The 115,343-nt window shown below is 62.0% G+C and carries 93 protein-coding genes, 1 pseudogene and 1 riboswitch (2 of these 95 running past the window's edge); of the genes and pseudogenes, 61 read left to right on the top strand and 33 right to left on the bottom strand.

The features are described 5' to 3' along the window. A protein-coding gene (gene acs / locus CXQ93_RS13530; protein ID WP_104110948.1) for an acetate--CoA ligase crosses the window boundary here: on the bottom strand, window positions 1-1,598 show its 5' portion. 379 nt of this gene lie to the left of the window's left edge; 1,598 of the gene's 1,977 nt are visible here — the first part of the coding sequence; the start codon lies at window positions 1,596-1,598; its stop codon lies off the left edge, out of view. Between the two features lie 351 nt (window positions 1,599-1,949). Between acs and CXQ93_RS20680 the strand changes: the two genes are divergently transcribed. From CXQ93_RS20680 to CXQ93_RS13495, 3 genes are read left to right on the top strand one after another with little or no spacing between them, the layout of a single operon-like run. Next, window positions 1,950-3,485 carry a hypothetical protein gene (locus CXQ93_RS20680; protein ID WP_181036159.1) on the top strand — a complete coding sequence of 512 codons (1,536 nt, stop codon included), beginning with the start codon at window positions 1,950-1,952 and terminating at the stop codon, window positions 3,483-3,485. A gap of 6 nt (window positions 3,486-3,491) precedes the next feature. Next, a complete protein-coding gene (nth, locus tag CXQ93_RS13500; RefSeq protein WP_104110942.1) occupies window positions 3,492-4,316 on the top strand; it encodes an endonuclease III in 825 nt (274 codons plus the stop codon). Continuing rightward, window positions 4,313-4,999, top strand: coding sequence for an NUDIX hydrolase (locus tag CXQ93_RS13495; RefSeq protein ID WP_374953408.1), 687 nt, complete (start codon window positions 4,313-4,315; stop codon window positions 4,997-4,999). The genes nth and CXQ93_RS13495 overlap by 4 nt, the downstream gene beginning before the upstream one ends. Before the next feature lie 84 nt (window positions 5,000-5,083). Here the strand turns inward: CXQ93_RS13495 and CXQ93_RS13490 are convergent, their stop codons facing one another. Beyond that, on the bottom strand, window positions 5,084-6,832 hold the full coding sequence (locus CXQ93_RS13490) for a bifunctional 3'-5' exonuclease/DNA polymerase (RefSeq protein WP_104110941.1): 1,749 nt from the start codon (window positions 6,830-6,832) through the stop codon (window positions 5,084-5,086). 120 nt (window positions 6,833-6,952) lie between these two features. Between CXQ93_RS13490 and ssd the strand changes: the two genes are divergently transcribed. The 7 genes from ssd to CXQ93_RS13455 all read left to right on the top strand — a co-directional run bounded on the left by ssd (window position 6,953) and on the right by CXQ93_RS13455 (window position 12,624). Further along, window positions 6,953-8,224, top strand: a complete 1,272-nt coding sequence (gene ssd, locus CXQ93_RS13485; RefSeq protein ID WP_104110940.1) for a septum site-determining protein Ssd — start codon at window positions 6,953-6,955, stop codon at window positions 8,222-8,224. A gap of 53 nt (window positions 8,225-8,277) precedes the next feature. Then, window positions 8,278-9,582 carry a TadA family conjugal transfer-associated ATPase gene (locus CXQ93_RS13480; RefSeq protein ID WP_104110939.1) on the top strand — a complete coding sequence of 435 codons (1,305 nt, stop codon included), beginning with the start codon at window positions 8,278-8,280 and terminating at the stop codon, window positions 9,580-9,582. Beyond that, window positions 9,567-10,439, top strand: coding sequence for a type II secretion system F family protein (locus CXQ93_RS20400; protein WP_146073224.1), 873 nt, complete (start codon window positions 9,567-9,569; stop codon window positions 10,437-10,439). The genes CXQ93_RS13480 and CXQ93_RS20400 overlap by 16 nt, the downstream gene beginning before the upstream one ends. A gap of 191 nt (window positions 10,440-10,630) precedes the next feature. Further along, a complete protein-coding gene (locus tag CXQ93_RS13470; protein ID WP_181036157.1) occupies window positions 10,631-11,056 on the top strand; it encodes a type II secretion system F family protein in 426 nt (141 codons plus the stop codon). Between the two features lie 244 nt (window positions 11,057-11,300). After that, complete coding sequence (locus CXQ93_RS13465; RefSeq protein ID WP_373418367.1) at window positions 11,301-11,609, top strand: DUF4244 domain-containing protein; 309 nt, start codon at window positions 11,301-11,303, stop codon at window positions 11,607-11,609. Window positions 11,610-11,669: 60 nt separating this feature from the next. Further along, window positions 11,670-12,257: a TadE family type IV pilus minor pilin gene (locus CXQ93_RS20675; RefSeq protein ID WP_181036156.1), complete on the top strand. Its 588-nt coding sequence runs from the start codon at window positions 11,670-11,672 to the stop codon at window positions 12,255-12,257. Next, complete coding sequence (locus tag CXQ93_RS13455; protein ID WP_258068998.1) at window positions 12,238-12,624, top strand: Rv3654c family TadE-like protein; 387 nt, start codon at window positions 12,238-12,240, stop codon at window positions 12,622-12,624. The genes CXQ93_RS20675 and CXQ93_RS13455 overlap by 20 nt, the downstream gene beginning before the upstream one ends. A 55-nt stretch (window positions 12,625-12,679) precedes the next feature. Here the strand turns inward: CXQ93_RS13455 and CXQ93_RS13450 are convergent, their stop codons facing one another. Next, a complete protein-coding gene (locus CXQ93_RS13450) occupies window positions 12,680-15,010 on the bottom strand; it encodes a DEAD/DEAH box helicase (protein WP_104110935.1) in 2,331 nt (776 codons plus the stop codon). Window positions 15,011-15,122: 112 nt separating this feature from the next. Next, window positions 15,123-15,839, bottom strand: a complete 717-nt coding sequence (locus CXQ93_RS13445) for a GNAT family N-acetyltransferase (RefSeq protein ID WP_104110934.1) — start codon at window positions 15,837-15,839, stop codon at window positions 15,123-15,125. A gap of 77 nt (window positions 15,840-15,916) precedes the next feature. Between CXQ93_RS13445 and CXQ93_RS13440 the strand changes: the two genes are divergently transcribed. From CXQ93_RS13440 to proC, 6 genes are all read left to right on the top strand, one after another. Beyond that, window positions 15,917-16,810 (top strand): rhodanese-related sulfurtransferase, encoded by an 894-nt coding sequence (locus CXQ93_RS13440; RefSeq protein ID WP_104110933.1) that lies wholly within the window; start codon window positions 15,917-15,919, stop codon window positions 16,808-16,810. 48 nt (window positions 16,811-16,858) lie between these two features. Next, entirely contained in the window at window positions 16,859-18,487 is a 1,629-nt protein-coding gene (locus tag CXQ93_RS13435) for a methyltransferase (protein WP_104110932.1), read from the top strand. A gap of 201 nt (window positions 18,488-18,688) precedes the next feature. Beyond that, complete coding sequence (gene topA, locus CXQ93_RS13430) at window positions 18,689-21,472, top strand: type I DNA topoisomerase (RefSeq protein WP_104110931.1); 2,784 nt, start codon at window positions 18,689-18,691, stop codon at window positions 21,470-21,472. Between the two features lie 514 nt (window positions 21,473-21,986). Further along, window positions 21,987-22,973, top strand: a complete 987-nt coding sequence (locus CXQ93_RS13425; RefSeq protein WP_104110930.1) for a Ppx/GppA phosphatase family protein — start codon at window positions 21,987-21,989, stop codon at window positions 22,971-22,973. A gap of 6 nt (window positions 22,974-22,979) precedes the next feature. Beyond that, complete coding sequence (locus CXQ93_RS13420) at window positions 22,980-23,864, top strand: sugar phosphate isomerase/epimerase (protein ID WP_104110929.1); 885 nt, start codon at window positions 22,980-22,982, stop codon at window positions 23,862-23,864. Between the two features lie 278 nt (window positions 23,865-24,142). Beyond that, the gene (gene proC / locus CXQ93_RS13415; protein WP_104110928.1) at window positions 24,143-24,979 is read left to right on the top strand and encodes a pyrroline-5-carboxylate reductase; all 837 of its coding nucleotides are present in this window, start codon (window positions 24,143-24,145) and stop codon (window positions 24,977-24,979) included. A 514-nt stretch (window positions 24,980-25,493) separates the two neighbouring features. On the opposite strand, the gene CXQ93_RS13410 is transcribed toward proC, so the two are convergent. The 5 genes from CXQ93_RS13410 to CXQ93_RS13390 are packed head-to-tail and all read right to left on the bottom strand — an operon-like array spanning window position 25,494 to window position 29,342. Next, window positions 25,494-26,108 carry a methylated-DNA--[protein]-cysteine S-methyltransferase gene (locus CXQ93_RS13410; RefSeq protein WP_104110927.1) on the bottom strand — a complete coding sequence of 205 codons (615 nt, stop codon included), beginning with the start codon at window positions 26,106-26,108 and terminating at the stop codon, window positions 25,494-25,496. Further along, the gene (locus tag CXQ93_RS13405; RefSeq protein ID WP_104110926.1) at window positions 26,105-26,728 is read right to left on the bottom strand and encodes an RNA polymerase sigma factor; all 624 of its coding nucleotides are present in this window, start codon (window positions 26,726-26,728) and stop codon (window positions 26,105-26,107) included. The genes CXQ93_RS13410 and CXQ93_RS13405 overlap by 4 nt, the downstream gene beginning before the upstream one ends. Continuing rightward, complete coding sequence (locus CXQ93_RS13400) at window positions 26,728-27,237, bottom strand: methylated-DNA--[protein]-cysteine S-methyltransferase (RefSeq protein ID WP_104110925.1); 510 nt, start codon at window positions 27,235-27,237, stop codon at window positions 26,728-26,730. Before CXQ93_RS13400 ends, CXQ93_RS13405 begins: the two co-directional genes overlap by 1 nt. 49 nt (window positions 27,238-27,286) lie before the next feature. Beyond that, complete coding sequence (locus tag CXQ93_RS13395) at window positions 27,287-27,925, bottom strand: TrkA family potassium uptake protein (RefSeq protein ID WP_104110924.1); 639 nt, start codon at window positions 27,923-27,925, stop codon at window positions 27,287-27,289. A 40-nt stretch (window positions 27,926-27,965) separates the two neighbouring features. Next, complete coding sequence (locus tag CXQ93_RS13390) at window positions 27,966-29,342, bottom strand: TrkH family potassium uptake protein (protein WP_258069006.1); 1,377 nt, start codon at window positions 29,340-29,342, stop codon at window positions 27,966-27,968. Window positions 29,343-29,531: 189 nt separating this feature from the next. Here CXQ93_RS13390 and CXQ93_RS13385 point away from each other — a divergent pair, with 189 nt between their 5' ends. The 10 genes from CXQ93_RS13385 (at window position 29,532) to CXQ93_RS13340 (ending at window position 41,010) form a co-directional block, all read left to right on the top strand. Further along, window positions 29,532-30,680, top strand: a complete 1,149-nt coding sequence (locus CXQ93_RS13385; protein ID WP_104110922.1) for an acetoin utilization protein AcuC — start codon at window positions 29,532-29,534, stop codon at window positions 30,678-30,680. 193 nt (window positions 30,681-30,873) lie between these two features. Then, entirely contained in the window at window positions 30,874-31,620 is a 747-nt protein-coding gene (locus CXQ93_RS13380) for a helix-turn-helix transcriptional regulator (protein ID WP_104110921.1), read from the top strand. Between the two features lie 179 nt (window positions 31,621-31,799). Further along, entirely contained in the window at window positions 31,800-33,140 is a 1,341-nt protein-coding gene (gene gdhA, locus CXQ93_RS13375; RefSeq protein ID WP_104110920.1) for an NADP-specific glutamate dehydrogenase, read from the top strand. Between the two features lie 308 nt (window positions 33,141-33,448). Beyond that, window positions 33,449-34,984, top strand: coding sequence for an alpha-N-arabinofuranosidase (locus CXQ93_RS13370; protein WP_104110919.1), 1,536 nt, complete (start codon window positions 33,449-33,451; stop codon window positions 34,982-34,984). Next, window positions 34,984-35,901, top strand: a complete 918-nt coding sequence (locus CXQ93_RS13365) for a family 43 glycosylhydrolase (RefSeq protein WP_104110918.1) — start codon at window positions 34,984-34,986, stop codon at window positions 35,899-35,901. Before CXQ93_RS13370 ends, CXQ93_RS13365 begins: the two co-directional genes overlap by 1 nt. Further along, the gene (locus tag CXQ93_RS13360; RefSeq protein ID WP_104110917.1) at window positions 35,898-36,836 is read left to right on the top strand and encodes a glycoside hydrolase family 43 protein; all 939 of its coding nucleotides are present in this window, start codon (window positions 35,898-35,900) and stop codon (window positions 36,834-36,836) included. The genes CXQ93_RS13365 and CXQ93_RS13360 overlap by 4 nt, the downstream gene beginning before the upstream one ends. 318 nt (window positions 36,837-37,154) lie before the next feature. After that, window positions 37,155-38,441, top strand: a complete 1,287-nt coding sequence (locus CXQ93_RS13355; RefSeq protein ID WP_104110916.1) for an ABC transporter substrate-binding protein — start codon at window positions 37,155-37,157, stop codon at window positions 38,439-38,441. 66 nt (window positions 38,442-38,507) lie between these two features. Then, window positions 38,508-39,413 (top strand): carbohydrate ABC transporter permease, encoded by a 906-nt coding sequence (locus CXQ93_RS13350; protein WP_373418346.1) that lies wholly within the window; start codon window positions 38,508-38,510, stop codon window positions 39,411-39,413. After that, window positions 39,410-40,324, top strand: a complete 915-nt coding sequence (locus CXQ93_RS13345) for a carbohydrate ABC transporter permease (protein ID WP_104110914.1) — start codon at window positions 39,410-39,412, stop codon at window positions 40,322-40,324. The genes CXQ93_RS13350 and CXQ93_RS13345 overlap by 4 nt, the downstream gene beginning before the upstream one ends. A gap of 2 nt (window positions 40,325-40,326) precedes the next feature. After that, complete coding sequence (locus CXQ93_RS13340) at window positions 40,327-41,010, top strand: Poxvirus protein I5 (protein WP_258068997.1); 684 nt, start codon at window positions 40,327-40,329, stop codon at window positions 41,008-41,010. Window positions 41,011-41,114: 104 nt separating this feature from the next. Here the strand turns inward: CXQ93_RS13340 and CXQ93_RS13335 are convergent, their stop codons facing one another. Beyond that, window positions 41,115-43,166, bottom strand: coding sequence for a beta-galactosidase (locus tag CXQ93_RS13335; RefSeq protein WP_104110913.1), 2,052 nt, complete (start codon window positions 43,164-43,166; stop codon window positions 41,115-41,117). 281 nt (window positions 43,167-43,447) lie between these two features. Here CXQ93_RS13335 and CXQ93_RS13330 point away from each other — a divergent pair, with 281 nt between their 5' ends. Further along, the gene (locus tag CXQ93_RS13330) at window positions 43,448-44,101 is read left to right on the top strand and encodes a rhamnogalacturonan acetylesterase (protein ID WP_104110912.1); all 654 of its coding nucleotides are present in this window, start codon (window positions 43,448-43,450) and stop codon (window positions 44,099-44,101) included. Window positions 44,102-44,201: 100 nt separating this feature from the next. Here the strand turns inward: CXQ93_RS13330 and CXQ93_RS13325 are convergent, their stop codons facing one another. Beyond that, window positions 44,202-46,724 (bottom strand): rhamnogalacturonan lyase, encoded by a 2,523-nt coding sequence (locus CXQ93_RS13325; protein WP_104110911.1) that lies wholly within the window; start codon window positions 46,722-46,724, stop codon window positions 44,202-44,204. A 200-nt stretch (window positions 46,725-46,924) separates the two neighbouring features. After that, the gene (locus CXQ93_RS13320; RefSeq protein ID WP_104110910.1) at window positions 46,925-47,140 is read right to left on the bottom strand and encodes a hypothetical protein; all 216 of its coding nucleotides are present in this window, start codon (window positions 47,138-47,140) and stop codon (window positions 46,925-46,927) included. Window positions 47,141-47,331: 191 nt separating this feature from the next. On the opposite strand from CXQ93_RS13320, the gene CXQ93_RS13315 reads away from it, so the two are divergent. Together CXQ93_RS13315 and CXQ93_RS13310 are read left to right on the top strand one after the other, a co-directional pair. Continuing rightward, complete coding sequence (locus CXQ93_RS13315) at window positions 47,332-48,627, top strand: ABC transporter substrate-binding protein (protein WP_104110909.1); 1,296 nt, start codon at window positions 47,332-47,334, stop codon at window positions 48,625-48,627. 50 nt (window positions 48,628-48,677) lie between these two features. Then, complete coding sequence (locus CXQ93_RS13310) at window positions 48,678-50,777, top strand: hypothetical protein (protein ID WP_181036155.1); 2,100 nt, start codon at window positions 48,678-48,680, stop codon at window positions 50,775-50,777. A 103-nt stretch (window positions 50,778-50,880) separates the two neighbouring features. On the opposite strand, the gene CXQ93_RS13305 is transcribed toward CXQ93_RS13310, so the two are convergent. Then, complete coding sequence (locus CXQ93_RS13305) at window positions 50,881-51,888, bottom strand: LacI family DNA-binding transcriptional regulator (protein ID WP_104110908.1); 1,008 nt, start codon at window positions 51,886-51,888, stop codon at window positions 50,881-50,883. 126 nt (window positions 51,889-52,014) lie between these two features. Here CXQ93_RS13305 and CXQ93_RS13300 point away from each other — a divergent pair, with 126 nt between their 5' ends. The 5 genes and pseudogenes from CXQ93_RS13300 (at window position 52,015) to CXQ93_RS13280 (ending at window position 58,800) form a co-directional block, all read left to right on the top strand. Next, window positions 52,015-52,377, top strand: coding sequence for an L-rhamnose mutarotase (locus tag CXQ93_RS13300; RefSeq protein WP_104110907.1), 363 nt, complete (start codon window positions 52,015-52,017; stop codon window positions 52,375-52,377). After that, entirely contained in the window at window positions 52,370-53,536 is a 1,167-nt protein-coding gene (gene rhaI / locus CXQ93_RS13295; RefSeq protein WP_104110906.1) for an L-rhamnose isomerase, read from the top strand. Before CXQ93_RS13300 ends, rhaI begins: the two co-directional genes overlap by 8 nt. Window positions 53,537-53,556: 20 nt before the next feature. Beyond that, on the top strand, window positions 53,557-55,638 hold the full coding sequence (locus CXQ93_RS13290; RefSeq protein ID WP_374953407.1) for a bifunctional aldolase/short-chain dehydrogenase: 2,082 nt from the start codon (window positions 53,557-53,559) through the stop codon (window positions 55,636-55,638). After that, window positions 55,635-57,140, top strand: coding sequence for a rhamnulokinase family protein (locus tag CXQ93_RS13285; RefSeq protein ID WP_104110904.1), 1,506 nt, complete (start codon window positions 55,635-55,637; stop codon window positions 57,138-57,140). The genes CXQ93_RS13290 and CXQ93_RS13285 overlap by 4 nt, the downstream gene beginning before the upstream one ends. 247 nt (window positions 57,141-57,387) lie before the next feature. Beyond that, a pseudogene (locus tag CXQ93_RS13280) lies at window positions 57,388-58,800 on the top strand (amino acid permease). A 102-nt stretch (window positions 58,801-58,902) separates the two neighbouring features. On the opposite strand, the gene CXQ93_RS13275 reads toward CXQ93_RS13280, so the two are convergent. Then, window positions 58,903-61,284, bottom strand: coding sequence for a beta-galactosidase (locus CXQ93_RS13275; RefSeq protein WP_104110903.1), 2,382 nt, complete (start codon window positions 61,282-61,284; stop codon window positions 58,903-58,905). Between the two features lie 295 nt (window positions 61,285-61,579). On the opposite strand from CXQ93_RS13275, the gene CXQ93_RS21265 reads away from it, so the two are divergent. Then, window positions 61,580-67,069 (top strand): GDSL-type esterase/lipase family protein, encoded by a 5,490-nt coding sequence (locus tag CXQ93_RS21265; protein ID WP_104110902.1) that lies wholly within the window; start codon window positions 61,580-61,582, stop codon window positions 67,067-67,069. A 222-nt stretch (window positions 67,070-67,291) separates the two neighbouring features. Next, window positions 67,292-68,551, top strand: coding sequence for an FAD-binding oxidoreductase (locus CXQ93_RS13265; protein WP_104110901.1), 1,260 nt, complete (start codon window positions 67,292-67,294; stop codon window positions 68,549-68,551). A 47-nt stretch (window positions 68,552-68,598) separates the two neighbouring features. On the opposite strand, the gene CXQ93_RS13260 is transcribed toward CXQ93_RS13265, so the two are convergent. Then, complete coding sequence (locus CXQ93_RS13260; RefSeq protein ID WP_104110900.1) at window positions 68,599-69,633, bottom strand: LacI family DNA-binding transcriptional regulator; 1,035 nt, start codon at window positions 69,631-69,633, stop codon at window positions 68,599-68,601. Window positions 69,634-69,847: 214 nt separating this feature from the next. Here CXQ93_RS13260 and CXQ93_RS13255 point away from each other — a divergent pair, with 214 nt between their 5' ends. Genes CXQ93_RS13255 through CXQ93_RS13235 form a run of 5 tightly spaced genes read left to right on the top strand, consistent with a single transcriptional unit; the run spans window position 69,848 to window position 75,754 of the window. Next, entirely contained in the window at window positions 69,848-71,290 is a 1,443-nt protein-coding gene (locus tag CXQ93_RS13255) for a Gfo/Idh/MocA family protein (RefSeq protein ID WP_104110899.1), read from the top strand. Between the two features lie 3 nt (window positions 71,291-71,293). Continuing rightward, window positions 71,294-72,229 carry an NAD(P)-dependent oxidoreductase gene (locus tag CXQ93_RS13250; protein ID WP_104110898.1) on the top strand — a complete coding sequence of 312 codons (936 nt, stop codon included), beginning with the start codon at window positions 71,294-71,296 and terminating at the stop codon, window positions 72,227-72,229. A gap of 8 nt (window positions 72,230-72,237) precedes the next feature. Next, window positions 72,238-73,161, top strand: a complete 924-nt coding sequence (locus CXQ93_RS13245) for a 5-dehydro-4-deoxyglucarate dehydratase (protein ID WP_104110897.1) — start codon at window positions 72,238-72,240, stop codon at window positions 73,159-73,161. 13 nt (window positions 73,162-73,174) lie between these two features. Then, window positions 73,175-74,257, top strand: a complete 1,083-nt coding sequence (locus CXQ93_RS13240; protein ID WP_104110896.1) for a mandelate racemase/muconate lactonizing enzyme family protein — start codon at window positions 73,175-73,177, stop codon at window positions 74,255-74,257. Window positions 74,258-74,302: 45 nt separating this feature from the next. Beyond that, entirely contained in the window at window positions 74,303-75,754 is a 1,452-nt protein-coding gene (locus tag CXQ93_RS13235) for an aldehyde dehydrogenase (NADP(+)) (protein WP_104110895.1), read from the top strand. A gap of 91 nt (window positions 75,755-75,845) precedes the next feature. Here the strand turns inward: CXQ93_RS13235 and CXQ93_RS13230 are convergent, their stop codons facing one another. The 8 genes from CXQ93_RS13230 to CXQ93_RS13195 all read right to left on the bottom strand — a co-directional run bounded on the left by CXQ93_RS13230 (window position 75,846) and on the right by CXQ93_RS13195 (window position 86,663). Further along, entirely contained in the window at window positions 75,846-76,955 is a 1,110-nt protein-coding gene (locus CXQ93_RS13230; protein WP_104110984.1) for a M24 family metallopeptidase, read from the bottom strand. 5 nt (window positions 76,956-76,960) lie between these two features. Beyond that, window positions 76,961-78,964, bottom strand: a complete 2,004-nt coding sequence (locus CXQ93_RS13225) for a DUF6807 family protein (protein ID WP_104110894.1) — start codon at window positions 78,962-78,964, stop codon at window positions 76,961-76,963. 149 nt (window positions 78,965-79,113) lie between these two features. After that, window positions 79,114-80,460 (bottom strand): ABC transporter substrate-binding protein, encoded by a 1,347-nt coding sequence (locus CXQ93_RS13220; RefSeq protein ID WP_104110893.1) that lies wholly within the window; start codon window positions 80,458-80,460, stop codon window positions 79,114-79,116. A gap of 101 nt (window positions 80,461-80,561) precedes the next feature. Then, a complete protein-coding gene (locus CXQ93_RS13215) occupies window positions 80,562-81,740 on the bottom strand; it encodes a mandelate racemase/muconate lactonizing enzyme family protein (protein WP_104110892.1) in 1,179 nt (392 codons plus the stop codon). An 82-nt stretch (window positions 81,741-81,822) separates the two neighbouring features. Continuing rightward, complete coding sequence (locus CXQ93_RS13210) at window positions 81,823-83,130, bottom strand: ABC transporter substrate-binding protein (RefSeq protein ID WP_104110891.1); 1,308 nt, start codon at window positions 83,128-83,130, stop codon at window positions 81,823-81,825. A 66-nt stretch (window positions 83,131-83,196) separates the two neighbouring features. Further along, window positions 83,197-84,102: an alpha/beta hydrolase gene (locus tag CXQ93_RS13205; protein WP_258068995.1), complete on the bottom strand. Its 906-nt coding sequence runs from the start codon at window positions 84,100-84,102 to the stop codon at window positions 83,197-83,199. Further along, window positions 84,099-85,259, bottom strand: coding sequence for an acetylxylan esterase (locus CXQ93_RS13200; protein WP_104110890.1), 1,161 nt, complete (start codon window positions 85,257-85,259; stop codon window positions 84,099-84,101). The genes CXQ93_RS13205 and CXQ93_RS13200 overlap by 4 nt, the downstream gene beginning before the upstream one ends. A 72-nt stretch (window positions 85,260-85,331) precedes the next feature. Further along, window positions 85,332-86,663, bottom strand: a complete 1,332-nt coding sequence (locus CXQ93_RS13195) for a sugar ABC transporter substrate-binding protein (RefSeq protein ID WP_308470625.1) — start codon at window positions 86,661-86,663, stop codon at window positions 85,332-85,334. 187 nt (window positions 86,664-86,850) lie between these two features. Between CXQ93_RS13195 and CXQ93_RS13190 the strand changes: the two genes are divergently transcribed. The 7 genes from CXQ93_RS13190 to CXQ93_RS13160 all read left to right on the top strand — a co-directional run bounded on the left by CXQ93_RS13190 (window position 86,851) and on the right by CXQ93_RS13160 (window position 93,231). Next, a complete protein-coding gene (locus tag CXQ93_RS13190; protein ID WP_181036154.1) occupies window positions 86,851-87,843 on the top strand; it encodes an ABC transporter substrate-binding protein in 993 nt (330 codons plus the stop codon). 12 nt (window positions 87,844-87,855) lie between these two features. After that, the gene (locus CXQ93_RS13185) at window positions 87,856-88,215 is read left to right on the top strand and encodes a hypothetical protein (RefSeq protein ID WP_104110887.1); all 360 of its coding nucleotides are present in this window, start codon (window positions 87,856-87,858) and stop codon (window positions 88,213-88,215) included. A gap of 2 nt (window positions 88,216-88,217) precedes the next feature. Continuing rightward, complete coding sequence (locus CXQ93_RS13180; protein ID WP_104110886.1) at window positions 88,218-89,345, top strand: Gfo/Idh/MocA family protein; 1,128 nt, start codon at window positions 88,218-88,220, stop codon at window positions 89,343-89,345. Then, window positions 89,342-90,298, top strand: coding sequence for a PmoA family protein (locus CXQ93_RS13175; RefSeq protein ID WP_104110885.1), 957 nt, complete (start codon window positions 89,342-89,344; stop codon window positions 90,296-90,298). The genes CXQ93_RS13180 and CXQ93_RS13175 overlap by 4 nt, the downstream gene beginning before the upstream one ends. Continuing rightward, window positions 90,295-91,062 carry a cupin domain-containing protein gene (locus CXQ93_RS13170; protein ID WP_104110884.1) on the top strand — a complete coding sequence of 256 codons (768 nt, stop codon included), beginning with the start codon at window positions 90,295-90,297 and terminating at the stop codon, window positions 91,060-91,062. The genes CXQ93_RS13175 and CXQ93_RS13170 overlap by 4 nt, the downstream gene beginning before the upstream one ends. 293 nt (window positions 91,063-91,355) lie before the next feature. After that, window positions 91,356-92,300 carry a carbohydrate ABC transporter permease gene (locus tag CXQ93_RS13165; protein WP_104110883.1) on the top strand — a complete coding sequence of 315 codons (945 nt, stop codon included), beginning with the start codon at window positions 91,356-91,358 and terminating at the stop codon, window positions 92,298-92,300. Window positions 92,301-92,379: 79 nt separating this feature from the next. After that, window positions 92,380-93,231 (top strand): carbohydrate ABC transporter permease, encoded by an 852-nt coding sequence (locus tag CXQ93_RS13160; RefSeq protein WP_374953410.1) that lies wholly within the window; start codon window positions 92,380-92,382, stop codon window positions 93,229-93,231. Window positions 93,232-93,329: 98 nt separating this feature from the next. On the opposite strand, the gene CXQ93_RS13155 is transcribed toward CXQ93_RS13160, so the two are convergent. Next, window positions 93,330-94,427, bottom strand: a complete 1,098-nt coding sequence (locus CXQ93_RS13155) for a LacI family DNA-binding transcriptional regulator (RefSeq protein WP_181036153.1) — start codon at window positions 94,425-94,427, stop codon at window positions 93,330-93,332. Window positions 94,428-94,656: 229 nt separating this feature from the next. Between CXQ93_RS13155 and CXQ93_RS13150 the strand changes: the two genes are divergently transcribed. The 4 genes from CXQ93_RS13150 to CXQ93_RS13135 all read left to right on the top strand — a co-directional run bounded on the left by CXQ93_RS13150 (window position 94,657) and on the right by CXQ93_RS13135 (window position 97,590). Next, on the top strand, window positions 94,657-95,667 hold the full coding sequence (locus CXQ93_RS13150) for an acetylxylan esterase (RefSeq protein ID WP_104110880.1): 1,011 nt from the start codon (window positions 94,657-94,659) through the stop codon (window positions 95,665-95,667). A 200-nt stretch (window positions 95,668-95,867) separates the two neighbouring features. Continuing rightward, complete coding sequence (locus tag CXQ93_RS13145; protein WP_104110879.1) at window positions 95,868-97,007, top strand: 3-deoxy-7-phosphoheptulonate synthase; 1,140 nt, start codon at window positions 95,868-95,870, stop codon at window positions 97,005-97,007. Window positions 97,008-97,140: 133 nt separating this feature from the next. Beyond that, entirely contained in the window at window positions 97,141-97,377 is a 237-nt protein-coding gene (locus CXQ93_RS13140) for a helix-turn-helix domain-containing protein (protein WP_104110878.1), read from the top strand. Between the two features lie 114 nt (window positions 97,378-97,491). Then, window positions 97,492-97,590 carry a 30S ribosomal protein bS22 gene (locus CXQ93_RS13135; RefSeq protein ID WP_074712200.1) on the top strand — a complete coding sequence of 33 codons (99 nt, stop codon included), beginning with the start codon at window positions 97,492-97,494 and terminating at the stop codon, window positions 97,588-97,590. Between the two features lie 97 nt (window positions 97,591-97,687). Here the strand turns inward: CXQ93_RS13135 and CXQ93_RS13130 are convergent, their stop codons facing one another. Further along, on the bottom strand, window positions 97,688-98,500 hold the full coding sequence (locus CXQ93_RS13130; protein WP_104110877.1) for an HAD family phosphatase: 813 nt from the start codon (window positions 98,498-98,500) through the stop codon (window positions 97,688-97,690). A 224-nt stretch (window positions 98,501-98,724) separates the two neighbouring features. Here CXQ93_RS13130 and CXQ93_RS13125 point away from each other — a divergent pair, with 224 nt between their 5' ends. Together CXQ93_RS13125 and CXQ93_RS13120 are read left to right on the top strand one after the other, a co-directional pair. Continuing rightward, window positions 98,725-99,024 carry a glutaredoxin family protein gene (locus CXQ93_RS13125; protein ID WP_104110876.1) on the top strand — a complete coding sequence of 100 codons (300 nt, stop codon included), beginning with the start codon at window positions 98,725-98,727 and terminating at the stop codon, window positions 99,022-99,024. 246 nt (window positions 99,025-99,270) lie between these two features. Continuing rightward, on the top strand, window positions 99,271-99,969 hold the full coding sequence (locus tag CXQ93_RS13120; protein WP_258068994.1) for a redox-sensing transcriptional repressor Rex: 699 nt from the start codon (window positions 99,271-99,273) through the stop codon (window positions 99,967-99,969). A gap of 21 nt (window positions 99,970-99,990) precedes the next feature. Here CXQ93_RS13120 and CXQ93_RS13115 read toward each other — a convergent pair whose 3' ends face one another. From CXQ93_RS13115 to CXQ93_RS13105, 3 genes are all read right to left on the bottom strand, one after another. Beyond that, window positions 99,991-100,713, bottom strand: a complete 723-nt coding sequence (locus CXQ93_RS13115) for a hypothetical protein (RefSeq protein WP_104110874.1) — start codon at window positions 100,711-100,713, stop codon at window positions 99,991-99,993. 256 nt (window positions 100,714-100,969) lie between these two features. Then, a complete protein-coding gene (locus CXQ93_RS13110) occupies window positions 100,970-101,767 on the bottom strand; it encodes a hypothetical protein (protein WP_104110873.1) in 798 nt (265 codons plus the stop codon). Window positions 101,768-101,897: 130 nt separating this feature from the next. After that, complete coding sequence (locus CXQ93_RS13105; RefSeq protein WP_104110872.1) at window positions 101,898-102,455, bottom strand: YceI family protein; 558 nt, start codon at window positions 102,453-102,455, stop codon at window positions 101,898-101,900. Between the two features lie 164 nt (window positions 102,456-102,619). Between CXQ93_RS13105 and CXQ93_RS13100 the strand changes: the two genes are divergently transcribed. From CXQ93_RS13100 to ccsB, 5 genes are all read left to right on the top strand, one after another. After that, window positions 102,620-103,282 carry a histidine phosphatase family protein gene (locus CXQ93_RS13100; protein ID WP_104110871.1) on the top strand — a complete coding sequence of 221 codons (663 nt, stop codon included), beginning with the start codon at window positions 102,620-102,622 and terminating at the stop codon, window positions 103,280-103,282. Between the two features lie 109 nt (window positions 103,283-103,391). Further along, window positions 103,392-103,979, top strand: coding sequence for a TlpA disulfide reductase family protein (locus CXQ93_RS13095; RefSeq protein ID WP_104110870.1), 588 nt, complete (start codon window positions 103,392-103,394; stop codon window positions 103,977-103,979). Window positions 103,980-103,993: 14 nt separating this feature from the next. After that, the gene (locus CXQ93_RS13090; RefSeq protein ID WP_104110869.1) at window positions 103,994-104,749 is read left to right on the top strand and encodes a cytochrome c biogenesis CcdA family protein; all 756 of its coding nucleotides are present in this window, start codon (window positions 103,994-103,996) and stop codon (window positions 104,747-104,749) included. Continuing rightward, window positions 104,749-106,458, top strand: a complete 1,710-nt coding sequence (locus tag CXQ93_RS13085; protein ID WP_104110868.1) for a cytochrome c biogenesis protein ResB — start codon at window positions 104,749-104,751, stop codon at window positions 106,456-106,458. Before CXQ93_RS13090 ends, CXQ93_RS13085 begins: the two co-directional genes overlap by 1 nt. Next, window positions 106,458-107,534: a c-type cytochrome biogenesis protein CcsB gene (ccsB, locus tag CXQ93_RS13080; RefSeq protein WP_104110867.1), complete on the top strand. Its 1,077-nt coding sequence runs from the start codon at window positions 106,458-106,460 to the stop codon at window positions 107,532-107,534. Before CXQ93_RS13085 ends, ccsB begins: the two co-directional genes overlap by 1 nt. A 96-nt stretch (window positions 107,535-107,630) precedes the next feature. Here the strand turns inward: ccsB and CXQ93_RS13075 are convergent, their stop codons facing one another. After that, a complete protein-coding gene (locus CXQ93_RS13075) occupies window positions 107,631-109,049 on the bottom strand; it encodes an NAD(P)-binding domain-containing protein (RefSeq protein WP_104110866.1) in 1,419 nt (472 codons plus the stop codon). 532 nt (window positions 109,050-109,581) lie between these two features. Next, window positions 109,582-111,219: an ABC-F family ATP-binding cassette domain-containing protein gene (locus tag CXQ93_RS13070; RefSeq protein ID WP_104110865.1), complete on the bottom strand. Its 1,638-nt coding sequence runs from the start codon at window positions 111,217-111,219 to the stop codon at window positions 109,582-109,584. Between the two features lie 199 nt (window positions 111,220-111,418). Next, window positions 111,419-111,538, top strand: a riboswitch (SAM riboswitch). A gap of 37 nt (window positions 111,539-111,575) precedes the next feature. Between CXQ93_RS13070 and CXQ93_RS13065 the strand changes: the two genes are divergently transcribed. Beyond that, a complete protein-coding gene (locus tag CXQ93_RS13065) occupies window positions 111,576-112,139 on the top strand; it encodes an OsmC family protein (RefSeq protein WP_104110864.1) in 564 nt (187 codons plus the stop codon). 144 nt (window positions 112,140-112,283) lie between these two features. Here the strand turns inward: CXQ93_RS13065 and CXQ93_RS13060 are convergent, their stop codons facing one another. Together CXQ93_RS13060 and CXQ93_RS13055 are read right to left on the bottom strand one after the other, a co-directional pair. Further along, a complete protein-coding gene (locus tag CXQ93_RS13060; protein WP_104110863.1) occupies window positions 112,284-112,961 on the bottom strand; it encodes an NADPH-dependent F420 reductase in 678 nt (225 codons plus the stop codon). Continuing rightward, a complete protein-coding gene (locus CXQ93_RS13055) occupies window positions 112,958-114,016 on the bottom strand; it encodes an LLM class flavin-dependent oxidoreductase (RefSeq protein ID WP_104110862.1) in 1,059 nt (352 codons plus the stop codon). The genes CXQ93_RS13060 and CXQ93_RS13055 overlap by 4 nt, the downstream gene beginning before the upstream one ends. 143 nt (window positions 114,017-114,159) lie before the next feature. On the opposite strand from CXQ93_RS13055, the gene CXQ93_RS13050 reads away from it, so the two are divergent. Beyond that, window positions 114,160-114,687, top strand: coding sequence for a MarR family winged helix-turn-helix transcriptional regulator (locus tag CXQ93_RS13050; protein ID WP_104110982.1), 528 nt, complete (start codon window positions 114,160-114,162; stop codon window positions 114,685-114,687). Here CXQ93_RS13050 and CXQ93_RS13045 read toward each other — a convergent pair. Further along, a protein-coding gene (locus CXQ93_RS13045; protein ID WP_258069003.1) for a LacI family DNA-binding transcriptional regulator crosses the window boundary here: on the bottom strand, window positions 114,684-115,343 show its 3' portion. It continues 363 nt past the right edge of the window; 660 of the gene's 1,023 nt are visible here — the last part of the coding sequence; its start codon lies off the right edge, out of view; its stop codon occupies window positions 114,684-114,686. The genes CXQ93_RS13050 and CXQ93_RS13045 overlap by 4 nt on opposite strands.

The raw sequence follows: 115,343 nt of genomic DNA, 5'->3' as shown, positions 1-115,343 counted from the left end.
ATGACGTCATCGACGCGTCCCAGTAGCCAGATGTCGCCGTCATCATCCCACTTGGCGCCGTCGCCTGCGAAGTACATCTCATCAAAGCGAGACCAGTACGTGTCCTTGTAGCGCTCGTTATCACCCCAAATACCGCGCAGCATGGACGGCCATGGCTCACGAATGGTGAGGTAGCCGCCGTGGCCGTGAGGCACCGAGGCACCAAGTTCATCTACCACGTCAACGGCAATGCCGGGCATGGGGACCTGTGCCGAGCCCGGCTTGGTGTTGGTGACGCCAGGCAGCGGTGCCACCATAATGGCACCGGTTTCGGTCTGCCACCAGGTGTCCACGATAGGGGCGTTGTTGCCGCCAATGACGCGGCGGTACCACATCCACGCCTCAGGGTTGATGGGTTCGCCTACCGATCCGAGTAGGCGGATGGAGGAGAGATCGTACTTGTTGGGGATTTCCTCCCCCCACTTCATGAACGTACGGATCGCCGTGGGGGCTGTGTACAAGATGGTGACCTTGTACTTCTCAACAATCTCCCAGAAGCGGCCCTGATGCGGAGAATCCGGGGTGCCCTCGTACATGACCTGCGTGGCGCCATTGATGAGCGGCGCGTAGGTGACATAGGAGTGCCCGGTGATCCAGCCGACGTCGGCCGTGCACCAAAAAACATCAGTTTCCGGGTGCAGGTCAAACACGGCACGGTGCGTGTACGCGGTCTGCGTCAGGTAACCACCAGTGGTGTGCAGGATGCCCTTGGGCTTGCCCGTGGTACCGGAGGTGTAGAGGATAAATAGCGGGTGCTCGGCTGCATGGCCCACGGCGGTGTGCTCGGTGGATGCTGTGCCAACGGTGTCGTCCCACCAAACATCGCGGCCTTCCACCCATTTGACGTCCTGGCCATTGCGCTTGACCACAACTACGTGCTGCACGGAGTGGCCCGGCGCAACGAGTGCCTCGTCAACGGCGGGCTTCAGGGAGCTCGGTTTGCCGCGGCGGAAGGTGCCATCAGAGGTGATGACCAGTTTGGCTTCGGCGTCGTCAATACGGCTGCGTAGTGCGTCTGCGGAGAAACCCCCAAAGACCACGGAGTGGATGGCACCGATGCGGGCGCAGGCGAGAAGCGTGATGACGGCTTCGGGGATCATGGGCAGGTAGACGGCCACGCGGTCGCCTTTGACGAGTCCCAGAGATTCGAAGGCATTGGCGGCCTTTTTGACCTCTTCGGTCAGCTGCGCGTAGGTGTATGTGCGGGTGTCGCCGGGCTCACCCTCAAAGTGAATGGCCACGCGGTCACCGTTGCCGGCCTCGACGTGACGATCCAAAGCGTTGTAGGCGGCATTGATTTCGCCGTCCTCAAACCATGTAGCGAAGGGCGGGTTGGTCCAGTCCAGCGTCTTGGTGAAGGGCTTGGACCAGGTCAGGAGCTCACGGGCCTGCTCACCCCAGAAGGCGGGACGATCTGCATTGGCTTTTGCGTACTCATCGGCGTGGACAATCGCGTTTGCGGCAAATTCGGCACTCGGTGCGAAGTGACGATTCTCCGTGAGCAGATTTTCCAGTGCGTCGCCGGACTGGTTGTCAGCTGCGGTGGTGACCTCAGACATCTAAATTCCCTTCATTCCTTCGTAGCCGTTGACCCGCGAAAAACTATTCAGGCGGCGGTATATAGCTTCCCTAAAGAGGAAGTTAGTTTCCGCTGGATGGTTGTTATGGGACAACGATTCGTTCCTAGATTAACTGTAGCGCTTCTCACAGCTGCAAGTGTTAGCCGTCACAGTCCCGTGGGATCAACGGCGTGGTTTCTGCGCTCAATAGCATGCACGCGGTGATCACGTAGACATGGGGACTTCTCCCCATCAGGGGCATTTACACGGTATTTGAGCTGTGGCTCGCTAGTGTTGGATTCACCTGTTAACTAGGCTGGGGACAAACGTGAGATTTTGAGGAGCAAGACCATGACTGAACAAAGCAGGCCTTCGTCGGCATCCCAGGCGAGCGGGCCGAAGGAAACTACGGCGCAGAACGCAACTCTCCAGAGCGCAACTGCCGCCAAGGCCGTTGCCGGGCCGTTGACCGTCCGGGACTTAATAGTCCTAGGTTCGGTGCTGATCATCTTCGTGGCATCCTTGGTGCCGATCGTCAACACCTTGGCCGGCAGCTTGAACCTCTGGAACACCAGCGGCCTGTTCTACATCGGCATTGGTGTGGTCCTGCCTCTCGTTGTGGGTGGGCTTTTCCTGGCCCGCCGCATGAGCCCGGCCGCCAAGGTTCGCATCGGTTCGCTCTCCATAGACCAGTTCGGCTCGGTCGTGGCGGCCTTCGCCACGTACTTCTTCTTTGTGGGCACCGTGAGCAACTTTGGAATCGCCTTCCTGATCGGTCTGATTGGTTCGCTGCTACTGCTGGTGTCCACTGTTTGCGCACAGTGGATCCCCGTCCTCGCCGCCGATTTCACCGGCCGGGTTGAAGTTCCGGCCCCTCTTGCCGCGCGCGACGCCGTTCCCGCCGTCAAGCGTCCTGGCTCACCTAAGCCTGTGGCCGCCCAAATGGGTGCTGCGCAGCAGAATGCTGGTCAGCAGCCTTACGGCCAGGGGGCCCCGGTTTCGGGAGCTTCGGCCCAGTATGTACCCGGCCAGCAGGGTGTAGCTCAGCAGGGCGGCGCCCAGCAAAGCCCAGGCGCTCAGCAGGGCGGCTGGAACGGTGCCCCGGCCGCGAGCAAGCACAACCAAGCCGGTCAGATCTTTACGCCCGCCAAGGAAAACTCTGCAGGTGCAGGTGCAGGTGCAGGTGCAGGTGCTGTTGCTGGTTTCGGCGCGGGCGCGGGCGTTGGTGCCTCGGCAGCCGCAGGCTCCGCCGCCGCCACAACCCAGGCGGCCACAAGTTCGGCAGCTGCGGCAACTCCGTCCACCGGTGCAGCAGCCACCGCAGGAACCGGTGCTTCCGCAGGCACGGCCGGTGCAGCAGCACCTGCCACCGCGGCCAGCGCCGAGAGTGGCTCAGCGAGGAGCACCCCGTCAGGAGACCAGTCAGCGGCAACTCACACCGCTGCGCAGCCCTCGGTGCAGACACCGGCCGCGGCGCAGGGCAACTTCGGTGCCACCAGTGCCACAGCAGCCAAGGAAACGGAAGCCAAGGAAGTTGTGGCAACCACGCTGAACCCGCAGGTCCCCGAAGCGCTCAAGTCTGAAGCTGTGAAGCCGGCAGCCGCATCGGAAAACCCCTTTGCGCCGTCCGCCAATCGCGAAAGCATCACCGCCACGGTGAACCCGTCAGTGGCTCCGGTTGTTGCTGAACCGTTCTGGTTCGCCGTTGATCGACCCCAGAACGCCATCGATGAAAAGACGCGCCAGTTCGCTTTCAAGCTGGTCCCCGGTGCGTGGATTCTGGCATTGGAGGACCGCGGCAACAGCTTCCTCGTGCAGGATAGCCGTGGCAAGACCGGACTATTGTTGGATCTGGTGGGTATCGAGCGGGCCTCAGACAGCCAGTAGAAGGCGATGGTGGTGGCTGAAGAATCGGCTCTTGGGCTCAAGCGTCGTGCCCGGAAAATCAACCGTGAGCTGGCGGAGCTGTACCCGTATGCGCATGCGGAGCTCGATTTTCGGAACCCGTTTGAGTTGCTCGTGGCCACCGTTCTTTCGGCGCAGACCACTGACATTCGCGTCAATGCCGTCACTCCTGAGCTATTCGCCAGGTTCCCCACACCCCTGGCGATGGCTCAGGCCCAGAGCATGGAGCTTGAGGTACTGATCAAGTCGACTGGCTTCTTCCGGGCGAAGGCTGCTAACTTGCTGGCCCTCTCCACCCGCCTTGTTGACGAGTACGACGGCGTGGTCCCGGGTTCACTTGAGGCTCTCGTTACGCTGCCGGGAGTCGGGCGAAAAACCGCGAATGTGGTGCTGGGCAATGCCTTCGGCGTTCCCGGGATCACCGTCGACACGCACTTCATGCGCCTGGCCCGGAGATTTGCTTGGACGGAGTCCACTGACCCCGTCCGGATCGAGGCCGACGTAGCTGCCCTCTTCGAGCGGCGCGATTGGACCATGCTCTCGCACCGTGTGGTGTTCCACGGGCGGCGTATTTGCCATGCCCGCAAACCGGCTTGTGGAGCCTGCCCCATTGCACACCTGTGTCCCGCCTATGGTGATGGCGAGGTGGACCCCGTGAAGGCCGCCAAGCTGTTGAAATATGAAATGGCCCCCGGGCAAGAGGAACTACTGGCCCGAATGCTGGCCGATGTCCACAAGGCAGCCCAGTACAGGCAGGAGTCGCAGCATGCCGACCGTGTTGCGGATGCCGCGGCCAAAGGCATTCGGGCGTGAGCGCCTATGCTGATTTGCTCGCTCTTGCAGAGAAGGCAGCCACACTCAGCGAAATAAACGTCGTGGGCCGACCGGCTCTCTGGCAGGTTCCTGCGGATGTTGGCGCGTATCGCAAGGCAGCCGTGTTGATGTTGTTTGGTGCGTTGGATGACATCGGCGCCAGCTCTTCCAAGCCATTTATCTCTGCGGATCTTGACGTTCTTCTGGTGGAGCGGGCCGCGACCTTGAACGACCACCCGGGCCAAGTAGCCTTTCCCGGCGGGGGCGTGGACGCGGCAGATGAATCAGTCATTGCAGCGGCACTGCGAGAAGCCCAGGAAGAGACCGGACTGGATCCTCTGGGCGTCGAAGTGCTGGGAACCCTACCCGAGGTTCCCTTATCCGTCAGTAACTTCATGGTTACCCCAGTGGTGGGCTGGTGGGCGCGCCAAACACCCGTCGATGTGGTGGACTACGGTGAGTCGGCACAGGTTTTCCGGGTTCCAGTGCGGGACCTGCTTGATCCCGAGAACCGCTTCACCGCTGTGTTGACCCGTGACCAACACACCTACCGAGGCCCGGCGTTCGCGGTCAACGGCGTTGTGGTCTGGGGCTTCACAGCTGGCATCTTGAACTTCGTTTTCCACGAATTGGGCTGGGCCGTGCCGTGGGACGAACAACGAGAACTCCCGGCCCCCATCTGAGCTGGCCCAGTGGTAGCCGCCCTGTAGCAGCCGCCTTGTCGTAGCCGAGCTGTCGGAATCGGCAGCAAGTTTAAGTTGGGTTGCCTATTTTGCGTTCGCGTAACACTCAACGACAGTGGCCTTCACGGGGAACTCTAAAGGCATGTGTCCGAAGATCAGCTTCGTGGCGGCCATCGATGATTCATGCATCATGGCAGTCACCTCCTCCACTAACTCCAACGGGCAGTGAACCACCACCTCATCGTGGAGAAATGCGACCAACTGCGGCGTCCTCGGGCCGGGCTTTCCCCCCGCGATCGGTGGGAGGGAAGGGAGAGCCCGGAGCCGCCGTCGTAAGTCAGCCAACCAGCAACAGGCCCATTCCGCAGCCGTCCCCTGAACCACAAAGTTGCGGGTGAATCGCCCGCGTGAGCGAGCCGCCGATTCCGCCTGGCGCTGTTCCTGGGACGAGTTGCTGCGCTGTCCATCCCGCCATTCCTGGGACACTGCTGGGGTGCTGCGGCCCAAATAAGTGGTGACGACCTCACCGCGCTCACCAGCCCGGGCTGCCTGCTCCACAAATTCCAGTGCTCGCGGGTACATGCGGGCCAACTGAGGGACCAAGCGCCCAGAATCGCCCGTGGTGGCTCCGTAAATGGCGCCCAAAAGTGCAACCTTGGCCATGCTGCGATCACCTCCAAAACCCTCGGCTGCGATGCCTTCATAGAGGTCCTTACTTTGCCCAGCGTTGTCCCCAGGGTTGCTCCCAGCAGAGGCGCTACCGGCAGCCGCCATAGCCGTGTCCTGAGACAGGGCGGCCAAAACGCGAGGCTCCAATTGCGCCGCGTCGGCCACTATGAAGGTGTATCCGGGATCAGCCACGGCAGCACCTCTAATCTGTGCCGGGATCTGCATGGCTCCGCCGCCACGCGAGGCCCAGCGTCCGGAGACCACACCGCCCACCACATATTCGGAGTGGAACCGGCCGTCATGGACCCACTGTTGGAGCCAATTCCAGCCATTGGTGGTGAAAAGTCGGCTGAGCTTCCGGTAGGCGAGCAGGGGTTCAATGGCGGGATGCTTAAACTCCTGTAGCTCCCAGCTTCTGGTCGATTTGGCTTCGATCCCGGCCCGATGCAGGGCACGCATTAGATCTTGCGGGGAGTCCGGATTCAGGGATGGCGCATTTAGGGTGGTCCGCAAGACTCCGGCCAAAGTCTCCAGCTTGTCCGGACGGGCGTAACCAACGGGTTCCGGGCCGAGCAAATCATGTAGCAACCTCCTGTGTAGGTCTTCCCGCCAAGGGATACCTTCATGATGCATCTCCGCGGCCACCAGCGCACCTGCTGATTCTGCACTGAGTAAAAGCGTGAGCCTGGCCGGGTGTGTGGAGGAACTAACTGCCGTTTTTTGGGCAACAAGTTCAGCCATGACAGTGTCCAAATCCCAGCCATATGAGTCCGCAGACCCGCCAGGAGTATCAAAGAGGCTGTCCTGACCCGGCTGCGGGCCTCGCAAAGCAGAGCCGGCACGGTCTAGCTCCGGCAGAATGTCAATTGAATGCTCGGAGTAGGAGGTGGCTGACGCGTAGTTGGAATGCCGGAGGATCCCTTGGCACAGGGCCAGATCGTGGCACTTCTCTACGCGCACGTCCTGAGTCAGAAGCTCCGGATACCAGTTGGTGGCGCGGTCCCAGACCCACCGTGGATGGTGAGCTTGCTCCAGAGTGCGTACTGTCGCGGCCAGGGCAGCGCGTGTGACCGTCTGGACGGGCGCGGACGGGGTACCGTCGTCGTGTCGGAGCGAGATGACGGTGGCAGAATCATGGGGACTCACGGCCAGCAATGCGTACATAAGTTCTATTCTCCACTGGCTGGAGCACTAATTCCTCCACAGGCGCCCTTGGCAGGGGTGGTATCCACTTTTGCCGTGCTGGGGCTTTATCAGCAGCGTCGGTGAGGGCACAGTTGACGCATGAGACGACGTCAGGGCCCGGCAACCGGTCAAGCATCCGACCCGGCGCACAAGCCTTGGCTGCCGCGCCGGGACACCACAGTGCTGCTGCTCTCGCGGTCCCCGCAGCTGCAAGGTGAGGTGGGGCGCGTTGCTGCTGCGGCCGCCGTCGAACTGGTCATTGGCGAGGCACTTGAACAAAACTTCGGGGCGCACGGGGACATCGCTGCGGTGCTCGTTGATGCTGCTCCGGATGCTGCGACGCCTGGGTGGCGCGGCCCCGTGATCGTGGTGGGTTTTACCGCCGATGCCGATCGTATCTGGCAGCAGGCCGCTAAGCTCGAGGCTGATCGGGTTGCCTTCTTGCCGGATTCGGCCCATTGGCTCGCGGACTACCTGGCGTGCCTGCAGAATCCAGCATCACGCGCTGGCGTGTTGGGTGTTGTGGGTGGATGTGGTGGTTCCGGCGCCTCCACTTTGTCCTTGCTGGTGGCTGCTGAGGCCGCTTCCAGAGGTACAAGAACGTTGCTGGTCGACGGCGACCGCTGGGGCGGAGGTTTGGGAGTGATGCTATCCGCGCAAGAAGCGCCGGGGCTCCGCTGGCCGGAATTATTGCAGGTTTCCGGATCCATCAATCCGGGGCAGCTGGCGGCGGCACTGCCACAGGTGGGGCCTTTGGCCCTGCTGTCGTGGGAACAGGGGAGGGCCAGTGAGGGGCAAGCTGGAACAACGGGCACCAGCCCCGACAGCGATTATATGCATGCGCCCACTGGTTTGCCTGCTGTGCGTGGGCGGCGAACGGCTGTGCCTCTGCATGCCCCAAGTCAAACGCACGACGCCGTCGATGAGGTCATGCGTGCCGCTCAAGGAGCCTATGAACTGGTCGTGGTGGACCTCGGCAGGACTCCGGAAGCACTGAGTACCTTTGGTATTCAATGCAACGGCATGGTGGTGGTTGTGCCGGGGAGGGCGCGTGCCGTGGCGGCCGCCCTGAAGATGGGATCTGAGCTGCCTGCTGTGCCATCTGCCGCCGTCGTTCGCGGGCCCATGGCCGAAGGAATTGATGCAGAGATGGTGGCAACGGCTGCGGGACTGCCTTTAGCGGGGGAATTGCCGTGGCTGCGCGGAGTAGACCAAGCATTGCTGGCCCAACGCCTGCCTGAACTGCTGCACAGGCGACGAGTGCGTGGTCTCGTCGCTGGGGTTCTTGACTGGATGGCAGGGGATTCCGCCACGGCTCAAAGTGCCCGGGCCGCAGTCAGCTCAGGAGCCCATCCCGGAGTCCGGCCATGACACCTAGGGGAGCTAGAGGCAGGCACGCTACGCCGGAGGTGGAGACGGCGCGGATGCCGGCAGGATTACTGGACGCAGAGCTTTTGGACACCGTTCGGAGGGCAGTTTTGTCACAATCTGGCCCCATCACCGATCTTCAGGTGGCGAGTGCGGTCCGTGGCAGTGGCAGGCTGCTGGGTGCTGCCGGATCATTGGTGGCCATGGACCGGATTGCGGCCGAACTCAATGGGTTGGGGCCGCTTCAAGGCCTCGCGGCAGATCCCGCGGTGACAGATATCTTTGTCAACGCCCCGGACTCCGTGTGGGTTGACCGAGGCGACGGCCCAGAACGGGTATCCGTTGCCTTCGCCACCGAGGGGCAGTTGCGGGCCCTGGCCGTGCGGCTCATTGCCACTGGCGGGCGCCGGCTCGATGAAGGAAGCCCGTGCGTTGACGTCAAGATTTCCGGCGGATACCGTGTGCACGCCGTGTTGCCGCCTATTTCAGCGGCGGGCACTCTGTTGTCCATCCGCACTAAGAAGAAGAGCGCCTTGACGCTGGCCCAAATGGTGGCAGCAGGAGGCATACCCCTAACCCTCGCCCAGGTCTTGGTGAAGGTGATGGAGCTGCGTCTGAACTTCCTCATCAGCGGTGCCACGGGAGCGGGAAAAACCACGCTGCTGTCAGCGTTGCTGGGGCTGTGTGAACCAACAGAGCGGCTGGTCCTTATCGAAGATGCTGCGGAACTCGAGCCTCCGCACCCGCATGTAGTCACCCTGGAGGCCAGACACGAAAACGCTGAAGGTGCCGGCACCGTGGATTTGGCGGAACTGGTCCGCCAAGCCATGCGCATGAACCCCGGAAGGCTCATTGTCGGCGAGTGCAGGGGCAGAGAAGTGCGCGAACTCCTCATGGCCCTGAACACCGGTCATAGCGGGGGAGGAGGGACCATCCACGCCAATGGGGCACACGATGTCCCTGCCCGGCTGGCAGCTTTGGGTGCGCTCGCAGGAATGAGTCAGGAAGCGGTGTTTTTACAGGGTGCTAGTGCCCTCGATGCGGTGATTCATGTGGAGCGTCGCCAAAGCCGCCGGGTGGTGTCTGAGATTGCCATGGTGGAATTGCGTAACGGCAGGCTGGAGACGGTCCCGGCGCTTTCTCTTGCTGCAGCCATCCCTCAGAGCCCCCGCGATTCCGTGACAGCCAGGGTGCTGCACGGTCCAGCCTGGCCACTGCTCGCTGAGCGCCTGGGCTTGGAGGAGGACCTGGCTGACATGACAGTCGGTGGTGGTAATGGGACGGGAGTATGGCCTAGTGCGCCAGCGGGTAGGCGGCTCGGAGTTGCTACGGAAGGGCAAGAACCATGGGTGGTGCCGTAGTTCTTTTGCTGGTCCTGACGCTTGGCGCCTGGCTGCTCTTCGCGCCACCTGCGGCACTTCACCAGGGTCCGGTGCGCGGGCGGGCCCGGACCTTGCGCACAAAGTCGAAAGGGCGAGTCGAGACGGAATCAGAGTCTCTGCCGCGGCTGGTGCGTCAGATGTCCTCACTTCTGGCCGCTGGCCGGACAGGGCCGGAGCTATGGGGGATCTTGGCGCACGTCCTGGCGTCTGAACCGAGAACGGCGAGTGGGAGATTACGTGCACGCGTGGGAGCGACTGGGGCCGCGGAGGAGATCGGGCAAAGCTCGACGGTGGCCCTGCTGCTTGCTGTGCAGCGGGCCAGTGTTCTGGGCCTGTCCAGTGCGCAGGCAATTCGCACTGCCTGCAGCTCTGACACGCCCTCCTCTCAAGGACGACGTCGTGTCCCCATCTTGAGTGCCGGGCAACAGGACATGTGGCTGGAAATTGCGGCCTGCCTGGAAGTCTGTGAATCCAGTGGGGCTCCCGTGGCTGCCGTGTTGAACAGATTGGCGCTCACCATCGAGTCCGACTTTGATGCGGCCGCACTGCGTGAGACGGCTCTGGCTGGCCCACGAGCTACGGTGCGACTGCTGGGCTGGCTGCCCTTCATCGGCTTGGGCTTGGGTATTGCCATGGGCGTGGACCCGTTGTCAGTGCTGTTCGGTTCACCGGTGGGCTGGGCCGTATTGTGCGCCGGTCTTTTGTTCACCGTGACGGGCAGAATGTGGTCCGCAGCTCTGATTTCCCATGCCGCCCATCCCTCCGGCAGCCGTGCGTCCAGGCGTCCTGAAGCGCACCGACGGCGCACCCTAACAACAGCGAAAAGAAGGCGGTAGCCATGGGTACAGCTATGTTCTTGTTTCTTACTGCGGCTGCGGTATTTAGCCTTTCAACCGTTTCAGGCATGAGTCTGCAGAGAAGGCCGCGAAATAGCGCAGGAGGATTGCCCGGCTCAGCCAGCAGCGTCAGCGGCAGAGCTGCGTCGCTGCAGGGTCTTTCGCCGCGGCAAGGGGGCACTGCCACGGGAGTGCTGAAAGTTCCACTGTTACTAGACCTATTGGGTACGGCCCTGGAATCTGGGCTGACCATCTCCAATGCTCTGCAGGTGGTGGCACAGGTGTCAGGCGGTGGCATCCGGGAATCTCTGTTCAGGGTGTCGGCCGCGTTGGAAATCGGGGCCTCCTGGCAGGACGCTTGGCAGGGCAACACTGGGAGTAGTGAGCTGGCTGCGCTTCATGCCGCCTTGAGTTTTGGCGCCCTGAGCGGTGCTGGTGCAGCACCGTTGCTCTATGCCGAAGCAGCCCACATCCGTAAAGCCGGAGGGCGCCAGGCCGAGAAACGGGCGGCAGCGCTCGGTGTGAAGTTGGTTCTGCCGTTGGGTCTGTGCTCTCTCCCTGCGTTTGTTGCCCTAGGAATTGTTCCTGTTGTCATCGCCATGGTTCCGGCACTTTAGCTTCACCAATCATCACGCTTCACCAAAAAATGCCCCGGATTTACCCGTTCATTTATCCACAGGCAGTGCAGCAGTCCTTTCAACTCACCAAACGCACTTTCGGCCTTTCGCCGGATCCGGTGTGGGTGAAAAGTTGGCTCAACAGCTTGTTTAGGAGCCACCAGAAGTTGAAGGAGTGGCGCAGCCAAGCTGGGGCAAGGGCCAACAGGGTCGTTGCCATACCAAGCCCCATTGATGAGGAGTCATGATGAACAGCAATGATGCTGCGCAGGGCATGTCAAGCGGTGCAGAGGGCAAGCTCGCATTAGACAACATCGCAGAGATCTTTCCCGGAGCCAGCAGAAATGCGCCTGTGCGCAACAAGCCGGCCACCTCCCGTCGGGTCTGGCGGTGGCGTCCGCAAACTGGATTGGAAGCAGGTATGGCAACAGCCGAATACGCCATTGCAACGCTGGCAGCTGTGGGATTTGCAGGGCTGCTGGTGGTGATCCTCAAAAGTGACGAAGTACGTGGCTTCCTGATGAACATCATCCGCACCGCCTTGAGCATGTAGTAGATGGTACGCCCGAGGACAGCAACACAAAGCCTCGAATGGGCAGGGGAGGGTGAGGAAATGGGTGATCATGGCACGGACCGGGTGCAGGCGTTTACTGGCAGTCCGCGTCGAGCAAGAATACGCGGATCGGTCACTGCCGAACTCGCCGTGGTTCTGCCAGCTGTCACGGTCCTGTTGGCGCTGCTGCTGCTTGCCGTCACCACTGGCATGTTGCAATTGCGTTTGGAAGAGGGAGCCAGAGCAGGTGCCCGTGCCTTAGCCAGAGGAGATTCCCCGAGCCAGGTTACAGAAGTCGTAGCCCGGGTCTCAGGGGACGGAGTATCAGTAGCTCTGGGCAATGATGGCGCGTATGCCACCATCACGGTTCAGGGCAAGGTAAGTGGGGCACTATCTGCCCTCGTGCCGTGGACCCAGACTGCCCAAGCCATGGCAAAGATGGAATCCACTGCCCCTGATCATTCGATCCATCACCTGACCTCAGTGCGTTTCGCGGGAGACCCTGTGCCCGCTGTGGGTGTTGTCCCGGTCCGCAAATCTTCTCTGTGGCGGTGGGTCAGAACTACCCAATGCCCGCTTCGACATGGGCATTGCGACGAGGCAACCATTGCTTGGAAAGGTGCCCACCATGGCAACGTGCAGTGGTGAGCGTGGGGCCGGAACCATGCTGGCCGCCGGGATCGCACTAGCTATGTTGATGCTGATGGTGTTGGTTCTGGGGCTCGCAACGGCTGCGGTGTCGGCGGGAAAAGCTGCCACAGCCGCCGATCTGGCTGCGCTCGCAGCTGCGGATGCACTCAGGGGGCTCAGCACAGGCGATCCGTGTCAGATCGCAATGGACGTGGCGGCCGCGAACTCGGCCACTCTGGTGGAATGTGCTTTGTTTTCGGGGAGCAATTCGGTGCAGGTGAGAGTGCGCATCGAAACGGCGTTACCGTGGCCGGCCTACGGTCAGGCCCGAGCCGGACCTCCTCCGGATAGCGTGCTCCCTGCTAGGGGGCACGCCCAACCGTAAAGTTGCTGGATACCGAGCGCCTGCGCTCATGCTCGTTGAAAAGAGAACAGAGAAATTAGCCCGGTGCGTGCGCCAACAAGATCTTCAGCAGCAGCACGGCACCGCGCTTGTCCAAGGGATTGTTCTTGTTGCCGCACTTGGGCGACTGGATGCAGGACGGGCAACCAGACGGGCATTCGCACGCCTCAATCGCCTCCTTTGTGGCGCGCAACCAAGTCCGCGCCATGTCGAAGCCCCGCTCCGCGAAACCGGCGCCACCAGGATGGCCGTCGTAAACGAAGATGGTGGGCTGCCCGGTGTCGGCATGGATGGCAGTGGAAACACCGCCAACATCCCATCGATCACTCGAAGCAACCAGGGGAAGCAAGCCAATGGCGGCATGTTCGGCAGCATGGAGGGCGCCGGGAAATTGTGGCTCCACCAACCCGCCGGCCAGCAGTGTCTCATTGTCCAGCGTGAACCAGACGGCTTTGGTGAAGAGGTCCCGGGCTTCCAGCTCTAGGGGTTCCTCGCCAAGGACCTCATTGGAAATGATGGCCTTGCGTTGAAAGGAAACAACCTGGGTGCGGACTTGGACAGGACCAAAGTGCATTTCCACCGGCCCCCAGAGCTCGTGCTTGCTGGATTCAATCACCTCAATTTGGGTGACATCGCGGGCCGTTGTGTAAAAGTCTGGGGTGCCGCGCCTGACCAGAGCGCAGTGCTCTGACTCATTGAGTTCCAAGACAACGTAGCTGGTGCCCTGGTGGACGTACACCGCTCCAGTATGAGCTTGGTAGTGGGACTGCGGGGACCCCATGGTTCCCAAGAGGGCGCCCGTGTCTGCTTCGATAATATTGATGGGCCCACCGCCGTCATCACGGAGGTTGACCATGGCCGCGGCACTTTGCGGATGCGTCCAAAACCAGCCGGCTGGGCGCCGTCGCAAATAGCCTTGGGCTACCAACTGATCCAGCAACGCCGGGGTGCTGGCGTCAAAAATGGCCAGATCCCCAAGGGTGATGGGCAGCTCGGCCGCAGCTGCGCACAAGTGCGGACCCAAAACATACGGGTTGGCAGGGTCGAACACGGTAGCTTCCAGCGCGCTGTCAAAGATGGCTTCTGGATGATGAACCAAGAACGTGTCCAACGGATCATCACTTGCCACAAAAGCTGCAAGAGCGTCCTGTCCGGCACGCCCTGCCCGGCCGATCTGCTGAAAGAAGGAAGCTTTGGTCCCGGGCCAGCCAGCGACCAGCACCGCGTCCAGCCCCGAAATATCGATCCCCAGTTCCAACGCTGAGGTGCTGGAGACGCCCAACAAGTCTCCGGCACGGAGGGCTTTTTCTAGTTCGCGCCGTTCCTCGGGCAGATAGCCGGAACGGTAGGCGGCTATACGCGGAGGGAGGCTGGCATCCACGTCCTGCAACAGCCGTTTAGTCACTGTGGCGATGGTCTCTGCACCGCGGCGGGACTTAATGAAGGCAATCGTGCGCACACGGGCAGAGACCAAATTGGCTAGCAAATCAGACGTTTCGGCAATGGCTGTGCGGCGGGTCTTGGCACCGTTCTCGCCGGCAAATTCCGTCAGCTCCGGCTCCCACAATGCGACGGTGGTGGCGCCGTGAGGAGAACTGTCTTCCGTGACAGTGGTGACAGGAGCCCCGATCAACCGTGCAAAGGAGACGCCGGGATCGGAGGACGTGGCTGATGCGCCAATAAAAACCGGGTTGGCCCCATAATGGGCGCAGATCCGCCTTAGGCGTCGCAGTAAAACCGCCACATGAGAGCCGAAGACTCCCCGGTAACTGTGTGCCTCATCAATGACCACGTACTTCAATCGTCTGAAGAAACGGGCCCACCACGTGTGGTTGGGCAGGACCCCAAAGTGCAACATGTCCGGGTTGCAGAGGATGAAGTTGCTGTGATCACGAATCCAGCGCCGATCCGCAGGGGCGGTGTCGCCGTCGTAAGTTGCGGCCCGCAAGGTGGGAAGCTTCAACGAATTGAGAGCGGCCAGCTGGTCAGCGGCCAGTGCCTTTGTGGGGGAGAGATACAGCGTCACGGCACCATCCACCTCCAGCAGGCCGGGATTCTCCGCCACGCGCAAGGCGGCGCGATGGACCGCGTCGAGGGCAGGCAATTGGTAGGCCAGCGATTTTCCTGATGCGGTACCGGTGGCAATGATGGTGTGCTGGCCATTGTGAGCTGCCGTGGCGCCCTCCACCTGGTGTCGCCAGGGTTGGTCAACGCCTAGAAATGAATAAGCTGTGACAATGTCGGGATGAACCCAATCCGGCCAAGGACTGTTCACGGCCTGACGCGCCGGAATTCGACGGACATGCTGCAGCTGGGCAGGGGCGTTTCCCCCGCCAAGCAACTGGATCAGGGAATTGTTGGTGGACACCCCATCATTGTGCCACTGCCCCTTCGCACAGAAATCCCTTGGGTCCCCTGTGTGGCAACGTTGGCCCTCTCAATGGCGCCCAACGCCGCTCAGTGGGCTTCGGAGGCCGTGGTCAGTGACCTCGGGCCAGCTCCTCAAGGCGGGATTTGGGTACCAAAACCGTGACGGTGCTGATACTGCGCCAACCGAGCTTGAAGTACAGCCGTTGGCCGTCAGTGCTGGCCAGTAGCAGACCGGTGGTTACCGGGTACGCCATAGCCCTGGCTGTCAGAGCTTTCATGAGCAGCAGCCCATAGCCGCGCCGGCGATGCTTGGCATGGGTCTCAATTTGATCAAAGACGGCATAGTCGCCGTAGACGCCCACTTTTCCCGTGGCAAGAACGGTACGCCCTCGCATGATGGAAACGGAGATTCGCGCTTGGCAGGCTGATGCACTGTGCTTGCCACCCATTGCTTTTACCACCAGCGACAGCTCGGGGTCACCCAGGAATGGGTCTTGATTATCTTGGGTTTCCAAATGGCAGATCATGAGCTGTTCAGAGGCGGACAGCATTCCCATCCCTGCTTGGTGGGCCATCTTCACGTACCGGTGCACATCTGGTCCCAGAACACACAAGGCACGCTGGGGTGAAGCGATCACTTCGGCAGCCACATCGGCAAAGGCCGACGGTGAGGGGACGGTGGTGAAATACTCCCAGCCGCCACTACGATCGAGGCGCAGGGCTGCCAGATACCCTGGTCCGGAGCGGCTTGGGTAGCTTCGTAGCGCAGTCCAACCGGCAAACCATGCAGCGGTCTGGCCAGCTAGCTCTGTGGAAGCAAGCGTCATGTGTTCAGCCTATGCCAGCGGGGCGCCCGCTGAAGCCGTCATGCCGTTATTTGGTGGCACAAAGTAGGCTTTTAACCGTGTCGATGAACAAAATTGTGCTCTTTTATGGCTTCACCCCTCTTAGCGATCCAGAAGCGATCAAGCTCTGGCAGCGTGCGCTGTGCGAAAAGCTCAGCCTGAAGGGGCGCATCATCATCTCCAAAGACGGCATTAATGCCACGGTTGGCGGTGACATCAAGGATCTCAAGCAATACCTGAAGACCACGCGTGAATACCCCGGATTCAATGACATGGACATCAAATGGTCCGATGGTACCGGAGACGATTTCCCCCGCCTGAGCGTCAAGGCCCGGGACGAGATTGTCAGCTTCGGCGCCCCCGGTGAGCTTCAAGTCGATGAGAACGGTGTGGTGGGTGGCGGCACGCACCTCAAACCCGAAGAACTCCACGAACTCGTCGCCAAGAAAGAATCCAACGGCGAAGAAGTAGTGTTCTTTGACGGTCGTAATGCCTTCGAGGCGCAGATCGGCAAGTTCAAGAACGCCATCGTCCCAGACGTCGACACGACCCACGATTTCATCAAGGAACTGGACTCCGGCAAGTACGACGATCTCAAGGACAAGCCGGTCGTCACCTACTGCACCGGCGGCATTCGTTGTGAGGTTCTGAGCTCCCTCATGGTCAGCCGCGGCTTCAAAGAGGTCTACCAGATGGACGGCGGAATTGTCCGCTACGGTGAGACCTTCAAAGATAAGGGCCTGTGGGAAGGCTCACTGTACGTGTTCGACAAGCGCATGCACATGGAATTCAGCGACGAAGCCAAGGAGATTGGCCACTGCATCCGCTGCAACAACCCAAGCAACAAATTTGAAAACTGCTCCAACCCCAGCTGCCGCAACCTGAACCTGTACTGCACCGAGTGCGCCAGCGCTCCAGAAACGCTGCAATGCCCGCAGGGCTGCACTGACTGAATCCGCTTGTCGGGACCAGCGCCCAAACGAGGCCGTTAGGCTTGAGGTATGACTGATTTCGCCACCGTTCCGCACGCCCCACGCAGTGACAACCCAGGACTTCTTGCAGCTCTGGCCGCTGATCTGATTGCCATCAACTACACGGTCGACGGCGTGGCGGAGCTCCTGGGTGACGACGCCAGCCGAGCGTTGGACCGGGACCAGATGGTTCCCGCCACACTGCTGCTGCGCGGCAAGGCAGATCCGCTAGCCATCGTTGTGAAGCTGTGGTTGCTCTCGCAGTCGGTCGCCCAGGAATCGCTAGCCGCGGCTCTGCCCTCAGCCGGCATTGAGAAACTCGTGGAACTGGGCGTCATTGAAGAGGTGGAACAGCCTGGCATGGTGCGTGCGGCCGTCGACCTCCGTCCCTACGGCTGGGCCGGCGCTGAAGAGGGCGGTCAAGAGACCAATTTGTGGGTGGCCAGCGATCTTGGCGCCCACCAGCGCCCCGGCGTTCTTCGCAAGGATCACGTTCTGGGCATTGGCCAAGCTTCGCTGACTCTGGCTCAGAGCACCATCCGCCGGCCGGTCCACAAGGCGTTGGACCTTGGCACCGGATGTGGCATCCAGCTTTTCCATCTGCTGCATCATGCCGAGCGTGTAGTGGCTACTGACATTTCAGAACGCGCTTTGGCATTCACCCGCTTCAATTTGCTCCTCAACGCTCCGGCGCTAAACCTTGAGGCAGCTGATTTTGACCCGGCCAATCAGGACGCCCGGGTTTCGCTGCGCCTGGGCAGCTTGCTCGATCCAGTGGCGGGGGAGCGCTTCGACCTAGTGGTCTCCAACCCGCCGTTCGTCATCACTCCGCGGCACCGCGGGGAGCAGAGTAGCGAGCAGTTCACGTACCGTGACGGCGGCATGGCAGGCGACGCCATTGTGGAATCACTGGTTCGCGGCTTGCCGGAGGTGCTGAACCCAGGTGGAACTGCGCAAATGCTCGGGAACTGGGAGGTCAGCCGCGCACAAGCGGAGGGGACAGACACGGTGGAGCAATGGCATGCTCGCCCCGCGCAGTGGCTGAATGCGGAGGTCGAAGCCTGGTTCATCCAGCGCGAGCAGGTGTCTCCTGGTGGTTATGCCGAGACGTGGCTGCAGGACGCGTCGCAGGGCAGGGATTCCGTCGCCTATGCCAACGCCTACGAGGACTATTTGCTGGACTTTGCCTCACGGAACGTGGCTGGGATTGGTTTCGGGTACATCTTCTTGCGTCGCCCGGCAGACGGTGAAAGCGCCGATGTTCCCCGCTTTGAGGAGATCCTCTACCCCATTGAACAGCCTGTGGGCCCGCATCTGGCCAGCACGGTTGACAGAGGGCTCTGGCTCAAAAAACACCACGATCTCACTTTCGAGTACTTGCTAGTGGCCTCCGATGTCACCGAGGAACGCCACCAGAGTCCCGGGGCTGAACACCCCGGAGTGATCTTGTTGCGCCAAGGTGCTGGGCTACGGCGCACCAACCTGTTGAGTACCGAGTTGGCTGGTTTTGTTTCCGCGTGCGACGGCGAACTGACCGCCGGGCAGATCATCGGCGCCTTGGCAGTATTGCTAGAAAGGGACGATTCAGAGTTTGCTGAAGCCCTTGCCCTCGAAGTGCGTAATCTGGTACGCGACGGTTTCTTGGTTCCCGCCGAATGACAGGCCCAAGCGGTAGTGCCAGCTAAGCGCCGTCGAACTTCACATGCCTGCGAAAATGAATGAGCTTGGCCACGAAGAGGCTTAAAAACTGACGGTTTTCCTCACTCCGTTTCCCACGCAATACGCTTTCGCGGTAAAAATATGGTGAACTAGGCTCTTGGGGACGCCGTTCGTCCACCTTTCATTCCCTGTAGGAGTACCGTGCCCACCAAGGCAGCTAGCAAGCCCAAGACCGGCAAAAAGCTCGTGATTGTCGAGTCCCCTGCCAAAAGCAAGACCATCGCGAAGTACCTCGGCGAGGGTTTCGTTGTCGAAGCCTCCATTGGGCACATCCGTGACCTGCCGCAGCCTTCCGAGCTGCCTGCGGAGCTGAAAAAGTCCTCGATCGGTAAGTTCGCTGTCGATCTTGAGAACAATTTCAAGCCGTACTACGTGGTCTCTTCCGATAAGAAGAAAAAGGTTGCGGAGCTCAAGGCACAGCTCAAAGACGCCGACGAACTTTACCTCGCAACTGATGGGGATCGCGAAGGCGAAGCCATCGCGTGGCACCTGCTCGAGGTGCTCAAGCCCAAGGTACCCGTGTACCGCATGACATTTGCTGAAATCACCAAGGAGTCTCTGCAGCGAGCCTTGGGCAACTTGCGTGAACTGGATACCGATCTGGTGGATGCGCAGGAAACCCGCCGCGTGGTGGACCGCCTGTTCGGTTACGAGCTCTCTCCTGTGCTGTGGCGCAAGGTTGCGCCCAAGCTGTCCGCTGGCCGCGTGCAGTCCGTGGTGACGCGCATGGTGGTGGAGCGTGAGCGTGAGCGGATGGCGTTCCGTTCGGCCAACTACTGGGACCTGGCGGGCACCTTCACGCCGGAAACCGGTGAGTCATTCAGCGCCAAACTTGCCGCCGTTGACGGCAAGCGCGTGGCATCTGGTCGCGACTTCAACGATCAGGGCCAGCTGACCGGCAAGAACGTGGCCCATCTGGATGAAGTGGCAGCCAAGGCTCTCGCCTCGGCCCTGCAGGACGTCAGCTTTGCCGTCCGCTCAGTCGAGCACAAGCCCTACACTCGCCGCCCGGCCGCGCCGTTTACGACGTCGACCCTGCAGCAGGAGGCCGGCCGCAAGCTGCGCTTCTCCTCCAAATCCACCATGCAGACCGCCCAGCGCCTGTATGAAAACGGTTACATCACCTACATGCGTACCGATTCATCCTCCTTGAGCGATGAAGCCGTCAACGCCGCCCGCCGCCAGGCATCAGAACTGTACGGCCCCGAATTTGTGCCTACAGCCAAGCGCGTTTACGCAAGCAAGAGCGCCAACGCGCAGGAAGCCCACGAGGCCATCCGCCCCGCCGGTGACTCCTTCCGCACCCCGGCCCAGGTCGCCAGCGCCTTGGGTAGGGACGAATTCAAACTCTACGAACTGATCTGGAAGCGCACCGTCGCCTCCCAGATGGCAGACGCCAAGGGCTCGACTGCGACCATCAAGTTGGGTGCCACAGCCATCGGCGGCGTCGCTGACGGACAAGACGCTGAATTCTCGGCCTCCGGTACTGTCATCACCTTCCGCGGCTTCCTGGCCGCCTACGAGGAAGGCCGCGACGAGTCACGCAACGATTCCGATGATTCGGATCGCCGCCTGCCCAACGTCAAGGAAAATGACAAACTTCAGGCAGCTGAAGTTCAGGCCAATGGCCACGAGACGTCACCTCCGCCGCGCTTCACGGAAGCATCGTTGACGAAGGAAATGGAAGAGCGCGGTATTGGCCGCCCGTCCACCTACGCCTCCACGTTGTCCACCATCATGGACCGCGGCTACGTCAGCAAGCAGGGCTCAGCTCTGGTGCCGAGCTGGATTGCGTTCTCCGTGGTGCGCCTGCTGGAACTGCATTTCACCGATTACGTGGATTACGAATTCACCGCCGGCATGGAAAAGGGCCTGGATAGGATCGCCAACGGCCAGGAGCAAGGTTCCGACTGGCTCAAGCACTTCTACTTCGGCGACGTTGACAACAAGGGCTTGCAAGCCATTGTGAACAACCTTGGCGAGATTGACGCTCGAGACATCAACTCGATGCCCATCACCGACACGTTGGTGCTGCGCGTGGGCAAGTTTGGTCCGTATCTGGAAAGCACTGTCCCCACATTGGACGCCAAGACCGGGGAGATCATTGAAGCAGCCCGCGCCAATGTTCCCGAGGATCTGGCTCCGGATGAGCTGACGCCTGCCAAGGCTCAGGAGCTCATGGAGACAGCGGCGCCTGAGGAACGGGTACTCGGCGTTGATCCCGAGTCGGGGCACACCGTGGTGGCCAAAAACGGTCGCTACGGCCCGTATGTCACCGAAGTTATTCCGGAGATGACGGCCGAAGAAATCGCCAACCAGCCCGTTGAGTACTACAAGAACGGCAAGCCGAAACCGCCGAAGAAGCCTGTCAAGGCCAAGCCTCGCACAGGATCCATCTTCAAGACCATGACAGTGGATACGGTAACCCTGGACGAGGCGCTGGCCATCATGAGCCTGCCGCGAGTCTTGGGCACGGATGCCGAAGGCAATGAGATCACGGTGCAGAACGGCCGCTTTGGTCCGTACCTGAAGAAGGGCTCCGATTCACGGTCCATCGGCAGCGAAGAGGAAATCTTCACGATCACGTTGGATGCGGCGCTGGAGATCTACTCCCAGCCCAAGCAGCGCGGTGCACGTGCCGCCGTGGCGCCCCTGGCGGAGTTTGGAGATGACCCCGTTTCGGAGAAGAAGATCGTGGTCAAGGAAGGCCGTTTCGGTCCGTACATCACCGACGGAATCACCAATATTACGGTGCCACGAGGGACCGATATTGAGGATCTGACCCGAGAGAGCGCCATCGAACTCTTGGCGGACAAGCGCGCACGTGGCCCGGTCAAGCGGACCACGAAGACTGCAGCGAAGAAGCCGGCAGCCAAGAAGCCGGCGGCCAAGGCCCCCGCGAAGAAGGCCGCAGCCAAAAAGTAGCATACGGTGCCCCTGGACTTGCTTCAGGGGCACAACAATGGCCCGTTGGCCACCGCCTCGGTGGAGAAAACAAGGAGACAAAAGCCCCGCTGACGGCGGGGCTTTTGTATCCCTTTTTGTGCGCCTTTTTGTGCGCCAAAAGTGTTCTTATTGCCTACTCCGAGGCTCTCCCCGTCAGCTAAGTCAACGGCCCCCAGTTTGTGTTGTCCATCACCATTTCACATGACGGATGCAACTTCGGGGACTCGAGTCCCTATGACAATTCCAGCCTTCACGGGGAGATATGAAAATTCGCCATCGTACTGGTCACAGAGCGGTCGTTGCCGCACTAAACTGCGTAACTCCAGTCTGGGTGCAGCAGTGGTCCTCAGTAACCGCAGACGGACGGGCTTGCACAAGTAAACCGCCCCCGCAGGAAATGATCAGCCCGTCCGGTAGCGAATCAACGCAATTGTTGCTTCGCCACCGGACGGCCTTTGGCGTTTTTTGTGGGTAGAAGGGCAATAATGGGGCTATGAGATTAGGCGTGCTCGACATCGGGTCAAATACAGTTCACTTGCTACTCGTTGATGCGCGCCCAGGTGCCAATCCTGTTCCGTTCGCATCTCACAAGCGGGCGCTGAGCCTGGTGAAATACCTTGATCCAGAGGGCAACATTACCGACGAAGGCCAGCATGAGCTGATTGAGTTCATCCTTGAGGCTTGGGAATTCGCTGCCAAGCACAAGGTCAAAGATCTCCTCGCCTTTTGTACCTCCGCCATCAGAGAGTCCACCAACGGCGCCCAAGTTCTGGACCGGGTGCAGCACGAAACCACTATCCGGCTCACTGAATTGACGGGTGAAGAAGAGTCAGCCATGACATTCTTTGCTGTGCGCCGCTGGCATGGTTGGGGTGCCGGCACCATTTTGAACTTGGACATCGGTGGCGGATCCTTCGAGATCTCACAAGGCTCCAACGAACTGCCCGATCTAGCGCATTCCGTGCCGTTAGGTGTTGGCCGACTCACTCGCGAATGGCTTGCTGAGGACCCGCCCACGGCCAAGAGCATCAAGGAACTGCGCAAATACATCAAGGCGACCTTGAAGGAACCCATCGCGGCAACCAAGGAGCTTGGTGCTCCCAACCTCGTCACAGGGTCCTCCAAAACCTTCCGGGCGCTGGCACGCATTACGGGGGCAGCGCCGTCGTCCATGGGACCCTATGTGCGCCGCGAACTGCACCTGAGCGATCTGGGGCTGTGGTCCCAGCGACTTTCTGCCATGTCCTCGGCAGATAGGCTGCACCTACCGGGAGTTTCGGCGGCGCGTGCCCAGCAGGTGCTGGCAGGGGCGCTCGTGGCCCAGACTGCGCTGGAGATGTTCAAGGCCACCAAATTGCAGATCAGCCCTTGGGCGCTACGCGAGGGACTGATCTTGCGCCGCCTCGATCAGCTGGTTTTTGACGGTCCGCTGGACCCTCCTGCCCATGTTGCTAGGCTGAAGAATTCGGATACGAAGTAGGCGGAAATGACGGATCACAGCACGCACAATCCCGGCCATCACCACAGTGGCAGTCTTGCCCATGGCCAGACCCAAGAAGCACAGGCTACGCCCGGTCCTGTACGCCATATTCCGGTTGCCTTGTCCACGGCTTCAGTCTTTCCGCTCTCGGTCCATGACGGTTTTGCGGTGGCCGCGGACCTGGGATACGACGGCGTCGAGGTTCTGGTCACGCACAATGGTGACAGCCAGGATTCGGCGGCTCTGACCCGGCTCGCCGAGCGTTATGACCAGCCCATCCTAGCCATCCATGCCCCCACGCTTTTGCTCACTCAACAAGTGTGGGGCAGTGCCTGGAACAAGATTCAGCGCTCAGCCCAGATGGCTGTCGATGTGGGTGCTGATGTAGTGGTTGTGCATCCGCCCTTCCGCTGGCAAAACGATTACGCCGAGACTTTTTCGCACGGTGTGCGTGATATTGCCGATTCCTTCGGGATCCGCATCGCCGTTGAAAACATGTACCCGTGGCGGGTTCGTGGGCGTGAGGCCTTGGCCTATTTGCCGCACTGGGATCCGGTTGATCAGGACTACAAGGACGTCACCTGGGACTTTTCCCATGCCGCATCCGCCGGGGCTTCAAGCTTGGATGCCGCCAAGGCGCTGGGTTCCCGCCTGCGCCACATTCACCTGACCGACGGCATTTCGCCCTCCACCAAGGACCAGCACCTCATTCCTGGGCATGGCACTCAGGAATGTGTTGAGGTGCTCCAGTACATTGCCAACAACGGCTTCGACGGCGCAGTGGTCGCCGAAATTTCCACTCGCAAGGCCAAGGGTGCTGGCCAGCGCGAAGAGTGGCTGGCTGAAACTCTCGAATTCGCCAGGGTTCACCTAGGGCAGACGACGCCGTAGGCCGCTGGCCGGTTTGCCGGCATCTGCACTTGTTGGTTAAATGCGAAATCGCCGGAGGTTCGTCACCAGTGGATGGGGGGAATCACTGGCGAGATCTCCGGCGATTTGATTGGTCTTCAGGACAAGACCAATCCGATCATCACTCGCACCCTTATGAGGTAATTAAAAGATTACGGGCGGCGGTTGAGAATAGCCCGGGCGCCAGCTGTGCATTTGCCATTAAGGGCTGCGGACCATCTGTAGTTGCATGCTGTGCCTCGGCAAAGAAAGATGGGGGCATGACGAATAAGATTGTATTTCTCGGTTGCGGTTCCATGGGTGAAGCGATTCTTGCCGGAATGTTGGCCTCCGGTGTGCCACCTCTTTCCGTGGTGGTGACGGTCCGCCGCCCCGAACGGGCCAATGAATTGGCCACCCGTCACGGTGTCACGGCACTGGCCTCCAATGAAGAAGCAGACGCTAATTCTCAAGCAGTGGTCGGTGCCGGTGTGGTCATCTTGGGCGTCAAGCCTGTTGGCATCCAGGCGCTCTGCCGGGAAATTGCCGATGCGCTGCAAGCTGAAACAGTAGTCATCAGCGTGGCCGCAGCCGTATCTCTCGCTCAGCTGGAAGATGCGTTGAAGCCCGGACAACCAGTCATCCGTTCCATGCCCAACACCCCTCTGCAGGTAGGCCGGGGCGTGGTGGCCCTTTCTGGTGGAAGCAGCGTTGACGAGCACCACCTCTCCACCGCTCACGAAGTCTTCGCCGGTTCCGGAGTGGTCATCGACATTCCCGAAGATCAGCAGAACGCGGTGTCTGCCATTAGCGGCTCCGGTCCGGCTTATGCTTTCTACTTGGCTGAAGCGATGGCAGCAGCGGCCGAGAGCTTTGGAATGGAACCGGCGATCGCTCAGGTTCTTGCCCGTGAAACCGTGGCAGGGGCTGGCCTCATGCTGGCAGAACCCGGTGCAGATGCTGCGCAAATGCGCCGGGCGGTCACCAGCCCCAACGGCACAACGGAGCAGGCCATTGCCACGTTCGATCGTCTGGGTCTGCCCGGCATCATCGAGGCCGGAGCAAAGGCAGCCGCAGCCCGTGCCGCCCAAATTACGGAAGAACTCGGCGGCAAGTAACGCCCTTGCTGCTAGAGGGCCTGTTGAGCGGCTCACATCTCAACAAGCGTTCGCGCTGGCCACCGACTGAGCCAATATTTTGCTCAGGACACCATCGCCGCGTTAGGCGCACCCATACCGAGGTAGACGACGCGCTTCTGACTTTTCGCAGAGTGCCGTCTATTTTGGTGAACCATTAGCCCAGAGCCGACACAGTGGATCCTGCCGTTGCTCAGATTTAGTGACGCAGCTTGGGGCGTTCTTCGACCTTATGACCGTGGGAGGAGCGGGGAAACCGATGTGGGAACTCATCGGCGCCGCGCAGTTTGATCCCAACCTCGCTCAGGCCTGGGCGCAAAGCTATTCCCTCCCTCGCTCGCACCCGTCTGCTCGCGCCGCGCGAAGCCGGCCGCCATACCGGGCATTTTCGCCGAGTCAGACGGAGAGCCGTTGAGGTAGACGTAGCGCTACGTCTGCCTCAACGGCTCTCCGTCTGACTCGACGTGGGGCAGTGTGAGGTGAAGCGGCATAGGGCCTACTTCGCACCGGCTTCGAGCGCGAGCAGCAGCGATTTTGCTTCCGCGCCGCCCAAGTATGCGCCTTGGCTGCCATCGGAGCGGATCACCCGGTGGCAGGGCACCACAAGCGGGAGCGGATTGCGCGCGCAGGCCGTCCCCACTGCGCGCACAGCCCGGGGACTGGACGTCATAGCCGCCACTGCCGCATAACTGGCCGTCTGCCCGTAGCCAATCTCCGGCAGATGGCCCAGCACCTCACGCCTGAACCCTTGTGCCAGCCGGAAGTCCAACGGCAGATCGAAACTTTGCCTGCGCCCCTGAAAATACTCGTCAAGTTCCCGGGCCGCAGCATCCAGCCGTGCCGGGGCACGCATAATCCGCGGGCTGACAGCGGCGCAGAGGGCTTCCAGCACGGAATCGTGCCCCTCAACGGCGAACGCCACCCGCACCAGCCCCGCCTCGGTTCCGGCCAGCAACAGCTGTCCTACGGGTGAATCAATCATCCGATACGCAACATCCACGAGCCCCTGCGCCGATGCGGCGGCTGTGAACTGTGCGGCCAGATTCGCCACCGCGGCATCCTCGCCGTCAACGATAGGGGCGAGCAGCCCAGCTACCTTCACAGTGTTCATTGCTTCTGCGTCCTTTCATGGTCCAGCAGCGCCCGGAGCGCCCTCATGCCGTCCGCCGCGGCCCTGCGCGCAGCCGCTTCGGAATTACCCAAAATCCCTGCCACCTCGGCATATCGCAGCCCGGCTAAGTGGTGATAAACAACAGCTTCACGCTGCATTGGTGTCAGGGTGGCCAGCGCCGCCCACACAGCAGCAGCCGTTTCCCCCGCCTCCACGGAACGGACGACGACGTCGCCTCCGCCGTGCCCCGTCTCGCCAGCGCCGTGCTCGTCTACGCCGTGCTCGCCGACTGTGAGGGCGCCTAGTCCCTGCTCGCCACTTCCGGGGCCGCCGTCGGGCAACGGAAGCCGCGCCGCTTTCCTATGATGGTCCATTGCCTTGTTGCGGGCGATCGTGACCAGCCAGGCCTCCCTATTGCGGACACTCCCGGTGCTCGGGTAGACGCGTAGGGCTGCCAAAAATGTTTCCTGCCAGACATCGTCGGCATCCGTGGGGCCAACCAGCGCACGGCACACGCGCAACACTGCGGCGCCATGATGGGTGATGAGGACCTCGAAAGGCGGTAACGCTGTGCTGATTTGTTCAGGAATTACCGCAGCAGCGTCGCTGGGAGCGGGCATTAGAAAAGTGCCTCAGTATGGGTTCGGGACGGGTTCTCCAGCTCGAGCAAAAACTGCTTGCGCTCGAGCCCGCCTGCGTAGCCTGTCAGTGATCCGTCGGAGCCCACCACGCGGTGGCAGGGCACGATGATACTGATGGGGTTGCGGCCGTTTGCCGAGCCCACAGCCTGCGCCATGGTAGGGTCGCCCAGCATCGTGGCCAGGGCGCCGTAGCTGCGCAGCTCACCGTACGGGATTTCCCGCAGCGCAGCCCAGACTCGATGCTGGAAATCGCTTCCCGCCGGGGCCAGCGGCAGTGAAAACTCCCGCCGTCCATGAGAAAAATATTCGTCCAGCTGTTCCGCCGTCGCAGCCAGCACAGGCGAGGCAGACGCCGGAAGTTGCTCACCCAGCGTCTCCCATGCCGGGCGGCGCTTATGCTCCGCCATATACACAGCCGCCAGCCCGGCGTCGTTCTCCACGGCGGTCAGGGGACCCAACGGAGAGTCAAAAACCGAATGCCTAATCATTGAAAAAACCTCCTGCCCAGTAGACGCAGACCGACCCAAAAACGTGAGGTTACGGGCGCGCGGCGAAGCGTTCCAGCAGGTCAACGTAGCCGGAAACAATCAGCATGTCGCGGCTGGAGACACGCGTGTTCGGCTGAGCGTAGGTGAAGTCTTCGCCGGGAGATTTCACGCCCACCACAGTCACCCCGTACTTGGAACGCACCTTGGATTCCTCCAGCGTGAAGCCCTGGGTTTCCTTGGGCGGGTACATTTTCACGATGGCAAAATCGTCGTCAAACTCGATGAAGTCAAGCATGCGCCCGCCCACCAGGTGCGCGGCGCGGACACCGGCGTCGGCTTCGGGGTAGATGACGTGGTTGGCGCCAATGCGGGTCAGGATCTTGCCGTGCGACTGCGTGATCGCCTTGACCCACAAATGCGCGATGCCCAGATCCACCAGATTCACCGTGATCAGCACGCTGGATTCGATTGAGGTACCCACACCCACGACGGCGGAGCTGAAGTCCTGTGCCCCGAGCTGGCGCAGGGCGTCAATGTTGGTGGCGTCGGCCTCGACCACGTGGGTGAGCACGCCGGCCCACTTCTGGACCAGGGCGGGATCGCGCTCAATGGCGAGTACCTCCCTGCCCTGTTTGACCAGCTGGTGCGCCGTGGCGGCACCGAAGCGGCCCAGCCCGACGACCAGCACGGGCGCATTATGTGGCGGGCGGTTGCTGGAGTCTATTTTGTCAGCCAATGATGGGCCTCTCTTCCGGATAGTGGAACAGCTGGCGGCGCTGGCGCAAGGCCAGGGCCGCCGCAAGGGTGATGGATCCTACGCGGCCAAAGAACATCATGGCACTGAGGACATAGGCGCCCGACGGCGGGAGCTCGGCACTGAGCCCCGTGCTCAGACCCACTGTGGCAAAGGCCGAGATGGTCTCAAAAAGCACCCTGTCCAGGGATTCCCCCGAGATGGCGAGCAACAATCCGCAGGCGACCATGACGAGCGTGGCACCCATCATGATCACGGAAATGGCCACCCGCATGGTGCCTTGGGGGATGGTGCGGCCGTAGATTTTCACGTCGTTATCGCCGCGAGCCTCGGCCACAATGGCCAGAAACATCACGGCAAGAGTGGTGACCTTGATGCCGCCTGCCGTGGAGGCTGAGCCGCCTCCCACGAACATCAAAGCATCCGTGAGCAGCATGGTGGGGGTGTGCATGGCGTTCATGTCCACCAGGTTGAAGCCCAGGGATCGGGTCATGACGGAGGCAAAGAGCGAGTGCGTGATCTTGTCTCCCACGCTCATGCCACCAATGGTGTCCGGGTTGGTCCATTCCATGGCTCCCCACAAAATGGTGCCGGCCACGAGCAGCATGAGCGAGACCTGGATGGTGAGCTTGGCGTGCAAGGTCCACTTCTTGAAGCGGAAACCGGTGGCCAGTAGCACCATCAGTACCGGGAAGCCGAGGCTGCCAATGAACCCGCCAATCATGAGCGGTGTCAGAATCCACAGATCGGCTTCGTACGGGACAACGCCGTCGGAGTGAGGTGTGAAGCCTGCGTTGTTAAAGGAGGAGATGGAGTAAAACGTCGCATGCCAGATGGCTTGCGGAAGGGATTCGCCCAAGATCAGGAAGCGGGGAGCCAAGGCCAGGGCAAGGAGTATTTCAATGGCCACGGAGGTGCTGATGACGATCCGTAGCAGCGTACCCACCTCGCCCAACCGCCCGGCGTTCATGGCCTCCTGGGCAATCAGCTTGCCACGCACACCCAGGCGTTTGCTCACCATCAGGGACATCAAAGAAGCCAGCGTCAGGATGCCCAAACCGCCCACAAAGATGCCGATCAAGATGACCAGCTGGCCGAAAAAGGACCAGTGCAAGGCCGTGGACACGGTGGTTAATCCAGTCACACAGACAGCTGAAACCGCAGTGAACAAGGCATCGTGAAACGCTGTGGATTGCCCGTCGCGGGCCGCTACGGGCAGGCTCAAGGTCAAGGTGAAGGCGAGAATGACCAGAGCAAAGACAATCAGGGCAAGTCTGGCGGGGGAGCTGTTGGCGACTCGGTCAACGAAGTCGCGGACACTTACTACAACTCTGATCGGCCAGCGTGGCAGCCATTGGGGAAGTACGGTTTTAACGGCCAACGCGGTGCTTCCCCTCCTGCCATAAAGTCCTGCCAACAATCACTCAACTAGCTACGGATACGCGTTATACGCCCGAACTTCGATAGCCTGTGATAGATGTCATCATTTGCCAGCTCCGGGCCAGCGGCCGTCCCGACAAGCATAGTCTGCGATGCGGCCATGTCTGCGTACAATTTTGGCCCCAATCACCCCATGTCGCCTAAGCGCCTGGACCTCACATCGTCACTGGCACGTGAGCTGGGAATCTTCGAGCTGCCGCAAGTGGACCTTGTGGAGTCCTATGTTGCCTCCGACGACGAGCTGGCCACGGTGCACACCCGCGACTACGTCGCTGCCGTCCGCCGTGTGGGTGAGGATCCAACTCTCAGCGATCCGGACCGCGGGCTCGGCACGGAGGACGACCCCGTCTTTGCCGGCATCCACGAGGCCAGTGCCCGGCTCGCCGGGGGATCGCTGGTGGCGGCAAACGCCCTCATCAGCGGCGCGGTGTCAAGAGCTGTGAACTTTGGCGGCGGCATGCACCACGCCTTTGCTGGCAAGGCCAGCGGCTTCTGCATCTACAACGACACCGCCCTGTCCATCCAAAAACTACTTGACTCCGGTGTGTCCAAGGTGGCTTATATAGACATTGACGCGCACCACGGCGATGGCACCGAACGCATCTTTTGGGACGACCCCCGGGTACTGACAATCTCCCTGCACGAAACAGGGCTGACGCTTTTCCCCGGGACCGGGTTCGCCAACGACATTGGTGGGCCCAACGCAACAGGCTCCGCAGTCAACGTCTCTTTGCCGGCTGGCACCTCGGATGCCGGTTGGCTCAGGGCCTTCCACGCCGTCGTGCCTCAATTGGTGGAAGCCTTCGCACCGGAGGTTATTGTCAGCCAGCACGGTTGTGACTCGCACCGCGACGACGAGCTGACCCACCTGAACACCTCCGTGGACGGTCAGCGGGAGGCGGCGCTGAGCATTGCGGCACTCGCTGACAAGGTGTGTGGGGGGCGCTGGATTGCGACAGGCGGCGGCGGCTACAACATTTTCTCCGTGGTGCCGCGCGTGTGGAGTCACCTCATGGCGATTGTGGCGGGGCGTCCAGTGCCGCTGCGGACCGCGGTTCCGGAGACCTGGCGGACCTATGTGGCGGAGAAATACGGCAGGGTGGCGCCGCTGCTGATGGGCGAGGACGCGGATACCTGGTGGCGCTCATGGGAAGTGGGTTACAACCCCTCCGATGCGCTGGATCGGACAGTCATGGCGACGCGGAAATCCGTGTTCCCGCTGTACGGGCTGGATCCCTGGTTCGACTGACGGGTGTTTGAGGGGCGGTGGTGATTAATCCAACGGCGCCTTCGGACGTGCCGAGTTCACCCTTGCATTCCTCCGCAAGTAACGGTTGCAATTGCGTTTATGTGAGTCGGTTGTGCTCAGTTTTGGGCCGGTGGACTGGCCGTGAGAGGCGACTCAAGATGCCGGATTGGGCATATGTCGTTAGGGTAGTGGAATGGTTGTTGAAAAAGTCTTTGCGGTGATCGCCGAAAGCACCCGCCGAGATCTTTTGGAAGCCCTTGCTCAAGAGAGCAAATCGGTGGGGCAGCTTGTGGATGAACTCGGAGTGTCCCAGCCAACTGTCTCAAAGCATTTGCGAGTGCTTCGTGAAGCCGGTGTGGTGTCCATGCGCGCCCAGGGTCAGAAGCGTTACTACGGTATTAACACTGAGCCGCTTGCCCTGGTGTCTACGTGGCTGCAGTCCCTCGGGGCCGGTGCCACTACTGGTGCCGCTACACCTGCGGTAGCCCGGAACGGTGCCGCTGTTGCGGTGCCAGCCACAAATTCTGCCGCTGTCGCCCCGCATCCGGCCAAGCATCGCGAGGTTGCTGCGGCTCCGCTAGTTGTTGCGCCGGTCTCCATGGCGCCGAGCGCGCCCGCTACGGATCCAGTTCGCGGTGAGGCAGCTGTGCCGGCTGATGCCGCGGCAGTGAAAGTTTCCGCCGAGCCAGCATCGAACGGTTCGGCTCCGGCAGTTCCGGTGATTCCCGCAGTTCCGGCGGCGCAGACGCCCTCAGCCCCAAGTAAGCCTGCTGAGGTTGTGCCGTTTGGCAGCGTGCAGTCCGGGGTTGTTCAAGCGAATGAGAACGACGGCGGCGCGCCAGGACAATTCAGCCGTAGCGTAGGCAGGGCTGCGAACAAGGCGGCTGACTTGCTGTCCAGCTTGCCTGCATTGCCCACGTTCAAACGTCGCAAAAACTAGCCGAGCAGTAAAGCGCCGTAACACCCCAGAAGGGCATCTTGCTCCGCCATAATCCGCAAGATCACGCATAAATGACTGAACTGTGAGAAGAATTGGCGTATGCGCTGGCATGACTGGAAAATGGCGAGAGAGCATATTTATGCGCCGCGTGACGGTGCCTCACCCTTTTCAGGAGACTCATGGATACCAGGCTCGAAGCCATCCGGGAGCAAGTTTTAGCTCGTAACCCCGGCGAAAAAGAATTCCACCAGGCTGTTTTGGAAGTTTTCGAAAGCCTTGGCCCGGTTTTGGATAAACATCCAGAATTCGTCGACGCAGCCGTGCTGCAGCGTTTGTGCGAGCCTGAGCGTCAGATCATCTTCCGCGTGCCGTGGATGGATGATGCTGGCCGCGTGCAGATCAACCGTGGTTTCCGCGTTGAGTTCAACTCGGCACTTGGCCCGTACAAGGGTGGCCTGCGGTTCCACCCCTCCGTGTACCTAGGCATTGTGAAGTTCCTCGGCTTCGAGCAGATCTTCAAGAACGCACTGACCGGCATGCCTATCGGTGGCGGCAAGGGCGGTTCCGACTTTGACCCGCGCGGCAAGTCCGACGGCGAAGTCATGCGCTTCTGCCAGAGCTTCATGACAGAGCTGTACCGCCACATTGGCGAGTACACCGACGTTCCCGCGGGCGATATTGGTGTTGGGGGTCGCGAAATCGGCTACCTGTTCGGCCAGTACAAGCGCATCACCAACCGCTACGAGTCCGGCGTTCTGACCGGTAAGGGCATCGGCTGGGGTGGCTCCTTGGTGCGTCCGGAAGCCACCGGCTTCGGCACCGTCATGTTCACCCAGGAAATGTTGAAGACGCGCGGCACCTCCCTCGATGGGCAGCGCGTAGTCGTTTCAGGTTCCGGCAACGTTGCAACTTTCGCCATCGCGAAGGCTCAGCAGCTCGGCGCCAAGGTAGTAGCTTGCTCGGATTCCTCCGGTTACATTGTGGATGAGAACGGCATTGACGTTCCCCTGCTCCGCCAGATCAAGGAAAAAGAGCGTGGCCGCCTCAAGGAATACGCAGTGCGCCGCGGCTCCTCTGTTAGCTACGTTGAGGGCGGTTCCGTCTGGGACGTCAACGCGTCTGTCGCGCTTCCCTGTGCCACGCAGAACGAACTCAACACCGAGGCTGCAACCCGCATGGTGAAGAATGGCCTTGTCGCCGTTGCTGAAGGCGCCAACATGCCTTCCACCAGCGGTGCAGTTGCCGTCTTCCAGGAAGCGGGCATCTTGTTCGCACCCGGTAAGGCAGCCAACGCCGGTGGCGTGGCCACCTCGGCGCTGGAAATGCAGCAGAATGCCAGCCGCGACGCTTGGTCCTTCGAGCACACGGAGGCACGCCTGCAGAACATCATGGTTGGCATTCACGACCGTTGCGCCGAGACCGCAGACACCTACGGCTCGCCGGGTAACTACGTGGTTGGCGCCAACATTGCCGGCTTCGTCAAGGTTGCCGATGCCATGTTGGCCCAGGGCCTGATCTAGTCCTCACCAAGGGCTCAGCCATCTTTTCAACGCACGACGGCGCGTTCCCTGCCTAGGAGGGGAACGCGCCGTTCTGCGTTGAAAACCCGTTCCGCTGGTCCGTCAAGGGAAATCCTGGGATGGCTCATTGATCATAGCGTTTCCGGGCTGCCGGACCTTCTTCGGGATGCCCAGAATTTGTGAAAGGTTTCAAAATTTCCTTGACAGTACATGTGTTAGCGCTCACAATTGTTGTTGCGCACATGCCGGGTGTCAGCCTAGGAGGCGTGTTTCTGCGCCAGGCATGAATGACCAAGGAGCGAACTGATATGTCCCGTGCACGAATCAGCATTGACCGAGATTTCACCGTTGCGGAGGTTCCCCGCCGACTGTTTGGTTCGTTTGTGGAACACATGGGTCGTTGTGTTTACACCGGCATTTACGAGCCCGGGCATCCGGAGGCAGACGATCAAGGTTTCCGTGGGGATGTACTCGAGCTGACGAAGGAGCTGGGTGCGACGGTGATCCGGTATCCCGGCGGCAACTTTGTCTCCGGCTATAACTGGGAGGATGGCATCGGCCCGGTGGCTGACCGGCCGCGGCGCCTCGACGGTGCCTGGCACACGGTGGAATCCAACGCTTTTGGCCTGCATGAGTTTGTGGATTGGTCCAAGAAAGCCGGTACCGAGATCATGGAGGCCATCAACCTGGGCACCCGCGGTGTTGATGCGGCTCGGGAAATTGTCGAGTATGCCAATCATCCCGGTGGCACCTACTTCTCGGATTTGCGGGCGAAGAACGGTCACAAGGATCCCTTTGGCATTAAACTGTGGTGCCTTGGAAACGAGATGGACGGTCCGTGGCAGATTGGGCACAAGACCGCTCAGGAATACGGCCGCTTGGCACAGGAGGCCGCCAAGGCTATGCGCCTAGTGGACTCGAGCATCGAGCTCGTGGCCTGCGGCTCCTCCAACTCCGGCATGCCGACCTTCGGGGCGTGGGAGCAGACGGTACTGACTCATACCTACGAAGAGGTCGACTACCTTTCCCTTCACGCTTACTACCAGGAACAGGACGGAGACGCCGAGAGTTTCCTGGCCAGTGCCGTGGACATGGACTACTTCATTGAGTCTGTGGTGGCCACCGCCGATGCCGTGCGCGCTAAAGGCAAGCACAAGAAACACATCAATCTCTCCTTTGACGAGTGGAACGTTTGGTATAGCCGACCCGCAGATTCCGACAGCCCCGAGCAGATTTCCCAGCAGAGCTGGCAGGAGCATCCGCGTGTCATTGAGGACAAGTACAACGTCACTGACGCCGTGGTGGTTGGCACCCTGCTGAACTCGTTGCTGCGTCACGGTGACAGGGTGAAAATTGCCAATCAGGCGCAGCTGGTCAATGTCATTGCCCCGATCCTTGCGGAGCCAAACGGTCCGGCATGGCGCCAGACCATCTTCCACCCGTTCGCGCGGATGGCTGAGGTGGCCAAGGGCCAGATCATGCGCACCGTGGTGGATTCGGACAAAGTGGAAACCTCACGGTTTGGTGATGCAGACCTGGTTGATGTCAGCGTTACATGGGACGAGGGGACCGGTCGGATGGCATTGTTCCTTGCCAACCGCGGGCTCGATGGGGCTGCGGATGTGGAGGTGCGCCTGCGTGGGTTCGACGCCGGATCGGTCATCAGGGCTGAGGTGCTTGACGTTCCCATGGGGCTGGACAGATTTGCCAAGAATACGCTGACCCTTCCGAATCAGGTGGGCCTGCGCGCACTCGACGGCGTTGCGGCTGCCGGGAACAAGCTGACGCTAACGCTGCCCGCACTGTCCTGGGCCGTCGTCGAACTTAACGTGGAAAAGGCGTAGTGGGCAGCCAAAACGGCTGGCGTGGTGAGACACCATCGCCCATCGCCGGGTATTTCGCCGACCCAAATATCGACGTCGTGGACGGGCGCTACCTGGTCCTGGCCACTACAGACGGATCGCCGGAGTGGGGCTCCACCGCCTTCCGCGCATTCACATCCTCGGACCTGCGCACATGGCAGGACCACGGGGAAGTCTTCGACGTCCGGTTCGCGGCGTGGGCCTCCGGACATGCGTGGGCACCAGCCTACGCACAGGCCAACGGAAAGCATTACCTGTACTTCACGGCAGACCGGGGATCCATTGGGGTCGCCGTGGCCGATGAGCCGACCGGCCCGTATATTGACTCGGGCCGGCCCTTGGTGGCCCCCGGAGATTTTGACGGCGTCGCGATCGACCCGGCAGTCTTCATGGATACCGACGGAACGGCCTACCTTTACTGGGGCAACGGCACCGCACACGGCGTACGCCTAGCTCAGGACATGCTCTCGTTCGCGCCGGCCGACGTGGTTTCATGGGTGCCGGAGAACTTCCGTGAAGCAGCGTGGGTGCACCGCCGTGGAACGGACTACTTTCTATCCTGGTCGGTCGATGACACCCGCAGCGAGGATTACCAGGTGCACTACTCCACCGGGGCTGGGCCACTGGGCCCATGGCATTACCAGGGGGTGTTGTTGCGCAAGAACGTGGAACGGGGAATCCTGGCCACGGGCCATCACTCCATTACGGCGGTTCCCGGCACGGATCACTGGGTCATTGCCTACCATCGCTTCGCCTTGCCCGAGGGCAACGGCTATCACCGTGAGCTGCGCTTCGACCGCTTGCATCACGGGCCGGACGGCCTGCTGGAACAGGTGGTGCCGTCCGGGCCGCCGCTGTGCCTGCCACTGCCGGATGCCGCGTCGGCAGGACGGGTATGACGGCGGACGGGGGCTTTTTGCTCTCATACTTCCTCAGTGAAGAAGAGCCCGACGGTGAACAGGTCAGGTTCGCGCTCAGTGACGGGCCGACACCGACTGCCTGGACGGCGCTCAACGGCGGGCGTCCGGTGCTGCATTCCGGCGTGGGGGAGAGGGGCACTCGCGATCCCTTCCTGATCCGCGATGAAAAAACCGGCACCTTTGTGTTGCTTGCCACCGACCTGAAAATAGGTCCGGGACAGGACTGGAACCGTGCCACCCGCCACGGCAGCGACTCCATCATTGTTTGGGAATCCGCTGATCTGGTGCAGTGGGACGGGCCGTTCAGGCGCCGCGTGTCCATGCCCGAGGCCGGCAACACCTGGGCACCCAAGGCCTTCTGGTCCGCTGAGCGCCAGGTGTGGTTGGTCTTCTGGGCTTCGGCACTGTTTCCTCCAAGCACTGACCGTGGATCTGGTAGCCACCAGCGCATGATGGTGGCCGAAACCACAGACTTCTGCACCTTTGGGAAGCCGGAGATCTACTTGGATCTGGGACATGACGTCATCGACGCGACGTTCTTGGTGGACGGCGGCCGGTGGTATCGGTTTTCGGCCAATGACCAGGGAGGGGCGACTGATCGCGGCCGGCACATCTTTGGTGAGGTGGGATTTTCCTTGGAAGACCCAGCCTTTGTACCCTTGGCCGAAGATATTGGCAAGGGATTCATGGTCCAGGCAGAGGGGCCGGCAGTTGCCGCCGATCCTGCGGGCGGGCGCTGGTACCTTTTAGCTGACGAGTTTGGTCTCCGGGGATACCAGCTGTTCACCACCACTGATTTAGCCGCAGCCGTCTGGGAGCATGTGCCGGATGCTGTGCTGCCGCCTGGTGCCCGCCATGGCTCGCTGCTGGCCATCACTGCGGAGGAGCGGGCCCGTCTTCTTGAACGGGTCTGACCGAGAGGCCAGCTCGCTTGCTGCTTGAATTCTTCGTTCAGTGGCGCCACGTTCCAGCGGGGTGCTCAACCGGCTAAATTCGGTGGACGGCCCAAGCGCCGCTGGCAAGCGAAATCGAGCTGTTACCGCTCACAATGCAATGTGAAGCTGTGACACCCAGTTCTGGGAATGCGCTTGCCAAGACGGAAAAAACAGATTATTGTATCGTTTCATAAGGTGTAATCGGCGTCACAGATACTTGTGTGGCAAAACACCCCCATAACTGTATCTGCGGCCGCCACAACGGCGCCGTTCGAATCAATGAGCGAGGGAGCTCCAATGATCAGCAGAAGGAATTTCATCACCACCATAGCCACGGGTGTGGCTGCCACGGCTTTGCTGTCTGCATGTGGGAAGTCCGGCAGCGAGGCCGGTGGCGGCACCGCGGAGAACCCCACCGTGGTGAACTACACCTGGTGGGGCAACGATGACCGTGCCGAGCGCACCAACAAGGCGATCGCCCTGTTCAACGAGAAGAACCCCACCATCAAGGTTGTTGGCACCTTCTCTGACTGGGCCGGCTACTGGCAGAAGCGTGCCACCGAGGCCGCCGGTGGCGGACTGCCGGATGTCATGCAATGGGACCTGTCCTACTTGCGTGACTATGCACAGCGCAACCAGCTGCTGGACCTGAGTGAGGCCGGAATCGACTTGTCGGGCTTTGAAAAGACTCTGCTGCCTTCCGGCAAGGTCAATGACAAGCAGTTCGGCATCCCCACCAGCACCAACGCCTTTGCTGTTTACTATGACCCGGCCAAGCTGAAGGAAATCGGTGTTGCCGAGCCGACCGGCAAGTGGACTTATGCCGAGTACCAGCAGTTCCTGACGGACGCCGGCACCAAGAGCAATGGAAAGTACTACGGTTCCACAGACTTCACCGGCATCTGGTGGCAGTTCAACATCTGGCTGCGCCAGAACAAGATCACCGACTTCACCCCTGAAGGCAAGCTTGGCTTTGCCAAGGCTGATCTGGCGAAGTGGTGGAACCTCAATGCGGACCTGCGCGGGACTCCTGCCATCATCCCGTCAGATAAGATCACGCAGCTGCTGCCGAAGTCGCCCTTCGGCTCGAACAAGACTGTCTCGGAGCCCACCTGGGACAATTTCATGGCCGGCTACATTGGTGATTCAGGCGTCGCGGAATTGAAGATGGTTGCGGTTCCGTCAGACGACCCCGAGAACTTGGGCCTATTCCTGAAGCCTTCGATGTTGATGGTGGCCAGCGCGAAGACCAAGAACAAGGACGCGTCCACGAAGTTCATTGACTTCATGGTCAACTCGCCCGAGGTCGGGGAGATCTTCAAGACCTCACGCGGCGTTCCTGCCTCCAAGCAGCAGCGAGAAGGTACCACCTTTGAAGGTGTCGATGCTCAGGTTGTAGCCTACGAAGAGTCCATCGCCGACTACCTCAGCGACGCACCCGAGCCGCCCATCGTCGGCTTTGGCACGCTGGAGTCTGAGTTCCTGCGTATTCAGGAAGAGTTGAACTACGGGAAGGTCACAGTGGATCAGGCTGTCGACCAGTGGTTCACCTCGGCTGAAGACGTCATCAAGCAAAACGCGTAGTCGACGAAAGCCAGAGCATTGACGCAAACATCAGCCCCTGCCCGGCGGGCGAAGTCCGGCCCTCCGCTGCGAAATGAGAAGTCCAAGCAGCGGAGGGCGGAAGCCCGCACCGGTTACGCCTTTCTGTTGCCCTGGTTGCTGGGATTCATTGTCCTGACAGCCGGGCCCATGATCTCCTCGCTGTACCTCTCATTCACCAACTACAACCTGTTTGAAGCGCCCAAGTGGATCGGTTTCGACAACTACGCGAACCTGTTCCAGGATGATCGCTTCATCCAGTCCGTCAAGGTGACTCTGACGTATGTAGTCTTTGGTACCCCGACCAAGTTGCTGGCTGCACTGGCCATTGCGATGCTGCTCAACAGCAAGCGGCGCGGGCAGGGCTTTTACCGTTCTGCATTCTATGTTCCCTCGCTCATCGGTGCCAGCGTCTCCATCGCCATTGTCTGGAAGGCAATGTTTGGCGACGCCGGCCCGGTGGATCAGATCCTGAGCTTCTTCGGGATCGGGATCGGCGGCTGGGTAGGCAACCCGAACATGACCATGCCCATGATGATCCTGTTGACTGTCTGGCAGTTCGGCGCCCCCATGATCATCTTCTTGGCGGGCCTGAAGCAGGTCCCGGCCGAACTCTATGAGGCGGCCGAGATGGACGGGGCCGGGTGGGCGAAGAAATTTACCAGCATCACCCTGCCCATGCTGTCCCCGGTGATTTTCTTCAACCTGTTGATGGAGACCATCCACGCGTTCCAGATCTTCGCCTCCGCGTTCATCATTTCCAACGGTTCCGGCGGGCCCGCAGGATCCACCATGTTCTACACCCTCTACCTGTACCTGCGCGGCTTTGGAGACTTCCGGATGGGTTATGCCTCGGCCATGGCCTGGCTGTTGCTGATCGCTATCGGCATCATCACGCTGATCTTCTTCAAGACCTCCAATAACTGGGTCCACTACAGCGGAGACGAAAAATGACAACCACAGCACTCAAGACGAAGACCACGGCCCCGGAGACTTCCATCGACCGCGACCCGAAGAGCCGGACCATTCTGGGCCGGAGCCTGAAGTCGCTGCTGTTCCATGGCGTGTCTCTGGCCCTGATCGTTGTGGTCATGTATCCGGCTGTGTGGATGGTCGCCTCCTCGTTCAAGCCCAGTAGTGAAATTGTCGGCAACGCAGCCATCTGGTCCAGCAACTTCAGCTTCGACAACTTCGTCAAGGCCATGGACGGCATCGGCGGAGTCAGCACGTTGCAGTTCTTTGGCAACTCGCTGTTTCTGGCCGTTGGCTCCGTCATCGGGGTGGTGCTGTCCTCCACTGTGACGGCGTATGCGTTCACACGCATCAACTTCCCAGGGCGGCAGCTGTTTTTCACCCTGATGATCGTCACACTGCTGCTGCCGTTCCATGTGGTTATCATTCCGCAGTACATCATCTTCCAGCAGCTGGGCTTGGTGGACACCTACGTTCCGCTGCTGCTGGGTAAGTTCTTGGGTGCCGAGGCGTTCTTCGTCTTCCTCATGGTTCAGTTCATGCGCAATCTCCCCCGGGAGCTCGACGAAGCTGCACGGATCGACGGGGCAGGGCATGTGCGGATCTTCGTTAGCATCATGCTGCCGCTGATGAAGCCCTCGATCATCACCGCATCCATCTTCTCGTTCATCTGGAGTTGGAACGACTTCCTGGGCCCGCTGCTGTACTTGAACAGCCCGGACAAATACCCGCTACCGCTGGCACTGCGCCTGTTCGTGGACCAAACCCAAAGTTCCGACTACGGCGCCATGATCGCCATGTCCGTCCTCGCATTGCTCCCCGTGCTGCTGTTCTTCCTGATCTTCCAGCGCCACATCGTCGAAGGTGTCTCCACGCAGGGATTGAAGGGCTAGTTATGGCTTCCGACAGTCGAACCACCAGGGAAACCCGCCAGGCTCGCAATGCCAGGCTTGCCGCCACGGCAGCACCCAAAGTCAACAAGTTTGCCTTGTTGAGCGAGACGCTGCTCGTGGGTGTGTGTCTGTTTGTTCTGGCGCTTCCCATCGTGACTGCACCGGCAGCCTACGCTGCCGGTGCAGCGCACATGGAGCGGCACATCGCAGGGCTTCCGGACACCATTGCCTCCCTGTGGGCGGACTTCAAGGTTGCCCTCTCAGGCAGCTGGAAATTTGGGGTCGCCCTTCTGGGGGCCGGTGCGGTTGCCTCCGTCAACGTGCTGCTGGCCGGCTCGGACCAACTGCCCGGCGGCCGTATGGTCATGGCAGCAACCCTTTTGCTGGCTGGTGGGCTCGCCGTGTTGTTGCTGCGTGCTGCCGGGTTGTGGCAGGCGGAGCGGGAAAGCGTCGCTGTGCTGGCAGGCTCGACGGCGAACACCCAGCCTTCGGCTTGGGTGGGCGCCTGGGCGCAGGCCAAACGTGACGCCGCCAATGACTGGATCGGCACCGCCCTACTGGTGGCCGCCCTAGGCATGTGCCTGACGTTCGTGTGGATGCTGCCGCCGCTGGTCTTTATAGGCCCCGGGGCCATGACACTGGCGGTTGTGTCGGTGCGCTACCGCCAGAGGAGTTTGCAGCCATAAAAACGTAACTTCAAAAAGGCACCACAAAGAAGCGGCCGCTCGGTCTGCAGGAAATCCTGCAGACCGAGCGGCCGCTTCTTTGTGGTCCTGGAGTCGGCCTGCGGTTAGGACTCGGCGATGACGGCTACGGCACCGGCCGCCACAACCCCGGCAAACGGTGTGTCGCTGATGAGCTCTATGCCCGAAGCGGCGACTGCGGCGTCACTCGCACCATGGTTGACGGCGAACAGGTAGCCGGTTCCGTCCGCTGCACGCCGGCGTGTCAGCTCAACGCCTGGAGCTGCAATGGCCGGGGCCACCACGCCAGATTCCTCCAGTAGGGTTCCCACGATCCCATCCAGCGACTCCGCGTCCGGGAACGTGGCCAGGTACCAGGCGGATCCGGTGCCGGCGGTGTTCCGAGTCAGGGCAGGTACGCCCGCCAGCGGGTATTCGGTGAAGCGCGCCAGCGCCTCGGCTCCCGCAAGTTGCACGTGTTCGCTCCAGATTGTTCCGGACCAGCCGGCGTCGACAGTCACCGAACCGCTTTCGGGCAGCGGGTGGAATTCCTCCACGCTGATCCCCAGTAGATCGCGGAAGGCCCCGGGGTATCCGCCCAGTCGGACGGCGTCGTTCTCGTCAACAATGCCACTGAAGTAGCTGACCAAGACCGTTGCCCCGCGGGTGGCGGCAGCAGCAATGTTGGCGGCATCGGCGTCGTTCACGGAATACAGCGTGCAGGCCAGGATCAGGTCGTAGCCGTCCAGGTTGGCCGAGGGGTGGACGAAGTCCGTCGTGATGCCGCGCAGGAACAAGGAGCGGTGGAAGGCGCGCAGCAGCTCTAGATACTTCACGTCGGTGCTGGGGTGGGAGTCCAGTTCGCTTGCCCACCACGATTCGTAATCAAAGACAATGGCTGTCCGGGACTCCACGAGGGAGCCCTGCACCGGGGCCATGGCCTGCAGGGCAGCGCCCAGCTCCACTACCTCGCGCCAGACCCGTGTGTTGGTTCCGCCGTGGGGGACCATCGCTGAGTGGAATTTCTCCGAGCCGGCCCTGCTCTGGCGCCACTGGAAAAACATAACGGCGTCGGCGCCACGGGCCACATGGGCCAGTGAATTGCGCTGCATCTCACCCGGGAGCTTGGGCATGTTGCGCGGTTGCCAGTTGACGGCCGAGGTGGAGTGCTCCATCAGCATCCACGGCTTTCCGCCGGCTACTCCGCGGGTCAGGTCGGCGCTGAACGCCAGCTCAATGTGGCGCTCGGTGTCGGAGGCCACCAGGTAATGGTCGTTGGCAACAACGTCCACGTGCTCGGCCCAGTCGAAGTAGTCCAGGGCCTTCGTGGCACTCGATGCCATGAAGTTGGTGGTGGTGGGAATGTGGGGGGTGACCTCGCGGATGACCGCCACTAGCATGTCGTAGAAATCGATGAGCGCCCAGGAATTAAAACGAGCAAAATCCAGCTGTTGCGTGGGATTCAGTGTGGTGGGGGCGATGGAGGGCGTGAATATTTCCTCAAAATTGCCGTAGCGCTGTGACCAGAAGGCGGTGCCCCATGCTTCATTGAGCGCCTCGATGCTCCCGTAGCGCCGGGCCAGCCAGCTGCGGAATGCCGCGGCATCTTCGGGTCCGTGGAACTGGTCCACGTGGCAGCCGAGTTCGTTGTCGACGTGCCACAGCACCAGCGCCTGGTGGCCCTTGTAGCGCTCGGCGAGGGTGCGCGTGATCTTTGCTGCGTATTGGCGGTAGATGGACGACGACGGCGAGTAGTGCCGCCGCGACCCCTGCCCCAGCATGGTTCCGTCGGCGGTGACCGGCAGGATCTCCGGATGCTTGTGAACGAGCCAGGCCGGCGGTGCCGCAGTGGCAGTAGCCAGGGCAACCTTGATGCCGGCTGCCGCAAGGTTGTCCATGATCTCATCGAGCCAGTCGAAGTCGTACTGTCCCTCGGACGGTTCGAGCCAGGACCAGGAGAAGATGCCGACGCTCAGCGCATTGACACCGGCCTGCTGCATGAGCTGGATGTCCTCCAAGCGAATATCCCTGGACCACTGTTCGGGGTTGTAGTCCCCGCCGTAGGAAAGCCCCGGCAGGGACTCCCACAGCCGGGTGGTGCGTAGTTCACTGGCGGCAATGTCGGGGCGGCTGGATTTCTCGGGGATCGGGGACGGCATGGAACTCCTATGGTCGAATGCTTCTAGCCAAAATTGAAAGGTTTCACAAATTCCCAGTCTAGTGGTGGCTGCTGTCACAATTCCAGTGCCAGCCCGAGTTCTCCGGGTAAGTTTCCGGAATCGAGGTTCCCGGGACCATAGGCTTGCGCTAAGGCGAGGTGCGCCCCTAGGGTTTGGTTTTGAAAGCGCTTTCCGGGCTGTTTGTCCGGGAGGCAGTGAACCAGCCCTTAGGTCACTATCGCAACTACTGCGAAACGTGGCCACCCATCGAGAGAGCAACCATGAAAATCCTTCTGGCCGGCGACTCCACCGTTGCCAACTGCCCCACCGAAGAGTTCCCCATGAGTGGCTGGGGCGCCCATCTGGCGCCGCATGTCCATGCATGGGCGGCCGTCCATAATTTCGCCAAAGGCGGTGCCACGACGGAGTCATTCCGGGAGGAAGGGTTGTGGCAAGCCCTGCTAGAGACAGCCGAGGCCGGCGACATGGTGCTGGTCCAATTTGGTCACAATGACCAGAAGCAGCAGCATTTAGCGGCCGGGGCCGGCTACTCTGTGAATCTGCATCGCATGATCAGGGAGATCCGCAGTCTAGGGGCAAGTCCTATTCTGTGCACCTCCGTGGAGCGACGCAACTTCCACAAGGGTGTGCCGGTGGCCACCCTGGCAGACTACGCGGATGCGGTTGGAAGCGTTGCGGAAGACATGGGTGTCCCGGTGATCGATCTCCACGACTGGACCAGCAAGCTGTATGCCGCCGCAGGTGAGGACGGGTCTGCGGCGTACTTCACCCAATTCGAGCCCGGGACCCACGCTCATTGGCCGGAAGGCATTGAGGACAATACTCATTTCAACCAGCAGGGGGCTTTGCTCATTGCGGGGTTCGTTGCAGAGCGGGTGCTGGAATTGCGGGACGGGGTCAGCGAAGCCAAGTAATGGCAACTGCCGACGCTCACGGCAGACCGCCCCGGACGTGCGCAAAAATGCGTCGGCCGGGGCGGTTGCCAGTGCAGTATCCTTCAAGCAATGTGGCTGGCTATTTCTTGAAGGTATGCCGCCACTCTGAGGTGGCACCGTCCGCGATGGACACATACGGCTTCGGCACCGCCATGACGGTGACGGATGCTTGGAGGACCTTTGTGGAGCCGTGTTTCACCTTCACCCCGTCAATGTAATAGTCCATTGTGGCGCTGTTGGGAGTGATCACTATGCCGTGTGGAGACTTTCCGGCGTTGACAAATTTTGGCGCCGCGGGCGTGGCGGGCTGCGTCAGCAGGGGAACCCTAGTGAAGTCCATGTCGCTGGCCAAGTAGTAGCTGGTGTACGCGGGCTGGTTGTACGTGGTGTTCTGCCTTGCCACCTCCACCCGGTACTGCGGATCGTGCATCAGGGTGGTCAGCTTGTGTGTGGTCACCTCTGTACTTGTGAAAATACGCAGTGCGCTGGAATCTGTGGTTCGCACCAGCAGTTCCTCGCGCCAGTCACCCAATACGTCCGCTACCAACGACGCCGTTCCCTTAGTCCCGTTGTTCGTGCTGGTGCCCGTGGCGGTCAGAACTTTGCCCGTTTCCCAGTTGTCGATGGTGGGTGTGCCATCTGCGCTGCCGTTGACGAGTGCGGTTGTGAGGTTAGCGGACCAGTGGATGGACTGATTCGTGCCCGGCGTCGCCGCGGAAAGTACTGTTCCAGTGGAGCTGAGTAGACCGCTGGCATCGGTGCCACCAGGCATGCTCGACCAAACTTCCATCCCGGGCACATCGCTGCGCACGTCGCCGATCATGCCGCGGCCGGTGTCCTTGCCGGAGTAGGCGCCGAACAGGATTTCTCCTGTGGCGGCATCGCGCAGTGCCGAACCGTAGGGAGCCCAGGTTCCACCTTCGTGAACAGTGAAAATTTCCAAGCCTGGGCGGTCTGGATCAATATCCGCAACATGCATGGCATCGCCATGGCCCAGCCGGGCATTCGCGCCGGGTTCAGCGCTTCCCGGCGGCATCTCATCGAAGGAGCTGTACAGCACAGAACCGTCGTCGTCGATGGTTGTGGATCCGTACACGATTTCCTGCCGCCCGTCACCGTCAACATCGGCGGCGCTCAGTGAGTGGAAACCCTGGGTGGTGATCTTCCCGTAGGTGGGATCCGTGCCGTCACGGCCGTGCGGGGAGTCGTTGAACGGGTTACTCATGGGTGCATGGCCGCTGTCGATCATCCAGCGCTGCGTCAGCGCCTTGCCATTCCAGTCATAAGTGGCCATGGTGGTGCGCGTGTAGTAGCCACGGGCAAACACCGCCGACGGGTGTTCGCCGTCAAGATAGGCCACGCCGGCCAGAAAACGGTCCACCCGGTTGCCTGGTTCGATCCGGGCCATGGCGTAGTCGCCCCACATCAGGCCGTCGTCGCCGCGGCCAGGCTCGTAGGCCACCGTCTGCAGTTCCTTACCGGTGGCACTGTCGAAAACAGTCAGGTACTCTGGGCCGTCGACGATGAAGCCCTCAAAGCTGCGCAGCTGATTCCGGGAGCTGCGTGACGGGGCGTAGACGTCCATGAAATAGTCCACCAGTTCCACGGCACTTGAGTGTGACAGCGGGTAGCTATGGGTTACCGGAATGCCGAACGCCTCTTCCAAAGTGGCCGGCCAGTTGCCTGCCGCCACTTCGGGATGCTCGCTCCAGCCCTGGAACACGTCCACCAGGTGCTCATGGTAATCCGAGGCATTCATGCGGTAGTCGTCGCTGTTGGACCAGCCTGCCTTACGGTCGACTTTCGGCAGCGTCACGAAGGACTCGTTGCTGACTGTGCCGTTGGCGGCGAAGCCGGTGGACTTGGTGCCGGGTGCGGTCTTGAGAATCGTTTCTGAGCGTCCATCTCCATCGAAGTCATAAACCATGAACTGGGTGTAGTGCGCGCCGGCTCTAATGTTCACGCCGAGGTCAATGCGGTTCAGTAGGGTTCCATCGAGCTTGTAGGTATCGATGAAGACCGGGCCGGTGTAGCCCACCTGCGAGACATCTTTTGAGTTGGAGGGATCCCACTTCACGATGAATTCGTAGGCACCGTCGCCGTCCACGTCGCCCACCGACACATCATTGGCCGAGTAGGTGTAACTCTCGCCTGCTGGCGTGACGCCGTTTGAGGGCCGTTTCAGTGGAATGTCGTGGAAGCCCCTTTCCCAGGCCGTTGCAGTACTGCTTGCATCCAGTTCGACGCCGTTGACCACCGGTGCCACGGAGTACTGATCCTTTGCCGTTCCGTTGGTGTCTGCGTAGTTGGTGCTGTCTGTGACGACAGCGATCTTTGTGCCGTTGCGGTAGACCGTGAAGCTGGGTCCGGCAAGGCCCGTTGCGGTGGCCCCGGTTGCCTCGGAGCCAAGCAGTCGCCAGCTGAGGAACACGCCCTCCGAGGTAGAGACAGCCACGAGCCCCCTGTCGAGGGCCTCAAGGTGGATGCCGTCCGGGGCTGCATCACCGGGGCTGGCCCCGGCAGGTGGTGCCACGCCAAAGACCAAAGCCGCGGAGGCCGCCAGGGCCAGTGCGGTGCGGAACGGATGGTTGCTGAGATTCATCGTCGAATCCATCTCTGGGCGGTTCGCCCGTCTTGGGGATAACGCTTTCCGTGCTTGGCTGAGCGTACCCACCTGCGAAGCGGAGGGTCAAGGGATTTTCAAAAGATTGACACGATTCATTTTTGTGTGCGAAACTGCCACTCCGGATGGGCGGCCGGGAGCCGGAAAATTTAGGATCCGGCGTTTTCATGAGTTCTGCCTCAGGCGGCTGCGCGTGCCAGCGCTGCCAGTTCTGGCCTGGAGACCATCGACTGTGGCCCGGCATTCGGCGGCTCCATTTGCTCGGAAAGCGGCTTGAGCGCACTGCCCCGAATCAGCGTGGAGGGCTGACGGACCGGCATCTGGGGCACCACTGCCGGGGCGGTGAATTCCGTGTCGTCGCAGCCCGCAGGGTCACGGTTTCGCAGTGGATGCATTGCCCGTTTTCGGGGTTCGGAGCGTCTATTGCCTCCGCGCGCCCTCTGCGGCGGTGGGCGGTGGTCATATTTGTAGACAATGACAACAAAAGCTCTTGACGGGTGAAAATATCGTTGATACGTTTCAGACAGAAAACGCTTTCTGCCATTTTTGTCATCGTTTGAGAAGTTCTAGTGGAAGTCAGGGATCAATGTCGATCAGCATTAACCGCCGTCAATTCAGCCAGGCCGTACTTGGGGCTGCTGCCCTTGGCCTGTTCGCCACCGCCTGCGGCTCGGAGGACACCTCCTCGGACCCGAACGCGGAAGTAACGTTGCGCTTCGCTTGGTGGGGCAACGCGGAACGGGCCTCCGCTACGGAAAAGGTCATCGCGGCGTTTGAGGCGGCAAACCCCAAAATCAAGGTCAAGGGGGAGCATGGTGACTTCAGTGGCTACTTCGACAAGCTCGCCACCAGCGTTGCCGCCAAGGATGCCCCCGATGTCTTTACCCTCGGTGGCGCCTACCCGGCAGAATATGCCAACCGCGGCGCGCTGCTGGATCTGGGAACAGTGGGCGGCGCCCTGGATCTGTCCGGCTTGGACCCGTCGGCTGTATCGAACGGGCAGGTCAAAGGAGTCCAATATGGTGTCTCAACCGGAGCCAATGCGTTGGCCATGGTGATCAACCCGAGCGTGTTCGAGGCTGCAGGTGTGGATATTCCCGACGATTCCAGCTGGACCTGGGATCAGTTCCGCTCGATCACAGCATCGATCAGCGCCAACAGCCCGGACGGCACCTTCGGCTCCGCTTCAGTGCTGACCCACGATTCACTCGATGCATTCGCCAGACAGCGCGGCGAGGCGCTGTACACCCAGGACGGGAAGCTTGGGATCACAGCACAGACCGTCGAGGACTACTTTGCCTTCTCGCTCTCGCTCGTTGACTCTAAGTCATCGCCCAGCGCCACCGTGCTCGTGGAGCAGGCCAATATCAGCATCGAACAAAGCTTCATGGGCACCGGCAAGGCCGGTGCGATGCTGACATGGAGCAACTCCCTCAAAGCGATGAGCGCAGCGGCGGGAGAAGAGCTGAAACTCATGCGGCTCCCAGGCGAGTCCCCAACCCCGGGCATCTGGCTGCAATCCTCCCAGTACTATGCCATCTCGGCCCAGAGCAAGAAGTCAGAGGCGGCAGCAAAGCTGATCGACTTCCTTGTCAACAGCGAGGAGGCCGCCAAGCTGATTCTCAACGACCGCGGAGTGTCAAGCAGTGCCGCCATAAGAGCAGCCATTGCGCCCGATTTGACCCCCAGTGGCCAGGCGGAAGTTGCCTACTTGGACATCGTGGGCAAAACCAAGTTTGCGCCTACGTTCATCGGGCCCACCGGTTCAACTGCGGTGGGTGAAATTACCGCACGCATCAATACGGATGTCCTTTTTGCCAAGGCCAGTCCCGCCGAAGCTGCCAAGCAATGGATGCAGGAAAGCGCCAACGCGATCATGTAATTGCGCCTGCCCTGCCTGCCCGGCGCCCGCACTCCCTGAAAGGAACACCTGTGATTGACAGGAAAGCCCTGGTCCAGCGACACAATGTCAGTTTCAATGCCGTGGATCCGAGATCGCCGCTGACGGTCGGCAACGGCAATTTTGCCTTCACAGCAGACGTTACCGGGCTGCAAACCATCCCGGATGCCTATCCCGCACCCGGTAGGTACGTTGAACAAGGAGGTTCGCTGTTGGGAACCCAGTCGACGTGGGCGTGGCACTCCACCCCGGTTGACGAGGAGCCATCATTGTCGGTGTCCTTGCAGGAGTATTCAAGCCCCCGCGGACGGGTTCCATATGTGGATTTGGCAGGAAAAACCAGTGCAACCGAATTGGATGATGGATCGCCCGAGGAGACGTGGCTGCGCAACAATCCCCACCGGCTGATGCTTGCCAATATTGGGCTGGCTTCGGAATCCGCCGGTCTGGACTCCATCCAGGCCCACGACATCGGCGGCATTGATCAAAAGTTGGACTTGTGGGAGGGGTTGCTGACAAGCGCCTTTGCCGTGGCAGGTGCAGAATTTTGCGTGCTGACAGTGGTGGACCCGGACTCGGACACGCTCGCCGTTTCCATCCGGTCCACCGGGGAACGCCCGCCTGCCGTCCGATTTTCCTTTCCCTACGGCAGTGAGGCCTGGGGCAATGCCGCCGATTGGGACCAGCCGGACAAACACAGTTCCGATTTCAGTGCTGAGCCAGAAGGATGGGAAATCCAAAGGGTTCTCGACGGCACCCGATTTAGCGCCCATATAGCCGCTGACAATGCCCAGCTGACAAGCGTGGGAGCCCACGATTTCCTGTTGGCAGGGACCTCTTCCGAATTGACCTTTAGTGTTGCATTTACCCCTGCCCAGGGCGGGCCGCAAGACACGCGAAAGACGTTTGCTGAAATCAGGAAGGCGGCAGCCGAGCACTGGAGCGCCCATTGGCTCAACGGAGGCATGATCGAATTTGCCGGGAGCGCCGATCCCCGGGCCGCCGAACTCGAGCGGAGGGTTGTCCTGTCCCAGTACCTGATGGCTGTCAACTGCAGCGGTTCGGCCCCGCCCCAGGAGACGGGATTGGCTGTCAACTCATGGCGCGGCAGGTTCCACCTGGAGATGCACTGGTGGCACGGGGCCCACTTCCCGTTGTGGAACCGGGAGGACCTGCTGACTGACAGCCTTGACTGGTACTTCACCATCTTGGACCGTGCGCAGGAAACAGCAGCCAGGCAGGGATTCGCGGGGGTGCGCTGGCCCAAACAAGTTGCCCTTGACGGGAGGGAAAGCCCCAGCGACATCGGACCATTTCTCATCTGGCAGCAGCCGCACCCCATCTACCTGGCCGAACTGGTTTGGCGCGCCACACAGACCCCGGGAATGGACCCGGTAAAAGGGGAAGAAGTGCTGGCGAAGTACGCCACGCTCGTCTTTGAAACGGCGGCCTTCATGGCCAGTTTTGGCCTCCGCACTGAAAACGGTGTGGAGTTGCCGCCGCCGCTGGTGCCCGCCCAGGAATCCTACGGCTTCATGCGGGACCGGGTGGAGAACCCCACCTTCGAACTGGCCTATTGGAATTGGGCACTGGAGACCGCGCAGCAATGGCGGCGCCGGCTGGGGTTGGCCGACGCGCCCGGGTGGAGTGAAACCGCCCGCGACATGGCCAAGCCGCACACCGCGGACGGGGTCTACAGTGCCATCTCTGTGCCGCCATTTACCATCCGAACGGACCACCCCTCAATGCTGGCCGCCCTTGGGGTGGTTCCCGAAACCTCGGCCATTGACCCGGCAACCATGGACAGGACCTTGGATGGGGTGCTCTCTGACTGGGACTGGGGCAGCACGTGGGGCTGGGACTATCCGATGATTGCCATGACTGCTGCCCGCCTGAACCGCCCCAACGACGCCGTGGACGCGCTTCTCATGGAACGGGGCAAGAACACGTATCTCGCGAACGGCCACAATTTTCAGACCGACGCACTGCCGTTCTACCTGCCGGGCAATGGCGGCCTACTCACCGCCGTCGCCCTCATGGCCGTTGGCTGGGACGGGGGAAAAACGGCGCCGGGTTTCCCCAGTGACGGAAGCTGGACCGTCACGGCGGAGGACATCCTTCCGCTGCCTTGAGGCAATGCCGCAGTCATGGACACGGGCGCCATTGACTCCAGGTTTGTGGCAGCAGCCGGGCGGTCCGAAAGTATACGGACCGCCCGGCTGCTGCCACAGCTGCTTAAGAGCCGGTGCTTGCCCGCACGACCAGTTCTGGCTTGAAGACCACTGATCGCGGGCCGGCATCCGGCGATTCCAGCTGTTCTGTGAGCAGTTCGATCGCAGTGCGCCCAATGAGTGTGGTGGGCTGGCGGACAGAGGTCAGCGGCACCACCGCAGAGGCGGCAAAGTCAATGTCGTCGTAGCCCACCAGTGCCACATCCTGGGGGATCCGCAAGGTGTGCAACATCGTCAACGACTGCATGACACCCAGTGCGAGGAGGTCATTGGCACAAAACAGCCCGTCGGGCAAAAGGCTGCGCTCGCGTTCCACGAGGGAGTCACCCACGCCGCGACCGGCCAGCACCGTCAGGTCTGCCGCCTGCAGAACCTCCAGGGTGGCGCCGGGAACTTCTGCCACCGCGCGCATGGCACCCGAGAGCCGGTCAGTTACCTGGTGAAACTGCTGTGGCCCCGCCACGAACGCAATCCTGCGCCTGCCGATGTCCAGCAAATGTTTGGTGGCCATATAGCCACCGGAGACGTCGTCGACCGAGACGGAACTGAACTCGTCTTCACTGGAGGGGCTGTCCACCAGGACCACCTTGGTGCCGCGTGCCGTGAGCGCTGCCAGACGCTTGGAATTCTCGGCGACGGGGGAGATGAGCACGCCCTGGACACGCTGTTCCTCGAAGAGGTCTATGTAGTGCAGTTCCCGCTGGGCGTCGTGCCCGCTGTTGCCAAGCACGACGGCGTTGCCTCCCTCCGCGGCAGTGTCCTCTGCCGCCCGGGCCAGGGAAGAGAAGAAGGGGTTGCCGATGTCCAGAACAATCAGGCCGATGGTGCGGCTGTGACCTGCCCGCAGCTGGCGGGCCACATCGTTGCGGACAAAGCCGAGTTCGGCAATGGATGCCTGGACGCGGTCCAGGGTCTTTGAGGCAACCCGCTCCGGATAGTTCAGGACATTTGACACGGTGCCCACGGCTACGCCTGCATGGTTGGCAACGTCCTTGATACTTGCGGGCCGCATGAAACTCCTCCACTTTTTCGCCAACCGATCGCCGACGTCTTAATGGCGAGTTTCGGTTGACATTGATTTGATATCAAGTGTACGTTGAATCGTAATAATGAATCGTTTCAAGAATGAGGTTTGGCAATGCGGGTTTGTTTTCGTTCTGCGGTGGATCCCCACCGACTCCAGGCCTACCGGGAAGCCCATGCAAAAGTGTGGCCAGAGATGCTCCGGGAACTCAAGGCTGGCGGGTGGAATGACTACACCCTCCACTTGGGCGACGACGGGCTCCTGATCGGCATTGTCGAGTGCGACGACCTGGACGCGGCACGTGCCCGCATGGCGCTGACGGAAGTCAACGGCAGGTGGCAGGCCGAAATGGCCAAGCTATTCCCGCCGTCGGATGCCAATCCGGATGAAGGATTCATTGTCCTCGACGAAGTTTTCAATCTTGAAGAACAGTTGGCTGCTGCCAGCAACAACAACGAAGGAAGCGCAAATGAATGACATGTCAGCGGCCCTGAGCCGCTTGGACGATCTGGCCATCGAGGTCCCGTCATGGGCCTACGGCAACTCAGGCACGCGCTTCAAGGTTTTCGGCACGCCAGGCACGCCCCGCACGGTGCACGAGAAGATCGCCGATGCTGCGCAGGTGCACAAGCTGACAGGCCTGGCCCCGCTGGTCTCGCTGCACATCCCGTGGGACAAGGTCGAGGACTATGACGCGCTGAACGCCTACGCAGGCGACCATGGCGTGGGCCTGGGCACCATCAACTCCAACACCTTCCAGGACGACATCTACAAGTTCGGTTCCCTGACGCACGTGGACGCAGCTGTCCGCCGGCAGGCGATCGACCACCACTTTGAATGCATCGACGTCATGGACGCCACCGGCTCCCGGGACCTGAAAATCTGGCTCGCCGACGGCACCAACTACCCCGGCCAGGGCGACATGCGCGGCCGCCAGGACCGCCTCGCCGATTCCCTGCAGGAGATCTACGCCCGCCTCGGCGAGAACCAGCGCATGGTCCTCGAATACAAGTTCTTCGAGCCGGCTTTCTACCACATGGACGTCCCGGACTGGGGCACCTCCTACGCCCAGACCCTCGCCCTCGGCGAGAAGGCGCTCGTCTGTCTCGACACCGGCCACCATGCCCCCGGCACCAACATTGAGTTCATCGTGGCGCAGCTGCTGCGCCTGGGCAAGCTCGGTTCCTTCGACTTCAACTCGCGTTTCTACGCGGACGATGACCTGATCGTGGGTGCGGCCGATCCCTACCAGCTGTTCCGCATCATGTACGAGGTCATCCGCGGCGACGGCCTCGGCGCCGACTCCGGTGTGGCACTTATGCTCGACCAGTGCCACAACCTGGAAGAGAAGATCCCCGGCCAGATCCGCTCGGTGCTGAACGTGCAGGAAATGACGGCCCGCGCACTCCTCGTGGACCGCGTAGCCCTGACCGAAGCCCAGAACGCCGGCGACGTCCTCGGTGCAAATGACATCTTCTCCAACGCCTTCTACACCGACGTGCGCCCGGTCCTCGCCGAATGGCGCGAATCCCGCGGCCTGCCCGCGGACCCGATGGCCGCCTTTGCCGCCAGCGGGTACCAGAAGCAAATCAACGACGAGCGCGTGGGCGGAACCCAGGCCGGATGGGGTGCCTAACAATGAGCGAGCAGAGCAACGTGACTGATACACCAAGCACGACGGCGGCCCCCGCCACCGCGCTTCCCGGCACCGACACGGTGGCTGAGCTGATCACCCGCTCGAACCGGTTGGGTGCCGACAAGCGCAACACCAACTACGCCGGCGGCAACACCTCCGCAAAGGGCACCGCCAAGGACCCCGTCACCGGGGAAGACGTGGAACTGCTGTGGGTCAAGGGCTCCGGCGGAGACCTCGGCACCCTTAAAGAATCCGGCCTGGCAGTGCTCCGCCTGGACCGCATGCGCGCCCTGGTCAACACCTACCCCGGCGTTGAGCGCGAAGACGAGATGGTCGCCGCCTTCGACTACTGCCTGCACGGCAAGGGAGGTGCCGCACCGTCGATCGACACTGCCATGCACGGCCTCGTCGACGCCGCCCATGTTGACCACCTGCACCCGGATTCGGGCATCGCAATCGCCACAGCGGCGGACGGCGAGGAGCTGACAGCGGCGATCTTCGGCAACAAGGTTGCTTGGGTGCCGTGGCGCCGACCCGGCTTCCAGCTGGGCCTGGATATTGCTGCGATCAAGGACCACAACCCTGACGCGATCGGCACCATTCTCGGCGGCCACGGCATTACCGCCTGGGGTGCCACCAGCGAAGAAGCGGAAGCAAACTCGCTGTGGATCATCGAAACCGCAGAGGCCTACATCAACGCCAACGGCCGCAAGAATCCGTTCGGTGCGGCGCTGCCCGGCTACGGCGCATTGTCGGAAGCCGAACGCCGCGCCAAGGCAGCAGCCCTGGCTCCCACCATCCGCGGACTCGCCTCCACTGACAAGGCCGCCGTTGGCCATTTCAGCGACGACGCCGCCGTGTTGGATTTCCTGGGTTCGGCTGAACGCCCGCGCCTGGGTGCACTGGGCACCAGCTGCCCCGACCACTTCCTGCGCACCAAGGTCACCCCGCTCATCCTGGACCTGCCGGCGGACGCCTCGGTGGAGGATTCCATCGCACGCCTGAAGGAACTCCACACCGAGTACCGCACGGCCTACGCCGACTACTACGAGCGCAACGCCGTGGCCGATTCGCCCGCCATGCGCGGCGCGGACCCGGCCATCGTGCTGGTGCCTGGAGTTGGCATGTTCTCCTACGGCGCCAACAAGCAGACAGCACGCGTTGCCGGTGAGTTCTACCTCAACGCCATCAACGTCATGCGCGGCGCGGAGTCACTGTCCACCTACGCGCCGATCGACGAGGCGGAGAAGTTCCGCATCGAATACTGGGCGCTAGAGGAAGCCAAGTTGGCCCGCCTGCCCAAGCCCAAGTCGCACGCCACCCGCATCGCCTTGGTGACGGGTGCGGCGTCGGGCATTGGAAAGGCCATCGCCACCCGACTGGCCGCCGAAGGCGCCTGCATTGTCATCGCGGACCTGAACCTTGACGCTGCCCAGGCAGTGGCGCTGGAACTGGGCGGGCCGGATGTTGCCATCGGCATCAAGGCCGATGTCACCGACGAAGCCGCCGTTCAAGGCGCCGTGAATGCCGCTGTGCTGGCGTTCGGCGGCCTGGATTTGGTGGTCAACAACGCCGGACTCTCCATCTCCAAGCCGCTGCTGGAAACCACCGAAAAGGACTGGGACCTGCAGCACGACGTCATGGCCAAGGGCTCGTTCTTCGTGTCCAAGGCTGCCGCGAAGGTGCTGATCGAACAGGACATGGGTGGGGACATCATCTACATCTCGTCCAAGAACTCCGTGTTTGCCGGTCCCAACAACATCGCCTACTCCGCCACGAAGGCCGACCAGGCCCACCAGGTGCGCCTGCTAGCCGCGGAACTGGGCGAATACGGTGTTCGTGTCAACGGCATCAACCCCGACGGCGTGGTCCGCGGCTCGGGCATCTTCGCCGGCGGCTGGGGCGCCAAACGCGCGGCCGTGTACGGGGTGGACGAGGAGAAGCTGGGCGAGTACTACGCACAGCGCACCCTGCTCAAGCGTGAGGTGCTGCCGGAAAACGTGGCCAACGCCGCCGTCGTGCTCACCAGCGCTGAGCTCTCGCACACCACGGGCCTGCACATCCCCGTCGACGCCGGCGTGGCCGCAGCCTTCCTGCGATGACAGCTGCTCCCGCCGTACCTGGTGCGGCATTGTTTGCCGCCGTCGACATTGGCGCGTCCTCCGGGCGCGTCATCGTCGGCGGCGTTGGGGGTGGAAAAGCCGAACTGCATGTGGTGCACCGCTTCCCCAACGGCGTGATGGAACATGACGGCGCCTTACATTGGGACTTCGATGCGTTGTTCGCCGAAGTGCTCATCGGGCTGGCAGCAGCCGCGGACCATGCGGCGGCCGTTGGCGACGTGATCGCCAGCATCGGCATCGACACCTGGGCCGTGGACTACGGTCTCGTCGACGGCACGGGCACGCTCGCCAACCAGCCGTTCAGCTACCGCGATGGGCGCGGCGCCACGCAAGTGGGCAGGGTTCACGGGGTTCTCGGTCCGGATCGGCTGTATGAAACCACCGGCCTGCAGCATCTGCCGTTCAACACGATCTTCCAGCTGGCTGCCGAGCAGGCAGCCGGCCGTAATCTCGCCGGGCTGCAGGCGCTGCTGATCCCGGACCTCATTGCGTTCAAGCTCACCGGCAACCGCCGGACTGAGTCCACGAACGCCTCCACCACGGGCCTGTATGACGCCGTGGCGGGGGACTGGGCCACCGAATTCCTGGCTGCCCTGGACCTGTCGGCCGAGCTGTTCCCGCCGCTGATTGAGCCCGGCGAAACCATCGGCACGCTGCTGCCGGAACTGGCCGGGCGCACCGGGCTGACTGCCGCAACGTTGGTGGTGGCCGTAGGGTCGCACGACACCGCCTCCGCCGTGGCCGCAGTTCCCGCCACAGCCCCAAACTTTGCCTACATCTCCTCCGGCACGTGGTCGCTGGTGGGGGTTGAGCTAGATGCTCCGGTCCTGTCGCAGGCCAGCCGGTCGGCGAACTTCACCAACGAGCGCGGCGTGGACGGCACCACCCGCTACCTGCGCAACGTGGGCGGCCTGTGGCTGCTTAGCGAGTCGATGCGGAGATGGGAGAAGGAAGCGCACGACGCCGGGTCCCCGGCTTCCGCGTCTGCCCCGCTTGCGCTGTCCCTCGCCGGGCTGCTGGCGGCCGCGGCTGCCGAGCCGGCCGGGGGGCCGCTCATCGATGTGGATTCCGAGGACTTCATTGCCCCCGGAAACATGCCCGAACGCATCCGCGCCGCCGTCAACGCAGCGGGCGGGACGCTGGAAACCCGGCAAGTCGCCGTCGTACGCTGCATTCTGGACAGCCTCGCCGCTTCCTATGCGACCACTGTCCACCAGGCCGCCCAGCTCTCAGGCAAATCGGTGGACGTCATCCACATTGTGGGCGGCGGATCCCAAAACGAGCTGCTGTGCCAACTGACCGCCAACGCCACGGGCCTGCCGGTTGTGGCCGGGCCAGTGGAGGCCACGGCGCTCGGCAACGTGCTGGTCCAGGCGCGCGCGGCGGGTGCAGCGCCGCAATCTCTGGGGGAGCTGCGTGCGATGGTTACCGCCAGCGGCTGCAGTGTCTACTACCAGCCTCGGGACAGGGTTGTGATCTAGCGCAACGTTCGAGGCGTGCCATAGGTGAAGGCGCTCCATTGCGACCTTGAAGTTGCCTCATAGTCAACAACTCGTCTCTTAAAGGCAAATTCAGTGCACCTGCACAGATTTCCAGAGAAGATTTTGGGGCTATGGACAAAGGGTGGAGCCGCAGGCCGTTTTAGGCTGAATCGTCCCCGTGATCCAACTCACGGACTTGCTGCGGCAGTGTCGCCGCATCCGGGCACCCGAAGAGGAAGTTTTTCACATGCAGTCAGAGCAACAATTATCGAAGACCCTCAAACCCCGCCACCTGTCCATGATTGCCATTGCCGGAGTCATCGGCGCCGGACTATTTGTGGGTTCGGGTGCCGCCATTCAGCAGGCCGGTCCCGGCATTTTGGTTGCGTACGCGGCAGCTGGAGTCGTGGTCATCCTCGTGATGCGGATGCTGGGCGAAATGGCAGCGGCGAATCCTGAAACCGGGTCCTTTTCCACCTACGCAGACAAGGCGCTGGGGCGATGGGCCGGATTTAGCATTGGCTGGCTGTATGCCTGGTTCTGGATCATCGTGCTGGGTGTTGAGGCCACGGCCGGAGCGGCCATCATGCACCGTTGGCTGCCGGAAGTTGAGCAGTGGCAATGGGCGCTGATTCTGATGGTGTTGCTGACGTTGACCAACGTGACCTCTGTGAAGTCCTACGGTGAATTTGAATTTTGGTTTGCCTCCGTCAAAGTGGCCGCCATCATTGTTTTCCTCTTGCTGGGTGTCGTTGCGATCCTCGGGTTCTTGCCCGGGGTCGACGCGCCAGGACTTTCAAACCTCACTGGTAACGGTGGCTTCTTCCCGAGCGGTCCGGGTGCCGTCTTGGCGGGTGTCTTGGTGGTTGTGTTTTCCTTCTTCGGTGCTGAGATTGCCACGATTGCCGCCGGCGAGTCCGAGAACCCTGTGGATGCGGTGAAGAAGGCAGTGAAGTCCACGGTGTGGAGGATCTTGATTTTCTACATTGGCTCTGTTGCAATCGTCGTGACGTTGCTGCCGTGGAACGATGCTTCGGTGGCCAAGAGCCCCTACGTGGCGGTTATTGAGCTGTTTGGTATTCCCGGTGCCGGCACCATCATGGACGTAGTTGTCTTGACCTCCGTGCTTTCCTGCCTGAACTCTGGGCTGTACACGGCGAGCCGCATGCTGTTCTCCCTGTCCACCCGCGGCGATGCGCCCAAGTCCTGGCGGAAGATTTCCAAACGCGGTGTCCCCGTCAGTGCAGTTCTCGCATCTACCGTGGTGGGCTTCGTGACAGTGGGCCTGAACTATTTGGCCCCGGACACCGTGTTCCTATTCATGGTCAACACCTCCGGTGCCATCGCCTTGTTCGTGTGGCTCGTGATTGCCGTTTCCCAGTTGATTTTGCGACATCGGATGGGCGCCGCGGCGAAAGAGCTCGACTTGAAAATGTGGTTCTTCCCGTAACTGACCTGGCTTTCCATTGCGGCAATCTCGGCCTTGATCATCGGCATGGTGATTGTTCCCCAGACCCGGGAAGCGTTGCTGCTGTCGGTGGGGTTGGCGGCCATAGTGGTTGCCATTGGCGTCTACCGATACCGCAAGGGTGGCGGCGGTCGTCCTGCCGATGTAGTGCTTGGGGATGAGCTCGGGAATGAAGTTGAGTCCCTCACCTAAACCTAGGCCCAGCCCCACCCATAACTGATACGCAATGGATGGCGAGAATTCCTGAATTTTCGCCATCCATTGCGTATCGGTTTGTGGGGTCAAGGAGCCTGCCTAGGCGAGAATTAGTCGGATTGAGCCTTGGTGCAGGATGCTTACATCTGTGATTTCAAGTGTTGTGTGCCCAGGCCTGATGGACTCGTCTACGTAGATCGGGGCGTCAGGGTTGAAGGGGAACGCCTGGATGGCGAGTCCGTGGCGCAGCAGCTCGTCCCGGTGTTCCGTGAGGTCGATGTCCCAGGACAGGCCGTTCCAGTAGTTGTCGGAGAGCACTTGCCCGTCCAGCAGGGCTCTTGCGGCGTCTCCTGTCCACGTGATCCGCAGGAGGTTTTGCACTCCCTCCGGCATTTGATCGGCGGCGAAGTCAAGATGAAAGTGGGCTGCGTGGTCGTAGTCCGCATCCACCGGTGCGGCGGCACGATTCTGGGTTCCTCCGATGCGTACGGGCGCCGGTCCGGCGGCAGCTTTCCGGAGCTGCGCCGGGAGCGTTGTTGCCAGGGAATCGGCTGAAACGTCCACCGAAAACATGCCGAACGGCCCACTGTCCTCCAACTTTTTGACGGTGGATCCCACCTGATCGGGCGACGCCGTCACGTGATCCACGGGAGGGTAGATGCCAATGTCCTGGCGGGGCGCCGTGACGTCCAACCGCAGTACCGCGTCCGTGGCCAGCAGTGAATCGGCCAAGAAAATCCGGCTTGCCCCTGCGAACTCCCCTGTCCAAAGGCGCAGGGCGTCCTGATCGTCAACGAGCAGGATGCACACGCGGTCCGAGACGGGCAGTTCAACTGGGCTGGACCCCGGCGGAACCGTCAGCTGCAGCGTTTGGAGGTGGCCGCCGTCGTCCGTGGGAAGAGCGATCTCAAACTCGGCGTCCACGCCCTCGGTCCGGGAAAACACAAAGCAGGTCCGCGGCCCAACCGGCAGGCTCGTGATCAGCTGGGTGGTGGTGCGCAGCAGTGTGGCGCCATCGCCCAGCGGCAGGTTGAACGGCCACACGAAATGAGCACCGGCGGCAATCGTGGTGGGGTGCCGCGGAACGGTGAGCTCCCCGCCGTCGGCCAACTCGATGGTGAACTGGATGCCCTCCTTGGCGGCCAGAGCATCGGTGGAGGGCTGGTGGTTGTTGACGAAGATGAACCCGGCTCGGCCGTCGCTGCGCACGGACCAGCGGAGCGTCTCGGCGTCGTCAAGGCCGGCAGGGATTGTCTCCGGCAGCGTCATCGGCATCCGGGCGAGGTCCGGGCCCGCCTCCGCAAGGAACAAATGCTGCGCCCGCAGCCGGTGGTAGGACTCCCTGAGCTGGCCGTGCTCGCCCAGCGGCGCCTGGAAGTCGTAGCTAATGACGGGCAGGTCATTGGGGTAGCCAGTGGCCTGGGACTCCTGCAATGCTGACAGTTCGCCCATACCCTGGGACGCGCCGTGGAACATGTAGTAGCCCTGCCACGTGGAGCCGCTGCCGATCTTGGTGAGGGCCAGGGCGGAAACATCCGAGGCAGGAATGATGGGCCTGCGGTGATAGGCCGAGGGCATGCCGCCGCCCAGTTCGCAGGTGGCAAAGGGGGCCGTTGCCTTCTCAGTCTCCGGACCGGTGGCGGCCGTGGGGCGCAGGTCCGCCCCGATGGAGTGGTCGTCGCGGATGTGGCTGAAGAAGTAGTGCTTCCGGCTGCCGCGGGCCCACCCGGGATGGGCGTCCTCCCAGAAAGCTTCGGGGTAGCCGCCGTAGAGCGGCATCACCTCATCGGCCGGCAGTTGTGCGCCGCCCCAGGCCGTCGCGGTCCACAAGGGTGCGTGCATGCCAAACTCCTGGGCCATTTCCTTCAGGGTGAGGATGTGTTCGGGCTGGTCGTACAGCTCATTCTCCAGCTGCAGGGCAACGATGGGTCCGGTGGAGCCGGTTGTGTTGCCGGCGCCGTCGGTACTGGTGCCGCCCGTGCCCCCGATGCTGTGGAATAGGCCGCTGAGCTGGTGTGAAATCTGGGCAAAGAAGGGCCGCACATGCTCCAGATAACCGGGATCGTTGCTGCGATGGTGGACGGGCAGCGCCTGGAGCCAGTCGGGAAAGCCGCCATTGCGGGCCTCACCATGAGCCCACGGCCCAATGCGGACGACGGCGTCCAGGCCAACTTCCGCGCAAAGCTCCACGAAGGCGCGGAGATTGCGGTTCCCGGACCAGCGGAAGATGCCTTGGCGTTCCTCGTGATGGTGCCAAAAAACGTACGTGGAAACCACTGTGATGCCGCCCTGTTTCATGCGTTCCAGCCCGGTCCGCCACTTCCCGGGATCCTGGCGGCTGAAGTGGTATTCACCCATGACGGGGAGCCAGCCGGCACCGTCCCTGATGAGGTGCTGGCTGTTGGCTCCGATTCCGGCGGAGCCCATGCGGAGCTGCCCGGTTGTCGGGGGTTCTGGCAGGCGGACAGTGGCGTGAAGCATGAGTTCCTTTGGCGCTGGTCGGGTAAACGGTTTCCGTCATGTGGCAACTTGCTTGCGGAAAACTCTTGTGAACGCTCATAAAGCATGGTTGTATCGATTCAGATGTGGGCTACCCCACATTATGCCCCAAGGAGATGCCGCGTGCAGCGGCCGCCGGTTCCAAGGCGCCCGAGGGCAGACAAATGCTGCTCGGTGTCCGGGTTTTCTTACGGACTAATTCTGAATCGATACAAAATCTGGATCGATCCGCCACCTGAGCCCGCCCAGCGAAACCTTCGAATCAAGGAGTGATGCCATGCAAGCCCCACCCAAACATCGATATCCCGTGAGATCGGCCATTGCCGTGACCGCGGCTTGTGGCATGGCCCTTCTGGGCCTGCCAGCCGTATCCGCGGCGGAAGCCGAGAGCTGGTCCTTTGACTTCGGCACGCACTCCAGCCCCGTCGGATCTGGATGGACCGGCGTAAACGAGGGGACCCTGTACACCCAGGACGCCGGTTTTGGAATTGTTCCCGTTGACGGTGTGGAGCCCGTTTCCCGCCACCGCGGCATGACCCCCGCCGACGATGTCAATGACGACTTTGTACTCGGCGCCGCCTGGGGGTTCGCCGTGGACCTGCCCAATGGCAGCTATGACGTGGAGATCCGCTCGGGCGACCAGCTGGCCGGAACCTCCACGACCAAAACCAAAATCTCCCTGGAAGGGGCGGCGGCCGGCACCATTCAGGCCCGCCAGGCCGTTGCCACGGAGAAGTGGCAGACAACCGTTGCGGACGGCCAGCTGACCATTGACGTCACCGGCGAAGGTGCCGGCGGCTATGTCAATGCCATCGTCATCACGACCGCCGACGGCGGAACCTCACCCACCACGGAGCCCGAACCCACGGATCCGCCGGCGTCCGCGCTGGCGGCACCAACGGCGGTGCGCTTGGCCCACGTGACTGACACTGCCGTCATGTTGCGCTGGAACGAGGTCAAGGACGCCGCTGGCTATGTGGTTTCGCGGTCGGACGCCGTTGACGGCAGCTACACCCAAGTGGCCGAAACCACCGGCGACGTTTTTGCCTCGGACACTGTAGACACCACCAAAACCCACTATTACAAGGTCCAGACCAAGGATGCCGCCGGCCTGTCACAGCCCTCGGCAGCTGCCGTCTCCTCCCTGGCCGGTGCCCCCGCGGAATTTCCGACGGCGGGAACCCTCACCTTTGACTTTGGCAACGGAGCAGTTGCCGCCAACGCAGTGGGCATTGACGCCAAAACTGCCTACACGGCGGAAAACCGCGCCGGCTTTGTCAACCCTTCCGCCACCACCGCAAATGACAGGGGTGGCAGCGACGCCCTCCGCAGTGACTTCGTCACCGTTGGAGATACGGAATTTGTGGTTGACCTGCCCAACGGCGACTACACGGTTGACCTGATTGCAGGAGATGCAACTGGCGCCACCGATATTTCCATAACGGCCGAGCAGATGGCCAAGGTCCAACAGACAGCAAAGACCGCGGGAAACTTCCTGGAGATGTCGTTCGACATTGCAGTGGTGGACGGCCAGCTGAACCTGGACTTTGGCGGCACGGCCGCCAACCTCAACGCCCTGGTCCTGACCCAGAAGTCGCCCCGCCAGGCCGGCGCCTCACCCACGGTGTGGGTCACCGGTGATTCCACCGTGCAGAGCTACACCTCCGACTATGCCCCGCAGGCAGGCTGGGGGCAGATGCTGGAGCGCTACCTTTCCGACGGTGTCACTGTTGAAAACAAGGCCATCGGCGGGCGCAGTTCCAAGAACTTCATCAGCCAGGGCCGCCTCGACGAGGTCCTGCGCGGCATCCGCCCCGGGGACTATCTCTTCGTCCAGTTCGGACACAACGACAACAGCAAGGGCGTTGACGACAGGTACGCGGCGCCGGCAGACTTCGCCGAATACCTGCGCACCTACGTGGACGGCGCCGTCCAGCGCGGGGCAACCCCCATCCTGGTGACCCCGGTGTCACGGCGTTCATTCGATGCTGAGACGGGCAAGTTCAACGTGTCCTTCCCCGAGTACGTTTCCGCCGCCAGCCAGCTGGCCGCGGAAACCGGTACCGGACTTGTGGACCTGTCCGCCTCGTCGCGGGCCTACCTGGACAGTGTTGGGCCCGAAGCTGCCCTGTCCGTGTTCCTGCACGTTCCGGCTGGGGTCTACCCGTCCCGCCCGTCGGGAACAGCGGATGACACCCACTTCCAGGAATACGGAGCCATCCAAATGGCCCGCCTGGTCGCCGCCGACGTGGCGAAGCTCGACATCCCCCTGGCTGCGCAGGTGGTGGAGGCGGAAGCACCCGCCGCCGTGCCAGCGGCACCGGCCACGCTCGTGGCAGGATCCGTTTCCAACGCGGGGGCACAACTGACCTGGGGTGCTGTCGAGGGGGCCGACATTTACAAGGTCTTCCGCAAGGATGCCGACGCCGCCGAAGACGCCTGGGCCATGGTGGCAACATCCACGCTGCCCCAGTCAACCGTGGGCAACCTGGCCGAAGGCGCCTCCTATGATTTCCGGGTGGTGGCCATGAACGCCAAGGGCGACTCTGCGCCGTCGAACGTGGTGCGGGTCCTGACCAAGGCCCCGCTGTACAAGTTCGATGTCCAACTGGCCGGCAACCCGCTCATGCCCGGCTACCTGGAAGCCAGCGAAAAATCCCTGTACAGCAAGGAGCAGGGCTGGGGCTTCCTCAACATCGACGGGCTGGGCGGTCGTGACCGCGGCATTGGATACGACCCTGCCCCGAACGACCTGGAGCGCGATTTCCTGCTGCCCTCATCGGCACACGAGTTTGCCGTGGACGTCCCCAACGGCAGTTACGCCGTCAAGACATACAACGGCGACTGGATCGGCACCTCAAAATCCGATGTCCGCATTGAAGGCAAGGATTTTGGTGCCTCCAACGCCGGCAAGGGCTCGGTCTCTGCCAAGCTCAGCCAGCCCGTCCAGGTCCTGGACGGACAACTGAACATTGTCATGGGCGGCAGTTCCTCGCGCCTTAACGGCATCGAAATCACGCCGCTGCTGCTGGCGCCGGGTGCGCTCGCCGCCACGGACGTCTCCATTGGTGCCGAATTCGCCACCGTCGCACTTGCCTGGACCGGCACCGACGCGGGCAGCTACCGCGTTTACCGCAAGTCCAGCACCGCGGAGGCGGCCGAACCGCTTGGGGAGGCAACGACGTCGGAATTCACCGACAGCCTGGCCGAGATCGGCTTGGACTACAGCTATTACGTGGTGGCCCTGGACCTCTCCGGAGCCGAATCCGTGCCGTCCAACACCATCGAGGTGGCAACCGTTGACGCCTCCGTGGCCAAGGCAGCCGTTCCCGGCCAGCCCGTCCTGGGAGCCGTCAACAAGAACGACGTGTCCCTGTCCTGGCCCAAGGCGAAGGGCGCCCTGTTCTACCAGATGTTCCGCGCTGACGCGAAGGCTGATGGCAGCTTCGGCGACTTCAAGCTGCTGGGCCGTGCCGGGGAAGCCGGCTACACAGACTCCACTGTGCTGACAACCATCGCGTACAAATACGCCGTGGCTTCCGTCAACGGAGGCGGCGTCTCGGAGAAATCCGAGCCGGTCACCACCGAAGCGGTGACCACCCTGGTCCGCCAGGCAGAACGCCTCGACCGGGCGCCTGTCGCAGCGGCCACCGAAAAGGGTGTCTACGTGGGCTGGCGCATGCTGGGCCTGGACCCCGAAGCCATTGCATTCAACGTCTACCGCGACGGCGTGAAGGTCGCCGACGGGCCGGTAATCGGCAGCACCAACGTGCTGGACGTCGGCGGCACCTCCGCATCGAGCTACCGGATTTCCACCGTGCTCAACGGCGCCGAACTGTGGGCCACCGAGGCCTTCACCGTGTGGGATTCCCAGACGCTTGACGTGCCGCTGGACAAACCCGCCGACGACTACACCAAGGACGGCCAGCCTTACACCTACAGGGCCTCGGATGCTTCCATCGGCGACGTTGACGGCGACGGCAGCTACGAGATCATCCTGAAATGGGATCCGTCCATTTCCAAGGACAACTCCCAGGGCGGCTACACCGGAATCGTGTACGTGGACGCCTACAAGATGGACGGCACCAGGCTGTGGCGCATTGACCTGGGCAAAAACATCCGGGCCGGGGCGCACTACACCCAGTTCCAGGTCTATGATCTGGACGGCGACGGCAAGGCCGAAGTCACCCTGAAGACGGCCGACGGTACCGTTGACGGCGCCGGAACCGTGATTGGCGATGCTCGGGCCGACTACCGAAACTCCGGTGGTTACGTGCTGACCGGACCCGAATACCTCACGGTGTTCAACGGCGAGACCGGTGCTGCAATCGACACCATCAACTACACCCCGGAGCGCGGGGATGTTGGGGCCTGGGGCGACACCTACGGAAACCGCGTGGACCGCTTCCTGGCCGGTGTGGCACACCTTGACGGTGAGCACCCCAGCGTGGTTTTCAGCCGGGGCTACTACACCCGCACAGTGGTTGCCGCCTATGATTTCGACGGCACCTCGCTGAGCGAGCGCTGGGTGTTTGACTCCAACCTGGCAGGCGATGAGTACCGAGGACAGGGCAACCACCAGTTCTCGGTGGCCGACGTTGACGGGGATCAGAAGGACGAGATCGTCTTCGGCTCCATGACTCTCGACGACGACGGATCGGCTCTCTACAACACGAATCTGGGCCACGGCGACGCACTCCACGTCTCCGACTTTGACCCGTCGCGTCCCGGTCTGGAGGTGTTCGCAACCCATGAGGAGGCGCCCTCCAAACACGGCATCGGGGCAACGTTCCGTGACGCTGCCACCGGCGAAGTGCTCTGGTCGATTCCGGCCATCAAGGACACCGGCCGCGGCGCCATGGCCGACATCGATCCGACGCATCCCGGTGCGGAAGGGTGGGCCATCGGCGGCGACGCCGCATGGAACTCACCCGTGGGGCAGCTGATGGCCGCCAACGGTGAACTCATCAGCACCAGCATCCCGGCCGCCAACTTCCTCACCTGGTGGGACGGGGACCTCCTGCGGGAAGTCACCGACCATGCCTGGACGGAAGGAAGTCGCACCGGAGTTCCCACCATCTCCAAATGGGATTGGACCACCAACACCGCCAAGGAGATCTACCGCGCTGAAGGAACCCTGTCCAACAACGACACGAAGGGCAACCCGACGCTCCAGGCCGATCTGTTCGGTGACTGGCGCGAGGAAATCGTGACACGTTTGGATGATTCCTCGGCACTGCGCATCGCCACAACCTTGGATCTGACCGACCATCGGCTGCGAACCCTGCAGTCGGACCCGGTCTACAGGATGGGCGTGGCCTGGCAGAACACCGCCTACAACCAGCCGCCCCACACGTCCTACTTCCTGGGTGAAGGGATGACGGTGCCCGCAGCGCCGAGCATCTCCTACACTGGAAGCGAACCGGAGCCTGGGGAAGCCGTCAACCCGGAGCCATCCATCACCCCGGAACCGGCCGACAAGCAGACGCTCAAGAAGGACACCGAGATCGATCTCGGGTTGGGGTCCGCGAAGTTCCCGCGCGGATCTTCCGAGGTGACGCTGAAGAATCTTGCCGCCGGCGAGTGGTTCTTCGTTTACCTGAACGAGAGCGGGCTGGGCTGGCACAAGGCACTGGACGATGGCACAGTCTTGGTGACCACGCCTGACGACACCCGCCCCGGAGACAACAAGATCGTCCTGTTCGATGAGGCGGGCAGCCTCCATGGCTGGGCTGGCTTGAAAGTCACGGGGCCGCCTGTGAAGTAGTGCCCGCAGAATCAACGTCCCGACCTCAATAATCTGACCCGCAGAACACGACGAAAACACGAAAAAATCTTGAATTTTCGCCGACTTCTGCGGGTCGGTTGTTTAAGAATGCAGGTCGGTTGTTTAAGAAGGGGTAGCGGTGGTTTGGGGGAATCCGTAAACGAGATTATGTTGGGAATAGCGCCGGCAGCGAGCCGGCTCTTCGCGCGAGGAGTGTGAATCGTGGTCAGTGCAAAGGCGCCTGAACATGTAGTTGTAGTTGGTGCGGGAATCATCGGTTTGTCCACCGCCTGGTACTTGCAGGAACAGGGCATCAAGGTCACGGTGGTTGACCGCGGGGAAGTGGCGTCGGGTTCGTCCTGGGGCAATGCGGGCTGGCTGACACCGGCACTGACGTTGCCGCTGAGCGAACCATCCGTGCTGACGTACGGGCTCAAGGCGATGCTAGATCCTGCGTCGCCGCTGTACATTCCGTTCTCCACCGATCCCGCCCTGCTGAAATTCCTGCTGGGCTTTGCCCGCAACTGCACGCCGGGCAAATGGCGGGCTGCCATGGCGGTCTTTGCCGAGATCGGACGCACCGGGATCGACGCCTTCGAGGAAATGGCTGCCGGCACACCCTCCGTCGCCGAACCAACCCACCCCGCCGAGCCCTTCCTGACGGGCTTCGCCTCGCTCAAGGACCGCGACGCGCTGGTCAAGGAATTCCATGTCATCCGGGAGACCGGCGGCCAAGTGGACTTCAATCTCATGAGCGGGGCAGAAATCCGTGACCTTGAACCAACGCTCGGCACGGGCGTGGTGGCCGGCATCGCCATCAGCAACCAGCGCTTCATCAACCCGCCGGCGTTCATGGCCTCGCTGGCGAAAACCGTGGTTGCCCGCGGCGCCACCCTGACCACCGCCTTCACCGTGTTCGACGTGCGTGACACCGGAACCGGCGTGGACGTTATTGGCTCCGAAGGCCGCCTGATCAAGGCCGACGCCGTTGTTCTCGCCACGGGTGCGTGGCTGGGGACGCTAGCGCGCAAGTTCGGTGTCAAGCGCGTGGTGCAGGCAGGCCGCGGCTACAGTTTCACAGTGGTCCCCGACGCCATGCCCAGCCACCCCATCTACTTTCCCGCGCAACGCGTTGCCTGCACGCCGTTGGGCGACAGGTTCCGGGTGGCCGGCATGATGGAATTCCGCGACGCGGACGCGCCCCTTGATCCGCGGCGCATCAAGGCGATCGTGGAGGCCGCCTTACCCATGTTCACAGGCATCAACTGGGAGGACAGGGCCGAGGAATGGGTGGGCTCGCGGCCCTGCACCACCGACGGATTCCCGCTGGTGGGCGCCACCAGTTCACCCCGCGTGCATGTGGCAGGCGGGCATGGCATGTGGGGTATCGCCTTGGGCCCGCTCACCGGAAAGATGGTTGCCGCAGGACTGACGGGGAACACCCCGCCCGCCAGCATCCGGCACTTCAACCCGCTGCGCTGATCCCCGGTGGCTCCCCAATCTTGCGAGCTCGAGGCGCGGCGCCCCGACTACTCCGGGGTGCTGGCCGTGATCTTTGCCGGCACCCCGGTGCTGCCCCGCACCACAATGTGGGGTTCAAAGACCCGCAGTGAATCGGCGCTGTCAGTGCCGTTGAGAAGGTCGCGCATCTGCTGCCACGCGTGCTCGCCGACGTCCATGATGGGCACGGCCGCCGTGGTCAGGGGAGGGGTGGTGAAGCGGGCAAATGGAATGTCATCGAAGCCGGTCACTGAAATGTCCTCCGGGACCTTGACCCCGCGTTCATTCAGGCCGCTGAGCAGGCCCATGGCCGTCAAGTCGTTGAAGGCAAGGATGCCTGTGGCGCCGGATGCAACGACGTCGCCGGTGGACTCGTGGCCGTCTTCAAACGTTGATCCATTGTGGAGGATTACCAGGTCAACGTGCGGGTGGGTCTGCTGGAAAAGCTCCAGCCCGGCCAGGCGCAAGGCGTTGGACGCACTGCTTTCCGGGCCTGCCACGTAGGCGATCTTGGTGTGCCCAAGACCTGCCAAATGTGTGGCCAGGTCTTGAATGCCGCGGCCGTAGTCCACCATGACGCTGGGATTGCCAGGCGCCTCAGTGGAACGGTTTACCAGCACCATCGGGTGCAGGCTCGGTGCCAGCTCCTCAAGCTCCGCAGCACTCATGCGGGGGGCACACAGCACCACCCCGTCGCACCGGCGGCGTGCCTCGCCGGCCAGAACGGCCTCCTCACTGGACACTTCGGAGGAGTCTGCGATGAGGACACGGTAGCCGTCCTGGGCCGCAGCACGGCTGACGCCCCGCAGTACGCCCTGGAATGTTGGGTTGCCGAGATCGGGCACGACGACGCCAATGGTGTCGGTCTTGCCGCGCGCCAGGTTTCGGCCCATCGGGTTTGGCTGGTACTTCAGCTCGGTCGCGGCGGCCCGGACCCGCTCCGCGATTTCCGGATCAACGCTGAAGTTTCCGTTCATGACGCGAGAGACGGTTGCCAGGGATACGCCGGCCTGCTTGGCAACGTCGGCTATGCCTACGCGGATGGGGCGGACTCGCTTGGCCATGATGGTTCCTTACGGCTCGAATGTGACGTGTTAAATATCGCGGTGTAAATGCCTGGCCTTGACGGGATGCCCGGACTGTTGATAGAAATCATATAACGGTTTGAGAAAACGCTTTCTCAGAATTTACTTTAGTCCACCAGCCACTCAATGGGAAAGTGCCAAAGAGTGGGGCTGGCAGTAATCCCAACAGTGTTGCGAAAGGTCGCCCAAGCTCATGAGAACCGAAGTCGCGTCCGCCGAAAGGCCCGTAGAAGTGCCATCGAAGAAGAAGGCGCGCCTGGCACTTGTCGGCGCAGGATCCCGTGCCGGAATGTACGTTGAGGCGGTCATGGGTCCGCATGCAGACATGGCAGTGCTTGTTGGCATCGGCGATGTGAACCAGGGACGCACCGGCTATTACATGGAACTGGCCGGCCGTCTGCTGGCAGTCCAGGCCGGGAACGACGAAGCCGGCAGCGCCCCGGCACCTGCCCCGACAGCATTTGATCCGGTGGAGCTGACAGCGTTCATCACGGCCAACGCCATTGACCGCGTCATCATCACCACGCCCGACCACACCCACGCTGACTACATCGTCGAGGCACTCAACGCAGGTGCCGACGTCGTGGTTGAAAAACCGCTCACCATCGACGTTGACGGTTGCCGCCGCATCACCGAGGCGATCGAGCAAACCGGGCGCAACGTGGTTGTCACGTTCAACTACCGCTATTCCCCGCGGAACAGCGCCCTGAAAGAGATCATCCAGAGCGGCGTCATCGGCAAGGTCACCAGCATCGATTTCAGCTGGATGCTGGACACCGTCCATGGCGCCGACTACTTCCGCCGCTGGCACAGGGAGAAGAAGAACTCCGGCGGACTGCTCATTCACAAGGCCTCGCACCACTTTGACCTGGTCAACTGGTGGATCGATGATTCACCGGCCCGCGTCTACGCCTCCGGCGGGCTGCGCTTCTACGGCGCAGACAATGCGGCGGCCCGCGGTCTTGGCGAGCGTCCTGCCCGCGGCACGCTCGACGGCGTCGATGATCCCTTTGCGCTGGACATGCGTGAGGACGAGAAACTGGCCGCCCTCTACCTGGCCAACGAAAAATTCGATGGCTACATCCGTGACCAGGATGTGTTCTCCGAAGGCATCACCATCGAGGACAACATGGCGCTGACTGTGGACTACGACGGCGGCCCCACCCTGAGCTATTCCCTCAACGCCCACAGCCCGTGGGAAGGCTACCGGGTCAGTGTCAATGGCACCGAGGGCCGCGCCGAACTTGAAGTGGTGGAGCGCGCCGCCGTCCACGGCAGCAGGGACAAGAAAAACGTTGTGGACCCCAGCGCCACCCCCATCGAGGAGGAAGACGCTGTGCGCAGCAATGGTGAGCGGCTGGTGGTGCAGCGCCATTGGGAGGTGGCCCGCGAGGTGGAAATCATCAACGGGGATGGCGGGCACGGCGGGGGCGACGTCTTGCTGCTCTCCGACCTGTTCAACGGCCCGGGCGAGGACCCGCTGGGACGCCCCTCCGGCTACATGGACGGCCTCCGCGCCGTGTCCGTGGGCATCGCAGGCAACGAATCCCTGATTACCGGACTGCCCGTTCTCATCCCCAGACTGGGCTTGGGTGCGGATCTTTCCAAGCCTGCCGGCCAAACCAAGAAAGCCTGATCCGTGAGCACAGTACTCATCACCGGCGGCTCCGGCCGCCTGGGCCGCAGCGTCGTCGCGGGTTTCGCCGCAGCAGGCCACACAGTGGTGTCCGTGGACCGCGGCGCCCTGCCCGGGGACCCGGCGCTGGCGGGCGTCGTGCAGGAATCCTTGGACCTGCTGGACGCAGCTGCCGTGAATGAAGTCATGGCACGCCACAAGCCCGACGCCGTCATCCACCTTGCCGCCATTGCCGTCCCCTTCAGCGCGCCGGAGGACGTGATCCTCAAGACCAACACCATGCTGGCGTACAACGTGTTTAGTGCCGCCACCGGGAACGGGGTGGGCCGGATCGTCACCGCCTCCAGCCCCACAGTCCTGGGCTACGGCAACCCGGCCGGCTGGCTGCCGGAGAGCTTCCCGCTGGATGAAAATACCACGCCCAAACCTTGGAACGCCTACGCGCTGTCCAAGCTGGTGGCCGAGCAGGTCATGGCAATGTTCGCCACGGCCCACGGGCACAAGGCACGGTACGCAGCGTTCCGCCCGTGCTATGTCATCTCCCCTGAGGAATGGGACGGGGCGCCCACGCAGCAGGGCCACACCCTGGCCGAGCGGCTGGCCGATCCGGCCCTGTCCGCACCGGCACTGTTCAACTATGTTGACGCCCGCGATGTGGCCGACTTCCTGGCCGTGCTGCTGGAAAAGATGGACAGCATCGACAACGCACAGACGTTCTTTGTGGGCGCCGCCGATGCGCTCGCAGTGGAATCCCTGGACAAGCTCATGCCTGCATTCCTTCCCGGCAGCGACGAGTTGGCCGCGAACCTGACAGGCACAAGCCCGGCGTTTTCCATTGCCAAGGCACAAAAAGTATTGGGCTGGACGCCGCAGCGAAGCTGGCGCACCGAGCTCACTGACACCAACCGCGCGGACCTGACGTCCGCCGCCTCACACTAGGAGAAACCATGAAGTTCGAAGGCGTTCTTTTCTTCCCCGTCACACCCTTTAACGAAGCAGGCGGCGTCGATGTTGCCCTGCTCAAGGAACACATCGCCTCCCGCCTGGAGTTCAGCCCGGGCGGCATCTTCCCCGCCTGCGGCACCGGTGAATTCCACGCCCTCAGCATTGCCGAGGTGCGCACGGTGGTGCAGGCGACCGTCGAGGTTGTGGCCGGAACCGTTCCCGTGATCGCCGGCGCCGGCGGGCCGCTGGGCCACGCACTGGACGCAGCCCGGGCCGCCGCCGAGGTTGGCGCAGACGCACTGCTGGTGCTGCCGCCATACCTGGTGGGAGCGCCCATGGACGGTCTGGTGGCCTACGTTGAGGCGATCGCCGCCGCCAGCGAGCTTCCAGTGATTGTCTACCACCGCGCTAACGCCAAGTTCTCCGCCGCATCCATGGTCAAGCTGGCCGCCAACCCCAAGGTCATCGGCTTCAAGGACGGCGTGGGCGACGTTGGCCTGGCCCAGGAAATCGTCTCCGCAGTCCGCGCCACGGGCCGCAAGGACTTCCAGTTCTTCAACGGCCTGCTGACAGCCGAACTGACCCAGGGCGCCTACCGCGGCCTCGGCATGCCGCTGTACTCCTCGGCCGCCTTCGCCATGGCCCCGGAAATCGCCACCGCCTACTACCGCGCCTACATTGAGGGCAACGAGGAACGCCGCGCCGAGCTGATCGAGGGCTTCTACGCGCCCCTGGTCCGCCTCCGCGACGAGGTCCCCGGCTTTGGCGTCTCCCTTATCAAGGCCGGCATCCGCCAGGCCGGGCTGCCCGTGGGCCCTGTCCGCCCGCCGCTGATCAACCCGACGGCAGAGCAGGAAGCCCGCCTGGCCGCCATCCTGGCTAAGGGCCACGAGCTTGCCGCCAGCCACGCGCTGGCCAACGTCTAATCCGGACCGGCCGATGACCGCCAAGATCACAGCCCTGCACACCCGCCTGCTGACAGTGCCACTGCGCCGCAGCTGGGGTGTGGAGGCGCCGGAAAACCACATCATCGCCACTACCGTGGAAACGGACGAGGGCGGCACGGGCCACGGTTTCTCCTGGACACCGACCATTGGCCCCCAGGCCGTCAAGGCCCTGCTGGACCATGACATTGCCGGCTTCGCCGTGGGTCTTCCCGCCGATCCGGAACCGCTGTGGGACGCACTGTGGTTGCGCCTGCACGAGGCCGGCGGCGGAGGGCTGACCACCATCGCCATGGCAGGGCTGGACTTGGCGCTCTGGGACTTGGCCGCCCGCAACGCCGGCACCTCCGTGCCGGGGCTGCTGGGCCAGCGGCGCGAATCAGTGGAGGTGTACGGTTCAGGTGTGAACCTGCACTACACCCTCGAGGAACTGGTGGCACAGGCCGAACGCTGGATGGCAGCCGGCCACTCAGCCGTGAAGATCAAGGTGGGCAAAGCCGACATCGCCGAGGACGTGGAACGCGTGGCGGCCGTCCGCAACGTCATCGGCCCGGACCGTGCCCTCATGATCGACGCCAACCAGCGCTGGGACCTGCCCACCACCATCCGGGCGCTGTCCCGGCTGGAGCAGTTCAACCTGCACTGGCTGGAAGAGCCCATCCGCGCAGACGACCTCTGGGCGTACAAGCGGCTGCGCAAACATTCGCCCGTGCCGATCGCCCTGGGCGAGAACGTACACACCATCCAGCGCTTCCGTGACTTCATTGACGCGGAGGCCGTGGACATCATCCAGCCCAACATTGTGCGCGTCGGGGGCATCACCCCGTTCCGCCGGATCGTGGAGCTGGCCCGGGTCAACAGCATCGCCGTGGCCCCGCATCTGCTGCCGGAACTCTCCGGACAGCTGGCGCTAACCCTGGCCAATCCTGTGGCGGTGGAGGACGTTGAGGATGCGTCCTTCGAACAGCTCGGCATCCTGGCCGGTCCGTCCCCGGTAACTATCCGGGACAGCAAGCTCTCCGGCACCGGAGTCCCCGGGCTGGGTCTGCAGTTTGCCGCCGGCATTCCGTCCCGCTAACTACTCATTCCACCCAAGCAGAACCCAAGCAGAGGAAACTTTTTCGTGCAGACGCCAACGCAAGAACTTCAAGACCTGACCGCGGCCGCCCACGCAGCAGTCGGGCCCGCCGCGGCCGCCAGCGACGCCGTGCGCGCCTCCTGGCTGCTGGCCATCGCCGACGCCCTGGATGCCAACGTGGCAGAGCTCGTGGCCATCGCCGATTCGGAAACCCGCCTCGGCACCGCCCGGCTCACCGGCGAGGTGGCCCGCACCACGGGCCAGCTGCGTCTGTTCGCCCGCGTCATCACAGAGGGCTCCTACCTGGAAGCTGTCATTGACCACGCCAGCCCGGCCTCCACCCCGCCGTCGCCGGACCTGCGCCGCATCCTGCGTCCTGTTGGTCCGGTGGCCGTGTTCTCGGCGTCGAACTTCCCGTTCGCCTTCTCCGTGGCTGGCGGCGACACCGCCTCCGCACTGGCCGTGGGCTGCCCCGTGATTGTCAAGGCGCACTCGGGCCATCTGGAGCTGTCCAAGCGCACCGCTGCGATTGTTTCTGCGGCATTGGACGACGCCGGTGCTCCCGCCGGCTTGTTCGCGCTGGTCGCCGGGCGCGAAGCTGGCACCGCTCTGGTGCAGGACCCGTTGATCAAGGCCGTGGGCTTCACCGGATCCATCCCCGGCGGACGTGCCCTGTTCGACTTGGCCGTGTCCCGCCCCGAGCCGATCCCGTTCTACGGCGAACTGGGCAGCCTGAACCCGGTGGTCATCACGCCGGAGGCACTCGCCGCGCGCGGCAGCCAGCTTGCGGCAGCACTAGCCGGATCCTTCACCATGGGCGCCGGACAGTTCTGCACCAAGCCGGGCCTGGTGTTTATTCCGGCCGGTACGAGATTTGGTGCCGAGGTGGCGGTTGAATGCATCGGCAAGGGCGCTGCTCCCATGCTGACCGACCGCATCGCTGCAGCCTACCCGGCCGGGCTGGCCAGCCTTGCCGCCCAGCCCGGCGTGACGGTACTCAGTGGCACCACAGAACAGGATGCCGAAGCTGAGGGAGCCGCCCCGGTGGTCTTCTCCACCACGGCGGCCAGCGTCATTGCGCGCCCGGCCGAGCTGCTCGAGGAGTGCTTCGGGCCCACCACACTGCTGATCGAATACAGCGACGACGCCGAGCTCTCCGCGGCTCTGGCCCTAGTGCCAGGCAGCCTGACGGCCACCGTGCATGCCGAGGATGGCGAGGATATTTCCGGGCTCGTGGACCAGCTGACAGGCTTGGCCGGGAGGGTGCTCTTTGGCGGCTGGCCCACCGGTGTTTCCGTGAACTGGGCTCAGCAGCACGGCGGCCCGTACCCGGCCACCACGTCACTGTTCACCTCGGTCGGTGCCACGGCCGTGCGCCGCTTCCAGCGCCCCGTCGCCTACCAGGACGCCCCCGAAGCATTGCTGCCCGAGGCGCTGCGTGAGGACAACCCGTTGGGTGTTCCGCGCCGCGTGGATGGCGTGCTCCGCCTCAGTTGAGCCTGGCGCCAAATAACAAACTAGCCCGCAGTTGTGGCTGTAAAACCGGCGAAATCTTGCCGAATAACAACCACAATTGGGGGCTAGTTGTCTATAGCTGGAGCGTCGTGGGGCGCAGGATCCCGTTGACCAGCGTTGAGGACCAGCGAGGGTCGGCTGTGAGCGGGCGGATGCCGTCGGCCGAAAGCAGCACCGTGTCCTCGATCTTCACGCCCGGACCGGACGGGTTCCACGTGAAGGGCTGGTTCAGCACCACTGTGTCAGTAACGGCGTCCGTGGCGCGCGGGTCCCGTCCGGCGTACCCCGCCGGGCCGCCCTGGTGGTGCAGCCGCCACTGGTTGGGGCCGAAACCATGCCGATCGTAGGCGGTCCGGATCTCCTCCAGCACCTCAGCGACGGTGGCTCCGGGGACGGTGGCATCGAAGATGTCGGCCTCAACTGCGGCAATGCGGGCCTCGGCGTCGAGCTCGGCTGGCGTACCGGCGTCGAACCTCACCCAGCGGGTCACGTTGGCGATCATGCCGTCACGACGGGCACAAATAACAGCCATGGCACGGCGCCCAAGGGTGGCGTCAGTGGGCAGCGGGTGGCGGAAGTCCACCCGGGAGGCGCCGTTGGCCAGCAGCACCAGCGGATCGGCACCCGCGGCGACGATGCGTCCGGCCATGTCGGCGGCGATGGCACGTTCGGTGGTCTGCGGCGTCGCGACGGACAGGACATCTGTCAAGATTCCGGCCGCGTCCTGGCAAAGACGCTCGTAGCGGCCCAATTCGCCCGGCAGCAGCGACCGGCGTGCCAGCCTCAGTTCAACGGCCAGCTCAGCCTCGGAGGCAGGGGAAACGCCTGGCCCGAACCAGCCGGCGACGTTCGTCAACGAACCATGCCACGGCACCTGGTGAATCGTCAGCCCGGCCGGAATCTCCTCGGCGGCCAGTCGCTGAGCCTCGTTGTTGAACGTGACAACATGGTCGCCGTCGGCGGTGACCAGCACCGCAGCAATGGGATCGCCGGCCAGGCTGATGCCCACCCGGGAGCCATCCAGATACCAGCTGACGGCGCTCTGGCTGGTGAGCAGCACGGAATCGCGGCCGGCTGCCGCCAGGATGTCCAGGACACGGGACCGCTTGACGGCCCGCTCAGTTGCGGCAGCTGTCGTGGCGCCTGCGTGACTTTTGCCCACAAGCTTTCCCGGGGTGGTCATGGTGGTCATTCGGTTCCCGTCCATTTCTTGATTTGATCGTCGGTGGCCAAACCGTCCGCAATGGTGACGGTGATGGTCCGGGTTATGGTTTCGCCCGGTTCAAGCACGACGGCGGCATCCCAGGCAAGCGACGATCCCACCCCCGGATAGCCGGCGGAGCGCACGAACCAGGGATCTGTGGCTTCCGGCGGTGTTGTGAACACGAGGGTGGCGGGCTTGCCGGAGAAGTCACCGGACCAGGCCAGCCACGGGGCGCGGCTCCCGTGCACGGCGTCCTCGCCGGAGGCCGAGGGGGTTCGGATGTGCGCGTTGTCAACAGCCGGCAGGCGCCAGAAGAAGCCGCCGTAGCCGCCGGCCTCGCGGCCGTTGGAGCCGGGGCTGCCCAGGCTGACGGAATCGGTTCCGGCCGGGGCCAGCGTGAAGGAAAGCGTCAGTGTCCAGGCGCCGTCCTCTGCGGGCTGCCAGCTCCAGCGCCGGGTTTCGTGCAGGATTTCGGTTCCGTCTGGGCCGAGCCAGAGCAGCTCTTCTGTCCGGGACGTGCCGTTGGGGACGGATGAGGTCCGCTTGATCCGGCCATGGTCCGGGCGCCACACATATTCGCCATGCTCGCGCCGGTACGTCCGACCGCCCCAAAAGTTCACGCCGTTGACGTCCTGCAAAGCCACCCCGGCGCCGAGGTGCCAGACGTGGTCCAAGGGCATGGCGTCGGTGACGATGGTGCCGGCCAGTGTGGTGACGGGGTGCAGGTAGGGCCGCGGCGACAACGTGCGGGCCAGTCGGGCGCCACTGATTTCACGCGCCACCTCCGTGCCGGAAACCTCCATGGCGTCCGTTGCGGTGGCGGGGCGGGCCCAGGGGGCGCCGAGCTCGGAGAAGGTGGCTTGCGCCGCCGTCGCCCGTTCAATCCAGCTGGCAATGTCGGCAACTACGGGGTGTGCGGCCGCGCCCTCGCCCACCCATTCGATGTGCTCGGGGGCGATCCGGTGCGGGTCCTCGGCCGTGCGGACGGCCTCGAGGACGCTCATGAACGCGCCGCTGTTTTCCAGCGAGCTCAACAGCGCCGTGCCGTCGGCCCGGTGCGCGAGCAGGTTTTCCAGCAGGTCGGTGCGGGCAAAGGTTTCGCTGGTGGTCCCGTCGGCAGTCGTGATCTCCAGGATGTCTTCGGTGTAGTGGAAAACCGCGGTGCCGGCGGTGCCGTGGACGGTGACAAACGGGTCCGTCTGCTCCGGCGCGCACACTGTCAGGGCGCTGACGACGGCGGGCCCCTCCTTGGGGGTGATGCGCACCGTGGAAGTGTCGTCGCCTTCGATATCGTGGGCGCGGTACAGGTCTGTTTCGACCGCGTCGATGGCGTCGGCCGAGAGGATCCCGGCGATGCGCAGGGCCGTGGTGATGGAGTGGGCCAAGGGGTTTGTGGTGACGCCGTCGACCACGTCAACACCGTTGATGGTGCGCTTGCCTGCCCAGCGGGAGCGCTGGTAGTAGGCCTTGTCGCGCAGCCACGTGCCGGTGGCGGAGTAGCCGCGGATGGTGCCCAGTCCGCCGTCGGAAATCACGGCCGCCAAGGCTGGAAGGGCCAGTGAGCCCAGCGACTGGAAGCCGACCTGGACGGCCCCTCCCGCGGCCGCGGCGGCGTCGCGGAGTTCATGGAATTGGGCCATGGAGGCGGCTGTGGGTTTTTCCAGGTAGACGTCGGCGCCGGCGGCCAGTGCGGCAAGGCCCAGCGGTGCGTGCGTCTGGATGGGCGTGGCAATGATGACGACGTCGGGGGTGGTGCCGGCAGCGAGCAGGTCATCGAGGGTGTTGAACACTGCGACGTCGTCGCCTAGCCGCCCCGCCTCGGGCGGGTTGGGGTCCGCGACGGCCACGAGTTTCAGTGCCCCGGCTGCCTCAAGCCGGTCAAGGTTTCTCAGGTGGTGCGTGCCAAAGCCGTGCACGCCCACAAGTGCAATGCGCGGAAGAGTGGTGCCAGCGGGTTTCGGTCCGTGCGTCTGTGCTGTGCGTACCATGGGTGGGTCCAATCTGTCCGGGCATCATTGCTTGTGGTGTTTCCAGACTACTCGGGAAGCGCTTTCCAAATGGCATTGTTTCATGCGTGGCCATGCTGGGACATCCGGCGGCTGGCAGTGGAGCCAGCCGCCGGACGACCTGCCGGATATTAGCCGAGGGCTGCGGTCATTTCATCAACGGCCTTCTTGGCGGCATCGGAAGGGGTCTGGCGCGTGAACATGACCTCGGATGCGTAGCGCTTGATGATGTCCTCCATGGCGCCGGCGCCTTTGGGGACGGCGGGCGGGACCGGGCCGAGCTTGTCCTTGATCCCGTCGATGAACTCGATGACCTTGACGTCGGCTGGTGTCATCTTGTCCGCCACGGCGGCACGGACCACAGTGCTCGTGGGGACACCGCGGTCGGCCAGCAGGGCTTCGCCGGCGGCGGTGCTGTTGGCCAGGAAGTCGATCAGCGCTGCGGCGGCTTCGGGGTTCTTGGTGCGTGCTGATGCCGACCAGAATTGTGAAGGCTTGTACCAAAGCTTGGCGTCGGCGGAGGTTCCGGTTTTCGACGGGTAGTTCAGGATCGTCAACTCTGTGCCTGCGGCATTCTCCAATGCGGGGAGCTGGTTGGACCACCAGAAGGACATGGCTGCCTTTCCGGTGGCCGTGGCGCTCTGGTCAAGCGGGGCGGCCTGCTCTTCGATGACAGTGGACGCTGGTGGGATTGCCTTGGCTTCGGCCAGTTCAATGAGGAATGCCAGCCAGCTTTCCAGATCCGCCGACTCAAATCCGAGCTTGCCGTCCGTGGAGTAAAACTCCTTGCCGTTCTGGCGCAGCCAGACGTTCAGGGATGCCTGGTCGGCGCTGTAGGCCGTGGACCCGGTGATGCCGGCCTCGGACTTTTCAGTGATTTCCGCGGAAATGCGCTTGTAGTCCTCCCATGTCCACGTCTGGTCATCAGGCATGGGCACGCCCGCGGCTTCAAACACCTTGGGGTTGGCGATGATCGTGGCCGCATTGATGCCTGCCGGGATGCCTGTCAGGCCGGCATCGCTCTGTCCGGCCTTGAGGACGTCGGCAACCAGGTTGGTGGTGTCCACCTTGTATTTGGAGAGGTCAAGGAGCGCGCCGCGAGAAGCGTATTCGGCAATGTATTTTTCGTCCATCTGGATGACGTCGGGGGCGTCGTTGCCTGCCGTCTGGGTGGCCAACTTGTCCCAGTAGCCGCTCCAGTCGCCGTACTCAGGCTTGACCTTGATCTTTGGATTTTCGGTTTCGAAGGCGGCAATGGCTGCGGTTGTCACCTTGACGCGGCCATCCGAGCCCCACCAGCCGAAGCGGATCTCCGCCTGGCCGTCGGCGTTGGTTGCGGGCGCGTCTGAGCCGCAGGCGGTCAGTGCCAGGGACACAGTGGTTGCTGCCGCGGCGGCGCCGAACAGGCGGTGGAAGCCGCGGCGGGAAAGTCCGGCGCCGGAAGTGGATTCTGACGTGTGGTTGGCGAGGAATGACATAGTTGGGTCCAATCGACGGTGACTGCTGTGGGAAGGTGTTCGTGGTGTGCGGCTGTTGGAGGCAGCTTTTGGTGGCGGCGTTGCTACCGCCGCAATAACTCTTAGGCCCTGCCCGGAGTGCCAAATTCTGCTGTGGCCGTGGTCCAGGCACGGGCCTGGTCGGTGAGTGTGATGCCCAGGCCTGGGCGATTGGGGACGAGCATGCGCCCGGCTTTGGTTTCCAGCCGTTCGTTGAACAGCGGCTCCAGCCAGTCAAAGTGTTCCACCCAGGGTTCGCGCGGGTAGGCGGCGGCCAGGTGCAAGTGGATCTCCATGGCAAAGTGCGGGGCCAGATCGAGCCCGTTGTGGTCGGCCAGTGCCGCCAATTTCAGGAACTGGGTGATCCCGCCGATCCGCGGGGCATCAGGCTGAATGATGTCCGCGGCCTTGTGCCTGATCAATGCCGCGTGTTCGGCCACGCTGGCCAACATCTCACCCGTGGCGATGGGGGTGTCGAGGGAGGCGGCTAGGGCCGCGTGCCCCTCGGCATCGTAGGCGTCAAGCGGTTCCTCGATCCAGGCGAGGTTGTAGGCCTCGAAGATGCGGCCCATGCGCTGGGCCGTTGCCCGGTCCCATTGCTGGTTGGCGTCAACCATGAGCGGGACCGAGTCGCCGAGCCGTTCGTGGACGGCTGCCACGCGGGCAAGGTCCACTTTGGCGTCGGGGTGGCCCACCTTGATCTTGATGCCGCCGATCCCGTTCGCCACGGTTGCATCGGCATTGTCCAAGACCTGTTCCAGCGGCGTGTGCAGGAATCCGCCGGAGGTGTTGTAGCAGCGGACGGAGTCCCGGTGGGCACCGAGCAACTTGGCCAGCGGAAGGTTGGCTCGCTTGGCCTTCAGGTCCCACAGTGCAATGTCCATGGAGGCGATGGCCTGGATTGCCAGACCCGACCGGCCCACTGATGCTCCGGCCCAGGCCAGTTTGGTCCACAGCCGCTGGATGTCGTTCGCGTCCTCGCCCAGCAGTTCCCCGGCAATTTCCCGGGCGTGGGCAAACTGCCCGGGTCCACCGGCGCGCTTCGAGTAGCTGAAGCCAATTCCTTCCCCACCATCCGCGGTGCGGAGTTCGGTGAACAGGAAAATGACCTCTGTCATGGGCCGTTGGCGGCCCGTGAAGACCTTGGCGTCGCTGACGGGGACAGCCAGCGGCAGGGTCACGGAGGACAGCTTGACCCATTCAATCCGGCTGCCGGCGGTGATGCGTTCGAAATCTTCCAGTGGTGAGGCGAGCAATGGCATGATGGCCCTTTCAGTCCATGAGAAAGCGTTTTCTCATCGTACCTTACGTTATTGTGATCCAGCCAACAATTGGGGCTGTTGGTTACTTGCGGGCGGCGTCCAACATTCCCTGAACCTCGGTGGTGAAGGCGGTGGCGGCCTGCTCCGGAGAAACCTTGCCGAAGAGCACATCGGTGGTACAGCGGATGATCGCGTCCTGTACGCCGCTGGCGCCGACAGGAGGTATGGACGGAGCCTGGTTGATGTCAGCCTTGATGTCTGCCAAGAACTTCACCACTGTGGCATCGGAAGGCTTCAGCTCGGGGGTGATGGCGGCCAGCACCTCGCTGTTGGTGGGAATGCCACGGTCGGTCATCAGGATTTTTCCGGCGTCGACATTGTTGAGCAGGAAGTCAACAAACGTGGCCGCTTCCTCTGGATTCCTGGACTGGGAGGAGATGGACCAGTACATGGTGGGCTTGTAGTACATGCCATTTTCGGCGGCGGATCCGCTCAGGCTGGGGGAGCGGAGCATCTTGATTTCGCTGCCGGTGGCGCTTTCCAGTGACGCCAGCTGGTTAGTCCAGCTCCAGCCCATGGCCAGGCAGTTGGTGCCAAACAGGCTGTTCTCCAGGCTGGCCGAGGCGTCCTCGCTGTGGATGCTGGCCGGAGGGCTGGACTTCTCATCCCGCTGGAGCTTGAGCTGCTCCCAGAACGTGGCGGCCGTCTCCGGTTTGAAGCCGAGTTTCCCATCCGTGGTGTACAGCTGTTCGCCGTGCTGGCCCAGCCAGATGATCAGGCTTGACTCGTTGTTTCCGTACGACGCACCATAAAGCTTGCCCTCGCCGGCAGCGGTGATCGAGGCTGCCAGTTTTGTATAGTCGTCCCAGGTCCAAGTGAGGTCATCGGGCAGCTCCACGCCTGCCTCCTTGAACACTGCGGTGTTGGCCATGACCACCAGGGCGTTTTGGCCTGTGCTGAAGCCGTACTGCTTGCCGGCGTACTGTCCGGTGGCCAGCGCCTCCTTGTCCAGCTTGGATGTGTCCACCTCCAACGTGGCAAGATCCATGAGGGCTCCCCGGCCCCCGTATTCGGCAATGTATTTCTGGTCCATCTGGATGATATCGGGGGAGTCCTTGCCGGCTGTGACGGTGGCGAGCTTGTCCCAGTAGCTGCCCCAGTCGCCAGGACGGGGGTCGACTGTGACTGCGGGGTGTGCCTTCACAAATGCTGCCGACACCTCATTGGTTTGGGCGTTGAGGAACTCGTTGCCCCACCAGGCGAAACCAAGTGTGACCTTGCCGTCGGCGGATGTGCCCTGTTTGTTGCCACAGGCAGTGGCGAAGAGACCCACCGCGGCAGTGCCGAGCAGGAGTTGGCCGAACTGGCGTCTATTGATCGTGGAGTTCATGGTGCCTTCTTTCGGATCGGGATGGGATACGTAGAGTTTTTCGTGATGGGCGGGAGGTGCCAGGGGCTAGGCGGGCCAGCCGTCCAGCCAGCCCCGCCCGTCAAGCCAGTTCTGGCACAGCCGGGACCAGTCGGCTGCCGGATGCCTGCCGGGACCAGGCTCATTGACTGCCAGACCCAGGCCATGCCGGCCCTGGGGGAAGACATGAAGCGCAAAGGGCACGCCGTGGCGGGCCAGGGCTCCCGCGTGGGACAGCGAGTTCTCCACTGGCACCGCGTCGTCGTCGGCGGTGTGCCACAAGAATGTCGGGGGCGTTGCCGCGTCCACGGCTTGGTCGGCAGAGAGGGCTCGGCGTTGGGATAGGGCGGGCGCCGGGCCCAACAGTGCCTCAACCGATCCCTCGTGGCAGTGGGAGACCATGGAAATCACCGGGTAGGCGAGCACCGCAAGGTCTGGCCGGTCCAAGGCGGGCCCGGCGCTGGCGTCGACCCCCGTGGACAGTGTGGCGGCAAGATGCCCGCCGGCGGAGAATCCCATGACCCCGATCCTGGAGGTATCCACGGAAAACCCGGATTCGCCGCCGCGCAACCAGGCAAGCACCGCCCGGGCATCCCGCAGCGGTGCCGGGTGCAGGGCGTCCGCCGGCACGTCCTCGGCAACGCTGTACGCCAGGACCGCGGCGTTCAGGCCCAGCGAGTTGAGCCACAGCGCCACGTCACGGCCCTCATGCTCGGCATGCTGGTGGTAGGCGCCGCCGGGCAGGACCATGAAGACGGGGTGGCCAGCAAGTTCCGGCGGGCAGAACGCCTCCACGCTCGGGCCCTGCGCGGGCTTCTGATTCTCAGCAAGTTCGACGCCGGTCAAGGTTACCTTGAAGTGCCGGGCGGTCGCAGTTGATGCCGCGGCCGTGGGTGCTGTCGCCGGTGCTGCTGTTGACGACGTTGCTGTCACGGATGTTGCTGACGGGGTCACTGGGGAAACCTTTCGGGGGTGGGGAGAGCAGCAGGGGTAAGGGACTCGCGTAGGAACGCGAACGCTTCCGCCTGCATGGGAACCGTGAACTCATGGCCGCCGGGCCAAAAGCTGCCTTTGTAGCGGCCGGTGGCGTGCAGATCGTCGAGCATCCTGTTGGCGTCACGCATGCCGTCGGCCGGAAACAGGGGATCCTCGAGGCCGTACTGAACCAGGAATTGGCCGGCTTCCGAGAGCCCCGTCAGCTCCGGCCACTCGCCAAGCCGGGCAAGTCCGGGCGTCTGCAGCAGCCAGGAATGGGCATCCAGATACGAGGGAAACAGTGATTCAAAGGTGGTCATCATGGCCGTGACCACATAGCTGCGGATCGCCGGGGACAGTGCGGCCAGCACGACGGCGCGTCCGCCGCCGCCGGAAAATCCCAGACACCCCAGCCGCTCGGGGTCGATGCCGGGCAGGGATGCCAGCACTTGGAGGGCGGCGAGGTCGTCGTGGGCCACGGTGCCGGCCAGGCTGGTTCCCGCCAGCCCCGCAGCCTTGGCCACCGTGTCCTCGTGGAAGGCGGCGGCGGCATTGTAGCGTTCGGCAGTTCCGGGCGTCCGGCCGGCTTCCCGCCATTGGGCGTGGCGGCCAGCAAGTGCGTCGGCAGTCCGCCACGGCGGCGTGTCCAGATCGAAGCGGCGGCTGCCCCAGGAAAAAGCGTCATGCGCCAGCACGGCAAAACCGTCCCTAGCCAGCTCCGATGCAAGAGCGCGGCCGCCATAAAGATCGTGTCTCCGAGGGTCGGTCTCAGTATCCGGCTCCGAGCGTCCCGGTGGGAACTCCACCAGCCTGCTTGCGCCAGTGTATTTGTTGCCGCCGTGGCAGTGCAGGGCAAGTATCCCCGGCAGCTGTCCGGTTGCGCCGGCCGGCGTCACCCGCCAGGCCTGCGTGCGCGGCCCAAAGCCCAACTGCCAGCTGATCGCGGAGGTGGTGACGCCGTCGTGCGTGTCCTCCCAATCGACAACGACGGAAATCTCGGCAGGGGGAGCGGGGACGCCCAGCACGCCGGCCAGTGCGCCTGACCGCGACGGGACGTCCGAGGGACGGTGGGAACGGACATGGGCGGGCCAGTCCTCGTAGCCGGGGATGGCGCTGGGCCGCGCGGAGTGATCCACGGAGTTGCCTTTCGGTGAAAAGGCCGGGCACCTGAAGGATCAGGTGCCCGGCAATGTGGGGCGGTTGGAACGCTACTTGGCCAGGTTCAGGTTGACTTCGTCGATGAACTTCTTGGCGGCCTCGGCCGGAGTCGTCTTTTCGAAGAGAACATCTGTCATGTTGCGGTTCAACACTTCCATGGTTGCCGAGGATCCGGCCGGGAACGGCAGCGGCGGGGTCAGCTTCATCTCCGCGATGCGGTCAAGGTACGCGGCTTCCTTTTTCTGGTTGTCCTTCAGCAGTGGGAGGACAGTGGCGCGGACATCAACGTTGGCGGGCATGCCGCGGTCACTCTTGATCAGCTTTCCGGCTTCCTCGCTGTTGACCAGGAAGCTGACGAACTTTGCGGCGGCCGCCGTGTTTTCTGACTTGGCCGAGATGCCGTACTCCATGGAGGAACGCAGCCATGCGCCGCCGGTGGGGGTTTCGCCCGGCATCTTCACCATGAGAAGTTCATTGCCTGAATAGGAATTCATCTGGTTGCTCCAGGAGACCTTCATGCCTTGCTTGCCTTGGCCAATGAGTGTCTGCTCCGGCTGTGCCGATACGTCCTCGACCACCTGGGAGGCGCCCGGGGAGGCACCGGATTTTTGCAGATCCAAGTTCATTTGCAGCCATTCGGTCACGCGGGCCTCGCTGATGCCCAGCTGTTTTCCGTCGTCGGCATATAGGGGTTCCCCGCCCTGACGGGCCCAGACTGCGAAGAAGGAGTCGTTGGCCATGGGCGTGGTGCCGAAGGTGCCCTTGGGGGAGTTCTCGGTGATCTTGGTGGCAATGTCCTGGTATTCATCCCAGGTCCATGTCTCGTCGTCGGGAAGTTCGACGCCGGCCGCCTTGAAGACTGCGGGGTCAAGGACCATCGACATCGAGTTCACACCTGCCGTGATGGTGTACTGCTTGCCGTCGATCTGGCCCAGTTCGACCGTGCCCGGTGCGAATTTGGAGGTGTCGATTGGGTCCTTGAGCGTGTCCAGATCCAGCAAGACCCCGCGGCTGGAGTACTCGCTGGGGTAGGAGCCGCTCATGGCCAATACGTCCGGGGTGTCACCGCCGGCAACCTGGGTGGCCATCTTGTCCCAGTAAGAGCTGAATTCGGTATTCTCACCCTTGACCTTGATGCCGGGGTTTTCGGCTTCGAAGGCCTTGATGACGTCAAAGGTGGCCTTGGCGCGGGCGTCGTTGCCCCACCATGCGAAGCGAATGGTCACCGGATCGGCCGCTGTCCCCTCCTTCTCGGGGGAGCTGGTGGCCCCGCATCCGGTGAGTAGCAACGCTGCCGCTGTAAGGGCCGATGTTGCAAGAAGTGTTGTTTTCTTGAGCCGAAACACCATTGTCCAACCTCTCATGGTTGCGTTTCCGTCCATCGAGCCATTGTGGCTCCGGTCACAGAAAACGCTTTCTCGAAACCTAGCAAAGGGACTGGCGCACGTCAAGAAAGCGCTTACCCATTGTTATTAGGATGAGATGATTCGCCGCATCGGTCGTCAAGTTGAGTGCAGGGCGCTGGGGGTGCGGGCTATTGACAAAAAAGTGACCGTTCACAATACTTGTGTGAACGATCACATTCTCAGTGTTTTTAAGGACAAGAGCAACGATGAAGTTGCAACTGCCATGAAGGGCAAAGTCATGAATTTCACGACAGACAGACGTACTTATCTCAAATTGTCAGTGCTGGCTGCCAGTGCTGCAGTCGGGCTGACAGCCTGCGGCCAGGGCGGCGCTGCGGACGGGCCTGTGACATTGCGCTTTGCCTGGTGGGGAGGGGATGTTCGGCACAAGCTCACAGAGAAGATTATTGAGAACTTCAATGCCGCCCACCCGAATATCACCGTCAAGGGCGAGTACAGCGACTGGAGCGGATACTGGGACAAGCTTGCCACCCAAGTGGCTGCCAATGACTCCCCGGACATTATCCAAATGGATGAAAAATATGTGCGCGAGTACGGGGACCGCGGGGCGCTTTTTGACCTAAAGCAGATCAAGGACCTGCAGACCAAGGACTACGACCCGATCACCTTGAACACAGGTGAAGTTGACGGGAAACTCGTTGGTCTTGTGGCAGGCATTGGCACGCTGGCCATTGCCGCGAACCTCAACGTGTTGAAGGAAGCCGAGGTTGAACTGCCTGACGACACAACATGGAGCTGGGACGACTATCTGGAACTTGGCCGAGAGATCGGCAAGAAGATTCCAGGCACCATGGGTGTGGGCATCGGCACCACCGATGGCGACTTGTATATTTGGGCACGCCAGCACGGGGATCGGTTGTATGACGATGATGGCAATGTGGTCATTAAGCCAGAAACTTTGGCGTCGTTCTGGCGAAGACTCCTCACAGCATCGCAAACTGGAGCTACTGGCAAGCCCTCCGCGTTTATCGAAGCATCCACAGCGGCCCTCGACCAGACTCCCATGGCTACCGGCAAGATGGGGTTGACTGCCATGTGGAATACCCAGTTGGTGGCCTTCGCCGGAGCCCATGGCGAGGACTTGAAATTGCTGCGCCTGCCAGGAGAGAGTCAGGCCGTGGAGCGGGGAGCCTAATACAAGTCCTCCATGTTTTGGTCTGTCTCTGCGCGCACTAAAAATCAGGAAGCAGCCCAAATATTCCTCAACTACTTGGTGAACGATCAGGCGTCCGGCGACCTGTTGCTTGCCGAACGCGGCGTTCCTGCCAACAATGTGGTGCGTGCGGCCATCGCCGACAAAGTGGACGCCACGGGAAGATTGGCGATCGAATATACCGACGCCATCGCCGATGAGGTGCGTCCGGCGCCTCCCATCACCCCTGCGGGGGGAAGTGCCATCGATGCGATACTTGCCCGCTACGCCTCGGACATCCTTTTTGAGCGTGTCACCCCTGAAGCCGCGGCCCCGGCATTCATCAAAGAACTATCCGACTCCATCAAGAAATGACCATGACAAGTATTATTTCCACTGATTCAGCCCGCAGGCCGGGACCATTCAACGTCGCGATCGTAGGAACTGGTGGGATCGCAAATGCGCATGCGGCGGCCATCTCCGGGCAACCGGGGCTGGCATTGGTCGCGGCCATCGATATTAATCCAGGCCAAGCGAGCCAGTTCGCAGAAAAATGGGGAATCCCGCATATCGCCGCTTCCATGGGGCAGGCGTTGGAAGCGGGTCGGGTGGACCTGGTCGTCATCTGCACACCACCGTCAAGCCACATGCCACTGGCACTGGAGGCCTTGGCCCTGGACCTGAACGTGGTGGTTGAAAAGCCGCCCGCCATGTCTCTGGCACAGATACACGAACTGCAGGCCGCTGAAGATCTGTCGACCGGCAGTGTCAGTTGCATATTCCAGCATCGCTTCAGTTCAGCGGTCAAGCGCCTGGCCACCTTGCGGGAATCCGGGGCGCTCGGACGTCCGCTGGTTGGCGTCTGCAACACCTTGTGGTTTCGCAATCAGGCCTACTTTGATGTGCCGTGGCGTGGCCTGTGGGACGTGGAAGGCGGCGGGCCGACCATGGGGCATGGCATCCACCAATTTGACCTGCTGCTGCACCTGTGGGGACCATGGTCGCAGGTGAGTGCGTTCGCCTCGAAACTGGCCCGTAAAACCGATACCGAAGATGTCTCGGCAGCCGTTGTGCAGTTTGAATCGGGCGCCTTGGCGACAGTCATCAACTCCGTCATCTCGCCTCGGGAAACTTCTGTCATCAGGCTCGACTTCGAGAATGCCACCCTGGAACTGGAACACCTCTACGGCTATGGCGAGAAAAACTGGAAGCTCACGCCAGCCCCTGGCCATGAGCACCTGCTGGCACTTTGGGACGACGGCGAAAATCAGCCCAGCGGTCATGGTGCCCAATATGCCGTGATTGCCGAAAGCCTGAGCTCTGGGACGCTGGCCCCGGTCTCGCTTCGCGAGGCACTGCCGACAATGGAGCTGGCAGCAGCCATCTATGCCTCCAGCATCGGCGGACGCACAATCGCCCGGGGCGAGATCGACAACCAAAACCCCTTCTTCGGCCGCATGGACGGCCGTTTGGACCCATGGAAGCAGGAAGTGAAAACCGCATGAATGCCGCAGGTAACAACACACTTGGAACCACAGTCCCAGCACTTGACTGGACCCTTACCGACTGTGCCGTCACAATAACCCTCAACGGCACAACCGTGGCCAGCTACGTCTTCTGGGCCCCTGACGCCCAGAAAGAATCGCCGCGGCCGTACTTTTATCCCCTGCGTACTCCTGATGGCAGCAATGTCACCGTGTACCGGCCGCACGACCACCTGTGGCACAAAGGCGTGGCCTGGTCCCTGCCGCACTTTGGCCCGGACAATTTTTGGGGAGGACCCAGTTACAGGAGAGACAAGGACTACCAGTGGCTGCCCAACAATGGCCGAATGGACCACCTAGAAATTCTTGAGTGCGCAGTATCCAATGGGAGTTTTACGTTCGCCCACCGACTGCACTGGGTGACGCAGGGCGGAGACCTTGTGGTTGGGGAAACTCGCAAATTTAGCGTCGTTCCCGGAGAAGGGGCGTGGACTCTTATCTTCGACACCAGCATGGACAACGTTTCCGGCAGGGACATCAACATCGGCTCACCCACCACCGAGGGGCGGGAAAACGCGGGGTACGGCGGGCTATTCTGGCGCGGGCCCAGGTCCTTCACCGGAGGCACAATTGTGGGTCCGGGTGGCGCGACAGGCGAGGCACTCAGGGGAACTCGAGCGGCGTGGTTGGCCTTCATCGGCCAACACGATGAAACGGAGGCGGTGTCCACAGTTCTCATGGTTGATGACAGCGGCAATGCCCAGCATCCGCCCCAGTGGTTCGCCCGTTCTGAGCCGTTTGCGTGCATGGGGCCGGCACCGTTCTTTTCGGAAGAGGTCAACTTCGCGGCCGGTGCCACCATGCGCAACCGCTATGCCGTGGTGATTGCCGACGGCGGTTCTGAAGCGGAACGACTGGCCGAGCTGGCCGGGGCCGCCGTCGAGGCACTGGAACAGGCAGCGGTGCCGGCATGACCCAGGAGATTCCCCTGCCCATCTTCCCGGGTGGCACTGCGCTGACACGGCTCGCCGTCTATGACTGGGAAGCTGGGGGAGAACCGCCCGGTGGAACACCCCACATGCACACGGCGTCCACCGAGGCGTACCTGGTGGTGGGCGGAACGGGGCAGGTGGAAACACTTTCCGCAGGGGGCTTCGCAGTGCATGACTTGGCTGTGGGGGACCTGTTGTGGTTCAGCCCGGGGACCATCCACCGTCTTATCAACTCCCGAGGGCTGGACCTGCTTGTCGTCATGCAAAATGCGGGACTGCCGGAGGCAGGTGACGCTGTCATGACATTTTCCCCGGAAACCCTCAGCGATCCTGTGCGTTATGCGCTGGCCGCCGGGCTGCCAGCGAATGGTGCCGGGGCGGAGGAACTACTCGCTGCGGTGGCGGCCCGGTGCAATGCTGCGTTGGCTGGTTACAGGCGCTTGAAGGAGGCGGCGCTCGCAGGGAATTTGGAGCCGCTGGCGCAGTTCCACGAACAAGCGGTGGCTCTGATCAAGGGCCGGGTGCCCCAGTGGCGCCACACCTGGGAGGAATCTGTGGCCGCTCAGACCACGGCAACGGAAGCCTGGCTGGCCGGGTTGGAGCGCGGTGAGTTCCCCCATTTCGAACACGCGGCCACAGTAAGGGCCCGGCTGGCCGGATCGGAGCGCGCCCTTGGGATGTGCGGGTTGCTGCAGACCTGGGGGGCCGGAAACGTTGCTGTTGCTGCGGTGGGAGCAGCCACTTAGCCAACAGATTGAGAAAGCGCTTTCTGAAATATTTGAAATGGGCTGTACAGAAGTCAAGAAAACGTTTACTTTGGAATAAGTCAAAGTGACAATGTGGTGTAGGTCTCGTGTTGCGGCCGGTCCATCCGGCCGCATCAGCTGCCAACAGTCACGATTCAGGATTCGAAAGAGTCCGCCAAAATTATCCCGCCCCCGCAACCATAGGAGGTTCGCATGTTGGTTCATGACCACGGCATCGGCGCCGGCGTTGAACACATGTCAGACGCCGGGACAACGCCAAAGGAGGTTCGGGCATGAGCGCATTGGGCGAACTTTCCAAGATGAAACGCCGCACCACCCCGAAGACTGCCGCTGAGAAGAAAGATGAGGGCCGCGACAATAAGGCGGCCTACATATTCTTGCTGCCGTGGCTGATCGGGCTGCTATTCATTACTGTGGGGCCGATGTTGGCTTCCCTCTACCTGTCCTTCACTGACTACAACTTGTTGCAGTCGCCGAACTGGATAGGGTTGGAAAACTTCACCCGGATGCTTGGCGATACACGGTTGCATAACTCCCTGGGGGTGACATTCACCTATGTTTTGGTGGGTGTGCCGATCCAGTTGGCTGTGGCGCTGTTGATTGCGCTGGTCCTGGACAAGGGCATCCGGGGACTGCCGTTCTACCGGTCAGTGTTCTACCTGCCGTCCCTCTTGGGCGGTTCCGTGGCCATTGCCATTTTGTGGAAGCAGATTTTCGGCACCACGGGGCTGGTCAACCAAGTCCTTGCCATGGTTGGCATTCAGGGGCCGGGCTGGATCTCGGACCCGAGCACGGCCCTGGGTTCCATCATCTTGCTGCACGTGTGGACGTTTGGTGCGCCGATGATCATCTTCCTGGCCGGCCTGCGCCAGATCCCCGTCATGTACTACGAGGCAGCCAATGTTGATGGTGCCTCCGCGTGGCAGAAATTCATCAAGATCACCATCCCGCTGTTGAGCCCCATCATCTTCTTCAACCTGGTGCTGCAAATCATCGGTGCGTTCCAGTCCTTCACCCAGGCGTTCATCGTCTCGGGCGGCAGCGGCGGTCCCTCCGACTCGACCATGTTCTTCACCCTGTACCTGTACCAAAAGGGCTTCGGCCAGTTCGACATGGGTTATGCCTCCGCCATGGCATGGGTGTTGCTGGTCATCATCGGCGTCTTCACCGCCATCAACTTCGTCGCGTCTAAGTATTGGGTGTTTTACGATGACTAACCTGAAATCCGTCTCCCGGTCCGCCGTAAAAGCCACGCCGCCGGATGCGCCGCGCAAGAAGAGTACGAAGCGTGAATCCATGGGCTCCCTGGCGTTTAGCCGCAGGGCCCGCGGCCGGGCACTCTTCAAGCACCTGATCCTTATTGTCAGTGGCGCTGTCATGATATATCCGCTGTTGTGGATGGTGGTTTCCTCCGTACGCCCGGACGAACTGATCTTCAAGGATCCCGGACTGTGGCTCAACGGGCTGGACATGAGCAACTACAGCAGCGGCTGGTCCGCGCTGACGCATCCGTTCGGGCACTACATGCTCAACTCGGCGATCGTGGTGATCGGTTCAATCTTGGGCAACCTGATTTCCTGCTCGATGGCTGCCTACGCCTTTGCCCGGCTGAAATTCACCGCCAGCAAGCTGTTCTTCGGCATCATGCTGCTGACCATCATGCTGCCCTTCCACGTGGTCATCGTCCCGCAGTACGTGCTGTTCTCCCAGATCGGCTGGGTCAACACATTCTGGCCGTTGATCGTGCCGAAGCTGCTGGCCACCGACGCGTTCTTCGTGTTCCTGATGGTGCAGTTCATTCGCGGCATCCCCAAGGACCTGGACGAGGCGGCCCGCATCGATGGTGCCGGCCACCCGCGCATCTTCTTGCGCGTAATCCTGCCGCTCATGGTTCCGGCCCTGGCAACGACCACGATCTTCACGTTCATCTGGACCTGGAACGACTTCTTCGGCGCACTGATCTACCTGACGGATCCGGACATGTTCACAGTCCCAGTCGCCCTGCGTGCCTTCGTTGACTCGCAGGCAGGCACCAGCTGGGGCTCGCTGTTCGCGATGTCAATCGTCTCCCTGCTCCCGGTGTTCCTGATCTTCCTGTTCGGCCAGCGTTTCCTCATCAAGGGCATCGCCACCACCGGCATCAAGTAATTTCAGCAGATTCTTGGCACGCTGGTTCTCGGCACAAAGGGGCCGGGGTGGTTGCGGATGGTTCACCATCCGCAACCACCCCGGCCCCTTTGTGTTCGTTACTTGGGCGGTGCCTGCGTGCCCGTGGTGGGGGACGCCCTCGCAGGTGCGCACGACTCACGGAACACCAGTTCCATCTTGGGCGCCAGTAGCAGCTCCGGCTGTGGCTCCTCGCCTCGGATAAGTGCGATTAGTCGAGACATTCCCGCTGCGCCCTGGGCTGCCAGATCCATGCGGACGGTGGAGAGCGAAGGGACAAAATACCTGGCCTCCGCCATGTCGTCCCAGCCGAAGACACTCATGGCCCCGGGGACGTCAATTCCGTTTTCATGCAGTGCCCTCATCAAACCCATTGCCATCTGGTCATTGGCCACGACAACAGCGCTCACGTCAGCATAAGAGAGGACCTGCGTGGCGGCGCGGTAGCCTGATTCGGCGCTCCAATCCCCTCGCGCCATCCCGTGCGATCTCACGCCAAGATCCGCTATTGCCTTTTCGTAGGCAATCATTCTATTGCTTGCTGAGCTCCACTCCGCGGGTCCGGCCACATGGAAAAAATCTCGATGTCCCAAGTCATGCAAGTACTTCACAATCTGCAAGATTGCGGTGCCGTCGGCGAAGCTTCCGCTGGCGCGCATTTTGCCGTCATAAGAACCGGACACCACGATCGGCACGCGTCCGGTAATCGCCGCATCCGCGGTAATTTCGGCGGGCAGGGGAAAGAATGACAAGACCCCGGCCAGGTCATCCCCGGCCAACATTGTTTCCATCCTTGCCATGCGTTCTTCGGCTGTGCCCTCCAACGCCATCAAGTCCACCCGATAGCCCGCGAGCTGGGCGGTTTCGGCAGCCCGGCTGAGGACGTTGATGGGAAAGTACTGTGAAACATCCGGAGCCATGACGACCACCCGGTATTTGCGCTGGGACCGCAGTGCACGTGCTGCAAGATTTGGTGAGTAATGCAGTGCCGCCATGGCCTGTTTGATCTTCTCCACGGAGGCGGCGCGGATGGCGGTGTCCTGGTTCAGGAACCTGGAGACTGTCTGATGTGAAACTCCAGCCAGTGCGGCGACCTCACGGATTGTTGCCGGCTTGGTCCCTGCGGGCCTTGAGCGTGCGGGGGATGCCTCTGAAGCAATGTCGTCATGATCCTGCACGGCTGGCCTCTCAACAATAAGCTTAGGTTCCGGGTCTCGAATCGAGCGGCGGGCCTGCATTATGGCAGGCAGCCTTCTTCCCTAGATTACTGCCGTTGTGGGCCCAAGTGTGTCCGCTGCCTGCCACCGGCGGGTGTGTCGCGCTACCGTGTGGCCAGCAGGTCTTAGGATGTCCCCAGTAGATATTTTGCCGGGTGTCCACCGGCCCCAGACTGAACGGAATCTGACCTTGCCGCTTTTCGACCTGCCCCCGGAGAAACTGCGCAGCTACGCAGCAGTACTTGACGAGCCCCTGGACTTTGACGTCTTCTGGGATGCCACGATCGCCGAAGCCCGCGAATTCCCGCTGGACGTCAGCTTCACGCCTGTCGAGAACTTGCTCCCCGTCATTGACAGCTTCGACGTGTCCTTCAACGGCTTCGGCGGGGCCCCCATCAAGGGCTGGTTGCACCTGCCGGCAAACCGCACACCGGACCAACGGCTGCCGGTGGTCGTCCAATACATCGGCTATTCCGGCGGCCGCGGACTGGTCCAGCAGGACACCGCCTGGGCGCAGGCCGGCTACGCCCACTTCATCATGGACACGCGCGGCCAGGGCTACGGCGGGCTCCTCGGTGACACCGCAGACCCGCACGCCTCCGCCGGTGAGGTGGCCCAGCCAGGCTTCATGACACGCGGCATCACCAGCCGCGAGGACTACTACTACCGCCGCGCGTACGTTGACGCTTTCCGCGCCATCGAGGCCGCCCAGGCCTCCACCGAGGTCGACGAAAACAAGGTCATCCTGACAGGCATCAGCCAGGGAGGCGGCCTGACCATCGCCGCTGCGGGGCTCGCCGCCGGCAGGATCGACGGCGTCATCGCCGTCATGCCCGACGTCCCCTTCCTGCAGGACTTCCCCCGCTCCATCGACATCGCCGCGCGCGGGCCCTACCCGGAAATTGCCGCCTTCCTCAAACGCCACCGCCACGACTACGAGCCCATCCTTGAGGTGCTCAATTATTACGACGGCGTCCACCTCGCCCGCCGCTGCACCGCCCCGGCACTGTATTCAGCGGCCGGGCAGGACGATGTCTGCCCACCTTCAACCGTCTACGGCTCCTTCAACGCCTACGGCGCCACAGCGGCAGAGGCACCAACCAAGGAGATGGAGTATTACCGCTTTAACAATCACGAAGGCGGCCAGGAGCACCAGTGGCTGCGGCAGCTTCATTACGTGGCCAATTTGCTGAGCGAATAAATTTGGGGTTATGGTGTTGGCATGACAAACCGTTGGTATGCGTATTTTTCGTTGGCTCTGGAGGAGCCCGCGTCTAACTGACACGCATCCAACCTTCAGAGCCAACAGGACAGAGAGCATTTTTCTCTGTCCTTCGCCATTTCCGGCGGGTTTCTGAAAAGGGGCTCGCTGACAGCCCGATTCAAAGGAAAATTCTTCCCATGAGCATCTTCGCAGTCACCGAGCCCATCCGTACCAACACCACAGCCAAGTCCACAGCCAACCTACGGGTCAGCCAATTCACCGAACTGCCGTCCCCGTCCCGACTGGCAGAAAAGCTGCCGCTTGACGCACACGCCAGCAACGTCGTCGAACGTGGCCGTGACCAGGTCCGGGCCATCATGGACGGCCTCGATGACCGCTTGCTGGTGGTGGTGGGGCCGTGCTCCATCCATGACACCAAGGCTGGTTTGGAATACGCCCGCCGCCTGGCGCAGACGGCCAAGGAGCACGAGGAAGACCTGCTGATCGTGATGCGTGCGTACTTCGAAAAGCCGCGGACAACCGTGGGCTGGAAGGGCCTGATCAACGATCCGGCCCTGGACGGCAGCCACGATGTAGCCACGGGTCTGGAAATGGCGCGCGACTTCCTGCTGCAGGTGGCGGCCCTGGGCCTGCCCACGGGCACCGAATTCCTGGAACCGATCAGCCCGCAGTACACGGCCGAGCTGATCTCTTGGGGTGCCATTGGGGCGCGCACCACTGAAAGCCAGATTCACCGCCAGCTCACTTCGGGGCTGTCCATGCCGGTTGGCTTCAAGAACGGCACCGACGGCGATCTGCAGGTTTCCCTCGATGCCTGCAACGCGGCCAGCGCGGCACAGACTTTTCTTGGCATTGACGGTGAAGGCCGCGCCTCACTGGTCAGCACGGCCGGCAACCAGGACACCCATGTGATCTTGCGCGGCGGTCGCAAGGGGCCAAACTACAAGGCTGCCGATGTGGCGCAGGCTTCCGCCGAGGCCGCCGCCCAGGGCGTTAATCCGCGCCTCATTGTGGACGCCAGCCATGCCAATTCGGGCAAAAGTCACCACCGTCAAGCCGAGGTGGCCCTGGAAATTGGTGCCCAGCTCGAATCCGAGGATGCCTCGGCGCACACCATTGCCGGTGTCATGTTGGAAAGTTTCTTAGTGGGCGGGGCACAGCGCCTGGACGTGGACGAGGTTGCCGCGGGCACGGCTGAGCTGGTGTACGGCCAGAGCGTCACGGATGCCTGCATGGACTGGGAGGTCACTGCGGAGGTGTTGGCCAAGTTGGCCGACGCCTCACGCTCGCGCCGCAATAATGTAGCCTCCGCCTGAGCCTGATACGGGCGTCATACGGCGGCAATGACTACCCCGAAACCGTCTTCTGCCCCTAGAGTTAGGGCTTAAGGCAGAAGGTGTCCGCCACCAGCAGACGCCATTGTGATGGAAAGTGAATACTGAGGCAACCATGATGCAGGAGCAAAATTTCTCCGATGTGAACTTCTTGACGGTTCAAGAAGTTGCCGAGCTCATGCGCGTTTCGAAGATGACCGTCTACCGGATGGTGCACGCCGGCGAGCTGCCCGCAGTGCGTTTCGGAAGGTCATATCGGGTCCCCGCAAACGCCGTCGAGAGTTTCCTGCGGTCCGCCGTGGTTGATCGCACAAAGACGCAAGGACCTCCCAGTTCGGCGCATGCAGGGTAAAGGCGGTACCCTAGGAAAGATCCATTTTCGGCTTTGACCGATTCCTGAGATCGGTCGACCTAATCGTTTACGGCCTCAACCGAGGCTGTTCTATGCAGTTTGTGAGGAACTTTCATGGGTTCAGTAGTTAAGAAGCGCCGCAAGCGGATGTCCAAGAAGAAGCACCGCAAGCAGCTTCGCAAGACGCGTCACCAGCGTCGCAATAAGAAGTAAAGCTTCGTTCTTCGCAAAAAGCACCCGTTCACCTTTTGGTGGCCGGGTGCTTTTTTCATGCACGACGGCGGCACCCAGGTGGCCGCTCAGCGCTGAGTTAGCGCTTGCGGACCATGGAGACGCCCTTCCAGAGCCCGTAGACTCCTCCGGCGACCGTGGCCGCCTTGAGCCCTAGCGTGGCCGCACGCCGTCCTGAGCGGTAGTCGTAGATGGGCCAGTTGTTGTCCCGGGCATGCTTGCGCAGCTTCGCATCCGGATTGATGGCTATGGGATTGCCCACGGCGGTCAGCAGGGGGATGTCGTTGTAGGAATCGCTGTACGCCCAGCAACGGGACAGATCCAGGCCCTCGGTGAGCGCCAGGGCTTCAATGGCGCGCCCCTTGGCGGCCCCATGCAGGATCTCGCCCACAAGATGGCCCGTGTAGATGCCGTCCTCGCTCTCGGCGACGGTGCCCAAGGCCCCCGTCAGATGCAGCCGGGAGGCAATGACTGCGGCAACTTCTACCGGGGTGGCGGTGACCAGCCACACCTGGCGGCCTGACTTGAGGTGCTCCTGAGTAAGTGCTTTGGTGCCGGGCCAGATCTTGGAGACGATCATCTCGTCATAGACCTCTTCGCCGAGTTGGCGGATGAATTCGGTACTGATCCCGGCAGCCAGTTTTTGCGCAGAGTCCTGCACGGAGTGGACGTCATTCATGTTTTCGCCACGCAGGATGAATTTGGCCTGCTTCCAGGCGAATCCGGCAACATCGTGCAGCGTGAAGGCGCGCTTTTGGTACATCTTGCGGGCCACATGGAACAGGCTGGCACCCTTCATCAGGGTGTTGTCCACGTCAAAGAAGGCTGCCTCGCCGTGGTGTGGTGCAGCGCTCGAGGTGGCCTCGGCACTGTTGGTAGTCACGTCGAGCATGGAACGAGTCTAGTCAATGCTTCCACCCAGTGCCTGCACGCCACTGGTTGCGGCGGTTAACTGTGGGGAAACTTTCATTGGTGCGCGAAGGTAAGTTTTTCGTTGGCCTTCAGGGTCCGTCCCAGGGCCGCGGTCCTTAGTGCGTTATCTGGTTGCGCAGCTCTGCCCGGTGTGTCACGGCAGGTGGTGCCAGCTGAGTTCTTCTGTTGAGTACCGTAGTAGCTATGGAATCTGTTGCACCTGACCCTACGCAATCCCTTAGCTCTCCCAAAGTGCCGCTCTTGCAGCTGGTGACTCGATCAGGCTGTCATTTGTGCGAGAACGCCCGCGAGGTGGTGTCCACAGTGGCGGGGCAACTGCAGCTGCGGTGGACCGAGCTGCGCCTGGAAGATCACCCCGAGCTGACGGAGCTCTACGGGGAAGAAATTCCTGTGGTCTTGGTCAACGGAATCCAACGCGATTTTTGGCACATTGATCCGATTCGTCTCGGCACCATCCTCAGTAAATCCCTCACAGGGAATTAAGTGGACTCTGGCAGGGCCTCTGCCGGATGTGCCCTGGCGCTGCCTGGACGGGCTCCTGTTGCCTTGGCGCTGTCTGGACGCAGCGGGCACTCTTTTCCCTCGGCTTTCCCCCGGCAGCGGAACCCGTCCAGGACTTTTGGTGCTGGCCCCGGCACGCAATACAGTGGATGAAGGCCGACGCGGACCTTGCGGACACGTGTTCAGCAGCCAGTCGCGGCCTGAGTTTTGAGAATGTGGAGTGGTGATGTGATCCCAGCGCAGTCCGCGGAGGAACCGGCAGTTGAGCCGGCTCGACGGCTACCTCCTGCCACCGTGTCCAGGCTGACCCTGTACCTGCGCACCCTCAACGCCTTGCTGGCAGAGGGAACCGAGAGTGTTTCCTCGGAGGCGCTGGCCGAATCCGCAGGCGTGGGATCCGCCAACGTTCGCAAAGATCTTTCCTATTTGGGGTCCTATGGAACCCGCGGCGTGGGCTACGACGTGGCCAACTTGAGCCGCAAAATTGCCCAAGCGCTCGGCTTGACCCACGAATGGCGCGTTGCGATCGTCGGTGCCGGTAACTTGGGACGGGCCTTGGCCCGGTATGCCGGCTTTGAGTCGCGCGGCTTCGATGTGGTGGCTGTGCTGGATGCCGACCAAATGGTGGTGGGCACGGAAATTGGCTGGCTACGTGTCAGCGATGTTGAAAACCTTGAAAAGGTGCTTGAAACCACCCGCGCCAACATGGTTGTCCTGGCATTGCCAGCCGCCGTGGCACAAACCGTCTGCGACAGGGTGGTCTCCGCCGGCGTGCGCAGCATCTTGAGTTTCGCCCCGATTGCCCTGACGGTCTCCGACGACGTGAACTTGCGCAAAGTGGACATGGCCACGGAGCTGCAGATTCTTGCCTACCACGCGCAGCGGCAGCAGGTGCCGGGGCTGGAAGAAGACCGCCCCGGCGCCTAGGCGCTCACACCCGCAGGTTGCTCAGCGTTTGATGGAGCTCTTGGCTGCCTTGTGCGCCAGGAAAAACTCCTTGGCAGGGGAGCGGAACAAGATGATGACGGCGACTACGCCCAACCCCACCTGAAGAATGCTCAGCGGGCTCGCCTGGAGCAACGCCAGAAGCGAGACGCAGGCCAGCACCAAAGCTGTTGTCCTCGCCCAATTGGCGCCACGCCGAATTTTCGCGGCCAGCCAAAAATAAACCACCGCGAGTGCCACACTCAAAACAAATGCCATGTACACCACTGTGTTGATGAGGGCCGGATCAGCAGAGAGTTCCGTGAACGCTGGGTTGTCAGCCATGGCAGTGTTCAGGGCTTCAACCATGATCGCCTTGCCCGCAGGGACAAACATCACGAAAATCAAGGCCAGTGCAGACACGGCCTGCATGATGCCGGCAAGCTTGATCAGGCGCACGGCCAGGGATACCTGCTTCGGCGCTGCCAGCTGGTCCAAGGACGCATGTGCGGCACCAGCGGGACCGCCCGGAACACCAGACGCAGCGCCCTGAAAGCCGGGATAGGCTGCGGCCGGGGCCAACGCTGAGGGGGGAGTGTTGGCCGCCTGGGCATCTTTGACGTCCTGTGGCGGTTCCCACCCGGCCGGAGCGTACTGGCCGTACCGGGGGACGTCTGGGGCGATTTCGCCATAGCTTCCCGGGACGGGCTGGGCTGGTTCTTGCGGCTTTTCACCGGGGGTGCTCATGGCGACTGCTCTCTCACTGGGTGCCGGTGCTGTCCGGCAGAAATACCAAGTGCGGCCAAATAAATCCCAGTAGGAACAAGGGGAAGGCCGCGGCGGGTGTTACTCAAACCCTACGCGACCTACCTGTTCGTCACTACTGCGACGCCCCGGCTGCAACGTCACTACGGGCGGACGGTTACATCCGAGCGTCTACTGCCACAACCCACAACGGGCAAGCTTTGGGCTCGGGTTGGCCTCCGAGTCAAGGCATAGCCGCTCAGTACTGATTGTTTGCCGAACGTGAGTTGAACCAAGCGCTCGATTCAGGAAGCCACATCAGAACGGCGGCCACCACTGCTAGCAATCCGCCACCGCCACCGAAGAACATCATGACGATGCTCAAGATCGCTAGGACCGACAAGGCCATGCGTGCCCACTGCAAGCCCTCTTTGAGTTTCATGGCGCACGCCACAATGGCAGCAGTCAGCACAAATGAAATCAGCGCCACAACAATTCCCCTGGCCCCAGCAGCGCGAACCGCGGCACCAAACCCAAAGGGGTCATCGGCGGTACCCAAGGCGATCAGCGATGTCACCAACAACGCCAGACTGATCAGGGCCCAGATCCCAGCAGCCACCAGCCACATGATGTAGCTGATCTTCAAGAGCTGCGGCAGCCCATCCATCTTGAAAATGCCGGCGAACCCGCCCGCAGGCAGAACTTCTTTGACGGAGTGTGGCATGTCTTTGGGCATTTCAAATTTGAACTCATTGCCGGAGCGACCGCCCGATTGGTTGCTCGACTGGCCGGCGGAAGTGGGCTGGTTGGGTTGCTGGTACTGCTGATACGGCTGGTATTGCTGATCGCTGGAAGGCTGATATCCGGGTTGTTGATACGGCTGGTAGTCAGCTGGCGGCTGATAGCAAGGTGGCACGTTCACAGGCGGCGGCTGAGCCGGGCCACCTTGGTAACCCGGCCTTGTGGTAGGTGAAAGGTTGGGCTGGGAACCATGGCCGTCATCGGATGGTTGAGAGCCGGTTTGCTCGGGACCTTCGAACTCATTCGGTGTGCTCATAGCTAGAACCCTAGCTGGCCCGTAGTGCCTTGTATATAAATGACGCAGGTCGCACAAATGCCGGCCCGCCATGGTGGCGGACCGGCATTTGTGCGCCTCTACAAGAGGCCAATAATGCTGTGGGGGTACGTTATGCAGACTTCACGAATGCTACGTCCAAGGTGATGGTGACCTTGTCGGAAACCAGCACGCCGCCGGCTTCGAGGGCAGCGTTCCAGGTCAGGCCGAATTCCTTGCGGCTAATGACTGTCTTGGCTTCGAAGCCTGCGCGGGTTGCGCCGAACGGATCAACGGCAACGCCGTTGAATTCGCCCTTGAACGTCACGGTCTTGGAGATGCCGCGGATGGTCAGCTCGCCGGTGAGCTCGAAGTCCTCAGCGTCGCCGGAGACAGCCGAGGAAACGAAGGAGAGGGTGGGGAAGGTTTCGACGTCGAAGAAGTCGGCGCTCTTGACGTGACCGTCTCGGCCTTCGTCGCCTGAGCTAAAGCTAGCGGACTGGATCGTTGCGGATACGGAGGACTCGGCAAGGGTCTCGCCGAGGGTCAGGGCGCCTTCGATTTCGGTGAACTGCCCGCGGACCTTGGAGATGCCTGCGTGGCGGACAACGAAGCCAACCGTGCTGTGAGAGGCGTCGAGGTTCCAGATGCCCTGGGCAAGACCGGCTGATTCAATGGTGGTTACTGACATGTGGAACTCCTTGAAATAGTGTATGAAGCAAGAGCAGGACATCCGCTGTGGTTGGCCTTCGACAGGTATAAGCATGCGTTTGCATCTAATATTCCCGTGTTTCAAAAAAACTTTAGCAGCGGCGGATTAACCCCAAACCAACTAACTTTGAGAAACTGGGAAACATGTCCCGAGTAACTGTTCATCTTCTGCGCCACGGCGAGGTTTTTAACCCCGATGGCGTCCTCTACGGCCGGCTCCCTGAGTTCCACCTCTCCGAGCGCGGGCGCGCCATGGCAGTGATGGTTGCGGAGCACTTTGCTGCTTTGAAGAACAGCGGCGACGCCCCGGTTTATTTGGTGGCCTCTCCATTGACCCGCGCCCAAGAGACAGCGCAGCCCACGGCCGAGGCGCTGGGCCTGGAGATTGTGACTGACCCACGCATCATCGAAGCGGAGAACCACTTCGAGGGATTGGTCATGAGCAAGGCGGAGCTGCGCAAGACCAAGCACTGGCCTTACTTTGTGAACCCCTTCAAGCCCTCCTGGGGTGAGGCGTACCAAGCCCAAGCGGACCGCATGCTTGAAGCGGCACGTGATGCCCGCCGTCGTGCATTCGAGATTGGCGGCGACGGCGCACAGGCCATCATGGTCAGCCACCAGCTGCCCATCTTCTCCACGCGACGCAGCGCCGAGGGCAAACGCCTTTGGCATGACCCGCGCAACCGCGAATGCACCTTGGCGTCGCTGACGTCCATAACGTTCGACGGCGATGACATTGTGGACGTGAGCTACAGCGAGCCGGCGGCGGCACTTTTGCCCGGCGCCGCGACCACTCCGGGCGCCTAACGCACACAGCTGATCATCAGCTATTCGACGTAGCGTAGAACATAATGCCATTTCTGCGTCTGCTCAATGGCCTCCCATGAACCGAAAGACCTGCTCCGTGACTTCTTCGATGAGCCGTAGAACACTCCTTGTGGCCGGTGGTGCCGCACTGACTGCCGTGCTGGCCGCCTGCACCAGTGAGGACCCGTTGGCGAAGCAAGCCAACGCCGGCGACAACAAGAACTACATTGCCGGTGACGGCTCCGTCACCGAATACGGTGCCACTGACCGTAAGGACGCCGTGGATTTCCAGGGCACCCTGTATGACGGTACAAAGGTGGCCGCCGCGGATTTCACCGGCAAGGTCGCGGTGCTCAATTTTTGGTACGCAGCCTGTGCTCCTTGCCGCATTGAGGCACCTGACATGCAGGTGCTGCACACGGACTTCAAGGCCCAAGGTGTTGAATTCCTGGGCATCAACGTGCGCGATGACAAGGCCGCCGCCGAAGCTTTTGAGCGCAACTTTGGGCTCACGTACCCCAGCGTTGCGGACAAGGACGGCGGTGTCCTGTTGGCCATGACGAAGTATGTGCCCCCGGCTGCCGTCCCCACCACGCTGGTGTTGGATAAGAAGGGCCGCGTATCGGCTCGCATCCTCGGCGTTGCCGAGAAGGGCACCTTGAAGGCGCTCATCACCTCCGCGCTGGCGGAAAACTAGCGGCCCCTTAACCCATGAACAATCCCTTTGCCGAGGCAATCCTGAGCGGCTCCATGCTGCTGGCCATGCCGGTGGCCTTACTCGCCGGGCTGGTTTCCTTCCTTTCGCCGTGCGTGCTGCCGCTGGTCCCCGGTTACCTGGGCTATGTCAGCGGGCTGACGGGTGCGGATCTGGAAAACCAGCGCCGTGGCCGGATGTTCGCCGGAATCGGCCTGTTCGTGCTGGGGTTCTCAGTAGTTTTTGTCCTCATTGGCGCGGTATTCGGCCAGTTGGGTGCGTGGCTTATGGGGCCCGACGCCGCATGGGTCACCCAGGTGCTGGGCGTGGTGGTGATTCTCATGGGTGTAGTTTTCCTTGGTGGAATGAGCTGGTTCCAGAGCGAAGCCAAGATTCATGCGAAGCCACCGGCTGGACTGTGGGGCGCGCCGGTTTTGGGCGTAACCTTTGGATTGGGCTGGGCGCCCTGCATTGGCCCCACCTTCAGCGCCGTGCAATTACTCGCGTTCTCCGATGGCTCAAATGCCGCCAAGGGCGCGTTCTTGACGTTTATCTACTGCATGGGGTTGGGATTACCGTTCCTGCTCATTGCATTGGGTGCCCGCCGCGGCCTGGGCGCCCTCGCGTTCTTCCGCAAACATCGCCGCGGACTCCAATACTTTGGCGGCGGCATGCTGATCGCCCTCGGTATTTTGATGGTGTCCGGGTTGTGGGGTACCTGGATTAATGAGCTGCAGCTGTGGTTTGCCAATGATGTGAGATTGCCAATCTAATGAAAGAGACAGTAGTGAAAGAACCCCAGGGCAAAGCGCCCAAGGCTGAGGGCAGCGAGGTTGTCCTGCCGCAGCTTGGCTTCTTCGGGATGATCCGGTGGGCTTGGCGGCAACTGACAAGCATGCGCACCGCCTTGTTCCTGCTGTTGATGCTTGCCGTGGCGGCAGTACCTGGGTCATTGTTCCCGCAGCGTTCCTCCGCTCCATCCGAGGTCACGCAGTACCTGAAGGACAACCCTGGTTCCGGGCCCGTCATGGACTGGTTCAAGCTCTTTGACGTTTACTCCTCGCCGTGGTTTGCCGCCATTTACCTGCTGCTCTTCACCTCCTTGATTGGCTGTGTCTTCCCACGGGCAAAGATCCATTGGAAGGCTATGCGCTCGGCACCGCCCAGGACGCCCAAACGGCTCTCTAGGCTCGCCGAATACGGAACCGTCACCGTCCCCGCTGGTAGCGGTGTGGACGCTTCCGTTGCCGTTAAAGATGCCGCCGCCATTCTGAAGTCCCGTGGCTACCGGGTGGATGTGCGCGATCTGGAGACCGAGCGCCCCTCTGTGGGTGCCGAGATCGGCTTCCTGAAAGAAGTGGGCAATCTGGTCTTCCACACGGCCATGATCGGTGTGCTGGCGGCCGTGGCCTTCAGCGGACTGTTTGGCTACAGCGGCCAGCGCGTGCTGGTTGAAGGGGAAACATTCGTCAACACCCTGAGCAGCTACGACACGTTCACGCCCGGTGCCAACTTCGGCGACACCAAGCTAAGCCCCTATTCGGCCACGCTGGATAAATTGGCAGTCAAATATGACCGTTCAACTGTGGCCCACTACGGACAACCACTGGACTTCAACGCCACCGTCACCGTCAAGGACGGTGTGGACGGGAAGGCTGAAACCAGGACCTTGAAGGTCAACGATCCGCTCTCCGTTGGTGGCACCAATCTGTACCTCGTGGGCAATGGCTACGCACCCGTTGTCACCATCACCGACGGCGAAGGCAAGGTCACCTTCCAGGGCCCAGTCATCACCATCCCCACAGATGGTGCCTACACCTCGCTGGTGGTGATCAAGGCACCCGATGCCAAGCCGAAGCAGCTGGGCTTTGTGGGCTTCTTCCTCCCCACAGCCATGGTGGGTGACGACGGTGTGTCCTATGGCTCCGACCCGGACCCCATGAATCCCCAGCTGAACTTGAACGCTTACACAGGCGATCTCGGGTTGGATAACGGCGTTCCCCGCAACGTCTACACACTCGACACCTCGAAAATGACTGAGATTAACTCCCGCAACCTGGACGCTGGCGGCATCGTCTTGGCGCCGGGGCAAACCGCAAAATTGCCTGACAATAACGGTTCCATCAGCTTCGATGGCATCAAGCGTTTCGCTGCACTGGACATCCGCCACGACCCTGCTCAGGTTTACGTGCTGGTCTTTGCAGTGCTGGCTTTGCTCGGTCTCATCGGATCCTTGTTCCTGAACCGTCGCCGTGTCTGGGTCCGCACAGGGAACCATCCTGATGGGCGCACCATGGTCGAATTCGGACTCTTGGCCCGCGGCGAAGACCATCGCCTGGCTGGCGAGTATGAGGCAATTAATAAGGCCCTGCATAGCAAATGGCTGGTGCCAATGGATGATGCAGAGCAAAATGATGAGCAGACTTCACAAACAACCGCCGACTCCGCATCCGGGGCTACCCCCGCAACTAAGGATCAGTAATGCAAGAAATCAATGAGGGCTTTGCCCAACTCAGCGAACAGCTCATGCTGGTGGCCGGTATGGCGTACGCGGTAGCATTCGGCGCCTATGTCTGGGACTTGTTCACGTTCAGCAAGGCTGCCAAGAAGGGTATGGCTGCGGAGCAAACCGCTACCAATCCGGCCACTGCCCTGGCAGGAGTTGGCGCCCGGGGTGCCGCCGGACAGGGCCTTGGAGCCGGCCCTCAAGATCGCGGCGTGCGGCCCAGCAGCAAGACCCATGCGGGATCAGACGGGATCACCGCAGGTGACTCCATGCGCTACGGCAAGGAACGCCGGGTGGTGGCACGTGTGGCCGTGGCACTAACTGTTGTGGCCGCCGTCGTCCAGGGCTTTGCCGTGGTCTTCCGCGGACTGGCCGCCGGGCGTGTGCCGTGGGGCAACATGTACGAATTCTGCACAACCGGCTCCTTCATGGTTGCCGTGGTGTTCTTGCTGGTGCTCACCCGCCGTGATCTGCGCTTCTTGGGAACCTTTGTGATTGGCCTAGTGCTGATCATGATCGTTGCCGCATCGGTGTCCTTCTGGACGCCAGTGGGACACCTGGTACCGGCGTTGCAGAGTTACTGGCTGATCATTCACGTTTCCATTGCGGTGCTGTCATCGGCATTCTTCACCATCACCTTCGCCATGTCGGTGCTGCAACTGTTCCAATCCAAGCGTGAAACAGCTATTGCCGCCGGAAAGCCGGATAAGGCACCCGTGATGCGCCTGGTTCCCACGGCATTGAGCTTGGAAAACCTTTCCTACCGCATCAACGGCATTGCCTTTGTGGGCTGGACAGTGACTGTCATGTTCGGTTCCATCTGGGCCGAGAAGGCCTGGGGCCGCTTCTGGGGCTGGGACACCAAGGAAGTCTGGTCCTTTGTGATCTGGGTGGTCTATGCCGGCTATCTGCACGCTCGCGCAACCAAGGGCTGGACCGGTACTCGCGCTGCGTGGTTGTCCATTGTTGGCTACCTCTGCGTGGTCTTCAACTTCACCATTGTGAACGTCTACTTCTCCGGCTTGCACTCCTACGCCGGCGTAGGTGGCTAGCCAACACGCTTGAAGAACAAGACAACAACGCCCCGGATGCACTTTGTATCTGGGGCGTTGTTGTCTTGTTTGTAGCAGTGAGCCACAGGGTCAGTGCTACTTGCTGGAGGGCTGGTCCAAGACGGTGAGCTCGCCGGCCAGCGCAGCGAGGGCGGTGGTGTCCACATCCTGTGACGGGCCGTTGAGGTAACGTCCCAGCGAATCGTCCATGGCGTTGAGCCAACGGGTGTGGTGCCTGGTGGCCAAGGTGCCGGTGACCACGGAGCGGTGGACCATGTCGCGATACCCCAGGATGTCACTTTCCTTGTGTCCCATCCAGTCCTTGAACAGCTGCGAAACGGCGTCCAGGTCGAACGGCGGGTAGTCGGTGGCAATGATGAGTTCACGCAGGTATTCCGACTGGAAATCGGCCTCGGCATTGTGGTCCGGCAGCGCGGCCTGGCGCTCAAGCCAGAGCTGGATATCGGCTTCACGGACCTCAAGTGAGGGCAGCTCGATGGCGCCGGTCATGACGTCGCGGACGTACCAGGCCTGCGCGTCAAACATGTTGAACGTGTAGTACTGATCCTGCGCGCCGAGGTAGAACAGGTTGGTGTTTTGCTGCCACACGACGCCCTTGTACAGGTTCGAGGGGTAGAGCACGTTCTTGGACTGCAGTGACATGTCGCTGGGCAGGAACGGGTACTTGTGCTGGTACCCGGTGCACAGCACGACGGCGTCAAACTCGCCCTGGGTGCCATCGGCGAAGTGTGCGGTGCTGCCCTCGAAATGCGTGACGAGCGGGCGCTCCACGGTGTTCTCGGGCCAGTCGTAGCCCATTGGCCCAGAGCGGTAGCTGAAGGTGATGGCGGCGGCACCCATCTTGTGGGCCTGCATGCCAATGTCCTCAGCAGAATAACTGCTGCCGATGAGGAGTAGCTTCTTGCCGCTAAAGCGCTCTGCGCCGCGGAAGTCGTGAGCATGCAGGACTTCGCCCGGGAAGCTGTTGATGCCTTTGAACTCGGGGACTGCAGGGGTGGAGAAGTGGCCCGTGGAGACAACCAGCTTGTCGAAGACGTGGTCAGTGGTGGCGCCGGTGGTCAGGTCCTCGACGGTGAGGGTGAATTCCTGGGTCTGTTCGTTGTATATGGTGTGGCGTGCCACTGTGTTGAACCGGACGTACTTGCGGACGTCTGACTTCTCGGCACGGCCCTTGATGTAGTCAAAGAGGACTTCGCGGGGAGGGAAGGAGGAGATGGCTCGGCCAAAGTGCTCGTCGAAGGAGTAGTCGGTGAATTCCAAGCATTCCTTGGGGCCGTTGGACCACAGATGGCGGTACATGCTGGAGTGCACCGGCTCGCCGTGCTCATCGAGGCCCGTGCGCCAGCTGCTGTTCCACTGGCCACCCCAGTCATTCTGCTTCTCAAAGCACATGATCTCGGGGATGTTTGCGCCGTTCTGACGTGCTGATTCAAAGGCGCGCAACTGCGCCATACCGCTAGGGCCTGCGCCAATGATGCCGACTCGCAATGTCATGCTGTTCTCCTCATCACTTGGATCCACTGTGTTGTCTTGCCGTCTGAGGTGCTTGTTTGAAGACGCAGACAAAGAAACGCTTCGAATCCATGCCCTGACGCAATCCATGCCCTGAAGTCATGGCGAAATCGGACCGAGTGGTCGGTGAGTCCGCGCCAGAACAATCCAGTACCAAAACAATTTCGAGTCAGAACAAAAGGCGCACAGTGCGTGGCGGCACAGCTGACTGCGGCATAAAAATCGGACGGAGGACCGCCCGCGGTCCTGCAGAGCTTATGCGCCAGCGGCGCGGTCTGGGACCAGCATGTGGTGCAAGGCTGCACCAGATTCGGTAAGCAGTTTGCTGCAGATCCAAGAAGCAGCAAACCTGTTACCCATTGCAACATTTTAGAAATGGCAAGTCAATTTTGGAAGATTGATAAGTTTTGCTAATGAATGGCTGGATGTGGCGCGGAAGCAACGGCCAAGGACCTGTTGAATCATGCGATTCAACAGGTCCTTGAAGGGAAATCTCAGTGGTAGGAACTGGCTCCTACAGCTGCGTGAGTTGCCCTCCCGAAACAGCCCATCTGGTGTCCAAGCGCACGTTTTCAAGCAGTCGACGGTCGTGCGTGACCAGCAGAAGTGTGCCTTCGTAGCTTTCCAGAGCCTCTTCCATTTGCTCGATGGCAGGCAGGTCAAGATGGTTGGTGGGCTCATCGAGCACCAGGACATTGACGCCGCGGGCCTGCAACAATGCCAGTGAGGCTCGGGTGCGTTCGCCGGGGGAGAGGGCCCCGACCGGGCTCGTGACCTGATCGGCTTTGAGCCCAAACTTTGCCAGCAAGGTGCGAACCTCGGCCTGATTCATCTCCGGCACCAAGGACTCAAACGCGTCGCCCAGCGGCGCGTCCTCCGGGAACTGGCTGCGAGCCTGATCGATCTCACCGATGGCAACATTGGCACCCAAGGAGGCAACGCCGTCGTCCGGCGTAATACGGCCCAACAGCAGCTTCAGCAGCGTGGACTTCCCGGCGCCATTAGGGCCAGTGATGCCGATGCGCTCACCGGCGTTGACCTGCGCAGAGACCGGCCCCAGCGTGAATTCGCCCTGCCTGACCACGGCCTCGTTGAGTGTGGAAACCACAGTGCTGGAGCGCGGGGCAGCGCCAATGCTGAACTGTAGCGCCCACTCCTTGCGTGGCTCCTCCACCTCGTCCAGACGGGCGATCCGCGACTCCATCTGCCGCACCTTCTGCGCCTGCTTCTCGGAGGATTCGGAGCTTGCCTTGCGGCGGATCTTGTCATTGTCAGGGGCCTTCTTCATGGCGTTGCGCACTCCCTGCGAACTCCATTCGCGCTGCGTGCGGGCGCGTCCCACCAGGTCAGCCTTCTTGTCCGCGAACTCGTCGTAGGCCTCACGGGCATGGCGTTTGGCGATGGCGCGTTCCTCGAGGAAGGAATCGTAGCCGCCGTCGTACACGCCCACCTTGTTCTGCGCCAGATCCAGCTCAACCACGGAGGTGATGGTGCGGGCCAGAAATTCACGGTCGTGGGACACCAGCACCACGCCGCCACGCAGCCCCTTCACGAACTCTTCGAGCCGGGCCAGCCCGGCGAGATCCAGATCATTGGTGGGCTCATCCAGCAGGACGATGTCGAAGCGGCTCAACAAGAGCGCGGCCAGTGCAACGCGGGCGGCCTGCCCGCCAGAAAGCCCTGTCATGGCGGCGTCGGGGCCAACATCGAGACCGAGTTCGGCCAGGGTGGCCGGGATCCGCTCATCGAGGTCTGCGGCACCGCAGGCCAGCCAGTGATCTAGGGCAGTGGCGTAGCGGTCATCGTCAGCGGAATTCCCGGAACCAAGGGCTTCCGCTGAAGACTCCATGGCCTCGGTGGCGGCGGTTGCGCCAGTGCGACGGCCAATGTACGCGGCGATGCTCTCGCCGTCGATCCGTTCATGTTCCTGCGGCAGCCAGCCCACAAAGGCGTCCTGCGGTGCGGTGCTCACGGTGCCGCCCTGCGGGGTGGCAGCGCCTGCAAGAAGGCTTAAAAGTGTTGATTTTCCGGCTCCATTGGCGCCGACAATGCCAATGACGTCGCCGGGGGCCACCGTGAAGGAAAGGCCGGTGAACAGGGTGCGGTGGGCATGGCCGCCGGAAAGGTCCTTTGCCACAAGTGTTGCGCTCATGTATCCATCTTAAGTTGCTTCGCGTCGACGCCCGGACCTGTTTTCCGGCACCGCCCGTCCCTTTGGCCACATCGGTCCGTGAGAAAAGGTTGCTTTGATGGGGCAGAGGGACCTTTTCTCACGGATCGATGTCGTGATGTTGCCCCGTGTGACGGGACCCTTGCCCGCGGGGACTGGTGATAGGCAGACTGAGACACAGAATCAAGAGTTTCGACCATGCGGCCCTGGCCGGTCGAACGGCAACCCTCGCAACCATAGTGGGGTGCCCCAGGTGAGGATTCGACGCCTCCGGCAGCAGCCGTTGACGTAAGTATGGCGCGGTGCCTAGCACTCGCCTTCAGACGAAGGACAGCATCATGAGCGAATCAACACTTACAGCATCAACGCCTATTTCAGCAGCCAATGACGGCGCCCTCCGCTCGGCCCGCCTCAGCGAAGCCGGCCAAGCCTGGACACAGCGGATTGGCGCCAATCCGGAAAGTGCCAAGCTGACGTACAAGGTAGCTGGGGTTGGTGTGGGCTCGGTAGCCACCCGCATCAGCTCCGGAAAGCACCAGTTCACCGTGGACGAGCCGGCCGCCCTGGCCGGTGACGACACCGCGGCCAGCCCGGTCGAGTACGCGTTGGCTGCCATCATCTCCTGCCAAGTGGTGGTGTACCGGTTGTACGCCGAGCAGCTCGGCATCCAGCTGGATGACATCACCATTGACGCCGAGGGAGACCTTGATGTGCGCGGCCTGTTTGGTCTCGATGACACTGTGCGCCCGGGGTTCAGCGATATCCGTCTGGCAGTAAACATCAGTGGACCGGAAACACAGGAACGGTATGAGGAACTGGCCCGCACCGTGGAGGCTCGTTGCCCTGTCCAGGACCTTTTCAGTAACCCGACACCGTTTGGCACCGTCATCACCAAGGTGTGAGCGCTGACCCGTGAGACAAGGTCGATTACCAAAATCGATCCGTGAGTTATGGCGGCTCTGGGCACCCCTAAAGCGCCTTTTCTCACGGATCGATTGAGCGTAGCCGCCTGATCTAAAAGATCGGGCCACCGCGTGCTGAATGGCTCAGTGCGTTGGGCTGAGTTCGGCTTGCGCGGCCGCTGCGTGTGCCAGAAGTTCGCCCTGCAGCCGGGCTTCATTGTAGGAGCCGGTGAAGATGGGGGTGTCCGGCTCGAATGCCGCGCCCTGGGCGAGGGGACCGGCGTCGACCGCGTCAAAACCCAGGTGCTCCACGAAGTCCAGCACCAAAGCGCGGGTCTCGGCGTCATCCGAGGCCACGGCCAGCGCGCGGCGATCAGCGGCTCCCGCCTCACGGGCATCCAGCTCCAGCTCGTGGTAGCCAATGTGGTTCAGTGACTTGGCCAGCCGAGCCTGCGGCAGGTGAGCGAGCACCATTTCCGAGCTGGAGCGCGCCTCCGCCAGCTCTGGCATATCGCCGTTGGTGTCGCGCCAATAGTTCATGGTGTCCAGGACGTGCTTGCCAGCAAGGGCGGCCGGATCCAAGGTGCGGAATTTGTGCAGCGGCACCGAAAGTACCACCAAATCGGAGAGCTCCATGGCGTCCTGAGCGGAGACGGCGATGGCGCCGGGGGCCATGACGGAAACGATCAAGTCGATCTTTTTCGGGTCACCGGAGGCGGCAATCAAGACGCGGTAGCCGGCTTTGATTGCCTGCCGGGCAACGCCTGTGCCTACTTTTCCGGCACCGAGGATCCCAATGGTGGTGGCTGTTGGATCGCTCATGCGTTGACCTTCTTTGTGGTGGGGAGTTCTGCATCGATCAAGGGTTTGACCTCGGTGCCGAAGAGTTCGATGGACTTTAGGACGTCCTTTTGCGGCACCGAGGCGAAGTCCATTTCCAGGATGTGGCGGTCATGGCCCATGTGTTGATGCGTGAGCAGGATCTTCTCGGCGACCTGTTCCGGCGTGCCGGCGTAAATGGCGCCCGCCGGTGCGGTCTGCATGTTGTAGCTGATGCGGTTGGGTGGGGTGAAGCCGCGCTCGCGTGCAATGTCGTCCATGACTCGTCGCCAGTACGGGTAAAAAGTCTCCGTGGCATTGTCCTTGCCGACCAGTCCGACGGCGCTGACTCCCACCTTGAGTGCCGTGGCATCGTGTCCGGCTTGCTCGGCTCCTGCGCGGAAGAGCTGCGCGTGCCGGGCGAAGTTGCTGACGGCTCCGCCTAGCAGCGCGTAAATGACATTGGTTCCCAGAGCTGCGGCCCGTGCAGTTGAGCTGGGGGTGCCACCTGTGGCGATCCAGATGTCCAAATTGTTGTTGACAGGGCGAGGGTAGATGGTGGCGTCTTCCAATGCTGGCCGGAATTTGCCGCTCCACGTGATGGACTCCTCTTTTCGTCCGGATTCATTGAGCGCCAGCAGGAGGCCGATCTTCTCTTCGTAGAGTTCCTCATAATCGTTCAAGTCGGCGCCGAAGAGCGGGTAGGACTCGATGAAGGAGCCACGTCCCGCTGTCAGCTCCGCGCGGCCTCCGGAAAGCAGGTCCAGGGTGGCGAACTGCTGGTAGACGCGGACGGGGTCCTCGGTGCTCAACACCGTGACGGCGGAGCCTACTTTGATGTTCTTTGTTTGCGCGGCGGCTGCGGCAAGCATGGGGATGGGAGCGGAGATGGCGTACTCGGGACGATGATGTTCGCCCAGGCCAAAGTAGTCCAGACCTACGTCGTCGGCCAGACGAGCGCGTTCAAGGAGATCGGCCATGCGCTGCTGAGGGCTGACCTGCGCACCAGTGACGGGATCCTGATGAACGTCGCCAAAGCTGTAAACGCCTAGTTCCACGAAGTGCTCCTTATTTCTGCGGGCATCGCCAACGTGCCGGCGAAGTGACTCACGGACATCCCCGCGAATATGAGTTGCTATACAGATCATCTTACTCAAATATGATCTGTTGTAAAGCGTAGATATCCGTTATGATGGGTGTCATGAGCAACACAGCAACCGCCGCACAGCCGCACAGCAGTCCCGACGAGGATTTTGGGTGGACGCTGGGTGTTCTTGTGCGGAACTACCAAAACGCCACAAACGCTGCCATGGGCGAATCTGTGGGCGAGTTTCCCCATGGGGCTCGGGGTTACCAGGTTCTGGTGGCCGTTGTTAGCGGTGAGCAGCCCAATCAACTGGCGCTTGCCCAGCACCTGGGCATTGATCGAACCGTCATGACGTACCTGGTGGATGACTTTGTGAAGGCTGGCCTGGTTGAACGTCAGCTCAACCCCGCCGATCGCCGTGCCCGCATAGTCGTGGCGACGGATTCTGGTCTTGCGATATTGGCTGATCTGCAGCAGCGGGTGGCCGAGGCTGAGCTTGCGGTCTTGGGGGCACTTGCCGACGACGAGCGGGAACTGTTCCGCTCACTCTTGCGCCGCGTAGCCTGCGATGTCCCCATTGTTTCCGAGCATGATCTGGGTGCCTGCGAGGCTGTTGAGAAAATGCTTGGGGCGAAAGGCTAGCTCTCTACGGCCCTATCCGGGGCCATGGACATGGTGGCTCCGGGGGAGTACGAGCAGCCGATGAGCACTTGTGGAAGTGGCTGATCCTTCTTTTCGAGTTGATCAATCAAGGCGTCAACGCCCAGCCGGCCCAGTTCATCGGCCGGAGATATGAGAACAGCCATTTCCGGTTCCGACATGCCAGTGGTGTCCAGCGACGACGCGAGGGCCAAGATGGAGATGTCCTGCGGAATGCGGTAACCAGCCTGTTGTAACCCGGCCACGAAACCAGGCCCGGCATGTTCATTCATCATGAGCACACCCGTGGTTCTGGGGTGCTTGGCGGCAAGTTCGCGGGCCAGCTCGCGGCCACCCGCAGATGAGTGCAATCCGCTCATGATAGATCCGGTCAGGCCGCGTTGTGTGGTGACTTCCCCAAATGCCTTCCGTGTTCTGGCCACGGGGCCATACCCGCCGAGCAGTTGGTTTCCGATCCCGCCGTCGATCAAGACCAAGTCTGTGTGTCCCAATTGGACGAGCCGGTCCACGGCATTTTCGACAGCGGCTTCAAAGTCAACGTCAACAAAGGGGATGCCCGTGGTTTCCCGAGTGCGCCCAATCAAGGCAAACGGCACATTGCTTTTGGAGAGCTCGCCCACGCGTGGGTCATCGAGCTG

This window comes from Arthrobacter sp. N199823, from assembly GCF_002929705.1.
Taxonomy (GTDB): Bacteria; Actinomycetota; Actinomycetes; order Actinomycetales; family Micrococcaceae; genus Specibacter.
The sequence above is the reverse complement of the archived record's forward strand: the minus strand, read 5'-3'. Positions and strand labels throughout refer to the sequence as shown.

Coding starts and splice junctions, on each gene's coding strand:
- CXQ93_RS20680 (WP_181036159.1), top strand. CDS start 1,950: ATGACTGAACAAAGCAGGCCTTCGTCGGCATCCCAGGCGAGCGGGCCG.
- nth (WP_104110942.1), top strand. CDS start 3,492: ATGGTGGTGGCTGAAGAATCGGCTCTTGGGCTCAAGCGTCGTGCCCGG.
- CXQ93_RS13490 (WP_104110941.1), bottom strand. CDS start 6,832: ATGTACGCATTGCTGGCCGTGAGTCCCCATGATTCTGCCACCGTCATC.
- ssd (WP_104110940.1), top strand. CDS start 6,953: ATGAGACGACGTCAGGGCCCGGCAACCGGTCAAGCATCCGACCCGGCG.
- CXQ93_RS13480 (WP_104110939.1), top strand. CDS start 8,278: ATGCCGGCAGGATTACTGGACGCAGAGCTTTTGGACACCGTTCGGAGG.
- CXQ93_RS20400 (WP_146073224.1), top strand. CDS start 9,567: ATGGGTGGTGCCGTAGTTCTTTTGCTGGTCCTGACGCTTGGCGCCTGG.
- CXQ93_RS13465 (WP_373418367.1), top strand. CDS start 11,301: ATGATGAACAGCAATGATGCTGCGCAGGGCATGTCAAGCGGTGCAGAG.
- CXQ93_RS20675 (WP_181036156.1), top strand. CDS start 11,670: ATGGGTGATCATGGCACGGACCGGGTGCAGGCGTTTACTGGCAGTCCG.
- CXQ93_RS13455 (WP_258068998.1), top strand. CDS start 12,238: ATGGCAACGTGCAGTGGTGAGCGTGGGGCCGGAACCATGCTGGCCGCC.
- CXQ93_RS13445 (WP_104110934.1), bottom strand. CDS start 15,839: ATGACGCTTGCTTCCACAGAGCTAGCTGGCCAGACCGCTGCATGGTTT.
- CXQ93_RS13435 (WP_104110932.1), top strand. CDS start 16,859: ATGACTGATTTCGCCACCGTTCCGCACGCCCCACGCAGTGACAACCCA.
- CXQ93_RS13425 (WP_104110930.1), top strand. CDS start 21,987: ATGAGATTAGGCGTGCTCGACATCGGGTCAAATACAGTTCACTTGCTA.
- CXQ93_RS13420 (WP_104110929.1), top strand. CDS start 22,980: ATGACGGATCACAGCACGCACAATCCCGGCCATCACCACAGTGGCAGT.
- proC (WP_104110928.1), top strand. CDS start 24,143: ATGACGAATAAGATTGTATTTCTCGGTTGCGGTTCCATGGGTGAAGCG.
- CXQ93_RS13410 (WP_104110927.1), bottom strand. CDS start 26,108: ATGAACACTGTGAAGGTAGCTGGGCTGCTCGCCCCTATCGTTGACGGC.
- CXQ93_RS13405 (WP_104110926.1), bottom strand. CDS start 26,728: ATGCCCGCTCCCAGCGACGCTGCTGCGGTAATTCCTGAACAAATCAGC.
- CXQ93_RS13400 (WP_104110925.1), bottom strand. CDS start 27,237: ATGATTAGGCATTCGGTTTTTGACTCTCCGTTGGGTCCCCTGACCGCC.
- CXQ93_RS13385 (WP_104110922.1), top strand. CDS start 29,532: ATGTCTGCGTACAATTTTGGCCCCAATCACCCCATGTCGCCTAAGCGC.
- CXQ93_RS13380 (WP_104110921.1), top strand. CDS start 30,874: ATGGTTGTTGAAAAAGTCTTTGCGGTGATCGCCGAAAGCACCCGCCGA.
- gdhA (WP_104110920.1), top strand. CDS start 31,800: ATGGATACCAGGCTCGAAGCCATCCGGGAGCAAGTTTTAGCTCGTAAC.
- CXQ93_RS13370 (WP_104110919.1), top strand. CDS start 33,449: ATGTCCCGTGCACGAATCAGCATTGACCGAGATTTCACCGTTGCGGAG.
- CXQ93_RS13360 (WP_104110917.1), top strand. CDS start 35,898: ATGACGGCGGACGGGGGCTTTTTGCTCTCATACTTCCTCAGTGAAGAA.
- CXQ93_RS13355 (WP_104110916.1), top strand. CDS start 37,155: ATGATCAGCAGAAGGAATTTCATCACCACCATAGCCACGGGTGTGGCT.
- CXQ93_RS13345 (WP_104110914.1), top strand. CDS start 39,410: ATGACAACCACAGCACTCAAGACGAAGACCACGGCCCCGGAGACTTCC.
- CXQ93_RS13340 (WP_258068997.1), top strand. CDS start 40,327: ATGGCTTCCGACAGTCGAACCACCAGGGAAACCCGCCAGGCTCGCAAT.
- CXQ93_RS13335 (WP_104110913.1), bottom strand. CDS start 43,166: ATGCCGTCCCCGATCCCCGAGAAATCCAGCCGCCCCGACATTGCCGCC.
- CXQ93_RS13330 (WP_104110912.1), top strand. CDS start 43,448: ATGAAAATCCTTCTGGCCGGCGACTCCACCGTTGCCAACTGCCCCACC.
- CXQ93_RS13325 (WP_104110911.1), bottom strand. CDS start 46,724: ATGAATCTCAGCAACCATCCGTTCCGCACCGCACTGGCCCTGGCGGCC.
- CXQ93_RS13320 (WP_104110910.1), bottom strand. CDS start 47,140: ATGCATCCACTGCGAAACCGTGACCCTGCGGGCTGCGACGACACGGAA.
- CXQ93_RS13315 (WP_104110909.1), top strand. CDS start 47,332: ATGTCGATCAGCATTAACCGCCGTCAATTCAGCCAGGCCGTACTTGGG.
- CXQ93_RS13305 (WP_104110908.1), bottom strand. CDS start 51,888: ATGCGGCCCGCAAGTATCAAGGACGTTGCCAACCATGCAGGCGTAGCC.
- CXQ93_RS13300 (WP_104110907.1), top strand. CDS start 52,015: ATGCGGGTTTGTTTTCGTTCTGCGGTGGATCCCCACCGACTCCAGGCC.
- rhaI (WP_104110906.1), top strand. CDS start 52,370: ATGAATGACATGTCAGCGGCCCTGAGCCGCTTGGACGATCTGGCCATC.
- CXQ93_RS13285 (WP_104110904.1), top strand. CDS start 55,635: ATGACAGCTGCTCCCGCCGTACCTGGTGCGGCATTGTTTGCCGCCGTC.
- CXQ93_RS13275 (WP_104110903.1), bottom strand. CDS start 61,284: ATGCTTCACGCCACTGTCCGCCTGCCAGAACCCCCGACAACCGGGCAG.
- CXQ93_RS21265 (WP_104110902.1), top strand. CDS start 61,580: ATGCAAGCCCCACCCAAACATCGATATCCCGTGAGATCGGCCATTGCC.
- CXQ93_RS13260 (WP_104110900.1), bottom strand. CDS start 69,633: ATGGCCAAGCGAGTCCGCCCCATCCGCGTAGGCATAGCCGACGTTGCC.
- CXQ93_RS13255 (WP_104110899.1), top strand. CDS start 69,848: ATGAGAACCGAAGTCGCGTCCGCCGAAAGGCCCGTAGAAGTGCCATCG.
- CXQ93_RS13245 (WP_104110897.1), top strand. CDS start 72,238: ATGAAGTTCGAAGGCGTTCTTTTCTTCCCCGTCACACCCTTTAACGAA.
- CXQ93_RS13240 (WP_104110896.1), top strand. CDS start 73,175: ATGACCGCCAAGATCACAGCCCTGCACACCCGCCTGCTGACAGTGCCA.
- CXQ93_RS13230 (WP_104110984.1), bottom strand. CDS start 76,955: ATGACCACCCCGGGAAAGCTTGTGGGCAAAAGTCACGCAGGCGCCACG.
- CXQ93_RS13225 (WP_104110894.1), bottom strand. CDS start 78,964: ATGGTACGCACAGCACAGACGCACGGACCGAAACCCGCTGGCACCACT.
- CXQ93_RS13220 (WP_104110893.1), bottom strand. CDS start 80,460: ATGTCATTCCTCGCCAACCACACGTCAGAATCCACTTCCGGCGCCGGA.
- CXQ93_RS13215 (WP_104110892.1), bottom strand. CDS start 81,740: ATGCCATTGCTCGCCTCACCACTGGAAGATTTCGAACGCATCACCGCC.
- CXQ93_RS13210 (WP_104110891.1), bottom strand. CDS start 83,130: ATGAACTCCACGATCAATAGACGCCAGTTCGGCCAACTCCTGCTCGGC.
- CXQ93_RS13195 (WP_308470625.1), bottom strand. CDS start 86,663: ATGGACGGAAACGCAACCATGAGAGGTTGGACAATGGTGTTTCGGCTC.
- CXQ93_RS13185 (WP_104110887.1), top strand. CDS start 87,856: ATGTTTTGGTCTGTCTCTGCGCGCACTAAAAATCAGGAAGCAGCCCAA.
- CXQ93_RS13180 (WP_104110886.1), top strand. CDS start 88,218: ATGACAAGTATTATTTCCACTGATTCAGCCCGCAGGCCGGGACCATTC.
- CXQ93_RS13175 (WP_104110885.1), top strand. CDS start 89,342: ATGAATGCCGCAGGTAACAACACACTTGGAACCACAGTCCCAGCACTT.
- CXQ93_RS13170 (WP_104110884.1), top strand. CDS start 90,295: ATGACCCAGGAGATTCCCCTGCCCATCTTCCCGGGTGGCACTGCGCTG.
- CXQ93_RS13165 (WP_104110883.1), top strand. CDS start 91,356: ATGAGCGCATTGGGCGAACTTTCCAAGATGAAACGCCGCACCACCCCG.
- CXQ93_RS13160 (WP_374953410.1), top strand. CDS start 92,380: ATGGGCTCCCTGGCGTTTAGCCGCAGGGCCCGCGGCCGGGCACTCTTC.
- CXQ93_RS13145 (WP_104110879.1), top strand. CDS start 95,868: ATGAGCATCTTCGCAGTCACCGAGCCCATCCGTACCAACACCACAGCC.
- CXQ93_RS13140 (WP_104110878.1), top strand. CDS start 97,141: ATGATGCAGGAGCAAAATTTCTCCGATGTGAACTTCTTGACGGTTCAA.
- CXQ93_RS13135 (WP_074712200.1), top strand. CDS start 97,492: ATGGGTTCAGTAGTTAAGAAGCGCCGCAAGCGGATGTCCAAGAAGAAG.
- CXQ93_RS13130 (WP_104110877.1), bottom strand. CDS start 98,500: ATGCTCGACGTGACTACCAACAGTGCCGAGGCCACCTCGAGCGCTGCA.
- CXQ93_RS13125 (WP_104110876.1), top strand. CDS start 98,725: ATGGAATCTGTTGCACCTGACCCTACGCAATCCCTTAGCTCTCCCAAA.
- CXQ93_RS13115 (WP_104110874.1), bottom strand. CDS start 100,713: ATGAGCACCCCCGGTGAAAAGCCGCAAGAACCAGCCCAGCCCGTCCCG.
- CXQ93_RS13110 (WP_104110873.1), bottom strand. CDS start 101,767: ATGAGCACACCGAATGAGTTCGAAGGTCCCGAGCAAACCGGCTCTCAA.
- CXQ93_RS13105 (WP_104110872.1), bottom strand. CDS start 102,455: ATGTCAGTAACCACCATTGAATCAGCCGGTCTTGCCCAGGGCATCTGG.
- CXQ93_RS13100 (WP_104110871.1), top strand. CDS start 102,620: ATGTCCCGAGTAACTGTTCATCTTCTGCGCCACGGCGAGGTTTTTAAC.
- CXQ93_RS13095 (WP_104110870.1), top strand. CDS start 103,392: ATGAGCCGTAGAACACTCCTTGTGGCCGGTGGTGCCGCACTGACTGCC.
- CXQ93_RS13090 (WP_104110869.1), top strand. CDS start 103,994: ATGAACAATCCCTTTGCCGAGGCAATCCTGAGCGGCTCCATGCTGCTG.
- CXQ93_RS13085 (WP_104110868.1), top strand. CDS start 104,749: ATGAAAGAGACAGTAGTGAAAGAACCCCAGGGCAAAGCGCCCAAGGCT.
- ccsB (WP_104110867.1), top strand. CDS start 106,458: ATGCAAGAAATCAATGAGGGCTTTGCCCAACTCAGCGAACAGCTCATG.
- CXQ93_RS13075 (WP_104110866.1), bottom strand. CDS start 109,049: ATGACATTGCGAGTCGGCATCATTGGCGCAGGCCCTAGCGGTATGGCG.
- CXQ93_RS13070 (WP_104110865.1), bottom strand. CDS start 111,219: ATGAGCGCAACACTTGTGGCAAAGGACCTTTCCGGCGGCCATGCCCAC.
- CXQ93_RS13065 (WP_104110864.1), top strand. CDS start 111,576: ATGAGCGAATCAACACTTACAGCATCAACGCCTATTTCAGCAGCCAAT.
- CXQ93_RS13060 (WP_104110863.1), bottom strand. CDS start 112,961: ATGAGCGATCCAACAGCCACCACCATTGGGATCCTCGGTGCCGGAAAA.
- CXQ93_RS13050 (WP_104110982.1), top strand. CDS start 114,160: ATGAGCAACACAGCAACCGCCGCACAGCCGCACAGCAGTCCCGACGAG.